This is a genomic window from Mesorhizobium sp. LHD-90 (assembly GCF_030929505.1).
Taxonomy (GTDB): domain Bacteria; phylum Pseudomonadota; class Alphaproteobacteria; order Rhizobiales; family Rhizobiaceae; genus Kumtagia.
The window spans coordinates 1-111,370 of sequence record NZ_JAVFVV010000011.1; the positions used below are offsets into that span (position 1 = coordinate 1).

At 64.4% G+C, this 111,370-nt stretch carries 109 protein-coding genes, 1 tRNA gene, 1 other RNA gene and 1 pseudogene; 63 read left to right on the top strand and 49 right to left on the bottom strand.

Annotated features, from left to right (window positions below):
* Positions 1-380 precede the first annotated feature (380 nt).
* Both RB623_RS16450 and RB623_RS16455 read right to left on the bottom strand, forming a co-directional pair.
* The gene (locus RB623_RS16450; protein WP_308057994.1) at positions 381-722 is read right to left on the bottom strand and encodes a hypothetical protein; all 342 of its coding nucleotides are present in this window, start codon (positions 720-722) and stop codon (positions 381-383) included.
* Positions 719-1,501: a thioredoxin family protein gene (locus tag RB623_RS16455; protein WP_308057995.1), complete on the bottom strand. Its 783-nt coding sequence runs from the start codon at positions 1,499-1,501 to the stop codon at positions 719-721. Before RB623_RS16455 ends, RB623_RS16450 begins: the two co-directional genes overlap by 4 nt.
* Positions 1,502-1,643: 142 nt before the next feature.
* Here RB623_RS16455 and RB623_RS16460 point away from each other — a divergent pair, with 142 nt between their 5' ends.
* The 3 genes from RB623_RS16460 (at position 1,644) to RB623_RS16470 (ending at position 4,799) form a co-directional block, all read left to right on the top strand.
* A complete protein-coding gene (locus RB623_RS16460) occupies positions 1,644-2,864 on the top strand; it encodes a helix-turn-helix domain-containing protein (RefSeq protein ID WP_308057996.1) in 1,221 nt (406 codons plus the stop codon).
* Positions 2,865-2,898: 34 nt separating this feature from the next.
* On the top strand, positions 2,899-3,537 hold the full coding sequence (locus RB623_RS16465) for a PQQ-binding-like beta-propeller repeat protein (RefSeq protein WP_308057997.1): 639 nt from the start codon (positions 2,899-2,901) through the stop codon (positions 3,535-3,537).
* Between the two features lie 203 nt (positions 3,538-3,740).
* Positions 3,741-4,799, top strand: coding sequence for a D-alanine:D-lactate ligase-like protein (locus RB623_RS16470; RefSeq protein WP_308057998.1), 1,059 nt, complete (start codon positions 3,741-3,743; stop codon positions 4,797-4,799).
* A gap of 128 nt (positions 4,800-4,927) precedes the next feature.
* Here the strand turns inward: RB623_RS16470 and RB623_RS16475 are convergent, their stop codons facing one another.
* From RB623_RS16475 to RB623_RS16495, 5 genes are all read right to left on the bottom strand, one after another.
* Positions 4,928-5,926 carry an Ldh family oxidoreductase gene (locus RB623_RS16475; RefSeq protein WP_308057999.1) on the bottom strand — a complete coding sequence of 333 codons (999 nt, stop codon included), beginning with the start codon at positions 5,924-5,926 and terminating at the stop codon, positions 4,928-4,930.
* Positions 5,923-6,735, bottom strand: a complete 813-nt coding sequence (locus tag RB623_RS16480) for an ABC transporter permease subunit (protein WP_308058000.1) — start codon at positions 6,733-6,735, stop codon at positions 5,923-5,925. The genes RB623_RS16475 and RB623_RS16480 overlap by 4 nt, the downstream gene beginning before the upstream one ends.
* Entirely contained in the window at positions 6,735-7,439 is a 705-nt protein-coding gene (locus RB623_RS16485; protein WP_308058223.1) for an ABC transporter permease subunit, read from the bottom strand. The genes RB623_RS16480 and RB623_RS16485 overlap by 1 nt, the downstream gene beginning before the upstream one ends.
* Before the next feature lie 133 nt (positions 7,440-7,572).
* Complete coding sequence (locus RB623_RS16490) at positions 7,573-8,355, bottom strand: transporter substrate-binding domain-containing protein (protein WP_308058224.1); 783 nt, start codon at positions 8,353-8,355, stop codon at positions 7,573-7,575.
* Positions 8,356-8,409: 54 nt separating this feature from the next.
* Positions 8,410-9,222 (bottom strand): ABC transporter ATP-binding protein, encoded by an 813-nt coding sequence (locus RB623_RS16495; protein WP_308058001.1) that lies wholly within the window; start codon positions 9,220-9,222, stop codon positions 8,410-8,412.
* A 555-nt stretch (positions 9,223-9,777) separates the two neighbouring features.
* Here RB623_RS16495 and RB623_RS16500 point away from each other — a divergent pair.
* Together RB623_RS16500 and RB623_RS16505 are read left to right on the top strand one after the other, a co-directional pair.
* Positions 9,778-10,302: a Panacea domain-containing protein gene (locus RB623_RS16500; RefSeq protein WP_308058002.1), complete on the top strand. Its 525-nt coding sequence runs from the start codon at positions 9,778-9,780 to the stop codon at positions 10,300-10,302.
* On the top strand, positions 10,299-10,595 hold the full coding sequence (locus RB623_RS16505; protein ID WP_308058003.1) for a hypothetical protein: 297 nt from the start codon (positions 10,299-10,301) through the stop codon (positions 10,593-10,595). The genes RB623_RS16500 and RB623_RS16505 overlap by 4 nt, the downstream gene beginning before the upstream one ends.
* On the opposite strand, the gene pheT is transcribed toward RB623_RS16505, so the two are convergent.
* The 9 genes from pheT to RB623_RS16550 all read right to left on the bottom strand — a co-directional run bounded on the left by pheT (position 10,596) and on the right by RB623_RS16550 (position 17,280).
* Complete coding sequence (gene pheT / locus RB623_RS16510; protein ID WP_308058004.1) at positions 10,596-13,004, bottom strand: phenylalanine--tRNA ligase subunit beta; 2,409 nt, start codon at positions 13,002-13,004, stop codon at positions 10,596-10,598.
* On the bottom strand, positions 13,001-13,429 hold the full coding sequence (locus RB623_RS16515; protein ID WP_308058005.1) for a GFA family protein: 429 nt from the start codon (positions 13,427-13,429) through the stop codon (positions 13,001-13,003). The genes pheT and RB623_RS16515 overlap by 4 nt, the downstream gene beginning before the upstream one ends.
* 18 nt (positions 13,430-13,447) lie before the next feature.
* Positions 13,448-13,726, bottom strand: a complete 279-nt coding sequence (locus tag RB623_RS16520; RefSeq protein ID WP_308058006.1) for a DUF2442 domain-containing protein — start codon at positions 13,724-13,726, stop codon at positions 13,448-13,450.
* Between the two features lie 45 nt (positions 13,727-13,771).
* Complete coding sequence (locus RB623_RS16525) at positions 13,772-14,050, bottom strand: DUF2442 domain-containing protein (RefSeq protein WP_308058007.1); 279 nt, start codon at positions 14,048-14,050, stop codon at positions 13,772-13,774.
* The gene (locus tag RB623_RS16530) at positions 14,019-14,267 is read right to left on the bottom strand and encodes a DUF4160 domain-containing protein (protein WP_308058008.1); all 249 of its coding nucleotides are present in this window, start codon (positions 14,265-14,267) and stop codon (positions 14,019-14,021) included. Before RB623_RS16530 ends, RB623_RS16525 begins: the two co-directional genes overlap by 32 nt.
* A gap of 3 nt (positions 14,268-14,270) precedes the next feature.
* On the bottom strand, positions 14,271-15,368 hold the full coding sequence (pheS, locus tag RB623_RS16535; protein ID WP_308058009.1) for a phenylalanine--tRNA ligase subunit alpha: 1,098 nt from the start codon (positions 15,366-15,368) through the stop codon (positions 14,271-14,273).
* A 128-nt stretch (positions 15,369-15,496) separates the two neighbouring features.
* Positions 15,497-15,898: a 50S ribosomal protein L20 gene (gene rplT, locus RB623_RS16540; protein WP_308058010.1), complete on the bottom strand. Its 402-nt coding sequence runs from the start codon at positions 15,896-15,898 to the stop codon at positions 15,497-15,499.
* Between the two features lie 27 nt (positions 15,899-15,925).
* A complete protein-coding gene (rpmI, locus tag RB623_RS16545; RefSeq protein WP_308058011.1) occupies positions 15,926-16,135 on the bottom strand; it encodes a 50S ribosomal protein L35 in 210 nt (69 codons plus the stop codon).
* A 173-nt stretch (positions 16,136-16,308) separates the two neighbouring features.
* Positions 16,309-17,280, bottom strand: a complete 972-nt coding sequence (locus tag RB623_RS16550; protein WP_308058012.1) for a lysylphosphatidylglycerol synthase domain-containing protein — start codon at positions 17,278-17,280, stop codon at positions 16,309-16,311.
* A gap of 82 nt (positions 17,281-17,362) precedes the next feature.
* Between RB623_RS16550 and RB623_RS16555 the strand changes: the two genes are divergently transcribed.
* Together RB623_RS16555 and RB623_RS16560 are read left to right on the top strand one after the other, a co-directional pair.
* Positions 17,363-18,364, top strand: a complete 1,002-nt coding sequence (locus RB623_RS16555) for a glycosyltransferase family 2 protein (protein ID WP_308058013.1) — start codon at positions 17,363-17,365, stop codon at positions 18,362-18,364.
* Position 18,365: 1 nt separating this feature from the next.
* Positions 18,366-19,868, top strand: coding sequence for a glycosyltransferase family 39 protein (locus RB623_RS16560; protein ID WP_308058014.1), 1,503 nt, complete (start codon positions 18,366-18,368; stop codon positions 19,866-19,868).
* A gap of 18 nt (positions 19,869-19,886) precedes the next feature.
* Here the strand turns inward: RB623_RS16560 and RB623_RS16565 are convergent, their stop codons facing one another.
* Positions 19,887-20,507 carry an isoprenylcysteine carboxylmethyltransferase family protein gene (locus RB623_RS16565; protein WP_308058015.1) on the bottom strand — a complete coding sequence of 207 codons (621 nt, stop codon included), beginning with the start codon at positions 20,505-20,507 and terminating at the stop codon, positions 19,887-19,889.
* 58 nt (positions 20,508-20,565) lie between these two features.
* Entirely contained in the window at positions 20,566-21,102 is a 537-nt protein-coding gene (gene infC, locus RB623_RS16570; protein ID WP_308058225.1) for a translation initiation factor IF-3, read from the bottom strand.
* Between the two features lie 191 nt (positions 21,103-21,293).
* On the opposite strand from infC, the gene RB623_RS16575 reads away from it, so the two are divergent.
* The 6 genes from RB623_RS16575 (at position 21,294) to RB623_RS16600 (ending at position 26,410) form a co-directional block, all read left to right on the top strand.
* The gene (locus RB623_RS16575) at positions 21,294-22,070 is read left to right on the top strand and encodes an alpha/beta hydrolase (protein ID WP_308058016.1); all 777 of its coding nucleotides are present in this window, start codon (positions 21,294-21,296) and stop codon (positions 22,068-22,070) included.
* Positions 22,071-22,074: 4 nt separating this feature from the next.
* Complete coding sequence (locus tag RB623_RS16580; RefSeq protein ID WP_308058017.1) at positions 22,075-23,217, top strand: benzoate/H(+) symporter BenE family transporter; 1,143 nt, start codon at positions 22,075-22,077, stop codon at positions 23,215-23,217.
* Between the two features lie 114 nt (positions 23,218-23,331).
* Positions 23,332-23,802, top strand: coding sequence for a DUF2852 domain-containing protein (locus RB623_RS16585; RefSeq protein WP_308058018.1), 471 nt, complete (start codon positions 23,332-23,334; stop codon positions 23,800-23,802).
* A 121-nt stretch (positions 23,803-23,923) separates the two neighbouring features.
* A complete protein-coding gene (locus tag RB623_RS16590) occupies positions 23,924-24,754 on the top strand; it encodes an aldo/keto reductase (protein ID WP_308058019.1) in 831 nt (276 codons plus the stop codon).
* Positions 24,755-24,824: 70 nt separating this feature from the next.
* Positions 24,825-25,583, top strand: coding sequence for a M48 family metallopeptidase (locus RB623_RS16595; protein WP_308058020.1), 759 nt, complete (start codon positions 24,825-24,827; stop codon positions 25,581-25,583).
* A gap of 68 nt (positions 25,584-25,651) precedes the next feature.
* Positions 25,652-26,410 carry a hypothetical protein gene (locus RB623_RS16600; protein ID WP_308058021.1) on the top strand — a complete coding sequence of 253 codons (759 nt, stop codon included), beginning with the start codon at positions 25,652-25,654 and terminating at the stop codon, positions 26,408-26,410.
* 2 nt (positions 26,411-26,412) lie between these two features.
* Here the strand turns inward: RB623_RS16600 and RB623_RS16605 are convergent, their stop codons facing one another.
* Complete coding sequence (locus tag RB623_RS16605; RefSeq protein WP_308058022.1) at positions 26,413-27,306, bottom strand: LysR family transcriptional regulator; 894 nt, start codon at positions 27,304-27,306, stop codon at positions 26,413-26,415.
* Positions 27,307-27,604: 298 nt separating this feature from the next.
* Between RB623_RS16605 and RB623_RS16610 the strand changes: the two genes are divergently transcribed.
* Complete coding sequence (locus tag RB623_RS16610; protein WP_308058023.1) at positions 27,605-28,264, top strand: phosphoribosylanthranilate isomerase; 660 nt, start codon at positions 27,605-27,607, stop codon at positions 28,262-28,264.
* A gap of 18 nt (positions 28,265-28,282) precedes the next feature.
* Here RB623_RS16610 and RB623_RS16615 read toward each other — a convergent pair whose 3' ends face one another.
* Complete coding sequence (locus RB623_RS16615; RefSeq protein ID WP_308058024.1) at positions 28,283-28,876, bottom strand: dihydrofolate reductase family protein; 594 nt, start codon at positions 28,874-28,876, stop codon at positions 28,283-28,285.
* 195 nt (positions 28,877-29,071) lie between these two features.
* Between RB623_RS16615 and trpB the strand changes: the two genes are divergently transcribed.
* From trpB to RB623_RS16645, 6 genes are all read left to right on the top strand, one after another.
* Positions 29,072-30,292 (top strand): tryptophan synthase subunit beta, encoded by a 1,221-nt coding sequence (gene trpB / locus RB623_RS16620; protein WP_308058226.1) that lies wholly within the window; start codon positions 29,072-29,074, stop codon positions 30,290-30,292.
* A 67-nt stretch (positions 30,293-30,359) separates the two neighbouring features.
* The gene (locus RB623_RS16625; protein WP_308058025.1) at positions 30,360-30,650 is read left to right on the top strand and encodes a hypothetical protein; all 291 of its coding nucleotides are present in this window, start codon (positions 30,360-30,362) and stop codon (positions 30,648-30,650) included.
* On the top strand, positions 30,647-30,958 hold the full coding sequence (locus RB623_RS16630) for a type II toxin-antitoxin system RelE/ParE family toxin (RefSeq protein ID WP_308058026.1): 312 nt from the start codon (positions 30,647-30,649) through the stop codon (positions 30,956-30,958). Before RB623_RS16625 ends, RB623_RS16630 begins: the two co-directional genes overlap by 4 nt.
* Positions 30,955-31,794: a tryptophan synthase subunit alpha gene (gene trpA, locus RB623_RS16635; protein ID WP_308058027.1), complete on the top strand. Its 840-nt coding sequence runs from the start codon at positions 30,955-30,957 to the stop codon at positions 31,792-31,794. The genes RB623_RS16630 and trpA overlap by 4 nt, the downstream gene beginning before the upstream one ends.
* Positions 31,795-31,822: 28 nt before the next feature.
* Positions 31,823-32,749, top strand: coding sequence for an acetyl-CoA carboxylase, carboxyltransferase subunit beta (gene accD, locus RB623_RS16640; protein WP_308058028.1), 927 nt, complete (start codon positions 31,823-31,825; stop codon positions 32,747-32,749).
* Positions 32,750-32,839: 90 nt separating this feature from the next.
* Entirely contained in the window at positions 32,840-34,183 is a 1,344-nt protein-coding gene (locus RB623_RS16645) for a folylpolyglutamate synthase/dihydrofolate synthase family protein (RefSeq protein WP_308058029.1), read from the top strand.
* A gap of 254 nt (positions 34,184-34,437) precedes the next feature.
* On the opposite strand, the gene RB623_RS16650 is transcribed toward RB623_RS16645, so the two are convergent.
* The 5 genes from RB623_RS16650 to RB623_RS16670 all read right to left on the bottom strand — a co-directional run bounded on the left by RB623_RS16650 (position 34,438) and on the right by RB623_RS16670 (position 43,734).
* The gene (locus tag RB623_RS16650) at positions 34,438-37,473 is read right to left on the bottom strand and encodes a calcium-binding protein (RefSeq protein ID WP_308058030.1); all 3,036 of its coding nucleotides are present in this window, start codon (positions 37,471-37,473) and stop codon (positions 34,438-34,440) included.
* A gap of 1,019 nt (positions 37,474-38,492) precedes the next feature.
* Positions 38,493-39,707: a 5-aminolevulinate synthase gene (gene hemA / locus RB623_RS16655; protein WP_308058031.1), complete on the bottom strand. Its 1,215-nt coding sequence runs from the start codon at positions 39,705-39,707 to the stop codon at positions 38,493-38,495.
* A gap of 505 nt (positions 39,708-40,212) precedes the next feature.
* A complete protein-coding gene (locus RB623_RS16660) occupies positions 40,213-40,770 on the bottom strand; it encodes a thioredoxin family protein (protein WP_308058032.1) in 558 nt (185 codons plus the stop codon).
* A gap of 239 nt (positions 40,771-41,009) precedes the next feature.
* A complete protein-coding gene (locus tag RB623_RS16665) occupies positions 41,010-42,326 on the bottom strand; it encodes a TCR/Tet family MFS transporter (protein WP_308058033.1) in 1,317 nt (438 codons plus the stop codon).
* A 166-nt stretch (positions 42,327-42,492) separates the two neighbouring features.
* Entirely contained in the window at positions 42,493-43,734 is a 1,242-nt protein-coding gene (locus RB623_RS16670) for an FAD-dependent oxidoreductase (RefSeq protein ID WP_308058034.1), read from the bottom strand.
* Between the two features lie 509 nt (positions 43,735-44,243).
* Here RB623_RS16670 and RB623_RS16675 point away from each other — a divergent pair.
* From RB623_RS16675 to nhaA, 10 genes are all read left to right on the top strand, one after another.
* The gene (locus RB623_RS16675; protein WP_308058035.1) at positions 44,244-45,548 is read left to right on the top strand and encodes an imelysin family protein; all 1,305 of its coding nucleotides are present in this window, start codon (positions 44,244-44,246) and stop codon (positions 45,546-45,548) included.
* A gap of 217 nt (positions 45,549-45,765) precedes the next feature.
* Positions 45,766-46,077, top strand: coding sequence for a (2Fe-2S)-binding protein (locus RB623_RS16680; protein WP_308058036.1), 312 nt, complete (start codon positions 45,766-45,768; stop codon positions 46,075-46,077).
* Entirely contained in the window at positions 46,043-46,528 is a 486-nt protein-coding gene (gene bfr / locus RB623_RS16685) for a bacterioferritin (RefSeq protein WP_308058037.1), read from the top strand. The genes RB623_RS16680 and bfr overlap by 35 nt, the downstream gene beginning before the upstream one ends.
* A gap of 252 nt (positions 46,529-46,780) precedes the next feature.
* Positions 46,781-48,295 carry a di-heme oxidoredictase family protein gene (locus RB623_RS16690; protein ID WP_374121693.1) on the top strand — a complete coding sequence of 505 codons (1,515 nt, stop codon included), beginning with the start codon at positions 46,781-46,783 and terminating at the stop codon, positions 48,293-48,295.
* On the top strand, positions 48,295-49,356 hold the full coding sequence (locus tag RB623_RS16695; RefSeq protein WP_308058038.1) for an imelysin family protein: 1,062 nt from the start codon (positions 48,295-48,297) through the stop codon (positions 49,354-49,356). The genes RB623_RS16690 and RB623_RS16695 overlap by 1 nt, the downstream gene beginning before the upstream one ends.
* Positions 49,357-49,360: 4 nt before the next feature.
* Positions 49,361-50,461, top strand: a complete 1,101-nt coding sequence (locus RB623_RS16700; protein ID WP_308058039.1) for a DUF1513 domain-containing protein — start codon at positions 49,361-49,363, stop codon at positions 50,459-50,461.
* 289 nt (positions 50,462-50,750) lie between these two features.
* On the top strand, positions 50,751-53,357 hold the full coding sequence (hrpB, locus tag RB623_RS16705) for an ATP-dependent helicase HrpB (protein ID WP_308058228.1): 2,607 nt from the start codon (positions 50,751-50,753) through the stop codon (positions 53,355-53,357).
* An 84-nt stretch (positions 53,358-53,441) separates the two neighbouring features.
* Positions 53,442-54,758, top strand: coding sequence for an ActS/PrrB/RegB family redox-sensitive histidine kinase (locus RB623_RS16710; protein ID WP_308058040.1), 1,317 nt, complete (start codon positions 53,442-53,444; stop codon positions 54,756-54,758).
* Positions 54,759-54,975: 217 nt separating this feature from the next.
* Positions 54,976-55,539 carry an ActR/PrrA/RegA family redox response regulator transcription factor gene (locus RB623_RS16715; protein ID WP_308058041.1) on the top strand — a complete coding sequence of 188 codons (564 nt, stop codon included), beginning with the start codon at positions 54,976-54,978 and terminating at the stop codon, positions 55,537-55,539.
* Between the two features lie 99 nt (positions 55,540-55,638).
* On the top strand, positions 55,639-56,829 hold the full coding sequence (nhaA, locus tag RB623_RS16720; RefSeq protein ID WP_308058042.1) for a Na+/H+ antiporter NhaA: 1,191 nt from the start codon (positions 55,639-55,641) through the stop codon (positions 56,827-56,829).
* A gap of 1 nt (position 56,830) precedes the next feature.
* Here the strand turns inward: nhaA and RB623_RS16725 are convergent, their stop codons facing one another.
* Positions 56,831-57,331 (bottom strand): MmcB family DNA repair protein, encoded by a 501-nt coding sequence (locus RB623_RS16725; protein WP_308058229.1) that lies wholly within the window; start codon positions 57,329-57,331, stop codon positions 56,831-56,833.
* Between the two features lie 279 nt (positions 57,332-57,610).
* Between RB623_RS16725 and RB623_RS16730 the strand changes: the two genes are divergently transcribed.
* Positions 57,611-58,231, top strand: a complete 621-nt coding sequence (locus tag RB623_RS16730) for a L,D-transpeptidase (protein ID WP_308058043.1) — start codon at positions 57,611-57,613, stop codon at positions 58,229-58,231.
* 102 nt (positions 58,232-58,333) lie between these two features.
* Here the strand turns inward: RB623_RS16730 and RB623_RS16735 are convergent, their stop codons facing one another.
* The 3 genes from RB623_RS16735 to trpS all read right to left on the bottom strand — a co-directional run bounded on the left by RB623_RS16735 (position 58,334) and on the right by trpS (position 60,809).
* Positions 58,334-58,912, bottom strand: coding sequence for a NifU family protein (locus RB623_RS16735; protein ID WP_308058044.1), 579 nt, complete (start codon positions 58,910-58,912; stop codon positions 58,334-58,336).
* A 162-nt stretch (positions 58,913-59,074) separates the two neighbouring features.
* Positions 59,075-59,566 (bottom strand): universal stress protein, encoded by a 492-nt coding sequence (locus RB623_RS16740; protein ID WP_308058045.1) that lies wholly within the window; start codon positions 59,564-59,566, stop codon positions 59,075-59,077.
* Between the two features lie 175 nt (positions 59,567-59,741).
* On the bottom strand, positions 59,742-60,809 hold the full coding sequence (trpS, locus tag RB623_RS16745) for a tryptophan--tRNA ligase (RefSeq protein ID WP_308058046.1): 1,068 nt from the start codon (positions 60,807-60,809) through the stop codon (positions 59,742-59,744).
* A 172-nt stretch (positions 60,810-60,981) separates the two neighbouring features.
* Between trpS and RB623_RS16750 the strand changes: the two genes are divergently transcribed.
* Both RB623_RS16750 and RB623_RS16755 read left to right on the top strand, forming a co-directional pair.
* Positions 60,982-61,224 (top strand): type II toxin-antitoxin system VapB family antitoxin, encoded by a 243-nt coding sequence (locus RB623_RS16750; protein WP_308058047.1) that lies wholly within the window; start codon positions 60,982-60,984, stop codon positions 61,222-61,224.
* Between the two features lie 2 nt (positions 61,225-61,226).
* On the top strand, positions 61,227-61,631 hold the full coding sequence (locus RB623_RS16755) for a type II toxin-antitoxin system VapC family toxin (RefSeq protein WP_308058048.1): 405 nt from the start codon (positions 61,227-61,229) through the stop codon (positions 61,629-61,631).
* 64 nt (positions 61,632-61,695) lie between these two features.
* On the opposite strand, the gene murJ is transcribed toward RB623_RS16755, so the two are convergent.
* Both murJ and RB623_RS16765 read right to left on the bottom strand, forming a co-directional pair.
* The gene (gene murJ, locus RB623_RS16760) at positions 61,696-63,285 is read right to left on the bottom strand and encodes a murein biosynthesis integral membrane protein MurJ (protein ID WP_308058049.1); all 1,590 of its coding nucleotides are present in this window, start codon (positions 63,283-63,285) and stop codon (positions 61,696-61,698) included.
* A 313-nt stretch (positions 63,286-63,598) separates the two neighbouring features.
* Entirely contained in the window at positions 63,599-66,403 is a 2,805-nt protein-coding gene (locus tag RB623_RS16765; protein WP_308058050.1) for a [protein-PII] uridylyltransferase, read from the bottom strand.
* Between the two features lie 156 nt (positions 66,404-66,559).
* On the opposite strand from RB623_RS16765, the gene ffs reads away from it, so the two are divergent.
* The 7 genes from ffs (at position 66,560) to RB623_RS16800 (ending at position 72,756) form a co-directional block, all read left to right on the top strand.
* An RNA gene (gene ffs / locus RB623_RS16770) (signal recognition particle sRNA small type) lies at positions 66,560-66,656 on the top strand.
* A gap of 114 nt (positions 66,657-66,770) precedes the next feature.
* Entirely contained in the window at positions 66,771-68,615 is a 1,845-nt protein-coding gene (locus tag RB623_RS16775; protein ID WP_374121691.1) for a DNA polymerase III subunit gamma/tau, read from the top strand.
* A 13-nt stretch (positions 68,616-68,628) separates the two neighbouring features.
* Positions 68,629-68,952 (top strand): YbaB/EbfC family nucleoid-associated protein, encoded by a 324-nt coding sequence (locus RB623_RS16780; RefSeq protein ID WP_308058051.1) that lies wholly within the window; start codon positions 68,629-68,631, stop codon positions 68,950-68,952.
* A 266-nt stretch (positions 68,953-69,218) separates the two neighbouring features.
* Positions 69,219-70,310, top strand: coding sequence for a cell wall hydrolase (locus tag RB623_RS16785; protein WP_308058052.1), 1,092 nt, complete (start codon positions 69,219-69,221; stop codon positions 70,308-70,310).
* A gap of 82 nt (positions 70,311-70,392) precedes the next feature.
* Complete coding sequence (gene recR, locus RB623_RS16790) at positions 70,393-70,998, top strand: recombination mediator RecR (RefSeq protein ID WP_308058053.1); 606 nt, start codon at positions 70,393-70,395, stop codon at positions 70,996-70,998.
* A gap of 25 nt (positions 70,999-71,023) precedes the next feature.
* A complete protein-coding gene (locus tag RB623_RS16795) occupies positions 71,024-72,280 on the top strand; it encodes a lytic murein transglycosylase (RefSeq protein WP_308058054.1) in 1,257 nt (418 codons plus the stop codon).
* Between the two features lie 20 nt (positions 72,281-72,300).
* Positions 72,301-72,756 carry a GNAT family N-acetyltransferase gene (locus RB623_RS16800; RefSeq protein ID WP_308058055.1) on the top strand — a complete coding sequence of 152 codons (456 nt, stop codon included), beginning with the start codon at positions 72,301-72,303 and terminating at the stop codon, positions 72,754-72,756.
* A gap of 18 nt (positions 72,757-72,774) precedes the next feature.
* On the opposite strand, the gene RB623_RS16805 is transcribed toward RB623_RS16800, so the two are convergent.
* The 3 genes from RB623_RS16805 to RB623_RS16815 all read right to left on the bottom strand — a co-directional run bounded on the left by RB623_RS16805 (position 72,775) and on the right by RB623_RS16815 (position 76,134).
* Positions 72,775-73,776: an LLM class flavin-dependent oxidoreductase gene (locus RB623_RS16805; protein ID WP_308058056.1), complete on the bottom strand. Its 1,002-nt coding sequence runs from the start codon at positions 73,774-73,776 to the stop codon at positions 72,775-72,777.
* 62 nt (positions 73,777-73,838) lie between these two features.
* On the bottom strand, positions 73,839-74,990 hold the full coding sequence (locus RB623_RS16810; RefSeq protein WP_308058057.1) for an AI-2E family transporter: 1,152 nt from the start codon (positions 74,988-74,990) through the stop codon (positions 73,839-73,841).
* A gap of 85 nt (positions 74,991-75,075) precedes the next feature.
* The gene (locus RB623_RS16815) at positions 75,076-76,134 is read right to left on the bottom strand and encodes an LLM class flavin-dependent oxidoreductase (RefSeq protein WP_308058058.1); all 1,059 of its coding nucleotides are present in this window, start codon (positions 76,132-76,134) and stop codon (positions 75,076-75,078) included.
* A 231-nt stretch (positions 76,135-76,365) separates the two neighbouring features.
* On the opposite strand from RB623_RS16815, the gene RB623_RS16820 reads away from it, so the two are divergent.
* Entirely contained in the window at positions 76,366-76,782 is a 417-nt protein-coding gene (locus RB623_RS16820; protein ID WP_308058059.1) for a DUF6481 family protein, read from the top strand.
* 140 nt (positions 76,783-76,922) lie between these two features.
* Here the strand turns inward: RB623_RS16820 and sugE are convergent, their stop codons facing one another.
* The gene (gene sugE / locus RB623_RS16825; RefSeq protein WP_308058060.1) at positions 76,923-77,237 is read right to left on the bottom strand and encodes a quaternary ammonium compound efflux SMR transporter SugE; all 315 of its coding nucleotides are present in this window, start codon (positions 77,235-77,237) and stop codon (positions 76,923-76,925) included.
* 273 nt (positions 77,238-77,510) lie between these two features.
* Between sugE and fmt the strand changes: the two genes are divergently transcribed.
* The 3 genes from fmt to truA are packed head-to-tail and all read left to right on the top strand — an operon-like array spanning position 77,511 to position 79,715.
* Complete coding sequence (gene fmt, locus RB623_RS16830; RefSeq protein WP_308058061.1) at positions 77,511-78,446, top strand: methionyl-tRNA formyltransferase; 936 nt, start codon at positions 77,511-77,513, stop codon at positions 78,444-78,446.
* Positions 78,443-78,943, top strand: a complete 501-nt coding sequence (locus tag RB623_RS16835) for an N-acetyltransferase (RefSeq protein ID WP_308058062.1) — start codon at positions 78,443-78,445, stop codon at positions 78,941-78,943. The genes fmt and RB623_RS16835 overlap by 4 nt, the downstream gene beginning before the upstream one ends.
* A gap of 4 nt (positions 78,944-78,947) precedes the next feature.
* Positions 78,948-79,715 carry a tRNA pseudouridine(38-40) synthase TruA gene (gene truA, locus RB623_RS16840; RefSeq protein WP_308058063.1) on the top strand — a complete coding sequence of 256 codons (768 nt, stop codon included), beginning with the start codon at positions 78,948-78,950 and terminating at the stop codon, positions 79,713-79,715.
* Here the strand turns inward: truA and RB623_RS16845 are convergent.
* The gene (locus RB623_RS16845) at positions 79,667-80,272 is read right to left on the bottom strand and encodes a transporter (RefSeq protein WP_308058064.1); all 606 of its coding nucleotides are present in this window, start codon (positions 80,270-80,272) and stop codon (positions 79,667-79,669) included. The two genes, truA and RB623_RS16845, sit on opposite strands and share 49 nt — an antisense overlap.
* Before the next feature lie 4 nt (positions 80,273-80,276).
* Entirely contained in the window at positions 80,277-81,464 is a 1,188-nt protein-coding gene (dapE, locus tag RB623_RS16850; protein WP_308058065.1) for a succinyl-diaminopimelate desuccinylase, read from the bottom strand.
* A gap of 288 nt (positions 81,465-81,752) precedes the next feature.
* Here dapE and RB623_RS16855 point away from each other — a divergent pair, with 288 nt between their 5' ends.
* From RB623_RS16855 to RB623_RS16865, 3 genes are all read left to right on the top strand, one after another.
* Complete coding sequence (locus RB623_RS16855) at positions 81,753-82,388, top strand: DUF6875 domain-containing protein (protein ID WP_308058066.1); 636 nt, start codon at positions 81,753-81,755, stop codon at positions 82,386-82,388.
* On the top strand, positions 82,385-83,575 hold the full coding sequence (locus RB623_RS16860; RefSeq protein WP_308058067.1) for a GNAT family N-acetyltransferase: 1,191 nt from the start codon (positions 82,385-82,387) through the stop codon (positions 83,573-83,575). The genes RB623_RS16855 and RB623_RS16860 overlap by 4 nt, the downstream gene beginning before the upstream one ends.
* A gap of 88 nt (positions 83,576-83,663) precedes the next feature.
* Positions 83,664-83,740, top strand: a tRNA-Arg gene (locus RB623_RS16865).
* Between the two features lie 86 nt (positions 83,741-83,826).
* Here RB623_RS16865 and RB623_RS30370 read toward each other — a convergent pair.
* The 5 genes and pseudogenes from RB623_RS30370 to RB623_RS16890 all read right to left on the bottom strand — a co-directional run.
* Positions 83,827-84,000 (bottom strand): annotated as a pseudogene (locus RB623_RS30370) (integrase core domain-containing protein); the annotation flags it as partial.
* A gap of 216 nt (positions 84,001-84,216) precedes the next feature.
* Positions 84,217-85,233, bottom strand: a complete 1,017-nt coding sequence (locus RB623_RS16875; protein WP_308058068.1) for an aldo/keto reductase — start codon at positions 85,231-85,233, stop codon at positions 84,217-84,219.
* A gap of 24 nt (positions 85,234-85,257) precedes the next feature.
* Entirely contained in the window at positions 85,258-86,361 is a 1,104-nt protein-coding gene (locus RB623_RS16880) for an ABC transporter permease (RefSeq protein WP_308058069.1), read from the bottom strand.
* The gene (locus tag RB623_RS16885) at positions 86,358-87,851 is read right to left on the bottom strand and encodes a sugar ABC transporter ATP-binding protein (protein ID WP_308058070.1); all 1,494 of its coding nucleotides are present in this window, start codon (positions 87,849-87,851) and stop codon (positions 86,358-86,360) included. Before RB623_RS16885 ends, RB623_RS16880 begins: the two co-directional genes overlap by 4 nt.
* A gap of 153 nt (positions 87,852-88,004) precedes the next feature.
* Positions 88,005-88,961: a substrate-binding domain-containing protein gene (locus RB623_RS16890; RefSeq protein ID WP_308058071.1), complete on the bottom strand. Its 957-nt coding sequence runs from the start codon at positions 88,959-88,961 to the stop codon at positions 88,005-88,007.
* Between the two features lie 399 nt (positions 88,962-89,360).
* Here RB623_RS16890 and RB623_RS16895 point away from each other — a divergent pair, with 399 nt between their 5' ends.
* From RB623_RS16895 to RB623_RS16915, 5 genes are all read left to right on the top strand, one after another.
* Positions 89,361-90,080, top strand: a complete 720-nt coding sequence (locus RB623_RS16895; RefSeq protein ID WP_308058072.1) for a FadR/GntR family transcriptional regulator — start codon at positions 89,361-89,363, stop codon at positions 90,078-90,080.
* A 1-nt stretch (position 90,081) separates the two neighbouring features.
* A complete protein-coding gene (locus RB623_RS16900) occupies positions 90,082-91,284 on the top strand; it encodes a mandelate racemase/muconate lactonizing enzyme family protein (RefSeq protein ID WP_308058073.1) in 1,203 nt (400 codons plus the stop codon).
* Between the two features lie 32 nt (positions 91,285-91,316).
* Positions 91,317-92,288 carry a sugar ABC transporter substrate-binding protein gene (locus RB623_RS16905; protein ID WP_308058230.1) on the top strand — a complete coding sequence of 324 codons (972 nt, stop codon included), beginning with the start codon at positions 91,317-91,319 and terminating at the stop codon, positions 92,286-92,288.
* A 205-nt stretch (positions 92,289-92,493) separates the two neighbouring features.
* On the top strand, positions 92,494-93,474 hold the full coding sequence (locus tag RB623_RS16910; RefSeq protein ID WP_308058074.1) for an ABC transporter permease: 981 nt from the start codon (positions 92,494-92,496) through the stop codon (positions 93,472-93,474).
* 2 nt (positions 93,475-93,476) lie between these two features.
* Positions 93,477-94,208, top strand: coding sequence for an ATP-binding cassette domain-containing protein (locus RB623_RS16915; protein ID WP_308058075.1), 732 nt, complete (start codon positions 93,477-93,479; stop codon positions 94,206-94,208).
* 147 nt (positions 94,209-94,355) lie between these two features.
* Here RB623_RS16915 and RB623_RS16920 read toward each other — a convergent pair whose 3' ends face one another.
* Positions 94,356-94,601, bottom strand: coding sequence for a hypothetical protein (locus tag RB623_RS16920; RefSeq protein ID WP_308058076.1), 246 nt, complete (start codon positions 94,599-94,601; stop codon positions 94,356-94,358).
* Positions 94,602-94,850: 249 nt separating this feature from the next.
* On the opposite strand from RB623_RS16920, the gene RB623_RS16925 reads away from it, so the two are divergent.
* The 3 genes from RB623_RS16925 to RB623_RS16935 are packed head-to-tail and all read left to right on the top strand — an operon-like array spanning position 94,851 to position 96,581.
* A complete protein-coding gene (locus tag RB623_RS16925; RefSeq protein WP_308058077.1) occupies positions 94,851-95,270 on the top strand; it encodes an HIT family protein in 420 nt (139 codons plus the stop codon).
* Positions 95,271-95,301: 31 nt separating this feature from the next.
* Positions 95,302-96,243 (top strand): NAD(+) diphosphatase, encoded by a 942-nt coding sequence (nudC, locus tag RB623_RS16930; protein WP_308058078.1) that lies wholly within the window; start codon positions 95,302-95,304, stop codon positions 96,241-96,243.
* A gap of 29 nt (positions 96,244-96,272) precedes the next feature.
* Positions 96,273-96,581, top strand: a complete 309-nt coding sequence (locus RB623_RS16935; RefSeq protein ID WP_308058079.1) for a Dabb family protein — start codon at positions 96,273-96,275, stop codon at positions 96,579-96,581.
* 31 nt (positions 96,582-96,612) lie between these two features.
* On the opposite strand, the gene RB623_RS16940 is transcribed toward RB623_RS16935, so the two are convergent.
* The 3 genes from RB623_RS16940 to RB623_RS16950 all read right to left on the bottom strand — a co-directional run bounded on the left by RB623_RS16940 (position 96,613) and on the right by RB623_RS16950 (position 98,870).
* Complete coding sequence (locus RB623_RS16940; protein ID WP_308058080.1) at positions 96,613-97,164, bottom strand: dihydrofolate reductase family protein; 552 nt, start codon at positions 97,162-97,164, stop codon at positions 96,613-96,615.
* A gap of 105 nt (positions 97,165-97,269) precedes the next feature.
* Positions 97,270-98,133: a prephenate dehydratase gene (locus tag RB623_RS16945; RefSeq protein ID WP_308058081.1), complete on the bottom strand. Its 864-nt coding sequence runs from the start codon at positions 98,131-98,133 to the stop codon at positions 97,270-97,272.
* Between the two features lie 2 nt (positions 98,134-98,135).
* Complete coding sequence (locus RB623_RS16950; RefSeq protein WP_308058082.1) at positions 98,136-98,870, bottom strand: 3-deoxy-manno-octulosonate cytidylyltransferase; 735 nt, start codon at positions 98,868-98,870, stop codon at positions 98,136-98,138.
* Between the two features lie 191 nt (positions 98,871-99,061).
* Between RB623_RS16950 and RB623_RS16955 the strand changes: the two genes are divergently transcribed.
* The 7 genes from RB623_RS16955 to RB623_RS16985 all read left to right on the top strand — a co-directional run bounded on the left by RB623_RS16955 (position 99,062) and on the right by RB623_RS16985 (position 108,731).
* The gene (locus RB623_RS16955) at positions 99,062-99,802 is read left to right on the top strand and encodes a cytochrome c family protein (RefSeq protein ID WP_308058083.1); all 741 of its coding nucleotides are present in this window, start codon (positions 99,062-99,064) and stop codon (positions 99,800-99,802) included.
* A gap of 141 nt (positions 99,803-99,943) precedes the next feature.
* The gene (locus RB623_RS16960) at positions 99,944-101,869 is read left to right on the top strand and encodes an extracellular solute-binding protein (RefSeq protein WP_308058084.1); all 1,926 of its coding nucleotides are present in this window, start codon (positions 99,944-99,946) and stop codon (positions 101,867-101,869) included.
* Entirely contained in the window at positions 101,869-103,746 is a 1,878-nt protein-coding gene (locus RB623_RS16965) for an extracellular solute-binding protein (RefSeq protein ID WP_308058085.1), read from the top strand. The genes RB623_RS16960 and RB623_RS16965 overlap by 1 nt, the downstream gene beginning before the upstream one ends.
* A gap of 85 nt (positions 103,747-103,831) precedes the next feature.
* Positions 103,832-104,935, top strand: coding sequence for a microcin C ABC transporter permease YejB (locus RB623_RS16970; protein ID WP_308058086.1), 1,104 nt, complete (start codon positions 103,832-103,834; stop codon positions 104,933-104,935).
* Positions 104,935-106,083 (top strand): ABC transporter permease, encoded by a 1,149-nt coding sequence (locus RB623_RS16975; protein WP_308058087.1) that lies wholly within the window; start codon positions 104,935-104,937, stop codon positions 106,081-106,083. The genes RB623_RS16970 and RB623_RS16975 overlap by 1 nt, the downstream gene beginning before the upstream one ends.
* The gene (locus tag RB623_RS16980) at positions 106,080-107,711 is read left to right on the top strand and encodes an ABC transporter ATP-binding protein (RefSeq protein WP_308058088.1); all 1,632 of its coding nucleotides are present in this window, start codon (positions 106,080-106,082) and stop codon (positions 107,709-107,711) included. The genes RB623_RS16975 and RB623_RS16980 overlap by 4 nt, the downstream gene beginning before the upstream one ends.
* A 78-nt stretch (positions 107,712-107,789) precedes the next feature.
* Positions 107,790-108,731, top strand: a complete 942-nt coding sequence (locus RB623_RS16985; protein WP_308058089.1) for a glyoxylate/hydroxypyruvate reductase A — start codon at positions 107,790-107,792, stop codon at positions 108,729-108,731.
* Between the two features lie 141 nt (positions 108,732-108,872).
* On the opposite strand, the gene RB623_RS16990 is transcribed toward RB623_RS16985, so the two are convergent.
* The 3 genes from RB623_RS16990 to RB623_RS17000 all read right to left on the bottom strand — a co-directional run bounded on the left by RB623_RS16990 (position 108,873) and on the right by RB623_RS17000 (position 110,707).
* Positions 108,873-109,439 carry a pilus assembly protein gene (locus RB623_RS16990; RefSeq protein WP_308058090.1) on the bottom strand — a complete coding sequence of 189 codons (567 nt, stop codon included), beginning with the start codon at positions 109,437-109,439 and terminating at the stop codon, positions 108,873-108,875.
* 98 nt (positions 109,440-109,537) lie between these two features.
* Positions 109,538-110,119 carry a pilus assembly protein gene (locus RB623_RS16995; RefSeq protein WP_308058091.1) on the bottom strand — a complete coding sequence of 194 codons (582 nt, stop codon included), beginning with the start codon at positions 110,117-110,119 and terminating at the stop codon, positions 109,538-109,540.
* A gap of 159 nt (positions 110,120-110,278) precedes the next feature.
* Positions 110,279-110,707 (bottom strand): pilus assembly protein N-terminal domain-containing protein, encoded by a 429-nt coding sequence (locus RB623_RS17000; protein WP_308058092.1) that lies wholly within the window; start codon positions 110,705-110,707, stop codon positions 110,279-110,281.
* 341 nt (positions 110,708-111,048) lie between these two features.
* Here RB623_RS17000 and RB623_RS17005 point away from each other — a divergent pair, with 341 nt between their 5' ends.
* Positions 111,049-111,228: a Flp family type IVb pilin gene (locus RB623_RS17005; protein WP_308058093.1), complete on the top strand. Its 180-nt coding sequence runs from the start codon at positions 111,049-111,051 to the stop codon at positions 111,226-111,228.
* The last annotated feature ends 142 nt before the right edge of the window (positions 111,229-111,370 follow it).

Here is a 111,370-nt window from a genome sequence, read left to right on the forward strand (position 1 = left end):
AAGCCGCTCGTCCATGACACAAGTCTCTCGCCATCCCATCGCCGGTCCTCCCGGCGGACAAGAAAACTGTCACCCATGCTTCAGGTCCATTCTGTTACCTATCTATCAGGGTCGGACACGGGCCACCTCTCCCCCATGAAGAATGGGGGAGAGGAGCGCTGGCCGCAAGGTTGGCGCCAATCGCTGAAGCTGCTCTCCTCTCCCCCGGTCAGAGGGAGAGGTGGCCCGAAGGGCCGGTGAGGGGGGTGGTGCCGAGACGAACCGGCGAAGCCGGTTCGGATGGGATAGACCCCAATGCGTCGGGCGCAAGTTCGTCGCGAGCCGGCCGTGATGGAATACGGTCAATGAACTTATTTAGCCGGCAAATCTCCGTCCGAAATTCAAGCAAGCGCCTGGTTTGAACGGAAGAGCCTCAGCCAGGGGCCGGCGTGGAAGACGCTCATCAGCAGGTACATCGCCGTCATCCCGCTCAGCGGCGAGGCGCCGATGCAAAGCATCTCGGCCGGACCGCCCAGCGTGCCGGTCAGCAACGCCATGAGCGCGAAGGTCGGCGCCGCGGCGAGCGCCAGTCCGTCGACCGCGCGCGGAGCCAGCCAGGCGGCTGGCTTCGGAAGAGCCACGCCGCCGCCCGCGACCGGGAGCGACGGCCCGGCCGGCCGCAGCGCGGCGCCGCCGCGGCTGGCCTCGCGGCTGTCGGGGCCGCCGCAACAGGGGTGGCTCATGGCTTTGCGTCCTGGTTGCGGAAAGCCTTCTCGCCGGCGTCCGATATCTCGACCCACTTCTGGTCGGGGGCCGCGTCCTCGACGTAGGAATCGTGCCAGTTCCACCACTTGTAGGTCTGGGTCTGAGGATAGCCGTCGGGTGAATCTTCCCACACCTCCTGGCGGCCGAGCGGCGTGATGTCGAGATAGTTCCACGTGCCGCCCATCTGCTCGTCGCCGCGGTTGTTGAGGTAATAGGTGCGGAAGACACGGTCACCGTCGCGGATGAACACGTTGGTGCCGTGCCATTCGTCGACGCCGAAATCCTTGTCGAAACTGTCGGTTACCGTGACCCACGGCATCTCCCAGCCCATGCGCTTCTTCAGCCCGGCGATGTCGGCCTGCGGCGCGCGCGAGGCGAAGACCAGCGTGGTGTCGCGGGCGTTGAGGTGGGCGACATGGGCGACCTGGTCGGCCACCATCGAGCAGCCCCGGCAGGCACGGTCCGGCCAGCCGTAGACGCCCGGCTCGTAGAAGGCGCGGTAGACGATGAGCTGGCGACGACCCTCGAACAGATCGAGAAGGGTCGCCTTGCCGTCCGGCCCCTCGAACACATAGTCGTTCCTGACCGCCATCCACGGCATCCGCCGGCGCTCGGCGGCAAGCGCGTCGCGGGCGCGGGTCTGAACCTTCTCTTTCACGAGCAGCTTTTCGTGCGCCGCCTCCCACTCCTTGGGCGAGACGACGGGTGGGGTGTGCATGGTTGCGGCCTTGCGGCCGTTCGTGGCTGATGTAGTCATGGCAATATCCTCCTGGCTTGAGCGAATTTCGCGCCTCGATGCCGACGCGCTTCCAATTCGCTGCAACCGTCTGGTGTTGACAGTGAGATAGATTTGGCCGCGGAGACGGAAAGGTGCGAGTAACAAATCTGACGGGATTGCGATGGACTCGCTGATCACGGCCGCGGCGCAAGCGCTCTCGGCCGGCGATCCGCTCGGCGCGCTGAAGCGGGTGGCGCTGCGCGACGATGCACCGGCATTGGCGCTGCGGGGCATCGCCATGGCGCAGCTCGGCGACTTCGCGCGCGCCAAGGCGCTGCTCAAAAGCGCGGCGCGCGCATTCGGCCCGAAGGAGGCGGTAGCGCGCGCCCGCTGCACCGTCGCCGAGGCCGAGATCGCACTCGTCTCGCGCGACCTCTCCTTCCCGGCCAAGGGGCTGGACGCGGCGCGCAGGACGCTCGAGGCGCATGGCGACCGGGTCAATGCCGCGCATGCCCGCAATCTCGAGGTGCGGCGCCTGCTGCTGATCGGCCGCCTCGACGAGGCCGAGCGGATGCTGGCCGCGCACGACTCGGTGCCGTTGCCACCGGCCTCGCGGGTTGCTCGCGAACTGGCGGCGGCCGGCATTGCGATCCGCCGCCTGCAGACGAAGGCGGCGCGCGCCGCGCTTGTCCGGGCCGGGCAGGCCGCGCGCCACGCGCATATCCCGGCGCTGACGGCGGAGGTCGAAAGCGCCGCGCAGGCGATGACCGCGCCGGCGGCAAGGCTGATCGCAGGCGGCACGCAACGGCCGCTTCTGCTCGACGAGGTCGAGGCGCTGCTGGCGTCGGGCGCGCTGGTCGTGGACGCCTGCCGCAACGTCGCGCGCCTCGACGGGGCCGTGGTGCCGCTGTCGACGCGCCCGGTGCTGTTTTCGCTGCTGCGCGCGCTGGGCGAGGCCTGGCCGGCCGACGTGCCGCGCAGCACGCTTATCGCCCGCGCCTTCCGGGGAAAGGACGCCGACGAATCGCACCGCGCGCGCCTGCGGGTCGAGATGGGGCGGTTGCGCGCCGAGCTGACGGGGCTGGCCGACGTGAGCGCCACCGGCGACGGTTTTGCGCTGGAGCCGCGCCATGACCGTGAGGTCGTGGTGCTGGCGCCGCCGGCCGACGAGCGGCATGCGCCGGTGCTCGCCCTGCTCGCCGACGGCGAGGCGTGGTCGAGTTCGGCGCTGGCGATCGCGCTGGGCGCCAGCGCGCGCACCGTGCAGCGAGCGCTGGAGCAGCTTGCGGCGGCGGGCAAGGCGCAGTCGTTCGGCCGCGGCCGGGCGCAGCGCTGGCTGACGCCGCCGGTGCCGGGTTTCCCGTCAGCCTTGTTACTCCCCGGGCCGCTGCCGAGCGACTAGTGTCAAAAGCACAGCCATCACCAAGGACAGGACCATGAAACAGTCAGTCGCCGAGATCCTAAGGGAATATGGGCCCTTTCCCGGGGTCGAGCACGTCGCCGGCGTCACCTTCGACGGCGAGCATGTCTGGTTCGCCTCGGGCGACAGGCTCAACGCCCTCGATCCGGCCAGCGGCAAGACGGTGCGCGCGATCGACGTCGCCGCGCATGCCGGAACGGCCTTCGACGGCCGGCATCTCTATCAGATCGCCGAGGATCGCATCCACAAGATCGATCCCCGCAGTGGCGCCGTGCTCGCCACCATCCCGGCGCCCGGCAGGGGCGGCGATTCGGGGCTGGCCTGGGCCGAAGGAGCTCTCTGGGTGGGCGAGTACCGGGCCCGCAAGATCCACCAGATCGACCCCGAGACCGGGGCGGTGCTGCGCACCATCGAGTCGAACCGCTTCGTCACCGGGGTGAGCTGGGTCGACGGCGAACTTTGGCACGCCACGTGGGAAGGCGACGAGAGCGACGTGCGGCGCATCGACCGCGAGACGGGCGAGATTCTGGAGCGGCTCGACATGCCGCCGGGAACAGCCGTGTCGGGGCTGGAATCCGATGGCGGCGACCGGTTCTTCTGCGGCGGCGGCAAGAGCGGGATGGTGCGGGCGATCCGCCGGCCCAAGAAGCGGTAGTCGGACGACCGCAGCCATGCGGCACAAAAGCCCCATCACATCAACGGTTGTTTGCTTCGACCGTCGGGCGGATGTCGCACGAGCGCCTGTCACGCGTCGAATTCACGCGAGCTTGTCCGGGCCATGGTGCCATTCTGCCTGCCAGCCCTCCTGGATCGGAAGGCGCGCAACCGCCGGGACGCCGGCCTCCGAGGGATGTGCCGATGTCGCGACTGGTGCTGGTCTACGAACCGGAAGACGCCTGCCGAACGCGCCTCGCCCGGCAGGGTTTTCCCCCGCACCACGCCCTCGAAATCTCTTCCTACCTGGCCCAAAGCACCGATCTCGCGCTCGAATTTCCGGCCATCGACAAGGCCTGCGCGGCACGTGGCGTCGACTTTGTGCCGGTGCCGCTCGACGAGGCCCGGTCGGTCCTGACCGGTGTGGACCCGGCTGCGACGCTAGTGTGGACGCTGACCGACGGCATCGCCTATTTCCGCGGCGGCGCGGCGCCAGCAATGGCCCGGCTTGGCGGCCTGCACACCATCGGCGCCGACGATTCGCTGTTCGCGCTCTGCCAGGACAAGTTCCGTTCAGGCGCGGTGCTCTCCGCGCTTGGCCTGCCCGTGCCGCCCGCCGGCCTGGCGCGCGACGGAAAATGGCTGGTGGAACCGCCGGTTTCGTCGTCTGGCTATTTCGTCAAGCCGAACCGGCTCGGCGCCAAGATCGGCATCTGGCCGGATTCTCGCTGCCGTCGCGCCGAGGACGCGCTGGAACTCAGCCGCCGCGTCCATTCCGCCTATCGCGACGATGTCGTGGTGCAGCCCTATGTTGCGGGCCGTAACGTGCGCGCCAGTTTCCTCGGCGTCGATCCCGATGCCGGTGTCGAAGCACTGGGTGTTTTCTTCGTCGACTCTGGCGGGGATTTCCAGACCATGGCCGATTCGATGGCGCTCTATGGCGACACCGGGGCCGCCGCCAAGGCGGCAGATGCCTATGACGAACCGGATCTCGTTCCGGTTGCTGCGAGTCAGCCAGGGGCCGATCGGCGTATCCGCGAGATTGCCCGGGCGCTTATGGAGGCGCTCGGCGTCAAGGACGTGTTCTCGATGGATTTCCGGGTCGAAGCCGACGATACGGTGCATCTCATCGAGTTCGAGGTGTGCCCCGGTCTGCCCTGTTTCGATTTCCGCGCCTATTGCCGGTCGCAATGGGGGCTTTCGCTTCCGGACGCGATGGCCGAGACGGCGGCGCGGCGGCTTATGGCAGCCGCCTCAACCTGAACGGTCACGCACGCCGGACAAGATGCGACCATTGAACCGGCTGTCAGAACTCGCGGCCAAGCTTCGCGTCGACCGAATGCCGGTTGGCGCCGCGCACCGCGAAGAAGATCAAGATCGCCGTCCAGGGTTCATCCCGCGATCCGCTCATAGAGTTCCCTGGATACCGTGATGCCGTGTCTCTCGGCCCGCTCGCGCGCCTTTGCCTTCGCCGGTCCGGGAACATGAACGCCATAGCTGCCGGACAACCGCGACAGTTGCGCGGCCATGCGCGTGGCAAAATCCGGATCGACCAGCGCCGGTGCGATGGCCAGCACGAACAGGCCGGTGCCGGGGTTTTCGCTGCCTTTCGAGATGGACGCGGCGTCGAGCGACCATTTCGCGCCGGAAACGCCAGCAGACAGCACCTCCACCATCAGCGCCAGGTTGGCGCCACGCGCTCCTCCGAAAGCAAGCAGTGCGCCGGCCATCGCCTTTTCCGGATCGGTTGTCGGGTTGCCGTCGGCGTCGAGCGCCCAGCCGGACGGAATCGGCCGATTTTCCCGCGCCGCCTGCCTGACGTTGACGAAAGCGGTGGCGCTCGACGACTGGTCGATCAAGAGCGGCGGGCCGCCGGCGACGGGCGCCGCGAAGGCCATCGGATTGGTGCAATAGACCGGCCGCGTGGCGCCGGAGCCGGCCAACAGGGCGGGCCCGTTGGTGGCAGCCAACCCGACCAGTCCCACTTCGGCCAGCCGCGCGGCAAAGGGCCCTAGCGCGCCGCAAGTATAGGCGTTTTTCTGGACGAACAGCGCCAGCCCGAAACTTTTCGCAGTGGCGACGAGATCGTCGAAGGCACGGTCGAAGCCGGGATGCGCCGCGCCGCCCCGGGCGTCGGACAGGATGATGGCCGGCGCCGGGCGGGTGATGAGCGGCGTCGCTCGACCGTCGATGCGGCCTTCGCGCAGCGACGCAAGGTAGTCGATGAAGTGCCCGAGGCCGACGGAGGCCTGACCTTCCGCCTCGGCCCGTACTGCCGCCACCGCGATCGACCGCGCCAGTTCCGGATTGGCGCCAGCCCGTATGGCGGCCTCTTCGCAGAGGTCGCGGGCCTTGCCGATCGTAAGGGTCACGGTGTTCGTGTCGGTCATCCGAGCCTCACGGGAATGCGTGACTCCAGCTTGCGCAGGAGCAGGACGAGAATGCCGGTGATCGTCAGATAGACGAGCGACAGCAGCAGCAGCGGTTCGTAGATGATGTAGGTTTCCTGTCGGACGCGGGAGGCCACGCCATAGATTTCCATCATGGTGATCGTGGCCACCAGCGGCGTCGCCTTGAGCTGCAGGATCGTCTCGCCGGCCAGCGTCGGCAGCGCCCTTTGCAGCGCCTGTTTCAGCCAGATGCGGCGGAAGATGGTGAAGCGCGACATGCCGAAAGCGCGCCCGGCCTCGAGCTGGCCGCGCGGCACGCCGGCGAATGCGCCGCGCATCACCTCGCCCTCATATCCGGCGTAGGAGAGCGTCAGCGCGAGCAGGCCGTAGGGCCATGCCTGGCGCAGGATCGGCCACAGGAACGACTCCCGTATCCAGGGATACTGCGCAGACAGCGCCCCAAGCCCGAAATAAAGCAGCCAGAGTTGCAGCAGCAGCGGCGTGCCGCGGATGATGGTGCAGAACACCAGTGCCGGCACGCTGAGGATTTTTGGGCCGGTCACCTGCACGAAACCCAGCGGTATGGCGAGAGCCAGTCCGAACGCGCATGACAGCACGAGCAGCCAGATCGTGCGCCAGATGCCCTGCGCGGCAAGGCCGAGATAGTTCGGCACCCAATCCCAGCGCAACGCGAAGATGCAATAGACAACGATCGCCAGCGCGATCAGGATCAGCACGATGCGATGCGGCTGCAGCCAGCCGAGCGCGCGCTGATATCGGGTTCCGTCGATCAGCGCCGTATCCGCCATCAATGCGCTCCGGCCAGAGCGGGCATGCCGCGCCGCGCCCAGCGTTCGATGCGGGCGATGATGACATTGGAGAGCAGCGTCAGCGCCAGATAAAGCGCGCCGGCCGCCGTGAAGAAGGTCAGATAGGCTTTCGTCGCACTGCCTGCGTTGCGCGCCATCTGCGTCAGTTCATCGACGCCGATGAGCGCCAGCAGCGCCGTCTCCTTGGTGGCGATCAGCCAGAGATTGGCGAGCCCGGGAATGGCAAAGGGCAGCATGGCGGGAATGGTGATGCGCCGCAGCATCAAACCGGGCGGCATGCCGTAGGCGCGCGCCGCCTCGACCTGGCCCTGCGGGATCGCAAGGATCGCGCCACGCAACACTTCCGTCGAATAGGCGCCCTGCACGACGCCGAGAACGCCGATGCCGGCAGGAATGCCGCCGATGTCGATCGGCCCCCAGCCGGCCGCCGCCAGTGCCTGGTTGATCAGGTCGGTGCCGGCATAAAAGATAATCAGGATGAGCACCAGGTCCGGGATGGCGCGGACCAGTGTCGTGTAGATCGCCAGCAGGTCGCGAACGACCGGACCGCCATAGAGCTTGCCATAGGCGCCGCAGATGCCGATCAACAGCCCCAGGCTGAACGCGCCGACGGCGACGATGACGGAATTCCGCAGCCCATAGAGCAGGCTGGCTCCACGCCCGAAACTGCCGAACGACAGCAGTTCGAGGGTGCTGGCGCCGAAGAGCGATGTGAGAACGTCGTGCAGAAGCTGCCCTCCGGTCCGATGCCCGATCGATCCTCCGAGCGGTCAAGGGACGCGGCCGGTCGGGCTGCGTTCCTTGACGATGGCGGGATCAGTTCGACTGCGCCGCCGCGCCGTAGACGTCGAAGTCGAAATATTTCTTGGTGATCTCGGCATATTTGCCGTTGTCGCGGATCGCCTTGATGCCGGCGTTGATCTTGTCCTTCAGTGCCGCGTCATCCTTGCGCAAGCCGGCGCCGACGCCGGGCCCAAGCACTTCGTCATCGGGGGCGACGTAGCCCTTGAGATCGCAGCAGGCCTTGCCGCCGTCCGACTTCAGGAAAGCGTCGAGCGCGATCGAATCCGCCTGAGTGGCGTCGATGCGGCCGGCGGAGAGATCCTGGTTGGCCTCGTCCTGGGTCTGGTATTCCTTGATCTCGGCCGCCTCGGTGAAGTGCTTCTTGGCATAGGCGGCATGCACGGTCGACACCTGCACGCCGACGATCTTGCCCTTCAGCCCTTCCGGCGAAGCATCGAACTTCTGGTCCTTCGAGCCGATCACGGCGGTCGGCGTGTTATAATATTTGTCGGAGAAGTCGATGGTCTTCTTGCGCTCGTCGGTGATCGACATGGAGTTCATGATCGCGTCGATCTTCTTCGAGGTCAGCGCCGGGATCAGGCCGTCCCACGGGATCGGCGTCAGCACGCAGTCCAGCTTCTGCTCGGCGCAGATGGCGTTGACGATCTCGACTTCCCACCCGCCCCAGTTGCCGGAAGCGTCCTGCGAATAGAAGGGCGGATAGGCCTCCGGCGAAAAGCCCACCTTGACCTGCTCTGCCTGCGCCGCGCCGGCGCCGAGGACCAGGCCCACAGCCGTGGCAAGGACTGCCAACATCTTGTTCATGTTCAAGAATCTCCCATTTTTGTCGTTGGTGTTCCTTCCCCCGCCCTAGTGGATGTTGCGGAGAAACTGTTTCAGGCGGTCCGATTTCGGCGCGCCAAAAAGCTGTTCGGGCGGGCCTTCCTCCTCGACCAGCCCATTGTAGAGATAGACGACGTGGCTCGCGACCTGCCGCGCGAACTTCATCTCATGGGTGACCAGCACCATGGTGCGGCCCTCTTTCGCCAGGTCGCCGATGACCCTCAGCACCTCGCCGACGAGTTCGGGATCGAGCGCCGAGGTCGGCTCGTCGAACAGCATGACGCGCGGCTGGATGGCGAGCGCCCGGGCGATCGCGCCGCGCTGCTGCTGGCCGCCGGACATGAAGGACGGATAGACATCGCGTTTTTCGGCGAGGCCGACGCGGGCGAGCAGCTTTTCGGCTGTTGCCACCGCCTCGTCGCGCGGGACGCCGAGCACATGGATCGGCACTTCGATGATGTTTTCGAGCAGCGTCATGTGGCTCCAGAGGTTGAAATTCTGGAACACCATGCCGAGGCGCGAGCGGATGCGCTCGATCTGCCGGCGATCGGCGGGAACCGAGCCGCCATGCCCGTCCGGCTTGAGTTTGATCTCCTCGCCATTGACGCGGATGATGCCGCTGGTGGGGTTTTCCAGGCAGTTGATGCAGCGCAGCAGCGTCGACTTGCCGGAGCCGCTGCCGCCGATGATGGCGACCACTTCGCCGTCGCGGGCCGACAGCGAGACACCCTTCAGCACATGCAGCGGGCCGAATCTCTTGTGCAGGTTCTCGATATGGATCGCTTCGGCGGCGGCGCTGCCGCCGGTCCCGGGAGACGCATCGACCTCGACCGCGGTCATGAGCGGCCGCCCCCATACACAACCTTGAATCGCCGGTGCACTTGTTACGCAACCTTGGCTCTGTTCCCCGACAGCAGAATGGACTTTCCCCGACGCCTCCGTCAACCCGGCATCGCCGGAGCGATCCAGCGCACCGGATTGTTGCAGCGCGGCGGAAATCCGCCTTGGCGGGGTAAACCGGGATGCTTCCCGCGAGGTCGAAGTTCCGCCTGTCGTCGTCAGGCGTGCCTATACATGACGTCCGTCCGCAGCACGTATTTGCGGCCCGAAATCACCTCGTCGCCGCGATGCTCGAGCGGATGATAGAAGACCAACGCCATCCCTTTCCTTGGCTTCACTTCGAGGCCGAAGCCCGAATAGCCTGGTATCTCGCCGCGAAACGAAGTGCCGCCGCCCTCGAAGCCATCCGAGAGGTAGATCTTGAAGGTAAGCGCCGACTGGTCAAGATGGCTGAAGCCTCTGGGACTGTATCAGGTTTGGAGTAGGTAGCCCATTGACACTAGGATTAAATTCCCTTATATTGACACGACGATACATTTCTGACTCACTCGAATCATGGCTCGCTATCCAAAATTGAACGCTGCGGCTCACTACATAATCTCCCGTTGCCAGCCGGCAGATTTGGGTGCGACTAAGCTTAACAAGATTTTGTGGTTTGCCGACGTCGAATATTTCGAACGCTATGGCAAGTCGATTACGGGGGACGAATATGTCAAGCGTCAGTTTGGGCCCGTTCCCAAGCACGCGCCTATGGCTACCCGCGAGCTGGAAGAAAGCGGCCTGATCGTGAGCCGTGAAGTTGATTACTTTGGCAAGCCAAAGAAGGAGTTCTGGTCCCTCCAAGAAGCCGACATTACAGGATTTGATCCCAATGCAATCGCAATCATAGACAAAATGATTGACTGGGTTTGCATCGATCACACTGCTACGTCCATAAGTGACAAAACCCACAATATTCTCTGGGAATCCGCCGAAATGGGCGAAGTAATACCGCTCGGCGCGGCCCTTGCTTATCGTTCGGCTGAAATTACCGAAGAAGATATCGCCTGGGCTTACCGGGAGCTTGAAGCCGCTGAATGAGAGTTGGACCGGGAAGCCGCGGCGCGTTTGAAGTTGTCGAGGCTCCAGCCGTCACCAAGTTGATTGGACAGGCGATAGCGGCCGATCCACGTATCGCGGATCTTTGGGACGGTCTGATCTGGCTGATCGCCAGAAGCGGCCATAAGATTGGCGAGCCTATAACCTTTCAAGGCAAGGCTCATCGCATTTACAAGACCTTACCTACGAGGTCAGGGCTTCCATCGTTGCGAATTGTCTATTTTCACGACATCGGCCGTTTTACCATCAAGATACTGTCGATCAGCTATTCCTGATCACCCCCGCAAAACCCCGCCGGTCTGCTTCCTGACATTCTCGACGATCCGCCCCGCCAGCGCCTCGAAATCCTCGTCGGTGAGCGTGCGCTCGGCCGGCTGGATGGCGACTTCGATCGCCACGGATTTTTTGCCCTCTCCGAGCGAAGAACCCTCGAAAATGTCGAAGACCGAGACGCCGGCAATCAGCTTCTTGTCGGCGGCGGTGGCGGCGCGGACGATCGTGCCGGCCTCGACGCCGCGGTCGACGACGAAGGCGAAGTCGCGCCTCACCGCCTGGAAAGCGGACAATTCCAGCTTCGGTTTGGTGCGGGTCGGCTTGGCTTTCGGCTCCGGGATGGCGTCGACGAAAACCTCGAAGCCGCAGAGCGGGCCGGAGACGTCGAGAGTCTCCAGCGTTTTCGGATGGAACTCGCCGAACGTGCCGAGCACGGTCTTTGGGCCGAGCTTGATCGTGCCCGAGCGGCCGGGATGATACCAGGCTGGGCCGCCGGCCTCGATCTGCAGTTTTTCCACCGGCGCGCCACAGGCCTCGAGCGCCGCGATAGCATCGGCCTTGGCGTCGAAGACGCCGACCGGCTGCGCGTTGCCGGACCAGTTGCGGCCCGCGCCGTCGAGTTTTGCCGTGCCGCGCCGCACGCCGGCGGCGACGCGACGCTGGTCCGACGGCGTGTCGCCCTCATAGGTGCCCGACACTTCGAACAAAGCGACATCACCGAAACCGCGATCGGCGTTGCGCTGCGCCGCGGCGATCAGGCCGGGCAGCAGCGAGGGCCGCATGTCCGACATGTCGGCGGCGATCGGGTTCACCAGTTTCAGTTCGGCCTTGCCGCCGCCGAACGCTTCGGCGTGTTTCTGCGGGATGAACGACCAGGTGACGGCCTCCATCATACCGCGCACGGCGAGCGCGCGTTTGGCCGCGCGGCTGCGGATCTGCAGCGTTGTCAGGATTTTTCCGTTCACGGCCTCGTGGTTCGCCATCGGCTGCGGCGCGATTTCGTCGACGCCGTGGATGCGCATGACCTCCTCCACCAGATCGGCCTTGCCGTCGACATCCGGCCGCCAGGACGGGACGGCGACATCCAGGTTGGTCCTTCCGCTAAGCACCTCGAAACCCAGCCGCCGCAGGATCGACACGCTCTCGTCCGCCGGAACGTCAAGACCCGTCAGGCGCTTCACCTCGTCCGTCGGGAAGAGGATGATCTTCGGATCGTAGCCGGCATAACCCACCATCTCGGTCTCCGTCGGTGTGCCGCCGCACAGGTCAAGCACCATCCTGGTCGCTAGTTCCAGTCCGCGCACCATCATCTCCGGATCGACGCCGCGCTCGAAGCGGTAGCGCGCGTCGGTGATGATGCCCAGCGTGCGGCCGGTGCGGGCGATGTTCAGCGGCGCCCAGAGAGCGGATTCGATCAGCACGTCGGTGGTGGCTTCATCGCAGCCGGAATGCTCGCCGCCCATGACGCCGGCGATCGATTCCACGCCCGTCTCGTCGGCAATAACGCACATCTCCGGCGTCAGCGTGTATTCGCGGCCGTCCAGCGCCAGCACCTTCTCCCCGTCATTGGCGCGGCGTACGACAAGATTGCCGGCGACCTTCTTGGCATCGAAGACGTGGAGGGGCCGGCCGCGGTCGAAAGTGATGTAGTTGGTGATGTCAACCAGCGCGTTGATGGGGCGCAGGCCGATGGCGAGCAGCCGCTGCTGCAGCCATTTCGGCGATGGGCCGTTCTTGACGCCGCGCACGAGGCGCAGCGCGAAGCCGGGACAGAGGTCCGGCGCTTCGATGGTCAGCTTCACCGGGCATTCGCCCTCGCCGGCGACAGCCTCGATGGCCGGCGTCTTCAGCCGGCCGAGGCCGCTGGCGGCGAGGTCGCGGGCGATGCCGTGGATGCCGGTGGCGTCCGGACGGTTGGGGGTCAGGTTGATCTCGATGACCGGGTCGTCGAGCTTCGCCCAGCTTGCGTAGGGCTGGCCGACCGGCGCGTCGGCGGGCAGCTCGATGATGCCGTCATGCTCATCCGAAAGCTCCAGTTCGCGCTCGGAACACATCATGCCGCGGCTTTCGACGCCTCTGATCTTGCCGATCGCCAGCGTGATGCCGCTGCCGGGGATGTAGGCGCCCGGCGCGGCGAAGGCGCCGACCAGGCCGGCCCTCGCATTGGGCGCGCCGCAGACCACCTGCACCGGAGCCTTGCCGTCGCCGGTGTCGACCATCAAGACGCGCAGCTTGTCGGCGTCGGGGTGCTTTTCCGCCGTGATCACCTTGGCAATCATGAACGGTTTCAGCCCGGCCTTGTCGTCGACCGACTCGACTTCGAGCCCGATCGAGGTCAGCCGCTCGACAATTTTTTCGAACGAAGCGTCGGTCTCGAGGTGATCCTTGAGCCAGGAGAGGGTGAGTTTCATGCGTCGGTTCCGTCGGGTCTGGGTACGCTGGTCCTGGCGTGGCGCGGCAGGCCGTCCGGCATGTGGACGAAGGGTAGCTGCGAGCGCACGTAGGCATGATGGGTTGGGCGGTAGAGGGCGGGCTGGTCCATCGCGCCGAGCATAAAATAGATGCGGTCGCCGATGCGGGCGTCCGTGTAGGCGATTGGGGAACCGCAGACGCCGCAGAAACTGCGGGTCACCGTGCCGTTGTCGAAACGGGCGAGCCCGTTGCCGCGGATCGCAACCTCGTCGGCCATGAAGCCGACATAGGCCGCAACCGGCGCGCCGGTGGCCCGACGGCAGTCGGTGCAATGGCAATAGCTGACGTGATGCGGCTCGGCGCTGGCCTCGAACCGCACCGCGCCGCAGCGGCATCCGCCGGTATGATTGCTTTCATCGGACATGGTTTTTCCGGAACCCGCCTATTCGGCCGCGACCGATGGCGGCATCGCCCCCGGCGCCTTCCTGCCGCGAAACATGCTCTTGACGGAGATTCCCTCATCCACTGCCGGCCACCAGATTCCCTCGTACATCAATTCGATGTCATTGAGCTCGGCCTCGTTCAATGCCGCCAAGAACGGGTACCACCAAAGCGGCGTGGCGATGGAGCGCCCGTCAGCCAGACTGACATGCACTTCGTCATGCGTACACCATGCCTTGATCGGTCGCATTTCGTCGGTCTCAAAGGCCAATGAAGTCATTCCAGGCGCACCAGTTCAATTGTCAGCTATCCGCGATCTTACTGGCTATTCGGCGGCCAGCGCTGGTTTAACCGCTTTTGGATACTTCCAACCGCTCAGCATACCTCGAGTCGAAAGATCCTCATCGAGGTCGGGCCAGTGCACGCCATCCAACATCAACTCGACATTGTTCCGCTCCGCCGGTGAGGCCGAGACAAGGCGAGGGTACCACCACAACGGCGTAACCACTTCGCGGCCATCGGCAAGCCGGACATGTAGCTGCGTCGGGTCGCACCAGGCATCGACCGGACGTTCACTCTCCGAATATGGCTCTGAAGAACTCATGCCACGCCTCCAAGAACTCGTCTCTGTGGTCATTTGTGACCTCGATGATACGCTTCAAGTCGGATGTCTTGAAGCCCTGATGCTCCGCCATCTCGATCGGCTCCAACCAGACCTTCGCCTTTCCGCCGTGCCCTTCCGCATGAATGTGCGGAGGCTCCCGCATATCGGAACCGTAGAAATGGAAACGGATGCCGTATTTGCGAAGGACGGTCGGCATCTTCTAGCCGCTCAACCCTCCGAACAACGTCGGCATGTCCAGCGGCCGGAACCCGTAATGCGCGAGCCAGCGCACGTCGGCGTCGAAGAAGGCGCGCAGGTCGGGCATGCCGTATTTCAGCATGGCGATGCGGTCGATGCCCATGCCCCAGGCAAAACCTTGGTATTCGTCCGGGTCGAGCCCGCCATGGCGCAGCACGTTGGGATGCACCATGCCGCAGCCCAGAATTTCCATCCAGTCGTTGCCCTCGCCGAAACGCACCTCGCCCGGTCGCGAGCGGTCGCACTGGATGTCGACCTCGAGGCTCGGCTCGGTGAACGGGAAGAAGCTCGGGCGGAACCGCATCTTGACCTGAGGCACCTCGAAGAAGGCCTTGCAGAACTCTTCCAGCACCCACTTCATGTTGGCGACGTTGGCGGTCTTGTCGATGACGAGACCCTCAACCTGGTGGAACATCGGCGAGTGGGTGGCGTCGGAATCCTGCCGGTAGGTTTTTCCCGGAATGACGATGCGGATCGGCGGTTTTTGGGCCTCCATGGTGCGGATCTGCACAGGTGACGTATGGGTGCGCAGTACCTTACGTTCGCCATCGGCGTCCGGCGGCAGGAAAAACGTATCGTGCATCTCGCGCGCAGGATGGCCTTCCGGGAAATTAAGCGCGGTGAAGTTGTAATAGTCCGTCTCGATGTCGGGGCCTTCGGCGACCGAAAATCCCATGTCGGCGAAGATCGCGGTGATCTCATCGATGACCTGGCTGATTGGGTGGATGCGGCCGCGCTCGGCCGGCGACTGGCGCACAGGCAGCGTCACGTCGACCTTTTCGGCGGCGAGGCGCGTGGCGATGGCGACGTCCTTCAGCTCGGCCTTGCGGGCGGCGAGCGCGTCGGTGACGCGGTTCTTCAGGCCGTTGAGCGCCGGCCCCATCGACTGGCGCTCCTCCGGGCTCATGGCGCCCAGCGTCTTCATGCGCTCCGAGATAGAGCCCTTCTTGCCGAGCGCGGCGACGCGCACGGACTCGATCGACTGTTCGTCGGCGGCGGCGGCAATGTCGGCCAGCAGAGTGCTTTCCAGCGTTTCAATGTTCGAAGCTGCGACGTTCACGGTCAAACTCACGGTTCAAAGTTGATTTTCACGTTAGAAGTGAAATCCGGGGCATAAGAAAAACCCGCGCCAGTTTCCCCAGCGCGGGTTTCCCAAATCAGAATTTCGAAAGCTTGGGAAGGCGCTGGTTAGGCTACAGCGCTCTCAAAAGCGTTCGGCGTGGTGTTCTTCAGATATTCGAGCGCGACCTTGGCCTTGCCGACCAGCGCCTCGAAAGCCTGCGGCTCGTGGATCGCCATGTCGGACAGCACCTTGCGGTCGATCTCGATGCCGGCCTTGTTGAGGCCGTCGATGAAACGGCCATAGGTCAGGCCGTGCTCGCGCACGGCGGCATTGATGCGCTGCACCCACAAGGCGCGGAAGTTACGCTTGCGCACCTTGCGGTCGCGGTAGGCGTACTGCATCGACTTTTCGACCGCCTGCTTGGCGATGCGAATGGTGTTCTTGCGACGGCCGTAGAAACCCTTGGCGGCTTTCAGAACCTTCTTGTGCTTGGCGTGGGCGGTGACGCCTCTCTTTACGCGTGCCATGTCATGATCTCCTTATTCGTTCCGGGTTCAGATGCCGCCGCCGTTCGGCAGGAAGTTCTTCACGACCTTCTCGCCGTCGGCCTTGAACAGAACCATCGTGCCGCGCGCGTCGCGGATGAACTTGTTGGAACGCTTGATCATGCCATGCCGCTTGCCGGCTGCTGCTGCCAGAACCTTGCCGGTGCCGGTGATCTTGAACCGCTTTTTTGCGGCCGATTTGGTCTTCATCTTGGGCATTTTGCTACTCCTTCGAGGCTTTGAAAGCCTGCTTGTTGTTGTTTCCGAGGCCGACCAAAGCCCGGAAAGCAAATGAAACCGCCACGGCATGCCCTGCCGGGCGGTTCTTCAGAACGCGGCCTTATAGCGATGAGTCAAAAAAAGCGCAACGGGTGGCGCGCAGGCTTTTTCGGCTATTTCGCGCCGTGCGCGCGGCCTGACAGATGCGGCAGGACAAGCGAAATCGCCGCCCCAGCCAGCGCCGAGACGATCACCAGCAGATGCGTGTTGATGCCCGCCTTGGCCAGCGCGGCAAGGGTGGCCGCATCTTTGCCGGCGCCGAAGACGGCGGCGCCCGCCGCGATGCCGGCCGGATAGGTGCCGACGCCGCCGGGCGCATGAACCGGCAGCACGGAGGACAGTTCGCCGCCCAGCGCCCCGCCGAAACAAGCCGCAAGCGGCTCGACGCCCATCAGTGCCAGCACCCAGGCCAGCACCAGAACCTTGACGCCCCAGTTCAGCACCGTCAGCGCCCAGGCGCGCGCAAAACGGCCAAGCCCACGTGGAATGCCGTCTTCGATCTGGTCGACAAGCCTGGCGAATTTTTGCGGCAGGCGTTTTCGCGCCAGGGCGATGGCTGGGTCGCGGACCGGAAAGACGACCAGCGGCAGGGCGAGAAAGACGAGCCACAGCGCCCAGGCCCACAAACGATATCCTGTTGCCGCGACAAGCCCGACGCCGGCCGCCGCCAGCAGCGCGTGCAGGTCGAGCAGCCGCAGCACCAGCAGCGCCGAGGTTCCATGCGCTAGCGGCACGCCGAATTCCGAGCGCATCAGCAGCGGAAAACTGGTCTCGCCGGTCCTCAGCGGCAGCATGATGTTGAGGATGTTGTGGACCTGGGTGACCCGGAACAGCCAGAGAAAGCGGCCTGCGGTCTCGCGCGGAAAATAATCGTGGATGCGGTGGGCGCGCACGAAATAGGTCGCCACCAACAGGATGAGCGCCAAAAGGATCGTGCCGATGCCGACCTCTTGCCATGCGGCGAGGATCGACGGCCAACCCCAGGCCCATTGCACGAAACCGGCATAAAGCAAGATCACCCCCACCGTCAGCAGGACGGTGCGGTTTCGTGCCAGCCAGCCGCGTTTCGCCGCGGTGTCAGCCATGCGGAAGCCCGCGATTGTCTAAAACCGGCCGCTGCTGTAACAGGGCGGCCCAAAGAAACCGGACTGTTTCCGGGGAGATACTGTGCTGCAAACCCAACCCTTTCCGCATTACGCCCAGGAGGCGGAAGGCGAGATCGAGCTTTCCATCCTCATCCCCCTCCATAACGAGGAGGAGAACGTCGCGCCGCTCGTCGAGCGTGTCTGCGACGCTCTTAAGGATTTCGGCAAGCCATGGGAACTGATCATCGTCGATGATGGCTCGACCGACGACACGCTTGTCAATGCCCGCAAGGAGTTCGAGCGCGAGGGTCTCGATCTCAGGATCATCGAGTTCCAGCGCAATTTTGGCCAGGCAGCGGGCCTGCAGGCCGGCATCGACGCGGCCCGCGGCCGGCTGCTGGCGACGCTCGACGGCGACCTGCAGAACGACCCCTACGACATCTCGAAGATGATCGCCATGCTGGAGGAGCGGCAGCTCGACCTCGTCTGCGGCTGGCGCAAGAGCCGGCAGGACGGGCTGGTGCTGCGGCTGATCCCGTCCTGGATCGCCAACCGGCTGATCCGAAAGGTCACCGGCGTGAAGGTCCACGACTATGGCTGCGGGCTGAAAGTCTATCGCGCCAGGGTCATGAAGCAGATCCAGATCATGGGCGGCATGCATCGCTTCATTCCGGCCTGGATCGGCAGCGTCGTGCCGTCCTCGCGCATCGACGAAATGGTCGTCAATCATCATGCCCGCCAGTTCGGCCAGTCGAAATACGGCATCTCGCGCACCTTCCGCGTGGTGCTGGACCTGCTCTCGGTGCTGTTCTTCATGAGCTTCCGGCACCGGCCGGGCCATTTCTTCGGTACGATCGGACTGGTCTTCGGCGGCCTCAGCGGGCTGGCCTTTCTCTATCTCTTCATCGTCAAGTTTTTCCTCGGCGAGGACATCGGCACCCGGCCGATGCTGATCGTCGCGGTGATGCTGTTCATCGGCGCGGTGCAGATGGTCACCACCGGCATACTCGCCGAAATGTTGGCCCGAAATCGCGACGCGACACGCAACTACGTCGTGCGCAACAGTTACGCGCGGGACGTCTGACGTGATCGAGCGTCTGGCGCGCGGCAACGGCGCCGTCTATCTGCTGCTCGCCGCCTATTTCACGGTCAACGTGATCCTGCGGCTGCTGATGCCGGCCTCGCTGGAGCTCGACGAGGGCCAGCAGATCTTCCTCGCCCAGTGGTTCGCCCTGGGCTATGACACGCAGCCGCCGTTCTACAACTGGGTGCAATACGGCGTCGTGCAGCTTCTCGGCAGCACGGTGCTGGCCGTCTCTGTTCTCAAGAACCTGATGCTGTTCTGCAGCTATCTGTTCTACGGCCTGACCGCCAGCCTGGTCATCCGCGACCGGGTGCTAGCCGTCATCGCCACGCTCGGCCTCATCACCATTCCGCAGATCGGCTTCGAGGCACAGCGCGACCTGACCCACACCGTGGCGGTGCTGCTGGCAGCCTGCATGTTCATGTATTTCTTCGTCGCGGCATTGCAGCGGCCGACCGCATTGAACTACGCCTTGGCCGGCCTTGCCATCGGCATCGGCGTGATCTCCAAATACAATTTCGTGCTGCTGCCTGGCGCGGCCGTCGCCGCCGCGATGGCCGACCGCGATCTTCGGGCGCGGCTGTTCGACCCGCGCGTCCTGCTGACGGCCCTTGTCGCGGCGGCGGTCGTGGCGCCGCACGCGCTGTGGTTCGCCGATCATGTTGGCGAAGCGACCACCCGCACCATGGGCAAACTTACCGAAGACGCGGATGGCGGGCGCCTGAAACTCATCGGCGAGGGCCTCGTGTCGCTGGCGGGCGCCGCGGCCGCCTTCGCGCTGCCGACGCTGCTGTTGTTCTGGATCGCCTTCGGCAAGGAGCTTTTCGCCGCGTGGAAAGCCGAAAGCCGGTGGACCCGCCTGATCGGGCGGATGTTCATCATCTTCGCCATGTTCCTGGTCCTGGTGGTGCTGGGCGGCGCCAGCAACATCAAGGACCGCTGGCTGGTGCCGATCCTTTTCCTGCTGCCACTCTATCTCTGCGCCAAGCTGGAGGCCTCCGGGGCAAGCTACGAGGGCGCGGCGCGGCGCTTCGGCATGATCGTGCTCGCCATCATGGCCGCCGTGCCGCTGGTGCTGCTGGCGCGCGCGCCGCTCGGCGGCATGCTCGGGCGCTACGAGAAGCAGAACGTGCCTTACGGCCCGGCGATCGCGCAGATCCTGTCTTCGAACAGGGACCGGCCGGCTGTCGTGCTCACCGGCGACCAGCAGATGGCCGGCAATCTCCGGCTGCACGCCGGCGACGTCCTCGTGATGGTGCCGGATTACGATAGTCTGGCCGAACCCTACATGATCGATGCCACGCACCCGGTGCTGGTCACCTGGCGCGAACGCGGCGAAGCGGTTCCCGATATGCCGGAGGAACTGACCGCCTGGCTCGACGCACGGCACCAGCTCGATGGCGCCGCGTCAACGGTCCAGGAGGCCGCGCTTCCCTACCACTACGGGCGCGAGGGCGACGTCTATCGCTTCAGTTACGCGTGGATCTATCCGGCGGCAAAGTGAGCCCGGCCGAGAGCAACTTCAGTAAAGATAAAACAGCACCGGTATGAGCCCTGCTTCCTGGCCCGACTCGATCAGTTCGAAACAAGGGATCGAGATCAGAAAGACCAGTCCGTCTCGCAGCGTGTGATTGAAGATACGCGGGCTGAAGGTGACTTCGGCCTGGTCCCTGAACAGCCGCGGATTGGGCAAGAAGCGGGGCACGCGCTGGAGATAGGCTTCGTAAGGCGCTCCGAACAGGGCTTTCAGATGGGCTTCCTCCCGAAGCGCCACGATATAGAAAGCCGTGGCGCACAACATGGCGGCGGCCACGGCTACCGTGATGCTTCCGGTCTGTGTGCCGACGCCGGCCGCCGCAATCGTAGAGAAGAAGTAAAGCGGATTGCGGACCATCGAATAGGGGCCGGCGGTCACGATCTCGGCGGACTTGCGCCCGCCGATGTATAGTACCGACCACAGCCGTCCGCCGATGCCGATCAGGATCAGCACCAGACCATGCGCTTCAATGCGCTCATGCGTGAGTTCGCTGTGCGGCGAGCCGCTGAACACAAGAAGCAAGCAGAGCAGGCCGATCGCAACCGCCAGAACGAGACGCCGCGACGCCTGGTAGCGCGCCATCGCAGCCTTGCGGTCCGTTCCCATGCGATCCTCGATGCCAGAGCGTTTCCGAAACGAGCGGCACGCTCTGTCGGCATCTTGGCTATTTCGGGGCGAGCACCATCATCATCTGGCGGCCTTCGAGCTTCGGCTCGGCCTCGACCTTGGCGATGGTGGCGACTTCCTCGCGGACCTTGTTGAGGAGTTGCATGCCAAGCTCCATATGCGCCATCTCGCGACCGCGGAAGCGCAATGTGAGCTTGACCTTGTCGCCTTCCTCGAAGAATCGGCGCACCGCCCTCATCTTCACCTCGTAGTCGTGGATGTCGATGTTGGGGCGCATCTTGATCTCTTTGATCTCGATGACCTTCTGGTGCTTGCGGGCTTCGGCCGCCTTCTTCTGGTTGGCGTATTTCAGCTTGCCGAGATCGAGAATCTTGACGACCGGCGGCGTGGCGTTGGGCGATATCTCGACGAGATCGAGGCCGGCTTCCTCGGCCATCAGGAGGGCGTCGTTGATCGAAACGTCGCCGTGGTTCTTGCCTTCTGCGTCGATGAGCTGGACCCGCGGAACGCGGATATCCCTGTTGGAGCGGGGCCCTTCCTTGACGGGCGCGCCGGCCTTGAATGGTCTGCGAATGGTCGTGGTCTCCTTGAACCGTTGAACCTTTGTGCGGTCGAGCCGCCTATGTCGGCGGCCCGCGGCGCGAGTCAATAGCATGGGCGCAGAAATAAATCACCAGCCCGCGAACCAACCTTGGCGGGAAACTGGCCCTTTGCGCAGGCGCGGCACTGTGCGACAAGCCGTTTCCCCGAAAGTCTTCGAGCGCCATGACTGAAATTGCTCCCGATCACCTCGACGTCGACGGCGTGCCGATCGCCTTCCGCCGCCGCGCGGGACGCCAGCCGGGCGTCGTGTGGCTCGGCGGCTACCGTTCCGACATGCTGGGCACGAAAGCCGCGGCGTTGGACGGCTGGGCCGAGAAATCCGGTCACGCCTGCCTGCGCCACGACTATTCCGGCCATGGCGAATCCGGCGGCGCCTTCACCGACGGCACGATTTCTTCGTGGCTGGCTCAAAGCCTGGCCGTATTCCGGCGCCGTTCCGAGGGGCCGCAGGTGCTGGTCGGCTCCTCCATGGGCGCGTGGATCGCGCTGCGCCTGGTGCAGGAACTGGCGAAGGCCGGCGAAAGCGCGCGGGTCGGTGGCATGGTGCTGATCGCGCCGGCGCCGGATTTCACCGCCGAACTCGTCGAGCCAGACCTGACAAAGGCTCAAAGGCGCGATCTGGACAAGAAGGGTTTTTTCGAAACTCCGTCCGAATATTCGGGCGAGCCCAGCATTTTCACCCGCGCGCTGATCGAGGACGGGCGCAACAATCGCGTGCTGACCGGGCCGCTCGACACGTTCTGCCCGGTGCATGTCATCCAGGGCATGCGCGACCCCGACGTGCCCTACCAGCATGCGCTGAAACTGGTCGGGCTGCTGCCCGCCGACGACGTGACTTTGTCGCTGGTGCCGGACGGAGACCACCGGCTGTCGCGACCGCAGGACATCGAGATGATCCTTGCCGCCGTCGAGGCGATGGTCCGACAGGCGGAGCACTAGCCCCATGCGCCTGTCGATTCCGGCCTCGGCCTTCGTCGCGGCGGTCGTCGGCTTCGGCGGCACGCTGGCGCTGATCATCGCGGCCGCCGACGCTGTCGGCGCCTCGCGCGAGCAGACCGCCAGCATGGTGACGGCGCTGTGCATCGCCATGGCGGTGGAATCGCTGTGGCTGTCGTGGCGCACGAAGATGCCGGTGATTTCCGCCTGGTCGACGCCGGGCGCGGCGCTGGTCGGCGCCAGCAGCGGCTTTTCCATCAACGAGGCGGTGGGCGCCTTCCTGGTGGCAGGCGTGCTGCTGGTCGCCACCGGCCTGTTCAAGCCGCTGACGCGGCTGATCTCGAGAATCCCCGCTTCGGTGGCGTCGGGCATGCTGGCCGGCATCGTCGTCACCTTCGTCATCAATGCGGCCAAGACGGTTCCGGGCGATCCGCTGCTGATCCTGCCGCTGATCGCCGCCTTCTTCATCGTCCGTCTGTTCAATCCGGCGCTGTCGGTGCTGGCGGTGCTGATCGGCGGCGGCGTACTGGCGGTGGCGCTCGGCCGCGTCGGCGCGATGCCGGCGCTGGAGATGTCGACGCTTGTGGTGACCGTGCCGAAATTCACGCTCACCTCGGTGATCGGCCTGGCGCTGCCGCTCTATCTTGTCACCATGGCCTCGCAGAACCTGTCCGGCCTCGCCGTGCTCAAGGCCGCCGGCTACCACCCGGAGCCGGGTCCGCTGATCGCCGTCACCGGGCTGGTTTCGGTGCTGACGGCGCCGTTCAACGCGCTGACCAGCAATCTTGCCGCCATCTCGGCGGCGATCTGCACGGGACCGGACGTGCATCCCGACCCTGCCGAGCGCTGGAAGACCGGCCCGTTCTATGCACTGGCCTATGTCGTCTTCGCGCTGTTCGGCGCCTCGCTGGTCGCCGTCTTCGCCGTGCTGCCCCCGTCGCTGATCATGCTGGTGGCCGGTCTCGGCCTGCTCGGCGCGCTCGCCAATGCGCTCGCCATCGCGCTCAAGGACGACAAGGAACGTATTGCCGCGACGGTGACTTTTGCCGTCACGGCATCCGGCCTGACGCTGTTCGGCGTCGGCGCCGCCTTCTGGGGGCTTGTCGCCGGCCTGATCGTGCTTTTCCTCGATCGGCTAAAATTCCGATAGGTTTTTCAAGCTCTTGTCCGGTTTTGGGCGAGGATGTCTTGAAGCCGGGTTTTCCCCTTACCATCTCGAATCCGAGCAGCCGGCCCGGCTGCCCAACCGAAGGAACGGGAGAAGATGAACACGACCGCCTTGATCCGTCCGGCCTGGACGCCCGCGACCATCGCGCTGATGGTTATCGGCTTCATGGTGTTCTGGCCGCTTGGACTTGCAATGCTCGCATACATCATCTGGGGCGACCGGCTCGAAGGTTTCAAGCGCGACGCCAATCGCGCCACGGACGGGATTTTCGCCGGCTGCCGCCGCGGAGCCGACAAGGCCCACCGCTGGGGCCACGGCTCCAGCCGCACCGGCAACGTCGCCTTCGACGACTGGCGCGAAAAGGAACTCGAGCGCCTCGCCGAGGAACGCCGCAAGCTCGACGAAACGCTGACGGAGTTCGACGAATACATGCGCGAACTGCGCCGCGCCAAGGACCAGGATGAGTTCGACCGCTTCATGGCGAACCGCTCGCGCTCCACGCCGGCGAAGACCGACGACGACAAGTCGAAGAAAGGCCCGTCGGGCCTGCTCGACGACGTCGGATAAAAGCCTGAACAGCCTTCCGGCTGATCCCTGCGGATCGGCGCCGCCCTTCGCGGCGCCGATTCCGTTTTCTGCTTTCCGATATTTTTCTGCCTCTTTATTTCCCCGCCCGAGGATGCATCCGATGACCAAAGTTCCCGCGATCACCTTCAACGACGGCAAGAGCATCCCCCAGATAGGGCTCGGCGTCTGGCAGACGCCTGACGAGGTGGCCGACTCGGCCGTCGCCGCCGCGCTCGGCGCGGGCTATCGCCACGTCGACACCGCGGCGATCTACGGCAACGAGCGCGGCGTGGCCCGCGGCATCTCCCAGTCGGGCGTCGCGCGCGCGGACGTGTTCGTCACCACAAAACTCTGGAACGCCGACCAGGGTTTCGACAGCGCGCTGCGCGCCTTCGACAAGAGCCTCGAACGCCTCGGCACGGATTACATCGACCTCTATCTGATCCACTGGCCGTCGCCGCAGCGCAACGCCTATGCCGATAGCTGGAAGGCGCTGGTGCGGCTCAAGGAAGAGGGCCGCGCCCGTTCCATCGGCGTCTCGAACTTCCAGCCCGAACACCTCCAGCGCATCGTCGACGAGACCGGCGTCTCCCCGGCGCTCAACCAGATCGAACTGCACCCCCGCTTCCAGCAGAGGGATTTGCGCGCCGCCCACGAAAAGCTCGGCGTCGCCACCGAATCCTGGAGCCCGCTCGGCAGCGGCCGGCTGCTCGGCGACGCGGCCATCGGCAAGATCGCCTCGAAACATGGCCGCTCGCTGGCCCAGGTCATCATCCGCTGGCACCTGCAGCAGGGTCTTATCGTCATCCCGAAATCGGTGACGGCCGCGCGCATCGTGGAAAATTTCGACGTCTTCGACTTCACGCTCGACGCAGAAGACATGGCGGCTTTTGCCGCGCTCGACAGCGAGAACGGCCGCACCGGACCGAACCCGCTGACCACCACCTTCTGAGACGCGCTTCCGGGCGGACGTAACCATCGATTTCAGGCGCAATGACGAAAGAATCACGTATCGTCCGCCGATGCCTTTCGGTTTTTTGAAACCCAAGCCGCCCCGTCCCGCCGCGCCCGCCGAGTTGCGGGTGCACGACGTCGCCGGCCGGCAACTGCCGCTGCGTATCGTCGAGAACGACCGGGCGCGCCGGCTGACGCTGCGCATCGACGCCGGCGGACAGGGCCTGCGCGTCACCGTGCCGCCGGGACTGGCGCGCGGCGAGGTCGAGCGGTTCCTGACCCGCCACCAGGGCTGGCTGGAACAGAAACTGGCAAAAGTGCCGGAAAAACCGCAGGTGCGGCCCGGCATCAAGATTCCCGTGCGCGGCGTACCCCACCTGATCGTTCACGAACCGGCGGCGCGCGGCACGGTCGTGGTCCGCCAAGGTCTTGACGATCCGGAAATCGCCGTCTTCGGCGACCGCCGCCATCTGGCGCGCCGGCTTGCGGATTTCCTGAAACGCGAGGCGAAGAAGGAAATCGAGGTGCTGGTCGAAAAACACACGTCCACTGTCGGGCGCAAGGCAAAAACGATCCGCTTCAAGGACACATCGAGCCGCTGGGGCTCCTGCACGGCGGACGGAAACCTTTCCTTCTCCTGGCGCATCATGATGGCGCCAAAACCGGTGATCGACTACCTCGTCGCGCACGAAGTGGCGCATCTCAAGGAGATGAACCACGGCCCGAAATTCTGGAAGCTGTGCGAAGAGCTTTGCCCGGACACCGAGCGCTGCAAGGCCTGGCTGAAGAAGAACGGCAGCGCCCTTCAGGCGATCGGATTCGAGTGAGCGGTTTGTTTTGAATCGTGGTCTTCTGCAAGCTCCTCGGACATGTCATAAGCCATCAATCGCTCAGAATGGCCATCTATAGAATGTACTCACGCATTTTTGCTTTCTGTTTTGCGTTTCTCGCTTTGTGCACGCAAAGTTACGCGGAGACGCCTTGGAACAGCCCAAGCGACCTTGATGCGTCCTTTGGCGATTTCAGAAATTTGGTTGAGCAACGTCATCGCGAGGGCTTGCTTCCTGATCTCGACAATCCTCATGATGCAGCCGTACTCTTGGAAATTCTTGATCCGTACAAAGTGGTCGGAAAACCACCGTTTTACGCTTCCGATTTGCCTGTTTTGTCGAAGGTATTGAGCCTGATCGCAACGGACCTGGATATTTATATCCAGGCTGCACAAAGAACCCCTGACAACCGCCGCTATCACGACGAAATCGTCAGGATCACGATCCTAGCCTTACATACTGGCGTAGCCTCAGCATCGGCGTTTCAAGCCCTAATACCAAAGCTTGCCAGCAGCATGGATCAAGGTAAGGTCTCCGCCTTGATAGTGAAAGGACGCGGCGGTTTAAGGAAGATCGCCTTAGGCGCACTCGTAGTTCTGGCTGACACGACCCTGAGCGCTGATAATCGTCGCATTCTAACACAAGCTTTTGCAAATCTTGGGCCTCAGCTAGCTGAAAGCATTCAGATTTCTGATCGCCAAGGTTTGGGCGGTCAGCTCACAACCGTTGTAGCACTTACGCCGTCCGATCTCCGGCCCGACCTCCAGCGATTCGCAAATCAACTCACTATCATCGGGTGCAACCGAATCTGTGCGGAAAACTGATATCAGACGTCTGACTTCAGCCACTCCTCCATAAAATCCAGAAACGCCTGAACGCGCTGCGAGCGAAAGCGGCCTTTCGGCACGAGCGCCCACAGCGAGATCGTGTCCGAGCGGTTCAGGTCGGCGAGAATCTCGACCAGCAGGCCGTCGGCCACCGCCTTGCCGACGACAAAATCCGCCAGCCGGACAATGCCGTGGCCGACCACCGCCATGTCGAACAGCATGCCGACATTGTCGCAGGCAAAGGTGCCTTTCGGCAGGAACTGGACCGCGCCGTCGTCGGTCGCCAGAGGCCAGGTGGTCGGCGGAGACTGGCCCGACAGCGCCAGGCAGTTGTGGCGTAGCAGGTCGGCCGCCGAATGCGGCGTTCCATATTTCGCCAGATAAGACGGAGCGGCGCAGACCAGTCGGCGGCCTTCTGCCAGCTTTCGCACGACAAGGTCCGACCCGGCGGAGGGACTGCCGCGAATGACGATGTCGACCTGTTCGGCAACGGGGTCGACAAGCCGGTCGGTCAGCGACAAATCGACGGAAACCTCTGGGAATTGCGACAGAAAGGCGGGGATCGCATGCAGCAGGGTCTGCCGGGCGAAACCGGTGCTGGAATTGATGCGCAGCAGGCCCTTTGGCTTGCCGCGAAACGAAGACATGTCGGCTTCGGCCCGCTCGATTAGGTCGAGCACCTCGCGCGCCCGTTCCAGATAGAGTGCACCTTCGGACGTCAGCGCCAGCCGGCGCGTCGTGCGCGTCAGCAACCGGACGCCGAGCCGGTCCTCAAGCCGCGACACCAGCTTCGACAGAGCCGACGGCGTCACCCGCAATTCTTCGGCCGCGCGTGCAAAACTACCCAGGTCGACGACGCGCACGAACGCGGACATCTCGTCGGAAGCAGCCATTCATGAATTCCAGTCACGATTATACGTCAATCTTAGCTGATTATGAGCTGCGTGGAAATGATAGCGTCACTCCTGAAATCCGCAGGAGCGATTGTGATGGAACGCCCGGAATTCGACAGAGCGCGGTTTGACGACTCGGTGCCGCCGGCCGAAATCGACTACGACTTTTATCGACATCGAGCGACGGCGGAGCGCCGCGCGGCGATTGCTGCTTTTCCGAGCCAGGTTTGGGTAGCGCTCGGCCATGCGCGAGCGGTCTTGTCTCGACTTCGCCAAAGATTCATGCGAATGCGCGGCAATGCCGCTCGACATAAAGATCTGTGGCCTGAAGACGCCGGACACGCTCGCCGCCGCGCTTGACGGCGGGGCGAGCCATGTCGGTTTCATCTTCTTCGCCAAGAGCCCGCGCTATGTCGAGCCGGAAATCGCTGGCCGCCTGCGCGCTGCCGCTCTGGGCCGGGCTAAGGCCGTGGCGGTGGTGGTCGATGCCGATGACGCCTTCCTCGATCGTATCGTATCCGAAACGAAGCCGGATATGCTCCAGCTTCACGGCAAGGAGACACCGGAACGGGTTGTCGAGGTCAAGGCGCGCTACCGCCTGCCGGCGATGAAGGCGTTTTCCGTCAGCGAGGCGGCCGATCTCGAAAAGATCGCGCCCTATCTCGACATTGCCGACCGCTTGCTGTTCGACGCAAAACCGCCGAAAGGTTCCGAACTGCCGGGCGGCAACGGCGTTTCCTTCGACTGGCGGCTGCTGCAACAACTCGACCCGAGGGCCGATTACCTGCTGTCCGGCGGGCTGAACGCCCAAAACATCGACGAGGCCTTGCGTCTCGCAAACCCGCCCGGCATCGACATCTCGTCGGGCGTCGAGCGTGCGCCGGGCGTCAAGGATGTTGCCCTGATCGAAGCCTTCTTCCGGGCGGTGCACGATGCGCGGGAGAAGACCGCTGCCTGACTCCGGTCAATTCTCGCCTCAGACGTAGCCCTCGGCGGCTTCCAGCGCGTAGGTCAGTCGGACGTTTACCGACGTCAGCTGCTTGACCGCCTGCAGCTTCAGGGAATGCCGATCTTTAACGTCCTTGAACAGCGCTTTGCCGTCGCCCAGGATGACCGGGTTCACCACCAGCCGCAATTCGTCGACGAGATTCTCGTTGATCATGCTCGACACCAGAGTGGCGCCACCGACCAGATGCATGTTTTTTCCAGGTTCCCGCTTCAAGGCCTGGATCCGACTCAAATCGGCGACGATGTCGGCCACGCTCCAGTGGGTCTTCTTCAGTGTCCGAGACACGACATAGTGAGGCGTCTTTTCCGCGAACTTCGCATATTCGCGTTCGCCTTTGGTCGCCGGCCTTCCGGTGAATTCCAGGATGCCGTCGGGGTTGGCCAGGATCGACATCCAATACTGCTCGTAACCGGGATACATTCCGCCGCCGAGAATGCAGGCATCGATTTCCGGACCCAAATCGAATTCATCCTCCCAACTGGTCACCCAGTCCAACTCACCCTTGGTTCCCTCGATAAAGCCGTCCACTGAAACCTGCAAAGCGGCGATGATCTTGCGCATATCGGCCTCCTGATCCAAGTTGATGCTGATAGGACGAATGGCCCCGGGCGATTTCGACAACCGCAGTGTATTTTGTCGAGCTGTGACGGAGTGTCAGGCTCCCCTATGACGCAGCGGTTTACATTCCGCGTCGGAAAGAGATAAGCGATGAGCCTTCTCTTGGCCGATGATGGGCCTTTGCCGCTGGAACAGCCGATGAACAAGCCGCTCGAACCGAATTCCTTCAAGACCGGACCCGACGACCAGGGCATGTTCGGCATGTTCGGGGGGCGGTTCGTCGCCGAGACCTTGATGCCGCTGATCCTCGACCTGCAGCGGCACTGGAACGAGGCCAAACATGATCCGGCCTTCAAGGCGGAACTTGACGCTCTCTCCACCTTCTACGCTGGGCGGCCCTCAAAACTCTATTTCGCCGAAGGCCTGACCAAACATCTCGGCGGCGCGAAAATCTACCTGAAGCGCGAGGATCTGAACCACACCGGCTCGCACAAGATCAACAACTGCCTCGGCCAGATTCTTCTCGCCAAGCGCATGGGCAAGACGCGGCTCATCGCCGAGACCGGCGCCGGCCAGCATGGCGTGGCTTCGGCCACCGTGGCGGCGCGCTTCGGCTATCCCTGTGTGGTCTATATGGGCTCCACCGACGTCGCCCGGCAGAGCCCCAACGTCTTCCGCATGAAGCTGCTCGGCGCCGAGGTGCGGCCGGTCAGCGCCGGCCACGGCACGCTGAAGGACGCCATGAACGAGGCGCTGCGCGACTGGGTGACCAATGTGCACGACACTTATTACCTGATCGGCACGGCCGCCGGCCCGCATCCCTATCCGGAGATGGTGCGCGATTTCCAGTCGGTGATCGGCATCGAGGCGCGCCAGCAGATTCTGGAGCAGGAGGGCCGGCTGCCCGACCTGGTCGTGGCGGCGGTGGGCGGCGGCTCCAACGCCATCGGCATCTTCCACCCCTTCCTCGACGACCGCGACGTAAAAATCGTCGGCATCGAGGCCGGCGGCCGCGGTCTGCAGGGCATCGAGCATTGCGCCTCGATGAACGCCGGCAGGCCGGGCGTGCTGCACGGCAACCGCACCTATCTCTTGCAGAACGAGGACGGCCAGATTCTCGACGGCCATTCGATCTCGGCCGGCCTCGACTACCCCGGCGTCGGCCCGGAACATAGCTGGCTGCGCGACAGCGGACGCGTCGAGTATGTGCCGATCCTCGACGACGAAGCGCTGGAGGCTTTTCAGCTCACGACCCGGGTGGAAGGCATCATCCCGGCGCTGGAATCCTCCCACGCCATCGCTCATGTGATGAAAGTCGCGCCTAAGATGGGCAAGGACCAGATCATCATCGCCAATCTCTCCGGCCGTGGCGACAAGGACGTGCACACGGTGGCGAAGATGATGGGCATGGAGATCTGACAAGCGGCGCGTTTGGAGTCGGAATGGGCGCGTGTTATTCTCGATCTGAATGAACGGGACGACGAATATGGGTGAAGTGCCACTGTCGCTGCACGTCGACACGGACACCAGAAAGAAGCTGGAGGCCGAAGCGAATCTCCAGCAGTCCTCCGCCGAAGACGTCGCGGAGTTTGCAATCAAGCGCTATCTCGAAATTCGCGAGCATGAGCGCGAGATCTTGCGGGAGCGCATTGCAGAAGCGGACAAGGGGGTCTTCATCTCGGGCGAGGCGATGCACCGCTGGATCGAAAGCTGGGGGACCGAAAACGAGCTTCCCCCACCGGAGCCTGATGTTTTCCTGCCACCCCGGCGCACATGAATCTCATCTATCTGGAGTCGACGAAACCGGACCTGGCCTGGTATCGGCTCTACTACGGGAGCATTTTTCCGGCAGGCGCCAAACACGCCTCGGCTCAATATCTCCGGGCGATTGCCAATCTGGTAGACAATCCTCATATCGGACAGTCCATGACAGACGATGGTTTGCGCCGATACGTCATCCCGCGTATTCCGTTCTCGATCATCTATCGCGTCACGGAAGAGCACATCGAAATTGTCCACATCTGGGATCAGCGTTCCGATCCCGCAAAGCTCGGACTGCAGGAAGAGGCAGTAGCATATATATGACCACCCGAATCGATCGCCGATTTGAAAAGCTCAAGGCCGAGGGCAGGCCGGCACTCGTCACCTATTTCATGGGCGGCGACCCGGATTATGACACCTCGCTGTCGATCATGAAGGCGCTGCCGAAGGCCGGCGCCGACGTGATCGAGCTCGGCATGCCATTCTCCGACCCTATGGCCGACGGCCCGGCGATCCAGGCGGCCGGCCTGCGCGCGCTGAAGGGCGGGCAGACGCTGGTCAAGACGCTGGCGATGGCCGCCGATTTTCGCAAGACCGACGACGAGACGCCGATCGTGCTGATGGGTTATTACAACCCGATCTACATCTACGGCGTCGAAAAATTCCTTTCGGATGCGAAACGATCGGGCATCGACGGGCTGATCGTCGTCGACCTGCCGCCGGAGATGGATTCTGAACTCTGCGTTCCGGCACTCAAGGCCGGCATCAACTTCATCCGCCTGGCGACGCCGACCACGGACGACAGGCGCCTGCCCAAGGTGCTCGAAAACACCTCGGGCTTCGTCTATTATGTGTCGATGACGGGCATCACCGGATCGGCGCTGGCCGACACCGCAAAAGTGGCGGAGGCGGTCAGGCGCATCAAGGGCCACACCGACCTGCCCGTCTGCGTCGGTTTCGGCGTCAAGACCGCCGAGCAGGCGAAGGTTATCGGCGGTTCGGCCGACGGCGTCGTGGTCGGCACGGCGATCGTCAATGCGGTGGCCAACGTGCTCGGGCCGAAGGGCGAGAAGACGGCCGATCCGGCCGAGGCCGTGGCCACGCTGGTTGGCGGGCTGGCGCAGGGCGTGCGCGCCGCGCGGCTCGCAGCGGTCGCCTGAGCCGTCCCCGTTCGAAGGAACCAAACCCATGAACTGGATCACCAACTATGTCCGCCCGCGCATCAACTCCATGCTGGGGCGGCGCGACATGCCGGAAAACCTCTGGATCAAGGATCCAGAGAGCGGCGAGATGGTCTTTCACAAGGACCTGGAAAGCAATCAATGGGTGATCCCGTCCTCGGGCCACCATATGAAGATCGCGGCGCGCGAGCGGCTGAAATTCTTCTTCGACGACGGAAAATTCGAGCTCATCGACAACCCGAAGGTCGTGGCCGATCCGCTGAAATTCCGCGACGAGAAACGGTATGTCGACCGGCTGAAGGAAGCCCGCACCAAGACCAGTCTGGAAGACGCTGTCTTGAACGCGCTGGGTAACATCGAGGGCTTGCCGATCGTGGCGACCGTGCAGGATTTCGCCTTCATGGGCGGGTCACTCGGCATGGCCGCCGGCGAGGCGATCATCAAGGCCTTCGACACGGCGCGCGAAAAGCGCCGGCCGCTGGTGCTGTTCGCGGCGTCTGGCGGCGCGCGCATGCAGGAGGGGATTCTATCCTTGATGCAACTGCCGCGCACCACGGTGGCGGTCGACCGCTTCAAGGAAGCCGGCCTGCCCTATGTCGTCGTGCTCACCAATCCGACCACCGGTGGGGTGACCGCCTCCTATGCCATGCTGGGCGATGTGCACATCGCCGAGCCCGGCGCGTTGATCGGCTTCGCCGGCCCGCGCGTCATCGAGCAGACCATCCGCGAGAAGCTGCCGGAAGGGTTCCAACGCGCCGAATATCTGATGGAGCACGGCATGGTCGACATGGTGGTGTCGCGCCTGCAGATGAAGGCGACGGTGGCCAGGTTATTGAAAATATGGATGAAAGCGCCCGCCGAAGCGAATGGCGCGGCCACCGCCGTCCTCCCTCCGCCGGCGCCCAACGGGCCGAAACATCGCGCCGGAGCCTGAACGGCCGCTGGCGCGGATGGACAAGCGCCCCGGCCGCCCGCAGCCGACCATTCGGCCCGGCCCGAAATTTTCCGGAAAGCACCGGTCTCGATGACCAAGCACAGCACAAACAGCCTCGCCGAGCGCGAGATCGAGCGCCTGATGACGCTGCATCCGAAGGGTTTCGACCTTTCGCTCGACCGCATCACCCGCCTGCTCGGCCGGCTCGGCGACCCGCATCTCAGGCTTCCTCCGGTGATCCACATCGCGGGAACCAACGGAAAAGGCTCGGCCGCGGCGTTTTCGCGCGCGCTGCTGGAGGCGGAAGGTTTTTCGGTGCATGTCCATACCTCGCCGCATCTGGTGAACTGGCACGAGCGCTACCGCCTGGCCGCGCGCGGCGGCGGAAAACTGGTCGAGGACCGGGTGCTGGCGAACGCCGTGGCGCGGGTGGCGGAGGCCAACCGCGGCGAGAAGATCACCGTCTTCGAGATCCTCACGGCCGTGACCTTCCTGCTTTTTTCGGAGCATCCGGCCGACGCGGCGATCATCGAGGTCGGCCTGGGCGGCCGCTTCGACGCGACGAATGTCGTTAAAGATCCAGCAGTTAGCGTCATCATGCCGGTGTCGCTCGATCACGAGGCCTATCTCGGCGACCGGGTCGAACTGATCGCGGCGGAGAAGGCCGGCATCATCAAGCCGGGCCGGCCAGTGGTGGTCGGCGCGCAGGAATCGGAGACGGCACTGGAGGTCATCACCCGTACGGCGCAGCGGCTGGACAGCCCGGTGACCGCCTACGGCCAGGATTTCATGGCCTATGAGGAAAACGGCCGCATGATTTATCAGGACGAGGACGGGCTGATGGATCTGCCGCTGCCGCGCCTGCCCGGCCGGCACCAGTACGCCAATGCCGCAGCGGCAATCGCGGCGGTCAAGAAGGCCGGCTTCGAGATCGGCCATCGCGCAGCGGAAAAGGCAATGACGTCAGTAGCTTGGCCGGGCCGCATGCAGCGGCTGGCGCAAGGAAAGCTGGTCGCCATGGCGCCGGAAGGCGCGGAAATATGGCTCGACGGGGGCCACAATCCGGGCGCCGGGCTGGTGGTCGCCGAGGCGCTGACCGAACAGGAGGAGCGGTTCTCGCGGCCGCTGTTCCTGATCTGCGGCATGATCAACACCAAGGACCAGAGCGGATATTTCCGTGCTTTCAAGGGAATAGCGAGGCATGTCTTCACCGTGCCGGTGAGTTCGAGCGACGCGGGCGTGCCGAATGCCGAACTGGCGGTGCGGGCGACCGAGGCCGGATTGTCTGCGGAGCCGGTTAGCTCGGTGGCCAACGCCTTGATGTTGTTGAAGGAAACCTGGGATTCACGGGAACCGCCGCCACGCATCCTGATCGGCGGATCGCTCTATCTGGCCGGCGCGGTGCTGGCGGAAAACGGCACGCCGCCCACCTGAAAACGCCCGGCCTGAAACCCTGTGAAGTCGGAAATACCGAGACATTTAATGCATTTGCGCCGACACTCCGACGGGGAGGCCACAACGGCGTTGACGCGAGCCTCCCAAAACCCCGTTTGGCGTGTCGTTTCAGCGCAATCTCGATGAAAGCAACCGCGATTTCGTTCACGCCGGCAGAAGCAAAAACGCCGGGAGCAAAAAACTCCCGGCGCTCAGTTTGTACCCCGGCTTTTTTTGGCCGAAGCGAGCAATCGTCAAGCGATTACGAAGAAGTCCGCATTGGTGATGCCGAGGCCGGCGTCGAGTGTCGCGAACAGCGTCGACCCACCCGCTGCGTTGCCATTGGTGTCGTAGAACAGATTGCCGGTGTCGGTCTCGTAGATGATGCGGTCATTGGCATCGGCAGCCGTACCGCTGGCATTGGCGACGAATTGCGCCGCGGTGAGAACGCCCAGGCCGACAATCGCGTTGAAGACCGTGGCGTCCAGTCGGATCGTGTCGTTGACGAAGTTGAAGTCGGTGACGTCATCGACGTTGCCCGCGCCAACGGCCGTGTCGAACAGGAAGTTGTCGTTGCCCGAGCCGCCGGTCAACGTATCGTTCCCACCCCGGCCGTTGAGCGTGTCGGCGCCATTGCCGCCGAGGATCACATTGACGGCGCTGTTGCCGGTGAGCGTGTCGCCAAAGGCCGAACCGGTCAGGTTCTCGATCGACGAATAGGTGTCGCCGGCCGCGTCCCCGGTGTTGCTGGCCGGCGTGGTCAGGCTCGCCACAACACCTGCCGCTGCCGTCTCGTAGGTCGCCGTATCGGTGCCGTTGCCGCCCGAAAGGGAGTCAGCTCCGCCACCGCCGTTCAGGATGTCGTCGCCATCCTGTCCGAACAGGTTGTCATCGCCGTTGAGGCCGATGAACGTGTCCTTGCCGCCGCCGCCGATGATGCTGTTGGCGCTGTTGGTGCCAGTCAGCTTATCGTTGAATGCCGAGCCAGTCAGATTCTCGATCGAGGCAAATGTGTCGCCAGCCGCGTCGCCGGTGTTCGTCGCCGGGCTGAGCAGAGCGGCAGTCACGCCAGACCCCGCCGTCTCGTAGGAGGCGCGGTCGCTGCCCGCGCCACCGGAAAGGTTGTCCGCTCCGGCGCCGCCGATCAGCACGTCGTTGCCGTCCTGGCCGAACAAATTGTCGGTGCCGCCGAGACCGGAGATCTTGTCGTCGCCGTTGCCACCGATGATGCTGTTGGTTCCGTTGGTGCCGGTGAGCGTGTCGGCGAAACCGGAACCTGTCAGGTTCTCGATCGAGTTGTAGGTGTCGCCGGCAGCGTCGCCACTGTTGCCGGCCGGGCTTGACAGGGACGCGATCACCGCCGCGGCAGCCGTTTCGTAGGTGGCACGGTCGCTGCCCGCCCCACCGGACATCTTGTCGGCGCCGGCGCCGCCATTCACTATGTCGTTGCCGTCGTTGCCGAACAGGTTGTCGCCGCCGTCGAGGCCCGAAATCTTGTCGTCCCCGTTGCCGCCCAAAATGCTGTTGGTTCCGTTGGTGCCGGTCAGCGTGTCGGCGAACGCCGAAGCCGTCAGATTCTCGACGGCGTTGTAGGTGTCGCCAGCCGCTTCACCGGTGTTCTGCGTCGCGTCCGACAGATTTACCGTCAAACCCGCCGCTGAGTTGACATAGAGTACCCTGTCGGAGCCCGCGCCGCCCGACAGGACATCGGCGCCCAGCCCGCCTTCGAGAATGTCATTGCCGTCGCCGCCGTTGAGCGTGTTGTCTCCGCCGGTGCCGCGAATGGTGTCGTCCTGGTTGGAACCGTTGGCGTTCTCGAAGTTGACGGCGACCTCGGAGTTCGCACCCAAGGTGATGGTCCCGGCGGCGAGATCGATGACCAGGCCGTTCTGGGTGTTGGCCAGCAGGTCGAGCGTGTCGATGTCGGCCCCGCCGTCCCAGAGGTCGGTGTCGATGAAGTTGCCGACGCGCAGGATGTCGTTGCCCTGGTCGCCGAAATACTGGTTGCCGCCGCTGCTGGCCGAGTCGGTGATGTCGTCGTTGCCGAGATGACCATGGGTGATGTCGGAATCGAAGTCGGTTACGATCACGTCATCAAAAATGGTGCCGACCTGCCAGTTGGGCTCAGGATCATAGACGGCTTGCGGGTTGACGAAGTCGCGGGTGTCGAGAATCTCCATGCGCACGCCGCCGGTGGCGTCGAGCGATTGCCAGGTGACTGCGAAGCGTCCGTCGCCGAGATCGGTGACTGACGGCGAGGTGCCCGGTCCGGAGAAGACGAAATTGCCCAGTGACGCACCGGTCGCGCTGAAGTGGGTCGCGACCATATTGTCTGCCTGATCGTCATCGACGATGACGATGAACGAGCCGTCCGAAAGGGCCGTGATGGTCGCTTCGTTGGTAAGGTTGGTCGCGCTGTTGGGCAGGATGACGTTGGCCGTCCCGGTCTGGGTCCCGGCCGCGTCGAAGATAGCGATAGTCACGTCGGTGTCGTTGGCGTCGACGTCGGTGTAGGCGATGGCAAACCCGCCGCCGGCCAAAGCGGTCACCGACGATTCCGTGTCGCTGAAGCCGTCGGCATTGGTCGCCGCGACGAAGCTGGCGCCAAGGACGTTACCGCCAGCCGAGTCAACGATCCGGTAGGCGATGCGGTTATCGCCCCCGGTGAAATCGGTGCAGGTGATGACATAATTGCCGTTGGACAGCACGGCCACGTCCGGATCGCTTTCGTTGAGCGAGAAGCCGATCAGGCTGATCTGGGAGCCCACCGTACCGGTCGATGGATCGTAGATGCGGCCGGCGATTCTGGTGCCGCCCGCATCCTGGAACTGGTAGACCACCAGAGCGGAAGTCGAACTCGATACCGCGACATGCGGGTCGCGGAAGTTGGGCTGCGTGGCAGCGTTGCTGTCGCTTTCGATAGTGGTGGTGAAAATGACTGCGCCGGTCGCATCGTAGACGTTTGCACGCAGCGGCGTACCGGTGGTTTCGACGTCCTCGTACACCGCCATGAAGCCGCCGCCGGGTAGGGCGGCGAGATCGGCGTCGATTTCGTCATCGGCGAAGAAGCCCTGGTTGATGCGGAACGGACCGCCGACGGCAACGCCCATCGGATCGAAGATTTGGCCGATGGTGTCCGAGCCGCCGGAGGCACCCGGACGTGCTGGATCCGAGCTCGTCCACGATACCAGGATGTTGCCGTTGGCGAGCTGGATGATGTCGGGATCGTTCGGGCCGCTGGTTGCGGTGACGTTGAACTCGTCGAGCCAGGTAACTGGAATGTTGGGCATTGTGATCTCCGATATGAGGTTGATGGCACGCTCATGCGCGCCGTTCGGTTTCGCCAGTTTTTCTGCTAGTTGCCGGCCGGATTGGCCTCGATGTCGGTCTGTTGATCAATGCGCCAAAGCATAGGTGTGGTGGTCATAAGTCACTCCCGTTCAATGACTGGTTTTGAGGTGCCAGCATGACGGTCCGTGCTGGCTCGCCGAAGCGAGCCTGTCGCGGGAGAGCGCAATGCCCCCGCGGCGATGATGCGGACGGTCAGATGGCGTGAAGTCGCGCGGCGCCAAGCGGATAGGTCCATCCCTACTGTCGCGGTTAAGCACCGCCGACGAGACTACGAACTCCAAGCCGTCGGCGCGCGTATCAGACGCGTCCAAGACTCGGACTTGCAGGTGGCCCCGATCCAATAGCAACAGCGTCGCATGATTATGCGATCACCTGTGCGCCCTGGAGCTAGAGAACTTTATGTATGAAATTTTTTGTGTTTTCTTTTACGCTACGTCATCTGTTAGGGATTCCGCAAGAGGAAACCCGCAGATTCTACCAGGAATTAATTTTCCAATGGTCCGGTTATGCATGGAAGGTCCGGCAGATTACCTTGCGATCGTCGTAGATATTTCTGCGCGACAACTTTCAGACGCCGGTGTGAAATCTCGTAACCTTCTGCAAACATTCGACTTCTGCCCGATGCGCCGGCGCCGTTCAGGCGTGCGCGACCACCCCATCCGAACGGCGACCGGCCAATGGAAGAAAATGCCCATTTTTGCCCGATTTTGTGGTGTCGACTCTTTCCCGCTGCTCTCGCGAGCAGCCAGAGAAGACCGCGGGACGCGCGACGCTGTCACATCGTAGCCAAAATGCGGCCGAATCGAACCGGCAGGACAGTGAGGGGCGGTGCCGACGGTCAAGGAAAATGACCCCTGGCATCAGTCCAAAATTCGCGTGGGCCGAACGGGTGCTGGCGCCGAACGTCGCGAACCGATTTCGGTTTCGGGGTGGACCGGCTAAACCTGTCCCCGAATTTTTACGCCACCTGGCGCGCTAGCGCGCATTGCGACCACAGATCCGACAGCGAGTGGATCAGGTGGTCGATGTCGGCGTCGGTGTGCAGCGGTGACGGCGTGATGCGCAGGCGCTCGGTCTTGCGCGGCACGGTCGGGTAGTTGATCGGCTGCACATAGATGCCGTAGCGGTCGAGCAGGATGTCGCTGATCCATTTGCATTTCGCGGCGTCGCGCACCATCACCGGCACGATGTGGCTGGTGTTGGCCATATACGGAATGCCGATGCGGTCGAGCCCGGCGCGCACCTTCCGGACCCGGTCCTGCTGGCGGGCGCGCTCGATCTGGCTGACCTTGAGGTGGCGGATCGAGGCCAGCGCGCCGGCCGCCACATGCGGCGGCAGCGCCGTGGTGAAGATGAATCCGCTGGCGAAGGAACGGACGAAGTCGATCAGCTTGGCCGAACCGGTGATATAGCCGCCGACCACGCCGAAAGCCTTGCCCAGCGTGCCCTCGATGACGGTGATGCGGTCCATCAGCCCGTCGCGCTCGGCGACGCCGCCGCCGCGCGGGCCGTACATGCCGACCGCGTGCACTTCGTCGAGATAGGTCATGGCGCCGTGCTTTTCGGAGATGGCGACGATCTCGGCGATCGGGGCGATGTCGCCGTCCATCGAATAGACGCTCTCGAAGGCGACGATTTTTGGCACATCGGCGCCGTATTCCGAAAGCACGCGGTCGAGATCGGCCGGGTCGTTATGCTTGAAGATGCGCTTCTCGGCCTTCGAATGGCGGATGCCCTCGATCATCGAGGCGTGGTTGCCCTCGTCCGAGAAGATCACGCAGCCGGGGATGTTGGCGCCAAGCGTCGACAGCGTCGTCCAGTTGGAGACGTAGCCGGAGGTGAACAGAAGTGCTGCTTCCTTGCCGTGCAGGTCGGCGAGCTCGCGCTCGAGCAGGACGTGGTAGTGGTTGGTGCCGGAGATGTTGCGCGTGCCGCCGGCGCCGGCGCCGCATTTGTCCAGCGCCTCATGCATTGCGGCGAGCACGGACGGGTTCTGGCCCATGCCGAGATAGTCGTTGGAGCACCAGACGGTAACCTCGCGCGCCTCCTCGCCGGAATAGCGCAAGGCGCGCGGAAAGAGGCCGGCGCGGCGCTCGAGGTCGGCGAACACCCGGTAGCGGCCTTCCTGGTGCAGGCCGTCCAGCTTGCCGGCGAAGAAGTTTTCGAAATCCATCGGCTCTAAAGCTCCCTGGGGAACGTTCCCTCGGTACCCTTGGATAAAACCGTATCGCGCCCTTGCCCGCCCATTTCAACTATACGTTCCGGCAAGGCGTCGAAATGCCGCAAAACGGGATGGCGCCTCGCGTCACGATCATCCTCTCACATGGCAAGAACGTATCAGATCGGCCTTTCCATTCGCACGCGCAAAATTTTGAAGCCATATCAAGGAAAGGGCGAGGTTCACGTGTGCGTCCTTCGAGGCTCGCCCGCCAAGGTGACCGTAACATCGAAGAGGGCTCGCACCTCAGGATGAGGACCGGTGGGCGCTGCACCGCCAATCGCCGAGATCGGCAGATAAATCAAAGGCTCGATATCCGTTTCGTTCGACCTTCGAGATTGGCGGATAGCGCCTACAGCCCTCATCCTGAGGTGCGAGCCCTCACCATCGGCTGAAAACCTGGTTTGTAACTTTTCCGGGCGAGCCTCGAAGGATGCACGCCTATGAGGCAGCGCATCCATCACGCCGCGTCCTTCCATTTGATCGAGCAGCCGACCGAGGCGACCTGGTCGCGCGGGCCCAGGGCGGTGCGCGCCACCTCGAGCATCGCCTCGAAGAGGTCGCGGCGCAGATCCGCCGGGCCGACCTCTTTTCGCGAAGCATCGAGCCGGCCGCGATACTGCAGTTGCATGTCGCGGTTGAAGCCAAAAAAATCCGGCGTGCAGGCGGCGCCATAGGCACGGGCCAGCGCCTGGTCCTCGTCATGCAGATAGGCGAAACCGAAACGGTGCGCGGCGGCGAACAGCTTCATGTTGTCGAAGGAATCGGCCGGATAGGCGTCCACGTCGTTGGAACTGACGGCGACGAAACCGACGCCGTGCGGCTTCAGATCGGCGGCGTCGCGCACGATGCGGTCGATGACGGCGCGCACATAGGGGCAGTGGTTGCAGATGAAGGCGACAACCAGGCCGTTCGGGCCGGCCTCGCCCAGCACTGCGCGGCGCGTGCCGTCGGTGGCGGGCAGCACGGCATCGACAGCCGGCCAGCCGAAATCACAGACGGGCGGGAAAGACGCCATCGCAGGTCCTCCGTTCAGCAGCCTTTTCTGATTTTAGCGCCTATCGGAGGGTATTTGAACCGCCGAGGGCAAAACCTGTGCGAAAGTGCAAGGGTGAGACGCTTCCCTCCCCCTTGAGGGGAGGGTGCCGAGCGAAGCGAGGCGGGTGGGGTCGTTGCGGCAGCGCCCCGACGCAAAAAGACATTGGAGTTTGGCCGCGGCGACCCCACCCGGCCCTTCGGGCCGTCCTTCGGACTCCCTCAAGGGGGAGGGAAGGCCGGCTCCGCCCGCGCTTCCGCTTCCGCCGCGCGGCGGGCGACCATCCAGCCGAGCAGGCCGCCCAAAAACAGGGTCGCCGCGGCGATGAGGAAGGCCAGGCCGGGGAAAGGCGCAAAATCGACCGGCTGGACCGTGGCGGCATAGACCGCGCCGAAGAACAGCGGCGAGGCGACGCCGGCGATCGAGGCGACGCTCATATTGGCGCCCTGCAACTGGCCCTGCTCGGATTCGGAGACCAGCCGGGTCATCAGCGATTGCAGCGTTGGCATCGACAGGCCCCACAGCGCGTTGGGCACCATGGCGGCGGCGAACCACCAGCCGTTAGGCGCCAGCCCCATGCAGGCGACGCCCAGCGCGCCGCCGAACAGCCCAAACACCATCACGGCGCGGTCGCCGAAGCCTTTTACCGCCGGGCCGACGAGAAGACCCTGGACCGCCATGTCGAGCGCGCCGACCAGCGCAAGCACCAACCCGACTTCCCACGGACCCCAGCCGTAGCGCTGGCCGGCATAAAGCACGAACACCGCCGAAAACACGTGATGGGCGAAGTGCAGCAGGAAATTGACCGAAGCCAGCCCGAACAGTTCGTGGTGCGAGCGCAGCAATTGCAGCGCGCCGAAGGGGTTCGCGCGCTTCCAGGAAAAGGCCATGCGCTTTTCCGGCGGCAGCGATTCCGGCAGCACCAGCAGGCCGTAGAGGAAGGCGACGCCGGCCAGACCGGCGGCGAACCAGAACGGCGCGCGCGGCGAGATCTCGCCGAGAAAGCCGCCGAGCACCGGGCCGAGCACGAAACCGCCGGAGAAGGCGGCGCCGATCAGCCCGTAGGCGCGCGCCCGTCCCTCGGGCGGGGTGATGTCGGCCATGTAGGCGAAGACGGTGGTGAAGCTCGACGAGGTGACGCCGGCGACGATGCGGCCGAGCGCCAGCCACCACAGGTTCGGCGCCAGCGCCATCAGCACATAGTCGGCGGCGAGACCGGCGCAGGACAAGAGGATGACCGGGCGGCGGCCGTAGCGGTCGGACATCGAGCCGACGATGGGCGAGCAGACGAACTGCGCGGCCGCCCACAGCGCGACGAACACGCCGTTGATCCAGCCGGCGCCGGCGTTGGAACCGGTGAATTCCTCGATCAGCGGCGGCAGCACCGGGATGATGATGCCCATGGTGAGGATGTCGAGCACCGCGGTGACGAAGATGAATGCGAGCGCCGCCTTGCGGCGGCTGCCGGTGATCGGGTTCATGTCGGCCTCGCGGCATTTCGGGAGCGGGTTATAGGCCGCGGCCATGGCCAATGCCATTGGGCCAGAGGGCGGCTCCTGACAGGCGAGAGCTTTCCCTCCCCCTTGAGGGGAGGGTGCCGAGCGAAGCGAGGCGGGAGGGGTCGTTGCGGCCCAACGCCGACGTGCTTTGCGTTGGAGTTTGGCCGCGGCGACCCCGCCCCCGGCCTTCGGCCGGACCCTCCCCTCAAGGGGGAGGGGAAGCAGCGCTCTGCCACCGCGCGAAGGTGTCCTTCAAATCGCCGGCGGCTACCTGTTCGGGTGTCGGCGAGAAACCGGCGGCGAGCATTTTGCGGCCCATCATATGGTCGGCGGGACGGTTGACCGATTCGATCGCCGTCAGCCGGTCGCCGGCATAGTGGAACGCCGAGAAACGATTTTCGGCCGGGTCGCCGGCGATGACCGTGCGGTCGCTGGCGGCGGAGAGACCGACCATCTGCAGCTTCATGTCGCCGATGTCGGACCAGAACCACGGCACCGCCGCATAGGCGTCCTCGTGGCCGGTGACGGTGCGTGCAGCGAGTTTTGCCTGGTCGGTGGCGTTCTGCACCGATTCCAGCCGAACGTCGGCGCCGGTCTGCCAGTGGCGGTAATTGACCGCATCGCCGATCGCGAGGATTTCGGGAACGGAGCTGCGCATCTGCGCATCGACGCGGATGCCGTTGCCGACCGCCAGGCCTGCGGCCTCGGCAAGCCCGGTGCTGGCGACGGCGCCGATGCCGACCAGCACCATGTCGGCGGCAATCCGCTCGCCGGCCGAGGTGGTGACGGCGACGACCCGGCCGTTGTTGCTTTCGAGGCGCTCGACGGTGGTGCGCATCAAAAGCCTGATGCCAGAGGCGGCGAGGCGGGCGGCGACATGGGCTGAGATGGAAGGTGCGACGGCGCGGCCGAGCAGCCTCTCCTGCGCCTCGATCACCGTGACCTTTCGGCCGCCTGCGGCGAGCGTGGCGGCGATCTCCAGCCCGATGAACCCGCCGCCCAGCACCACCACCTCGCTCGCTTGCGCCGCGTGGTCGCGGATGGCGCGGGCATCAGTGACGGTGCGCAGCGAGAACACGCCGGCAAGATTCGCGCCGTCGAGCGGCAGCCTGCGCGGATGTGAGCCGGTGGCGAGGATAAGCCGGTCGAAGCCCAGCTTCGCGCCGTCCTCGAATTGGAGGTGCCGAGCTGAGGTGTCGATTGCCGCGACGCGATGGCCGAAGCGCAGGCCGATGTCGGCGCCGGTGTAGAAGGCCTCGGCGCGCAGCATCTGCGGCTTTGCGTCGGCATCCTTGAGGAAGGCTTTCGACAAAGGCGGCTTGTGGTAGGGCAATTCATTCTCGTCGCCGACAAGGGTGACGGGGCCGGAAAAACCTTCCTCGCGCAGGCTGGCCGCCGCCTGCACGCCCGCATGTCCCGCGCCGACGATAACGATGCCGTTGGTCATGGTCTTTTCGCTCCAGAGCGCATGCGCGCCATGCGCTCGCCTCAAGTACGGCGTGGATCTTGCCTTTCGCGCCGCGAACTGGAATGTCCCCCGCCGACGCCAGCATGCGGCGGGGCGTCGCACTTTGGCCAGCGTGCTGTCAAGCCGGCGAGCCGTAGCCGCGACCATCGAAACAGCCAAGCCTCTGGTTCGGCAACGAAAAGGTGACTACTTTAGAACAGTTCTAACTTATTGATTTGAAGGCGCTTTTTCAAGATTTACATTGACTTTTCGGGACCTCGCGCCGTAAAGGGCAAGCATGCTCGGTTGAGCATGTGCCTTTGATGTCTGGGCCTTGACCCCATGCGATTGGAGGTTTTCGTGAGTTCTTTCCATGCCTTGCGGTGCTGCGAGGCACCAAAATCCGCCGTTTTCACGGCCCATCCGCGCGCCGCGATGGCCGGCGCAGCGACGATGCGTCCGCCGGGGCGCCGCAGGCATCAGGCAATTGTTGACGTGAGGAGACCGACATGACGCGCGCATTCCATCCGACCCGACATGCGGTCCGCATCGCCGCGCTGGCGGCGACCGCCGCGCTGACCGCGGCCGTCTTCGTGCTGCCGGCCAAGGCCGAGACCGACCCGAAGGCGGTGATCGCCACCTATGCTGACATCGCGCTGGCCAACTATAGCGACGCGCTGATCACCGCGCAGGCGCTGGACGCGGCGGTGGACGCGCTGATCGCAAAACCTTCGGCCGAGACGCTTGCCGCCGCCAAGGAGGCCTGGAAGGCGGCGCGCATCCCCTACCAGCAGACGGAAGCCTACCGCTTCGGCAACGCCATCGTCGACGACTGGGAAGGCCGGGTGAACGCCTGGCCACTGGACGAGGGCCTGATCGACTACGTCGACAAGAGCTACGGGACCGAATCCGACGAGAACACGCTCTATAGGGCCAATGTCATCGCCAACAAGGAAATCGAGATCAACGGCGAGAAGATCGACGCCACGACCATCACGCCGGAGTTCCTGTCCGGCACGCTGCAGGAGGCCGGCGACATCGAGGCCAACGTCGCCACCGGTTACCATGCAATCGAGTTCCTGCTGTGGGGCCAGGACCTGAACGGCACCGGACCGGGCGCAGGCAACCGCCCCTACACCGACTTCGACCAGGCGAACTGCACCGGCGGCAATTGCGACCGGCGCGCCGCCTATCTCGCCGCCGCCAGCGACCTGCTGGTGACCGATCTCGAGGAGATGGTCGCCAACTGGAAGACCGACGGCCCGGCGCGCAAGGCGTTGACCGACGGCGACGCGAAGGCCGGCATCGCCACCATCCTGACCGGCATGGGCTCGCTCTCCTACGGCGAGTTGGCCGGCGAGCGCATGAAGCTCGGCCTGCTGCTGCACGATCCGGAGGAGGAGCATGACTGCTTCTCCGACAATACCTATATCTCGCATCTCTACGACGCCGTCGGCATCCGCAACGTCTACACCGGCAGCTACACGCGCGTGGACGGCAGCAAGGTGGAAGGTCCGTCGATCTCGGCGCTGGTGAAGCAAGCCGATCCGGCGGTGGACGCCGAGCTCACGGCCAAGCTGAACGCCACCGTCGAGAAGATGGAAGCGATGAAGACGCGCGCCGAGGGCGGCGAGGCCTATGACCAGCAGATCGGCGAGGGCAATGCGGACGGCAATGCCACCGTGCAGGCGGCGATCGACGCGCTGGTCGACCAGACCAAATCGATCGAGCGCGCGGTGGCGGCCCTCAAGCTCGACGCCATCGCCTTCGAGGGGTCGGACAGCCTCGATGCGCCCGACAAGGTGTTCCAGTGATGTCAGGCCGCAAACTCTACTCCGGCGGCCAACTGCAGGCGTTTTCTGCGCTTCCGGTGCTCACGTACTTAAACGTACGCTCCGCTCCGGTTCTCGAAAACACCCGCATTTGTCTCGCCGGAGCGAGTTATCAGCCAGACATCCCGGTCTAAGGACCGCGAACAAAGCCAAACGGCGCGGGACAAAAGACCGCGCCGCCAGCCAGCCAGAGTAGAAAATGCTGATCTGTCACTGCAACCTGATAACCGAAAGGGAGATCGAAGAAGCAATCCTTGACCTGTTGGAGCAGGACCCTTGGTCGCTTATCGTGCCTGCGAAGGTCTATCACAGCCTCCGCAAGCGAGGGCGCTGTTGCGGCTGCTTCCCAAATGTGGTGGAAACGATCATTCGGGTAACCGAAGCCTACCATCTCCAGTCGGAGGCGACCGGGATGGATGTCGTTTCACACCTGGACCGCGTCCGAGGACTGCGGGCCGAATACGGGAGCAGGATCCATGAAGGGCGAAAAGCAGGTCATCGAGCGGCTTAACGAGGCTCTGTTTCTGGAGCTCGGCGCCGTCAACCAGTATTGGCTTCACTACCGCCTTCTCGACGACTGGGGATACCAGAAGCTCGCCAAGAAGGAGCGCGCGGAATCGATCGAGGAAATGCATCACGCAGACAAGATCGTCGTCCGCATCATCTTCCTCGAAGGGCACCCCAACCTGCAGTCCGTGGCGCCGCTACGCATCGGCCAGAATGTCAAGGAAGTGCTGGAATCCGACCTCGCCGGCGAATACGACGCCCGCACCTCCTACAAGAAATCGCGCGAGATCTGCCACGACCTCGGCGACTACGTGACGATGGAACTGTTCGAGGAACTCCTGAAAGACGAGGAAGGCCATATCGACTTCCTCGAGACCCAGCTCGACCTGCTCGCCTCGATCGGCGAGGAGAAGTACGGGCAGCTCAACGCCGAACCGGCGAACGACGTCGACTGAGATGGCTTCATGCGGCGCATAGGGGGTCTTGCGCGCCACAAGGGGTTTGCGCGATCTGAGGCCGCCTTGCCTCCTCACCCGGCCTCCGCTTCGCTCGGCCACCCTCTCCCCGTTGGGGAGAGGAGGTTCTCCAACGATGGAGCCTATCCTTCAACCTTGAAAGGCGAGGCCGCAACGCCGACGATCTCCTCTCCCCGACGGGGAGAGGGTGGCCGAGCGAAGCGGAGGCCGGGTGAGGGGGCAGGGCATCTCATTGCGCTCGGATCGCTCTTGCTGGCTCTGTCCGCGTCAGTACTTCAAGCCGGCGACGTCCCTCCCGGTCTCACCACCACCCGCACCGACCTCTCCGCCGCAGACCTGGCGCGGGTGAAGGCCGTCACAGCGCCGGCGACCGATTTCTCCAAACCGGAATCCTTCGAACTTCTGCCCGGCGGGGCGACGACCTCAAAAAAACGTCCAAACCAGGACGCCTTCTCGCATTCCTCGGCCAACATCACCTTCGAGCAGGAAGGAACGTTCAAGCTCGGCAACGGGCTGTTCCGCAAATTGTGGGTGTCGTCGCCGTCCTCCACGCAGGCGTCCGACGGGCTGGGGCCGCTGTTCAACGCGCGAGCCTGCCAGAGCTGCCATCTGAAGGACGGGCGCGGGCATCCTCCGGAGGGGGCGGCCGACGCCACCTCGATGTTCTTCCGGCTGGCGCGCGCCGCCGAGACCGAGGAAGAGCAGCGGGCCGTGGCCGACCGGGCCGTGCTCAACCTGCCCGACCCCGTCTATGGCGGGCAGTTGCAGGACCTTGCCGTGCCCGGGCTGGCCGGCGAGGGCAAGATGGCGATTTCCTACACGGAAATTCCGGTGACGCTCGGCGACGGCACGGTCGTGTCGCTGCGCAGGCCGGCCTATTCGGTGACCGATCTTTCGGACGGGCCGCTGCATCCCGGCACGACGCTGTCGCCACGTGTCACTCCAGCGATGATCGGGCTCGGCCTTGTCGAGCAGATCCACCCCGCCGACATTTTTGCCAACGCCGATCCTGACGACCGCGATGGCGACGGGATTTCGGGAAAACCCAACATCGTGCGCGACGAACTCAGCCGCGAGCTGACGCTCGGCCGCTTCGGCTGGAAGGCGCAGGCGCCGTCGATCCGCCAGCAATCCGCCGACGCCTTCGCCGGCGACATCGGCATCTCAACGCCGGAGGTGCCGAAGAGCTTTGGTGATTGCACGGAAGCGCAGGCGAGTTGCCGGGCGATGCCGACGGGCGTGCAAGCGCGGCTGGGCGACGTAGAGGCGCCGCCGCCGGTGATGGACCTCGTCACCTTCTATTCCCAAAACCTCGCCGTGCCGGCCCGCCGCGACGTCGGCAAGCCCGCGGTGCTGGCTGGCAAGAAGATCTTCTATGAGCTCGGCTGTGCGTCGTGCCACACGCCGAAATTCGTGACGCGCCGCGACGCGCCGGACAAGGCGTTTTCGTTTCAACTGATCTGGCCCTATTCCGACTTCCTGCTGCACGATCTCGGCGATGGGCTGGCGGACGGGCAGCAGGTGGGCGACGCCACCGGCAATGAGTGGCGCACGCCGCCGCTGTGGGGCATCGGCCTGACCAAGCGGGTATCCGGCCACACGTTCTTCCTGCATGACGGGCGCGCCCGCAACCTGACCGAGGCGATCCTCTGGCATGGCGGCGAGGCGCAGAAGGCGCGGGATCGGTTTGCAGCGGTTCCCGCAGCCGACCGCCAGGCGCTGATCACGTTTCTGGAGTCGCTGTGATGCGCTTCTTCCTGTCTGCCATTGCGGCCTTGGCGAGTTTTTGTGCCTCTCCCGCCCTCGCCGCCAACGCCACAATCGAAAAGGCGATCGACGGTTTTGTGCGTCCCGCCTATGCCGATCTCCACACGGCGGCGGCAAAAGAGACCGGCGACATGCAGGCGCTGTGCGCCGAGCCCTCGCCCGAAAACCTGGCGGCGGTGCAGAAAAACTTCGTCGCGCTGGTGTCGGCCTGGTCGCAAGTGGAGATCATCCGCTTCGGCCCGGTGACCGAGGAGAACCGGCAGGACCGCATCCTGTTCTGGCCGGACCGCAAGAGCATCGGCCTGAAGCAGGTGCAGGCGGCTCTGGCCGACAAGGATCCGACCGCCAGCGACCCCGCGCGGCTTGCGGGGAAAAGCGTCGCCATGCAGGGGCTGGGCGCGCTGGAGTTCGTGCTGTTCGGCACCGGTTCCGAAACGCTGAAAGCGCCCGGCGACCCCTATCGCTGCTCCTACGGCCTGGCGATCGCGCAAAACCTCGAGGAGATGGCGAAGACCATCTCCGAGGCCTGGCAGGACCCTTCGGGCATCGCAAGAACCTGGGCCAATCCGGGGCCGGACAATGCGCTCTACCGCACCGACGACGAAGCGCTGACCGAACTGTTCGACGTGTTCGTGCATGGGCTGGAAATGGTGCGCGACGTGCGGCTGAACGGTTTTCTGGGCCAGACGCCGGACGACGACAGACCGAAACAGGCGATCTTCTGGCGCTCGGGCGCAACGGTCATTTCGCTCGGCGAGAACCTGGCCGGTATGAAAGCCCTGTTCGAGGCGTCCGGACTGGCTGACCTGCTGCCGTCGGACTCCGGGTGGATCGCCGATTCGATAGGTTTCGAGTTCAATACGGCACAGACGATGATCGGCCATGAACCCGTGCCGATCACCGAAATCCTGGCCAGCGACCATCGCGGCGGGCTGCCGGCGTTCCGGCTGATCACCTCGCATCTGTCGGAACTGTTCGGCGTAAACCTTTCCGCCGCGCTCGGGCTCTCTGCCGGCTTTTCGTCGTTGGACGGGGATTGAGGCGGTGCGCACGCCGCTGTTTGACCGCCGCGATTTCCTGAAGGCCGCCGGCGCGTCCTTCGTCGCTGCGCTGGCGCCGGCGGCGCAGGCGCGGACGGCAGAGGCCGACGCACTGTTCGCGAGCGCCTACCAGAACCGCGGTGGCGGTTTCGGCGTCGCGATCCTCACCGAGCAGGGCAAGATCGTCCATTCGGTCGACCTGCCGGATCGCGGCCATGACATAACCTTCGATCCGGTTTCGCGGCGCTCGGTGGTTTTCGCTCGCCAGCCCGGCACGTTCGCCGTCGTCTTCGACCACACCAACAAGGCCGAGCCGGTAACGATCCCGAGCGTGGCTGGCCGGCATTTTTTCGGGCACGGCGTGTTCTCGCCGGACGGAAAGCTCCTTTACGCGACGGAGAACGATTTCGACAATTCCGAGGGCATGATCGGCATTTACGACGCGACCGACGCCTTCCGCCGCATCGGCGAGTTCCCGACCCACGGCGTCGGGCCACACGAGTTGCTGCTCTGTCCCGACGGCAAGACGCTGGCCATCGCCAATGGCGGCATCGAGACGCATCCGGATTTCGGCGCGGCGAAACTCAATATCCCGACGATGAAACCGTCGCTCGTCTTCGTCGACCGCGAGACCGGCGACCTGGTCGAAAGCCACGAACTGCCGCCCGCGCTGCACAAACTCTCCATCCGCCACATGGATTTCGATCGCGACGGCACGCTGTGGTTCGGCTGCCAGCATGAAGGGCCGGCGACCGAGCGGCCGGCGCTGGTCGGCCGCGCCCGCATGGGCGAGCGTTTCGAACTGGTCGACTTGCCGGAAACGGCGCTGATTGGCCTGCGCAACTATGTGGGATCGGTGGCGGCAAACCCGGCGGCAGGGACGGTCGCGATCTCCTCGCCGCAAGGCAATTCACTGGTGGTGCTCGATGCGGTCACCGGCGCGGTGGCCTCAGTGCGCGACCTGACCGAGGTCTGCGGCATCGCCCCGGACAGCGCCGGGTTCCTCGCCAGCACCGGCACGGGCGAGATCGTGCCGCCGGAAGGCTCGGCGCATTCCGATCCGCACTATGTGTGGGACAATCATATGCTGCGGATCGAGGGGTAGGCGGCGGAAAACTCATGACGGCCTCTCCAACGATGCGTTAGAGGCAAAACATGAGACATCGTACATTGGCAATATTGGCACCGGGAATCAGACGGCGTTCCTTCGCACCCCCCTCTGTCCTGCCGGACATCTCCCCCGCAAGGGGGGAGATTGCGCCGGCCGCTTTGGTTTCGCCAATCGCCGGCGTTGGAGCAGGAGCGATGCCGCCGAAACTGCCAATCTCCCCTCTTGCGGGGGAGATGTCCGGCAGGACAGAGGGGGGTGCGAAGAACACCGCATCTCCAATCCAATCGTGACCATCAACCTCCCCACCCTCCCCGTCACCGAGGCGCTGCCGTCGCTGCTTGCCGCACTAGACGCCGGCAGCAGCGCCGTGCTGGTGGCGCCACCGGGCGCGGGCAAGACGACGCTTGTGCCGCTGGCGCTGCTCGATGCCAAATGGCGCGGCGACGGCACCATCCTGCTGCTGGAGCCGCGCCGGCTGGCGGCGCGGGCGGCGGCGCGGCGCATGGCGCAACTGCTCGGCGAGGAACCGGGAGGCACGGTCGGCTACGCCATGCGCATGGAGCGAAAGGTCTCGGCGAGGACGCGCATAGTCGTCGTCACCGAAGGCATTTTGGCGCGCATGATCCTCGACGATCCGGAGCTTCCGGGCATTGCCGCGATCCTGTTCGACGAGTTTCATGAGCGCTCGCTGGACGGCGATTTCGGATTGGCGCTGGCGCTCGACGTGCAAGGGGCGCTGCGGCCGGATTTGCGCCTGCTGGTGATGTCGGCCACCGTCGACGGCGCGCGGGTGGCGAGGCTGCTGGGCGATGCGACGCCGGTGATCGAAAGCGCCGGGCGCAGCTTTCCAGTCGACATCCACTATTCCGAGCGGGCGCCCGGCGCGCCGATCGAGGATGCGGTGGCGGCGGCGGTGCACGAGGCGCTGGCCACCGAGGAAGGAAGCGTGCTGGCCTTCCTGCCCGGCCAGCGCGAGATTCTTCGCACGGCCGAGCAGCTGGAGGCGCGCGTCGCAGGGACGGTCGACGTGATGCCACTTTACGGCCAACTCGACGCCCGCACGCAGGACGCGGCGATAAGACCGGCGCCGATCGGGCGGCGGAAAGTCGTGCTGGCGACCTCTATCGCCGAGACCTCGATCACCATAGACGGCGTGCGGGTGGTCATCGATTCCGGCCTGTCGCGGGTGCCGCGCTTCGAGCCGGCGTCCGGGCTGACGCGGCTGGAGACGGTGCGGGTGAGCCGCGCCTCCGCCGACCAGCGCACCGGCCGCGCCGGGCGCACCCAGCCGGGCGTCGCGATCCGCCTGTGGCGGGCCGAGCAGACGGCGTCGCTCGCGGCCTACAACACGCCCGAAATCCTCGAAGCCGACCTGTCGTCGCTCACGCTCGACTGCGCCGCCTTCGGCATAGCCGACCCACGCGCGCTGGCCTTCCTCGATCCGCCGCCGGGACCTGCGCTTGCCGAGGCGCGGGCCTTGCTGACCGCGCTCGATGCGCTCGACCCCGACGGTCGGCTGACCGAAGCGGGCGCAGCGATGCGCAAACTCGCGCTGCCGGTGCGGCTGGCGCATATGGTGGCGGAAGCGGCGCGCAACGGCGCCGGGCACGAAGCGGCGCAACTCGCCGTGCTGCTGACCGAACGCGGGCTGGGCGGCGACAGTGTAGACCTGGAGCGGCGACTGGAGCGATTCCGCGGTGAGAAATCGCCGCGGGCGGTGGCGGCAAGGCAATTGGCGGAGAGGCTGGCGCGGACCTCACCCTCCCCTTTGAGGGGAGGGTCGCGGAGCAACCCGCTCAGAACGAGCGGGTCTGGGACCCGGGGTGGGGTCGGTTATGAAGCGCTTCATCCTGAAGCGACCCCACCCCGTCTCGCGATCTCCGCTTCGCTCCGACCGCTCGCCGACCCTCCCCTCAAGGGGGAGGGTGAGGTCGGCGCGCTTCTTCTCCTTGCCTGGCCGGACCGGGTGGCGAAGGCGCGGGGCGAGCGTGGGCGCTTCGTGCTGGCCAATGGCAGCGGTGCAATGCTGGACGCCGCCGACCCCCTGGCGGGCAAGCAATATCTTGTCGTGGCCGACCTGCAGGGCAAGGCGCAGAACGCGCGCATCACCTCCGCCGCCGCGGTAAGCGAGGCCGACATCCGCGCCGTGCTCGGCGAGCGGCTGGAACGCCGGCGGACAACCGAATTCGACGTCGAGCGCCGCGCCGTGCGGACGCGCGAAAGCGTGCGGCTGGGCGCCGTGATGCTGTCGGAACAGCTTCTGCCGCCGCCAAAAGGCGACGCCGCCGACCGGGCGATCCTCGACGCGCTGCGCGAGCATGGACTTTCGCTGCTGCCGTGGAGCAAGGAGGCCGAGACGCTACGCGCTCGACTGGCGTGGCTGCGCGCTGCAGTGGGCGAACCCTGGCCTGACGTGTCCGACGCGGCACTGACCGAGGCACTGGAGGACTGGCTTCTGCCCTTCCTCACCGGCGAGGCGGCCTTTTCCCGCATCGACCCCGGCGCGGTGACGCAGGGTCTGCGCTCGCTTCTGCCGCACGATCTCGGCCGCCGGCTGGACAAGGCCGCACCCACACATTTTGCCGCGCCGTCGGGCAGCAGCGTGCCGATCCGCTATGACGGCGAGACGCCGGTGCTGGCGATCAGGGTGCAGGAACTGTTCGGGCTGACAAAACATCCGGCGATCGGCGATGGAAAGGTGCCGCTGACGCTGGAACTGCTGTCGCCGGCGCACCGGCCGATCCAGACGACACGCGATCTGCCCGCCTTCTGGCGCGGCTCCTGGGCCGACGTGCGCGCCGACATGCGCGGGCGCTACCCCAAACATGTCTGGCCGGAAGATCCGGCCAGCGCGACGGCCACGGCCCGGGCCAAGCCGAGAGGGACGTAGCCCGCTCAATCAAACCGCATTGCGCCGTCGTGCCGGAGGGAATACGGCTCGCGTGTCGGCAATAGGAAACCGGCGCGGAGCACAATGATCAAACCGTTCGTCTCGTCCGACTACGAGCAGCAGCACAGGCTCAGGCTGAACACCCTGATCCGCCTGCGCTGGCTGGCGATCGTCGGCCAGAGCGTGACGGTGGTGGTGGTCGCCTACTGGCTGAACTTCCCGCTGCCGGTCAGCCTGTGTTTTGCGTTGATCGCCTGCTCGGCCTGGCTCAACCTCTATCTCACCTTCCGCTATCCGTCGGCGCACCGGCTGGCGCCGAACGCGGCGCTGGCGACGCTGCTGTTCGATTCGCTGCAGCTCGCCGGCCTGCTCTTCCTCACCGGCGGGCTGACCAACCCGTTTTCGCTGCTCTTGACCGTGCCGGTGGTGATCTCGGCCACGACGCTGCCGCTGCGGATGACGGCGGTGCTGGGCGGGCTGGTGATGGCCATGGCGAGCCTCCTGGTGTTCTACCATTTTCCGCTGCCATGGATCGAGGGTGCGGCGCTCACAATCCCCTTCGTCTACGTCGCCGGCATGTGGATGGCGGTGTTTTCATCCATCACCTTCACCGCCGTCTATGCCTGGCGGGTAGCGGAGGAGGCGCGGCTGCTGGCCAACGCGCTTGCCGCCACCGAACTGGTGCTGCAGCGCGAGCAACATCTTTCGGCGCTGGACGGGCTGGCGGCGGCGGCGGCGCACGAACTCGGCACGCCACTCGCCACCATCACCGTGGTCGCCAAGGAGATGGAACGGGCGCTGGGCGAAGATCCGAAATACCGCGAGGACGTGACTTTGCTGCGCTCGCAGAGCGAACGCTGCCGCGAGATCCTCAAGCGGCTGACCAGCCTGTCGACCGAAGGCGAGCAGCATCTGGCGCGGCTGCCGCTGACCTCGCTGATCGAGGAGGTGATCGCCCCGCATCGCGACTTCGGCATCGCCATCCGCCTGGAGCCGCGCGAATGCGTCGGCGAGGAGCCGGTCGGGCAGCGCAACCCCGGCGTCATCTACGGGCTCGGCAACCTCGTCGAGAACGCCGTCGACTTCGCCTCCGGCGCGGTCACCGTGCGCTGGCGCTGGGACGCCGAACAGGTGATCATCGACGTGATCGACGACGGCCCCGGCTTCCCGCCGGAAATCCTCGACCGCATCGGCGAGCCCTATATGTCGACGCGCCAGGGCGCCGAGCCGGGCGGCGGGCTCGGGCTCGGCCTGTTCATCGCCAAGACGCTGCTGGAGCGCTCGGGCGCGAAACTCTCCTTCTTCAACGCCAACCAGCGCGGACTGGGCGCGGTGGCGCAAGTGGTATGGAGCCGCGAGCAGTTCGTCAGTCGGCGAACGGCCCCGGCCGATGCGTTTTAGGGTCTGTTGATATTCGGGCCAAGGCGGCCTGCAAATGGCGCTTTTCTGCGCTTCCGATGCTCTTGTACCTTCACGTACACTGCGCTTCGGTTCTCGAAAACCGCCATTTTCGGCGCGCCCTGACCTGAATCTCAACAGACCCCAGGCCGGCTGAGGTGGTATTTAGGCCTTCGGCAAGCTATATCCTACCCAAAAGACCAAGAACGGATGGACGACGATGATCGCCGAGGAAACGCTGCACGACAAGGCCATAGGACCCGACGCCTCGCTGCTGCTGGTCGATGACGACAAGCCGTTCCTGACCCGGCTGGCGCGCGCCATGGAAGCACGCGGCTTCGCGGTCGACACGGCCGAAAGCGTCGAGGAGGCGGTCGCCAAGGCGAAGGCGGGCGCGCCGGCTTATGCGGTGGTTGACATGCGGCTGGGCGACGGCAACGGGCTCGACGTGGTGGCGGCGATCCGCGAGAGCCGCGCCGACACGCGCACCGTCATCCTCACCGGCTACGGCAACATCGCCACCGCCGTGACCGCCGTGAAACTCGGCGCCATTGACTATCTGTCGAAACCGGCCGACGCCGACGACATCTATGCCGCGCTGACCCGCACCGGCGGCGAGCGTGCCGCCCCGCCGGAAAACCCGATGTCGGCCGACCGCGTGCGCTGGGAGCATATCCAGCGAGTCTACGAGATGTGCGACCGCAACGTCTCCGAGACGGCGCGCCGGCTCAACATGCATCGCCGCACACTGCAGCGGATTCTGGCCAAGCGCGCTCCGCGCTGACGGGCCGATCGCCGCGGCGTTCCCCTGCGGGGTTGCCACGAGCTTTCTTGCACGGCATTCAATCGGCATGACCTTGATGCGCCTGCGAGGGAGAGCCGCGTGACAGACAAACCGAGCCGCCCGGTCTCCGTCTTCCGCGAATTCCTCGTCAGCGAGGCATCGGGCGGCATCGTGCTGATGGGCGCGGCGCTGCTTGCCCTCATCGTCGCCAATTCGCCGCTCTCCGGCGCCTATTTCGCGGCGCTGAAAACCTATGTCGGCCCGCTCAATGTCGAGCACTGGATCAATGACGGGCTGATGGCGGTGTTCTTCCTGCTGGTCGGGCTGGAGATCAAGCGCGAGATGCTCGACGGGCAATTGTCCACCTGGCCGCGCCGTGCGCTGCCCGGCATCGCGGCGGCGGGCGGCATGGCCGTGCCGGCGCTGATCTATGTGGCGCTCAACCTGCAAAATCCGGATGCACTGCGCGGCTGGGCGATTCCCACCGCCACCGACATCGCCTTTGCGCTCGGCGTGCTGTCGCTGCTCGGCAGCCGCGTGCCGGCCTCGCTGAAAGTGTTTCTCACCGCGCTTGCCATCATCGACGATCTCGGCGCGGTGATCATCATCGCCATCTTCTATACGAGCGGCCTGTCCATGCCCTATCTCGCCGGCGCGGCTTTCGTGCTCGCGGCGCTGATCGCGATGAACCGCATGGGCGTGCTCAACCTTTTGCCCTATGCCCTGCTCGGCCTGGTTCTGTGGGTGCTGGTGCTAAAATCCGGCGTGCATGCCACGCTGGCCGGTGTGGCGCTGGCGCTGACCGTGCCGCTGCGCGTGTCGCCCGGCATTGCCCGCGACCTCGAACATTCGCCGCTGCACCGCGTGGAGCATTCGCTGCACAAGGTGGTCCCCTTCGTCGTCATCCCGATCTTCGGCTTCGCCAATGCCGGCGTCTCCTTCGCCGGGATGAGCCTGTCGTCGCTTGTCGAGCCACTGACGCTCGGCGTCGTCGCCGGACTGGTTGTCGGCAAGCTGGTGGGCGTGCTCGGCACATCGGCGCTTGCCATAAGACTCGGCCTCGCCGACCTGCCCAGAAATGCCGGCTGGATGCATATGACCGGCGTGGCGTTCTTGTGCGGCATAGGCTTCACCATGAGCCTGTTCATCGGCTTGCTCGCCTTTGCCGACGACCCGGACCTGCAGAAAGCGGTGAAACTCGGCATTTTGGCCGGCTCGCTGGTCGCCGCGCTGCTGGGGTCGGCCGTGCTTATGATGGCGCCGAAGATGGGGAAGGAGATAGACGAGTAGGCTACTCGCTTTCGCCCTCCAGCGCCGGCACCGCGACGCCGGCAAGCTCGGCGGCGAGCAGGCGCGCGGCGCCGGCCCGGGCAATACGTAACATGAGGGCCTTGCGCGTCGCCGCCGCCAGCCTGTGCTCCGGCGCCTCGCGCAGGATTTCCGCGCCATAGCCGTCGGAGAGGATGAAGCCGCAATCTTCGGGAAAGATCGCGGCGGGAACGTCCGGATGGGTGGCGAAGAAGAAGCGGTCCGAATGCAGCCGGTATTCCGGCCATTTGCGGTCGACGCGAAAATCCTCGATCGAGGACTTTATCTCGATGATCCAGATGTCGCCCTGACGGGTGAGCGCGACGAGATCGGCGCGGCGGCCAGTGGCGAGCGAAATCTCGGGGAGCACATGCGCGCCCATCTCGGTGAGCAGCCGCTGCACGCCGCGCCGCACACGCATGGCGCGCTCGGACTGGCGGCCGTCGATCAGCGGATTGGTGGGCAGCGGCGAGATGATCGGCATGGCCAATAGTACAAAACCGGAACGGCGCTGCAAGAGGCTTGACCGAAAGCATTGAGGTCAAGGCCCGCAATCGACCGAAACGGGCAACAACGGCCCAAAAACTCACGAAACCGTGAAGGATTGTTGCGAAAATACCATAATCGGTCGCAGACCCGTGTGCCGCCACGGCAGCGGAGCCCACACGGCGCTTGGCAGCCCTATGCAAAGCTCTAGTAGATAGACTCGAAAAAGCGGCCGAATCAGGCCCGGGATCGTCAAAAAGGGGAGTTTCACCTCTTCATGCGGCTCAAGACCTTTACCGTGCTGGCCGGCCTCGTGCTGTCGACCGCGCTCACGGGCTGTAGTTCCGTCGGCTCGTTCCAGATCTTCTCAGCCGCCGATTACAGCGCCCGCACCGATTCCGGCTACAGCGTACCGGCGATCCCGATCTACAAGGTTCCCGCCCAGTACCGCCGCCAGATCGTGAGCTACAGGACGGACGAGGCGCCGGGCACGATCATCGTCGATACGGGCGCGAAATACCTGTACTTCGTGCTGCCCGAGGGGCGTGCCGTGCGCTACGGCATCGGCGTCGGGCGCGAAGGGTTCGACTGGAAAGGCACGGCGCGGGTCGGCGCCAAGCGCGAATGGCCAGTGTGGACGCCGCCGCCGGAAATGATCCGGCGCCAGCCGCAACTGGCGAAATGGCGTGGCGGCCAGCCGCCCGGCCCGACCAATGCACTCGGTGCGCGCGCTCTCTATCTCTACAACAAGGGCGACACCGGCTACCGGCTGCACGGCACGCCCGAATGGTGGTCGATCGGCAAGGCGATGTCGTCGGGCTGCGTGCGGCTGCTCAACCAGGACGTGATCGACCTCTACAGCCGCGCCGATGTCGGCGCCAAGGTCGTTGTCCAATAGGGTTTCTTACGCGGACCGTCTCGGCAACAAGGACGTCAGCAATGAAAAACCGGGCCCTTTCGAGCCCGGTTTTTTATTGTCTGCGCGTCTGCGGGGATGCGGTCAGGAGACTTGCTCGACCTGCTGCACTTCCGGCACGAAGTGGCGCAGCAGGTTCTGGATGCCATGCTTCAGCGTCGCCGTCGACGACGGGCAGCCGGCGCAGGCACCCTTCATGTTGAGGAACACTGTGCCGTTCTCGAAACCGCGGAAGGTGATATCGCCGCCGTCCTGAGCCACCGCCGGGCGCACGCGCGTCTCCAGCAATTCCTTGATGGTGATGACGATGTCCTCGTCGGCCTTGTCATAGAACTCGTCGCCGCTTTCCGCCGCGTCGCCGCGCGCCTGGGCGGCGCGGGTCATCACCGGCTGGCCGGACATGAACTGTTCCATGATGGCGCCGAGGATGGCGGGCTTCAGGTGCTGCCAGTCAGGGCCGTCGGCCTTGGTGACGGTGACGAAATCATAGCCGAAGAACACGCCGGTGATGCCCGCAATGTCGAACAGACGTCCAGCCAGCGGCGAAGCTTCGCGGGCAGCGGCGGCGTCGCGGAAATCGGCGGTACCTTCCGGCAGAACTTCGCGACCGGGCAGGAACTTCAGCGTGGCGGGATTGGGGGTCGCCTCGGTCTGGATGAACATCGCCGCATCTCCGCGCGTCATTTTTGGAATAGTTCTAAATAGGCTCATTCAACGGCCGGTACAAGCGGCATTGGTGAATAGCGAATGGTAAATGGTGAATGGGAAGGACAAGCGCAACAGCTTGATGCAGTTTCACCCTACCGGTCGCCTACCATTCACCGCCTACGCCAGGCTGGCGATCTCATCGTCCGACAGGTTTTGCGGAACGACCGTGACGGGAATGGGAAACGCCGCATTCTTGCCGGCGATCGAGGCGACCAGCGGTCCCGGCCCCTCCTTGGAGGCGCCGGCTGCCAGCACCAGGATGGCGATGTCCTGGTCGTCCTCGATGAGTTGGTGGATCTGGTCCGTTGGCTTGCCCTCGCGCACCACCAGTTCGGGCTCGATGCCGAGCGTGGCGCGCACCTTGGCGGCATGCTTGTCGAGCGCGGCCTGTGCGGTCGCCTCGGCTTCCTCGCGCATGATCTTCTCCACTCCCAGCCAGTGCTGGAAGTCGCCCGGCTCGATGACGTAGAGCAGCACGACGCTGCCGCCGGTCGACTTGGCGCGCATCGCAGCGTAGGCGACGGCACGCTCGCATTCGGGCGTCTCGTCGACGACGGCGAGGAATTTTCGCCGGTGGCCGGCTTCCCGGCTCAGGCGTTTGGAGACCATGGACTACTCCCTGAACGAGGCTCCGCTCGGACGGCCGCAATCTGCCACCCGCACGCGCGGGCGGCAAGCGGCGGCGATGAAGCGGAAATCGGGGGACAGTTTACTGAATTCCAATGCCGGCGCGGGCCCGCCCGCATCCGACGACACGGAATTCAGTAAACTGTCCCCGGATTTCTCAGCCCTGCAAGAGCCCGACGATGTCGCGCACCGTCTTCATCGTCGCCTCGGCCTTGACGCTTGCCCGCTCGCCGCCGTCGCGCAGCACGCCGTCGACATAGGCGTGATCGGCGGAGATGCGGCGCATCTCGGCGGCCACCGGCGCCAGTTTCTCGACCGCCAGGTCGGCCAGCGCCGGCTTGAAGACGGAAAACTGCCGGCCGCCGAACTCGCGCAGCACCGCGTCCTTGCCGATGTCGGCGAGGCCGGCATAGATGCCAACGAGGTTTTCCGCCTCGGGCCGGCTGGCCAGGCCGTCGACCTCACTCGGCAACGCCTCCGGATCGGTCTTGGCCTTCTTGATCTTCTTGGAGATGGTGTCGGCGTCGTCGGTAAGGTTGATGCGCGACAGGTCGGACGGGTCCGATTTCGACATCTTCTTCGATCCGTCGCGCAGGCTCATGATGCGCGCCGCCGGCCCGCCGATGACCGGCTCGGTGATCGGGAAGAAGCCGTTCACCGTCTCCTCGCCGACCTGCATCTCGACGCCGACGCCGAGATCGGCGATGCGGGAGGAGAAGTCGTTGTTGAACTTCTGGGCGATGTCGCGGGTCAGTTCCAGATGCTGCTTCTGGTCCTCGCCGACGGGAACGTGGGTGGCGCGGTAGAGCAGGATGTCGGCCGCCATCAGGCTGGGATAGGCGAGCAGGCCGAGCGAGGCGTTCTCGCGGTCCTTGCCGGCCTTGTCCTTGAACTGCGTCATGCGGTTCATCCAGCCTATGCGCGCGACGCAGTTGAATATCCAGGCGAGCTCGGCGTGCTGCATGACGCGGCTCTGGTTGAAGACGATGTGTTTTTTCGCGTCGATTCCGGAGGCCAGGAAGGCGGCGGTGATCTGGCGCGTCTGGTCCTTGAGGTCGGCGTGGACGAGCTGGGCGGTCAGCGAATGCAGGTCGACGACGCAATAGATGCAGTCGGACGTGTCCTGCAGCGCGACGAATTTCTTGATGGCGCCGAGATAGTTGCCGAGATGCAGGTTGCCGGTGGGCTGGACGCCCGAGAAGACGAGCGGCTTGAAGGCGGACATGAGAGGAATCCTCGTGGCTTGTGGAGGGCCGTTTCACGAGCGGCGAAGTTGCGGACGCGCGGGCTTATGGACGATGGCGCGGAGCGAGGCAAGTGGGCATGAGATGGACAAAATCGTATTGATCGGGATATATAGATGATCGAGTGTAGATCATTCAATGCTGGAGGCATTAGTGACCATCAACGTCACCAACAAGCAAGCCGATGCGCTGACGCGAAGATTGGCGCAGATGGAAGGTGTCGGCCTCACCGAAGCGATCGTCATCGCCATGCGCGAGGCGCTCGAGCGCCGGCGCGCCAGGGAAACGCCGATCGAGACGGCGGCGCGGCTAAGGGCTGAGTTCGGTATTGAATTGAGCGAGCGGGCGCGAAAGCCCTTGCCACGCTCGGTCTATGATGAACTGTCGGGCGAATAGCGATGTTCGTCGATGCAGCGGCCATCGTCGCCATTCTCAGCCAGGAGCCAGAAGCGACCCGATGCGCGGATGCCATCGTCCGGACGGAAAGCCCTTTCACCTCTGCCATAGCCGTCTGGGAAGCTGCGATGGCGCTCAGCCGGCCTGAAAAGCTCGGCATTCAGGTCGAGATGGGCCTGAAGATTGTCAATCGTTTCCTGGAGGAACGGGACATCGCGCTTCGTGACCTTCCGCCCGCGCAGGATGCGGCCAGCCTGTCCGTCGAAGCTGCGTCGCGCTTCCGCAACAACACGATTCGATTGAACCTGGCCGACTGCTTCCACTACGCCTGCGCGCGACACTTCGGCGTCCCGATGCTGTCGACCGCCGACGAATTCCGGCTGACGGATCTGGAGACGATTCCGTGACCGAGCACTGCCTCACTTGCTCAGATTGCGGACCCGACGATTGCTGATTTCACCAGATCGTTCTTCACTCCTCGTCGGCGGAAACTCTTGCTGAGCCTCTTTTTACGCTGCGCCTGATCATGCCGATGTCGGCGCCGCCGATGGCGAAGACGATGGCGAAATAGAGCGCCATTGCGCCGGCAATCATCGTTCCCAGCACGACCGCCTGCTCGTAGAAGGGCGCACCGGGGCCAAGACTTGCGGAAAACCAGCGGGCGGCGAAATACAACGCTGCGGCCATGATCGCCGAGGCGACCAGCAGGCGCGGAATTCGCTTCAGCAAGCCGGCGTCGCGGCCCCAATGGCCACGGCGGATCAGCACGCCGAGCAGCAGCGCGGCGTTGACCCAGCCGGCGATGGCCGAGGCGGTGGCGATGCCGGCGCCGCCCATCGACGGGAATAGCGTCAGCGCGACCGATATGTTCACCGCCACGGAAATGGCGGCAAAAATCATCGGCGTGCGCGTGTCCTCACGGGCGAAATAGCCAGGCGTGAACGCCTTGATCAGCACGAAGGCCGGCAGGCCGAGCCCGAAGATCGCGAGTATGGCCGAGACCACCGGCGTGCCGTTGGAGGCGGCGAAGGCGCCGCGCTCGTAGAGCAGGCGCACGATCGGCTCGGAGATCACCAGCAGCGCGGCGGCGGCGGGCAGCGTCAGGAACAGCGTGAACTCGACCGACCGGTTCTGGAGATTGGCGGCCTCCTGCGTATTGCCGGCCTTCAGCGCCCGCGCCAGTTCCGGCAAAAGCACGATGGCGACAGCGATGCCGACGACGCCGAGCGGCAACTGGTAGACGCGGTCGGCATAGGCAAGCGACGAGACTGCGCTTTCCTTGCCGGAGGCGATCGCCGTGCCGATCAACTGGTTGATCTGGGTGATGCCGCCGGTGACAGCCGCCGGGAAGGCCAGCACCAGCAGGCGCCTGACGTTCGGCGTGAAATGCGGCCAGCGGAACCTGATCGAAACACCGGCATGGCGCACCGCGATCCAGACGATGGCCAACTGCACCAGCCCGGCGGCCAGTACGCCCCAGGCCAGCGCGTAGCCGATGTCCAGCCCGCCCAGTCCTTCGTGCCAGGCATAGCCGAGCACGCCGATCAGGATGATGTTCAGAAACACCGGCGCTATCGCCGCGGCGAAATAGCGGCGCAGCGAATTCAGCATGCCGGCCATCATCGCCGCCAGCGACATGCACATCAGATACGGGAACATCACCGTCGCCAGCGCGACGGTGAGGTCATGCTTCTGCGGATTGTCGGAAAAACCGGGCGCCACAACGGTCGACACCAGCAAAGGCATCGACAGTTCCATCAGGATGGTCAGCGCCACCAGTGTGGTGAACAGCACGCCGAACACTTCCTCGGAAAAGCGTTTCGCGCCTTCGATGCCGCCGGCTTCGATCTCCTTGGCGAACAGCGGCACGAAGGCGGCGTTGAAGGCGCCCTCGGCGAACAGCCGGCGAAACGTGTTGGGAAACTGGAAGGCGGCGTTGAAGGCGTCGGCGATCGGGCCGGTGCCGAGTGCGGCCGCCATCAGCATCTCGCGCGCAAAACCCAGAACCCGGCTCATCAGCGTGCCGGAGGCGACGGTGGCGAATTTCTTGACGAGGCTCATGTCCCCCTCCCCCTTGAGGGGGTGAGGCATGGTCCGCGAAGCGGACGAAAAGCCAACGATTTGGCTTTTCGAATGACGAACGCCCGGAGCGAAAGCGAAGGGCCGAGGCGGCCGAGGGCCGGGGGTGGGGTCGTCGCGGCAGTGCTCGACCTATAGGCGGTGCCTTCTGAGGTTACCCGCTCTGGCCGCTTCGCGGCCATCTCCCCCTCAAGGGGGGAGAGGACGTCGGCGCCAGGTCCTCGGCTATGGCCTCGGGCATTCGTCGCTCGAAAAGCCAAATCGTTGGCTTTTCGTCTGCTTCGCAGACCGCTCCTCATTCCGCCGCGGCCTGCGTCCGCGCCTTGGCGTTCCGGGCCGCCTCGCCTTCCAGTGTCGCGGTCAGCGCCACGCGGATCGCTTGCAGCCGCATCGGGTTCTCGATTTTCCCGCCGGTCAGGTCGCTGACGTAGAAAGTGTCGATCACCTTCTCGCCGAAGGTGGTGATGTGGGCCGATGCGATGTCGAGCGACAGGTCCGACAGCGTGCCGGTGATCTCCGACAGCAGGCCGGTGCGGTCGAGTCCGGAAACGTCGATGACGGTGAAGCGGTTGGACAGCGTGTTGCGGATGTCGACGCGCGGCTCGATGCGAAACGTCTTGGAGCCGCGCCTCGGCTTGGCGCGCCTGGCGATGATCTCCGGCAGCCAGCTCTTGCCCGACAGCACGTCCTCGATCAGACCGCCGACGCGCTCGGCCCGGCGCTGCTCGTCCTCGTCGCGGTCGAACTCGCGCGAAATCAGGATGGTGTCCAGCGCCCGCCCGTCGGATGTCGTGAAGATCTGCGCGTCGACGATGTTGGCGCCGGCCGCCGCACAGGCGCCGGCGATCACCGACAGCAGGCGCGGATGGTCCTGGGCGAGCACCGTGATTTCGGTCACCGCCTCGAAACCATGCGTCTTGACCATGGTCGAGAGCTTCTTGCCGGCCTGGTCGGCGGCGCGGATAAATTCGGCATGCCGCACCTGATCGTCGACGTCGACGGCGAGCAGGTAGTTTTCGTAGTGCAACTTGACCAGCTTTGTCCGGGCCTTCTCGGTCCAGCCCGAAAGCGCCTCGGCCAGCCGGTCGCGCGCCATCTGCGCGCGCAGCGAGCGAGACACTTCCGAAAAACCGCCGGTAAGCAGCAGCTCGGTCTCGTAATAGAGGGTGCGCAGCAACTGGCCCTTCCAGCCGTTCCACACGCCGGGGCCGACGCCGCGGATGTCGCAGATGGTGAGGATGAGCAGCAGCTTCAGCCGCTCGACCGACTGAACCACGTCGGCGAAGTCGCTGATCGTCTTGCGGTCGTTGAGGTCGCGCGTCTGCGCCGTCATCGACATCAGCAGATGGTTCTCGACCAGCCAGGCGACCGTCTCGGTATCTTCCGGCGTCAGGCCCATATGCGGGCAGATGCGGCGCGCAATCTTCGCACCGGCTTCCGAATGATCCTCCGGCCGCCCCTTGGCGATGTCGTGCAGCAGCACGGCGACGTAAAGCACCTCGCGCTGCGCGATCAGGCCGGGCATCAGCTTGTGCGACAGCGGATGCAGTTTTTCGCCGTCGCCGCGCTCGATCTCGGAAAGGATGCCGATGCAGCGCAGCAAGTGCTCGTCGACCGTATAGTGATGGTACATGGAGAATTGCATCATCGCGACGATACGGCCGAATTCGGGGATCAGCTTGCCGAGCAGGCCGGCCTCGTTCATGCGCCTGAGGTTGAGTTCCGGATTGCGGTCCGAGGTCAATATGTCGAGGAAGATGCGGTTGGCCTCGGGATCGCGTCGAAGGCTCTTGCCGACCAGGTCGAGCGAGCGCCGCAGCAGCTTCAGCGCGTCAGGATGGTATTCCAGCCCGTGCCGGTCGGCAAACCAGAACAGGCGCAGGAGGTTCACCGGATCGCGCGTAAAAACGTCCTCGTCGGCGACGTTGATGCGGTGATTGTCGACGATGAAGTCGCTGGTTCCCGCCAGCTTGCGCTTGCGGCGTGAAAAGCTCTGGAAGATGCGGTTGAAGCCCGGCACATGCTTGGCCTGCTCCTCTTCCAGCGCGGCGCAGAAGATGCGGGTCAGGTCGCCGACGTCCTTGGCGATCAGGAAGTAGTGCTTCATGAAGCGCTCGACCGCCGACATGCCGGGATGGCTGGTGTAGCCAAGCCGCTCGGCGATATCGCGCTGGATGTCGAAATGCAGCCGCTCCTCCGCCTTGCCGGTGAGGAAGTGCATGTGGCAGCGCACCGCCCAGAGGAAATCCTCGCATTTCAGGAACTGGTTGTATTCGGCGCGCGTGAAGACGCCCTCCTTCACCAGTTCCTCGCCCGAGCGCACGCGATAAAAATATTTGGCGATCCAGAACAGCGTCTGCAGGTCGCGCAACCCGCCCTTGCCGTCCTTGATGTTGGGCTCGACGAGATAACGGCTTTCGCCGGCCTTGGCGTGGCGCTCGTCGCGCTCGCCGAGTTTTGCCTGCACATATTCCGGGCCGGTGCCCTTCACCACCTCGCGGTCGAAGCGGGCCAGCATCTCGTCGAACAGCGTCTGCTCGCCCCAGACGAAACGCGCCTCGAGGATCGCGGTGCGGATGGTGGTGTCGGAGCGCGACAGGCGGACGCAGTCGTCGATGTTGCGGGTGGCGTGGCCGACTTTCAGGCCGAGGTCCCACAGCATGTAGAGCATGTATTCGACGATCTGCTCGCCCCACGGCGTCTGCTTGTAGGGAAGCAGGAACAGGAGGTCGATGTCGGAGCCGGGGGCCAGCGTGCCGCGGCCATAGCCGCCGACCGCGACGATCGCCATGCGCTCGGCCGAGGACGGGTTTTTGGCGCGGTAGACGTGGGTGGCGGCGAAGTCGTAGAGGACGCGGATCACCTCGTCCATCAGATGCGACAGGCGCCGCGCGCAGGCGGTGCCGCTGCCGTCTTCCTTCAGCATGCGCTCGGCCAGCCGTTTTCCGGCGGCGATGCGGTCCTTCAGCGCCGACAGCACCAGCGTTCGCACGGCCGTGCCCGAGCCGTCGCCGGAAGTCGGCGCGGTCAACGCGGTCAAGTCGTGGCGAAGCTGGGTGGCGTCGACCAGCTCTTCCAGCTTCAGGGCTACTTTCGTCATCGGGCGGCGGTGTTACGTGTTGCGCGGTCGCGGGTCTATAAACTGTTTTGCGACAGGTGGGTATCGCCCGAAAGCATTGCGAGGGGCTGTATGGCCAGGTCGCTGGCGACACTTCCTCTCTTGCAATCCGCGCCGCAATCCCCGATATGAACGTCGGGAGGTTGGTGGTGGACGATCCACTCGCCAACCGGGTCAGGTCCGGAAGGAAGCAGCCCTAACGAGCCCGGAACGGGTCATTGTTCCAGCCTCCCGCCCTCCTTAAAACTTCGGCTCCTGCCGTCACGGCGTTGACGGAGCGATGCCGCGCGGGTGAAACTCGCCCTGAGCGAAACGGCCGCCGACGCGGCGAGCGGAGACCGAGCAACGCATGAGCGACGCCGGAACGGAGCAGACGGGGAAGGCCGGTGCCTATCGGGTGCTGGCGCGAAAATACCGCCCCGCCGACTTTTCCGCCATGATCGGCCAGGAGCCGATGGTGCGCACGCTGACCAACGCCTTTTCCAGCGGCCGCATCGCCCAGGCCTGGATGCTGACCGGCGTGCGCGGCGTCGGCAAGACCACCACCGCCCGCATCCTCGCCCGCGCGCTGAACTACAAGACAGACACGATCAACCAGCCTTCGGTCGACCTCACCGTGCCCGGCCAGCACTGCCAGGCAATCATGGAAGGCCGCCATGTCGACGTGGTCGAGATGGACGCTGCCTCGCACACCGGCATCGACGACATACGCGAGATCATCGAGCAAGTGCGCTATGCGCCGGTCTCTGCCCGCTACAAGGTCTACATCATCGACGAGGTGCACATGCTCTCCACGCAGGCCTTCAACGGCCTGCTGAAGACGCTGGAGGAGCCGCCCCCGCACGTCAAATTCATCTTCGCCACCACCGAGATCCGGAAAGTGCCGATCACGGTGCTGTCGCGCTGCCAGCGCTTTGACCTGCGCCGCGTCGGCGCCGAGACCCTGGTCGCGCATCTGGGAAAAATCGCCGGGCTGGAAGCGATCGAGGTTGAGGACGCGGCGCTCGCCATGATCGCGCGCGCGGCGGAAGGCTCGGTGCGCGATTCGCTGTCGATCTTCGACCAGGCGATCGCCCACAGCGCCGGCGCGGTGACCGCCGAGACGGTGCGCGGCATGTTGGGGCTGGCCGACCGTGCCCGCGTCATCGACCTGTTCGAGCAGGTGATGAAGGGCGACATGGCGGCCGCACTCGGCGAGTTCCGCGCCCAGTACGACACCGGCGCCGATCCGGCGACGGTGCTGACCGATCTGGCCGAATTCACGCATTTCGTCACGCGGCTGCGCTACGTGCCGTCGGCGGCGCAAGACGCCTCGCTGACGGAGGACGAGCGCACACGCGGCTCGGCCTTTGCAGAGACGTTGTCGATAAAGGTGTTGTCGCGCGCCTGGCAGATGCTGCTCAAGGGCATTTCGGAAGTTCAGTCCTCCAACCGCCCGGTTGCCGCCGCCGAGATGGTCCTGATCCGGCTGGCGCATGCCGCCGACCTGCCGACGCTGGACGAGGCGATGAAACTTTTGGACGGGGCCTCGCCCTCCGCCGGCAATGGCGGCGGCCCGCGTCCGTCGGTCTCCTCCGGCGGGCCGGCGATGGCGCGCCCGGCCGCTCCGGTCGCCACGGCGGCAATGCCGCAGCCGCGCATGGCGCAGGGCGGCAGCTCCGTCGCCCGGCTGGTGGCGCGCGAGGATGCACCGCAGCCGCCCATGTCTTCGGTCCAAATGGAGGCCGCGCCCGAGGCCCGGTCCGAGCCGGCTGCGGAGACCGTTCCCGTGCGTTCGCTGGCCGATATCGCAGCACTTGCCGACGCCAACCGCGACATGACCTTCAAGGTGCTGTTGCGCCGCTGCGTGCGACTGGTGCGCATCGAGCCCGGCCGGCTCGATGTGGCACTGACGGCGGACGCGCCGAAGACGCTGCTCAACGATCTCAGCATCAAGTTGAAGAGCTGGACGAACCGCCATTGGTTGGTGTCGCTGTCGCGGGAAGAAGGCGGCAGGACGCTGGCCGAGGAAGAGGCGGCGCGGCGCGAGACGGCGTTTCTGGATGCAAGCCAGGACCCGACGGTAGCCGCCATCCTGTCGCGCTTTCCCGGAGCGAAGGTGATCGACGTGCGTATCCCCGACGCGCAGGAACTGCCCGAGAGCGGCGACGCCGACATTCCGCCCGACCCGACGGTCGACGACGACGAGAACTGAAAAGGACAAGACGATGAAAGATCTGCTCGGCCTGATGGGCAAGGCGAAGGAGATGCAGGCCAAATTCCAGGCCATGCAGGAAGAGATCGCCCAGATGGAAGCCACCGGCCAGTCCGGCGGCGGCCTGCTCTCTGTGACGCTGACCGGCAAGTTCGAGATGAAGTCGCTGAAGATCGATCCGTCGCTGTTCAAGGAGGACGATGTCGAGATTCTGGAGGATCTCATCCTGGCCGCACATAACGACGCCAAGGCAAAGGTCGAGACGGCGATGAAGGACAAGACCGCGGCGCTGACTGCCGGGCTGCCGCTGCCTCCGGGCTTCAAATTGCCGTTCTGATGCGGGAATCGGTCGCCGATTCGGGCCGATTGTGCAGGAAGCCAGCAGCTCGGCTCCATCGTGACGTGATGAGTTGGCTTTTTGCCTGTGGTGGTTAATTTTATTTAAATTGTTGGAATAGCAGGAGAAAATGCCTCGCTGAGTCGGTTTTCCGACGTTGCGTCAGGCCGCCGATCACGATCTGGAAACGCAAAAGTCATCATTTCGCCGAAAAATTGCACAGTGTTGCCATCAGTACACACAGCCGCCGGAGCGATGATGAGGGCATGTCAGTGAGCGCGCGCAAGCGCGTGTCGGCCGTTTTGGTGGCCGTGATCCTCCCCCTGCTGGTTTCCGCCTGCAGCCAGACCTCGGCAAGCGGCGTCCGCTCCATGGTCGTGCCCGGCGGCTCACACGGCTACTCCGCCCGCGAGAAGGAATGCCTGATGCGGGCCATGTTCTTCGAGAGCAATCGTTCCAGCCGCGACGGGCTGGTCGCGGTGGGCACGGTGGTGATGAACCGGGTGCGTTCCGGCAAATGGGGCGACACGATCTGCGGGGTTGTGGCCGCCAAGCGGCAGTTTGCGCCGGGCGTCATGACCCGCAAGATGAACTCCAAAGCTCTGCCGGACGTCGAGGCCGCAGCCGACGCGGTGCTGAGGGGCGAGCGGCACCCGAAAGTGAAGAACTCGATGTTCTTCCATACGGCGGGCCTGAAGTTCCCATACAAGAACATGCACTACACGGTGGTGGCCGGCGGCAACGCCTTCTACGAGAAGCGCAATCGCAACGGCGATCCGGTGGTGCTGCCCGCCGAAAAGGCGCAGCCGGTGGTCATGGTCGCCAGGGCCGACATCAAGCCGGTGATGGCGCGGGCCGCCAGCGGGCGCTCCACCGCCATGATGAGTTCGCGCGGCGGCGACACGCAGGTGGCGATGGCGCGCGTGGCGCCGAAACCCGCAGCCGTGGCCGCCGAACAGCCGGCGGCCGTCGCCATGCAGGCCGCAGCCAACGCCGCCCCGGCCGCCGCTCCGCAGGCTGAACCCGCGGTCGTCGCCATGGCGATCGACGGCCGGTCCCCATCGACGCGGGCGAGCGCCGCTGCACCTTTCCCCGATGCACCGGATGCTGCGCCGACCGATCCGGTGCTGCCGGCGGTGACGGAGGCCGTCCCGACGCCAGAGCGCAAAGTGGCAGACGCCGCGCGTGCCGATGGCTGGACGACGGGGGCGCCGGCACTGACGGCTTCGAACTCCGCGCAGCCCATGCCCGAGTCGGCCCGCGGCACGGCGGTGTCCTTCGACGTCGACCAGGACGACGCCGACGCCATCGGCGCCATGATCTCCGGCCAGGACCGGCCGGCACTGGGATTCAACTGAGGCAGTCCGGCCGCCGGGATCGCCATCGGGCGCAGGGCTCACGCGGGTTTCCGGCCGCGCGGCTTTGTTCTAATCCTTCGCTATGTCCAAACGAATCGCCGGCCCCGAGATCGAACGCCTGATCCAGCTCCTCGCCAAGGTGCCGGGGCTGGGGCCACGCTCGGCCCGCCGCGCCGCGCTGCACATGATCAAAAAGAAGGACCAATTGCTGGCGCCGCTGGCGGGCGCGATGAGCGAGGCGGTGGAGAAGGTGCGCGTCTGCTCGACCTGCGGCAATGTCGACACGGTCGACCCCTGCATGATCTGTAGCGACCCGCGCCGCGACGGCGCAACCATCGTCGTGGTCGAGGATGTTTCCGACCTGTGGGCGCTCGAGCGGGCCTCGGCACTCAACGCGCGCTATCATGTGCTCGGCGGCACTTTGTCGCCGCTCGACGGCATCGGCCCCGACCAGCTCAACGTCAAGGGACTGGTTGGCCGCGTGGCGGAGGGCGGCGTCTCCGAAATCATCCTTGCCGTCAACGCGACAGTGGAGGGCCAGACCACGGCGCACTATCTCACCGACCAGCTTTCAGGCTTCGGCGTAAAGATCACGCGGCTGGCGCACGGCGTGCCGGTCGGCGGCGAACTCGACTATCTGGATGAAGGCACGCTGGCCGCGGCGCTGAAGTCGCGGACCGCGTTTTGACATGAATGCGCTGTAGGCGATGCGGATGATCCGTGCCTTCCATTGGCTGGCTAGAACGTTTTTCCTCGCGCTCGCCGTCTCCGCGGTTTGCTCGAGCGTTGCCCCCGCCTCCGCCGCAAAAATCGACGACCAGTTCCGCACCTGGCTGGAAACCGACCTGTGGCCCGACGCCAAGGCACAAGGCGTCTCGAAACAGACCTTTGATGCCGCCTTCGCGGACGTGAAGCCGAACCTGAAGCTGCCGGACCTCGTCATGCCGGGCGAGAAGGCGAAGACGCCGAAAAAGCAGCACCAGGCCGAGTTCGGCTCGCCCGGAAACTATTTTGCCGAAACGACCATCGGCGCCGTCACGTCGGGAGGGCGCGCGCGGGCCGACAGGCATGCGAAGACGCTGGCAGCAGTGGAGAGAAAATTCGGCGTGCCGGGCGAGATCATACTGGCGATCTGGGGCCGCGAGTCGGGTTTCGGCGCCGCAAAAATGCCTTACGACGCCTTCGAGGTGCTCGGCACCAAAGCCTTCATGGCGACGCGCAAGGACATGTTCCGCAAGGAGGTGCTGGCCGCGCTGGTCATCGTCCAGCGTGGGCTGGCCAGCCGCGACGCCATGAAATCCTCCTGGGCCGGCGCGCTCGGCCAGCCGCAGTTCCTGCCGACCTCCTTCCTCGACCATGCCGTCGACTTCGACGGCGACGGCCGCGCCGACATCTGGAACTCGGTAGCGGATACGCTGGCGTCGATCGCCAACTATCTCGTCCACTACGGCTGGGTGAAGGGCCGCGATTGGGGATTCGAGGTGACCGTGCCGGAAAGTGTTTCCTGTGCGCTCGAAGGTCCGGACCGGGGCAAAAAGATCGCCGACTGGGGGAAGATGGGCATTTCCCGCGTCAGCGGAAAACCATTCCCGGCGTCCGAACTCCGCGGCGGGGGCTTTCTTATGATGCCCGCCGGCCGCAGCGGCCCGGCCTTCATCGTCACGCCGAATTTTTATGTGCTCAAGGAATACAACGAGAGCGACCTCTACGCGTTGTTCATCGGCCATGGCGCCGACCGCATCGCCGGGGGCGACAAGACCTTTGCCGGCCGCTGGGGCAAGGTCGGCGGCCTCTACCGTTCGGACATCGCCGGCCTGCAGAAGGCGCTGGAGGCAAAAGGCTACGACGTCGGCGGCGCCGACGGGTTACCGGGCTTCAAGACACGCCGCTCGATAGGCGATTGGCAGGCAAAAAACGGCCGCGCCGCCACCTGCTTCCCCGACACGGAACTGGTCGAGGCGCTGCGTTGATCGACCGGCGCGCCTGGCGCATGCGCAAGCTTCTGGACGGGGATCAACCAGCGGCGCATTGGCCCGCAGGCATAGGTGTCCGCACGCTGAATACGCCTGCCGACGCCAAGGCCGTTCATGCGCTGTTGCTTCGCGCTTACGACGGTGACGAGGACATCTTTCCGTCCGCCGAGGACTGGTGGGCGCGGTTTTCCGGCGATCCGGAGTTCGACCGCGACCTGTGCTTGCTAGCCTTCGACACAGAAGGCCAACTGGCCGGCGTTGCACTGTGCTGGACGAGCGCTTTCGTGAAAGACCTCGCCGTGCGCGCCGACATGCGCAGGCAGGGGCTGGGCGAGGCGCTGCTGCTGCACGTCTTCTCGGTCTTCCGGGCGCGCGGGGCTGCGCATGTCGACCTCAAGGTCGAGCTCGACAATGAGCCGGGGCTCAGACTCTACCGGCGCTGCGGTATGGTGCATGTCCCGTGGGAAGGGTGAGGGCGGCAGCGTGAGGTTTCACGCCGCCTTGGCCATTTCCTCGTGCACCTCGGCCAGAATCTCGAACGAGCGCTTCCGCGCCGCGTGATCGAAAATCTGCGCGGTCACCATCAGCTCGTCCGCGCCGGTGCGGCGGATGAAGGCGTCGAGGCCCGTCCGCACGGCCTGCGGCCCGCCGACGATGGAGCAGGACAGCGCCTGGTTGAGCATGGTGCGCGCCATCGCATCGAGCGTCTCGCCATAGTTCTCGACGGGCGGCGGCAGTTTTCCCGGCCGGCCGGTGCGCAGGTTCACAAAAGCCTGCTGCAGCGAGGAAAACAGCAATTTCGCCTCGGCGTCGGTGTCGGCGGCGAAAACGTTCAGGCCCAGCATCAGATATGGCTTTTCTAGATACCCGGAGGGTTGGAGCTGGGTGCGGTAGATGTTGATCGCGCTCTCCATTTCCGCCGGGGCGAAATGCGAGGCGAAGGCGTAGGGCAGACCGAGAATGGCGGCGAGCTGCGCGCCATAGATGCTGGAACCAAGGATCCACACCTTCACGTCCTCGCCCTCGCCGGGCACGGCGCGCACATGCTGGGTCGGCTGCGCCGGCCGGAAATAGGCCATCAGCTCGATCACGTCGTTAGGAAAGCCGTCGACGCCGGCCTCGAGATTGCGGCGCAGGGCGCGGGCGGTCGCCATGTCGGTGCCCGGCGCGCGGCCAAGCCCGAGGTCGATGCGGCCGGGAAACAGCGCCGAGAGCGTGCCGAACTGCTCGGCGATCACCAGCGGCGCATGGTTGGGCAGCATGATGCCGCCGGCGCCGACGCGGATTTTGCTGGTGCCCGCCGCGACATGGCCGATGACGACCGAGGTCGCCGCGCTGGCGATGCCCGGCATGTTGTGATGCTCGGCCAGCCAGTAGCGCTTGTAGCCCAACGCCTCGGCGTGGCGCGCGAGGTCGAGCGTGTTGGCGAGCGATTGAGAGACGCCGCTGCCTTCGGGCACGGGCGAAAGGTCGAGGACGGAAAGCGGCACCATGGGCGGAAATCCGGTGGAAGGAGTTCCGGATATAGGAACGCCCGTGGCCGGCGCAAACCCCGTCAGGAGGGTCGCTTCGCCTCCGCAGCGTCCTCCACCGCCTCCTCGAACGTCTGCTGGGCGGCGAGAAAATTGCCGACATGGCGCAGGCTGTCGAAATGATCGCAGAACACCTTGATCACGACCAGGATCGGCACCGCGATGAGCGCGCCGACGAAACCCCAGAGCCAGGACCAGAAGGCGACCGCGATGAAGATCGCCACCGCGTTGATCTCCAGCCGGCGGCCGACCACCAGCGGCGTGACCAGTTGGCCCTCGATAACGTTGCAGAGCACCACGAAACCGGGCGCCAGCAGCGCGTAGGACAGGCTGTCGAAGGTGATGATCGAGATCGCCGCGACCAGCAGGATAGTCGTGGCGGCGCCGATATAGGGCAGGAAATTCAGCAGCATCGCCGCCACGCCCCAAACCAGCGGCGTCGGCATGCCGATCGCCCACATGCCGAGCCCGACCGCCAGCCCCAGGCCGGCATTGATCAGCGTGACGGTCAGCAGATAGCGCGAGATCTCGCGCTCGACGTCGTAGACGACACGCAGCGCCCGCTTCTTCTCGCTCATGCGCGCGAAGGACTGCACGATCTTCTCATAGAACAGCGTGCCGGACGCCAGCAGGAACAGCGAAAGCACGAAGGTCACGGCGACCGTGGTCGCGCCGGAGAGCAGGTTCCCGGCCGCCTGCGAGACGATGCCGGGCTGCGCGACGACCACCTTCTGCAGGCCGGGCTCCTGCGCGGTCTCGGCCACCCGGTCGACCTGGTTGAGGATTTCGAGCAGCCTTTCGAAAGGATGCCGCAATTCGGTCAGCCGCTCGCTGAGCTTGCGCATGATTGACGGCCAATCGTTCGCCAACGCAATTACCGGACCGCTCATGAAATAGCCGATGGCGCCCACCACCGCCACCGACAGGAACACCAGCATCGTGGCCGAGACGACTTCCGGCACGCCATGCCGCCGCAGCAGCCGCACAATCGGCGTCAGCATCAGCGCCAGCATGAAGGCAAGGATGACCGGCATGAAGAAGTCGCGGGCGAAATACAGCGCGTAGACCAGCGCAAACAGGAAAATGCCGATCAGCAGCGAGCGCATCAGGCGCGTGTCGGATGCGGCACGCGCCATGTCCGGCGCTTCGTCGCCGGATGATATTTGATCTGACATCGGATCCCCCAAACACCGGCGCCGCAGGGGGCGGCACGCCGCTGTGCCGGCATAAACGCCGGGAGAGTGCCCTAGGTTCCGCTGCTTAGCCGGCGGCGCCGGCCAGTGCCGGCGGCGTGGTCGTCTCCCGGCGCACCAGCGGCGCAACCTTCGTGCCGTAAAGCTCGATCGCCTTCATCAGCCTGTCGTGCGGCATCAGGCCGATCGCCATCTGCAGGAGGAAACGGGTGTTGCCGAAAATCCTGTGCATGGCGACGATCTTTTCCGCCACCGCTTCCGGATTGCCGACGAACAGCGCGCCTTCCGGCCCGCGCGATTGGTCGAAATGGGTGCGGCTGGTCGGTCCCCAGCCGCGCTCGCGGCCGATGCGGTTCATCACCTCGGCCTGCGGGCCGTAAAAGTCCTCGGCGGCCTGCTCCGTCGTCTCGCCGACGAAGCCGTGGACGTTGAGGCTGGTCGCCAACGTCTTCGGATCGTGCCCGGCCCGCGTGGCGGCGCGCCGGTAGAGGTCGAACAGCGGTGCGAAGCGGGCCGGTTCGCCGCCGATGATGGCAAGCGCCAGCGGCAGGCCGAGCACGGCGGCGCGCGCCACCGAGTTCGGCGTGCCGCCCACCGCGATCCAGATCGGCAGTATTTCCTGATAGGGGCGAGGATAGACGCCGCGGTCGTTGATCGGCGCGCGCAGCCGGCCGGACCAAGTGACTTTTTCGCTGTCGCGTAGCTTCAGCAGCAGGTCGAGCTTTTCGGCAAACAGTTCGTCGTAGTCGCCGAGATCGTAGCCGAACAGCGGAAACGATTCGATGAAGGAGCCGCGGCCCGCCATGATTTCGGCGCGCCCGCCGGAAATCAGGTCGAGCGTCGAAAACTGCTGAAACACCCGCACCGGATCGTCCGACGACAGCACGCTGACGGCGCTGGTCAGCCGGATTCTCTTGGTGCGCTCGGCGGCGGCCGCCAGCGCCACGGCGGGCGCGGAGGCGATGTAGTCCGGCCGGTGATGCTCGCCCAGCCCGAACACATCGAGCCCGACTTGGTCGGCCAGTTCGATCTCCTCGATCAGGTTGCGCATGCGCTGGTGGGGCGAAAGCTTGCGCGTCTCGGGACTGGGATCGAGGTCGGCAAAGGTGTAGAGGCCGAGTTCCATGAAAGCATCTTCCGGCTGAGAAAGGGTTCGTGCTGACTTAGTCATCGGCCGGTCACGCCGCCAGTCTCGGCTTGCTGAACAGTCCTTCTCGCTGCCGCGACGGCAGGGCGAGACGTTTCGCCGCTGCAACAGTGCAGATTTTCATGGGTGGCATACGCGATTGGCGCTTGATCTGGCCACAATCGTGCGTATTTAAGCGGCGCGTATCGACTGACACATCGAAGGCGAAACTTGGCACTCTACAGGGAAAAAGACATCTTCGAACGCCGCGGCGCGGCGAACGAGGCGAAGAGAGCATTGCTCGAACGGTTCAAGGCGCGGCCGTCGGAAGACGATCCGCAGGTGCTCGCCCGCAAGGCGGAGCGGCAGGCCATACTCGAGGCGCGCGAGAAGCGCGCTATCGAAAAGGAAAAGCTGCGCAAGGAGCGCGAAGCGCTCGAGGCCGCCGAACGGGCCAAACGCGAGGCGGAAGAAGCGGAACGGCGCAAGCTCGAGGAAGAGCGTCTCGCCGCCGAGGCGAAAATCCGCGAGCAGCAGGAAGTCGAGCGGGTCGCGCTTGAACTCGCCGAAGAGGCGGAGCGCAAGGCCAAGCGCGACGCCCGCTACGCCGCCCGCAAGCAGCGCAAGCGCGGCGGCCGCACCGGCTAAGCCTTCCGAGGCTTTCCAAAATATGAAAAGCCGGAGCGCGCCCGCGCCCCGGCTTTTCGGCTTGTCCGAATGATACTTGTTGGCGGCGGCCGGCCGCCGGTCGATTTGCGGCCGTGACCGGCGGCCGCCGAGCGCAACCTTCAAGCCACCAGCTTCAGCCCAACAATGCCGGCCACGATCAGACCGATGCAGGCGAGCCGCAGCGCCGTCGCCGGCTCGCCGAGCAGCCAGATGCCGAGAAGGGCCGTGCCGACCGTGCCGATGCCGGTCCAAACCGCATAGGCGGTGCCGACAGGCAGCGTCTTCAGCGCCAGGCCGAGCAGGCCGAGGCTGACGATCATGCTCGCAACTGTAAGCAGCGACGGTGTGAGGCGCGAAAAGCCGTCGGTGTATTTGAGGCCGATCGCCCAGCCGATTTCGAACAGGCCGGCGAAGAACAGCAGGATCCATGCCATGGGGAAAACTCCTTATGGCGGGCCGTCCCGACCGGTTCTTTGGGATAGCGCGAGGTCGTCCCCGCGCGACAGGCATATAAGACATCTGGCGGTTTCGGGCAATGTCGCCAGCGCATGGCTGTCCGGCGCCGACGGCAAATCCGCGACTTCGACGGGCTTGACCTCAGGCTGGTAAACCCGTTTGAAGCGGGGGCCTGACGGATCGCTGCCGCGACCGGGGCAAAACAATCGTCCGGCGATCGATCTCCAGACCGCCGGCAAAGCGGGGAACTGATGCCGTTTCGCATCGTCTTCATGGGCACGCCGGAGTTCTCCGTGCCAACGCTGCGGGCCCTGGCCGAGGCCGGGCACGAGATTGCCTGCGTCTATACCCAGCCGCCGCGCCCGGCGGGCCGGCGTGGGCTCGACCTGACCCCGTCGCCGGTGCAGTGCGAGGCGGAACGGCTAGGTCTCGACGTACGCTGCCCGATTTCACTGAAGCAGCCGGCTGAACAGGAGGCGTTTGCCGCACTCGGCCCGGATGTCGCCGTGGTGGTCGCCTACGGCCTGCTGCTGCCCCGCGCGATCCTCGACGCGCCTCGCCTCGGCTGCTTCAACGGCCATGCCTCGCTGCTGCCGCGCTGGCGCGGCGCGGCTCCTATCCATCGCGCCATCATGGCCGGCGACGAAGAGACCGGCATGATGGTGATGAAGATGGAGGAAGGGCTCGACACCGGGCCGGTCGCCGCGACGGCGCGCGTGCCGATCGGACCCGACATCACCACCGGCGAGTTGCACGACCGGCTGAGCGAGAAGGGTGCGGCGCTGATGGTCCAGGCGATGGCCGAGCTGGAAAGGGATTGGCTGGTGCTGACCCCTCAGACCGAGACGGGCGTCACCTATGCGAAAAAAATCGAAAAGGCCGAGACACGCATCGATTGGAACCTGCCGGCGGCCGACGTTCACAACCGTATTCGCGGCCTGTCGCCCTTTCCGGGCGCATGGTGCGAATTCCATCTCGCCGGCAAGCCGGAACGACTGAAGCTGCTGCGCTCGACGTCAGCCGAAGGCTCCGGCGCGGCGGGCACGATCCTCGACGACAGTTTAAGCATCGCCTGCGGAACCGGCGCAGTGCGCCTCGTCGAAGTGCAGCGCGCAGGCGGCCGCGCCGTGACGGCAGCGGAATTCCTGCGCGGCGCAAAACTCACGGCCGAGGAGAAGCTCTCGTGAGCGGGTTCATCGTAAGGCCGGCGACCGAGGGAGATCGCGATGCCATCCATGCGCTGGTCGAGCGCGCTTTCGGCCAGAAGCTGGAGGCCGATCTCGTCGATCGCCTGGTGGCCGACGGTGCCGCCATCCTCGAACTGGTGGCAGAACGCGACGGCCGGATCGTCGGCCATGTGCTGTTTTCGCGGCTGATTGTCGAAAGGGACTCCTCGTCCTTCGCGGCGGTAGCGCTGGCGCCGCTCGGCGTCGATCCCGCCGCGCAGCGGCAGGGCATCGGCGCCGCACTTGTCGAGGAAGCGCATCGCCGCCTGGAAGCTGCCGGCGAAAAACTCTCCGTCGTGCTCGGCGATCCGGCCTATTACGGCCGCTTCGACTACCGGCGCTCCCTGGCGGCAGGATTTTCCAGCGACTACCAGCATGAGGCCTTGCAGGCGCTTGCCTGGGGCGATGCGCCGACGACCGGCCGCCTGGTCTATCCCCTCGCCTTCGCGGAGTTGTAGGACCGTGCCGCGCTATCGCCTCGACATCGAATACGACGGCAGCCCTTACGCCGGCTGGCAGCGGCAGGACGGACCGCACTCCGTGCAGGCGGCGATCGAGCAGGCGATCCAAAAGTTCTGCGGCGACACCGTCAGCCTGCGCGGCGCCGGGCGCACCGACGCCGGCGTGCACGCGACCGCCCAGGTGGCGCATGCCGACCTGACCAAGATCTGGCCGGCCGACACGGTGCGCGACGCAATCAACGCCCATCTGCACAGCGCCGGCGAGACGGTCGTCGTTGTTGCAGCCTCAGTCGCGAACGCCGACTTCGACGCGCGCTTCTCGGCGACCGGCCGCCGTTATCTATACAGGATCCTCAACCGCCGCGCCCCGGCCGCACTGGAAAAGCATCGCGCCTGGTGGGTTCCGAAACCGCTCGACGCCGACGCCATGCATGCCGCCGCGCAGCGCCTGGTCGGCCTCCACGACTTCACCACCTTCCGATCGGCGCAATGCCAGGCCGACAGCCCGGTTCGCACGCTCGATGGGCTCGACGTCAGCCGCAGCGGCGATCTCATCGAGGTGCGCGCCGCCGCCCGCTCCTTCCTGCACAACCAGGTCCGGTCCATGGTGGGGTCGTTGAAGCGTGTCGGCGAGGGCGGCTGGAACGCCGACGACCTGACGGCCGCGCTCGCCGCGCGCGATCGCGTCGCCTGCGGCCAGGTCGCGCCGCCCGACGGTCTTTATCTTGTCGGCGTGGAGTACGGCACGGAGAGTCCCAGAACACCCTGAAGCGCCAGGAGCGCAACCAGCGAGGCGATGAACATGCCGGTGAATACGGCCGTCGCCACCGCCGGCCCGCGGCCGATCGCGGCGTTGGTAAGGCGCCAACTGAGCACGAAGACTAGGCCATAATAGAGGAAAACCAGAAGCGTGACAAAATCGTCCGACACCGGAAGCAAGCTGACGAGAATGATCGGGACGCTCATCCAGGCCAGGACGACCGAACTCCAGTTCGAGGCGACCACATAGGCGACGAAGCGGTCGCCGAGGCCCGCCCTCCGGGCGACCAGCGCGAAGCCGAGCAGTGGCAGCAGCCAGATGCCGAAATCGCGCACCGCCAGACGCAGGACGACACCGGCGCGCGAGATGCCGCCCACATCGCCCGCCCATTGGTCGGCGGACGTGGCCCAGCCGAGAATCATCGCCGGCAGCGCCACCGCGATGGAGAAGAAGGAATTCCAGAAACCATCCGCCGACAGGTCGAGCGCGCGCAATCCGTCGGCCTTGCCCGTCATCAGCCGCCAGGCGCCGGTCAGGCCGTTCTGGATCTCCTCGGCCGACAGCATCGTCTCATCCGAACCAGTCGCGCAGGAAATGCTGGTAGATCTGGGTCAGCGTCTCCAGGTCGGCCAGTGCCACCCGTTCGTCGACCATGTGCATGGTCTTGCCGACCAGGCCGAACTCGACCACCGGGCAGAAGTCCTTGATGAAGCGCGCATCCGAGGTGCCGCCCGAGGTGGAGAGCGCCGGCGTCCGCCCCGTGACCGCGCCGATCGACCCCGACAGCGTGCCGATCAGCCGGTCGTCGCGGGTCAGGAACACATGGCTCGGGCGGTCGCGCCATACCAGATCGAAATCGACCCGCCCTTTCCGGCCCGCCCGATACTTTGAACGCCCGGCGGCCTTGTCGAGGCGGTTGTGGATCTCGGCCTGCAGCGTCTCGGCCGTCCAGGTGTCGTTGAAGCGGACGTTGAACACCGCCGACGCCTTTGCCGGAATGACGTTGGAGGCCGGATTGCCGACATCGACGGTGGTGATCTCCAGATTGGTCGGCTGAAAATCCTCGGTGCCCTTGTCGAAGACCGGGACCAGCAGCGCGTCAAGCAGAGACATCAGCCCGCGCACCGGATTGTCGGCAAGGTGCGGGTAGGCGACGTGGCCCTGCCGGCCGTTGACGGTGACGACGCCGGACAGCGAGCCGCGCCGGCCGATCTTGATCGTGTCGCCGAGCGCGTCCGGATTGGTCGGTTCGCCGACGATCGCCGCGTCCCAGGTCTCGCCGCGCGCCGCCGCCCAGTCGAGCAATTTTGTCGTGCCGTTGATCGACGGCCCCTCCTCGTCGCCGGTGATCAACAGCGACACCGAGCCCAGCGGCGCTCTTCCCTCGGCGACCTCGCGCGCCAACGCGGCAACGAAACAGGCGATGCCGCCCTTCATGTCGACGGCGCCGCGCCCATACATCTCGCCATTGCGCACCTCCGCGCCGAAGGGCGGCGCCGTCCAGGCGGCCGCGTCGCCCACCGGCACCACGTCGGTATGGCCGGCGAACATCAGATGCGGGCCGTTGCCCGAACGGCGCGCGTAAAGATTCTCGACATCCGGCGTGCCGTCTTCCGAAAAGGTCGGGCGGTCGACCGAAAAGCCCATCGGCGCAAGCATCGCGGCAAGCGCCGACAGCGCGCCGCCTTCCGCAGGCGTCACCGACGGGCAGCGGATCAGTTGCGCGAGGTTTTGGGCGGGATCGGTGGGCAGGGTCATGTGGATCGAAGACTTCAGGAAAAACTGTTTGCAGTCAGTGCGGCTTCGCCCCACGCAAGTCAACGAAAAGCAAGGGCGTTTTGTGGCGAGGTCCGATCGATGGCGGGCTCTGGCCCTGCTCCCGGTCGATGCCAAAGTCCGCTTGGTGCGGTACAGAGCCTGTGCAACCTGGCCGTTAACCGGGCGAAAACCATATTTATGCGAGGCGCCTGCGCATTCGTGTCGTTCAATCATTCGGCAAGCGACGGGCACTAGCGTTCGGTGCGACCTGGAACGAGAATCGATGCCATGCTGGACAAGGTCATGGAACCGGCTGTCGGCACGCCATTGCTGACCATGACGGAAGCGCGCGCCCTTGAACCGGGCAACGGCGCGCTGGCGATGCTGCGCGGCTGGGTCGAGACCTATCTAATGAGCAGCCATCCGGATCTCGGCCGCGCCGGCGCCGTCTGCCCCTTCACCAAGCAGGCGGCGAAACTCGACCTGGTGCGTCTCGCCATCTGCGAGGCCGGGCCGAAGGACGAGGAAGCCGCATTCGCCGTCATCCGAAAAGGTTTTGCCGACCTGGAAAAAATCCCCTGCAAGCCGTCGTTGAAAATTTTCCGCACGGTAATCGTCGGCTTCCCCAATTGCGGCACGCCGGAGGGCATCGACATGCTGCAGCGGGTGCAGCGGCGGCACAAACTCTATTCGCTCGCGCGTTTCCGCATGATCGGCTTCATGCATGCTGAAAACGACGCGCCGGGCCTGTGGAACCCGGAATTCCGGCCGCTGCGCGCGCCGCTGCCGGTGCTCGCCATCCGCCATCTGGTCGAGCAGGACGCGCCGTTCGCCGCACGCCATCCGCTGCTGATGGCGCCCTATCTGCTGCGCTTCCCGCTCGCCGGGCCGAAGCGCCTGCTTGCCTATATGCGCGGCGGATGAACGGCGTCGGCGCAGCGGCGGCCGGGCCGGCGGCGGGACGCGGCGCACGCGAGACGGAGCGTGCCGCGAGCCGCTCATACGCCATCGAGATCGTTGACACAGCGGCCGGCTTCGAGGCGCTGAAGCCGGAATGGGACGCGCTGTTTTCGCGCGCCGGGCTGCCGCAGCAGGTTTCGCAGGACCACGATTTCCTTCGGCATTGGGTGCGCCACTATCTCGACCGGTCCTCAGCATTGCACATCGTCGTCGGAAGGCAGGACGGCGTGCTCGCCATGGTCTGGCCGTTGGTCCGCCGTCGCCGGCTCGGCCTCGTTATGCTGCAATTCATGGGATTGCCGGTGGCGCAGTTCGGCGACATCCTGCTCGATCCCGAGAGCGACGTGCCCAGCCTGGCCGTAGCGAGCTGGGCAGCGGTCGAGTGCTCCGGCGCCGATCTGTTCTTCGCCCAGAAGGTTCGCGCGGACGCCGCCTTCTCCCGACTGACCGGCGGGCCGCCGCCACTCACGGTCGATACCCAGCAGTCGCCCTTTGCCTGCCTCAAGCTGCGGGCCGGGACCGACGGGCCTGGCAGCGCCTATTCGCCGCGCGAGCGTTCGTCGTGGCGGCGTCGCCTCAAGCGGCTCGCCGAACGCGGAGAACTCGCCTTGCGTAGCGTTTCGCCGGGGGCGGAGGCGGAAGCGCTAGCCCGTCGGGCCGTCGCCTTCAAGCTCGATCGGTTGAACCGGAGCGCCGTGCTGTCGCCGACCATGGCCGACGCGCGTTTTTCAGCCTTCTTCGCCGACGTGGCAGCCGATCCGGACTCGTCGTTGCGCATCGCCACCATCGAGCGCGCCGGCCGGCCGATCGGCATCGATCTGTCCTTCGACTGCAAGGGCACCAGCTTCGGACACGTGCTGGCGAGTGACCCCGATTGCGAGCACGAGGGCGTGGGCAGTGTGCTCATCCATCACGTCCTGGCGGCGGCGGCGGCGCGCGGCTCGGCGGTGTTCGACATGCTTGCCCCCGCCGATCCCTACAAGCTTCACCACACCGACGGCCAGACCGTCGTTCACGACCTGGCCTTCGCCTTCACATTGCGCGGCCGGTTATACGGCGAGGCGGTGCTGAAACGCGCCCGCCCGTTGGCCAAGGAACTGGCGAAAAAACTGCCGGCGGGGTTGGTGCGTGGCCTCACATCGGGGCGGTGACCGGCCACGCCGCGATCAACCGCGGCCGTCCCGGCGTTGCATCGCCTCTGGCCGTGCATGCCGTTCTCGGGCTAGATGTCGCGGCGGCGCGCTCGTAGCTCAACTGGATAGAGCACCGGACTTCGAATCCGTAGGTTGCAGGTTCAAATCCTGCCGAGCGTACCAGCTAACCTATTGGGTCCTGGAGTTGTTTTCGCTTGACCGTTCGGCGCGCACCCAAAGTTTGACGCTCTCAAAGATCTGGTTTGACAATTTTTTGTTCGCCGTCGGTTCTCTTTGGCGTCCCGGAAACGCCCGTTGAAGCTCTCCACGAACGCATTCTGTGTAGGCTTCCGAGGCGCGATGTAGTGCCATTCGACGGCGGTCTGCTGGCACCATCGCAGGACCGCCATCGAGGTCAGTTCGGTGCCGTTGTCGGAGACGATTTCGGATCGGACGTCGAGTTCTGCATGTCACGAATGGAAGCGGTGTTCTCCCGATAGGTGGGACGACGAACTGAGTGGTGGGGAAAGGGCGCACCAGGGCTTTCGTTCATCGACGACTAGCGGCAATGGTCCCGCCAAGAGACCATGGACTTCTTGAGCGCCTCATTTGCGGAGCACGGGCAGCATTCCAGCGAATGGATGAAGGCCACTTAGAATTCAGGGCGCATCTTCGGCCAGCAGCCCGTTTGTCTTGAGATCGGACCACAATGCCTGTGGAATGGTATGCCGGAAATTGGCGACGTTCTGGCGGACCTGGTCCGGGTGGATGGCGCCGGGAATGACCGCGGCCACCAACTTGTGCCTAAGCGGGAATTGCAGGGCGGCGGCGGCGAGCGGAACATTGTGCGCCTTGCAAACGGCTTCAATCTTGGAAACGCGATCCATGATCTCTGGCGTCGCATCGGCATAGTTGTATTTCGCGCCTTCTACCGCGCCGGTCGCCAGGATGCCGGAATTGTACACGCCGCCGATGATGATGCCGACATTGCGCCGCTCGCAATAGGGAAGCTCGGCCTTCAGCGTCTCCTGTTCCAGCAGCGTGTAGCGCAGCGCCACCAGGAAGAAGTCGAGATCGAGCATGTCGAGGAAACGCGGCATCATGCCGACCTCGTTGATCCCGGCGCCGATGCCGCCAATCAGTTTGTGCGAGCGTAGCTGGTCCAGCGCCCGCCAGCCCGAGGAGAAGAGCTGCGCCAGATAGGCCGAGACGTTCGCCTCCGTCTTGTGGAACCAGAAATCGAGATCGTGGATGATCAAGAGGTCGATGCGGTTCATGCCGAGCCGCATCTGCGACTGCTCGTAGGCGCGCATGATGCCGTCATACGAGTAGTCGTGGACATGCGCGAAGCGCAGCCCGCCGACCCAGCCCGGCGCGTGGAAATTGTCGGGGTCCGCCGGTGGATAGAACCAGCGGCCGACCTTGGTGGAGAGTACGAAATCGCCGCGCGGCTTGTTGTCGAGCAGGCGTCCAGTGCGCATTTCGCTAAGCCCGCTGCCGTAAAACGGCGCGGTGTCGAAATAGCGGATGCCGGCGTCCCAGGCCGCCGCAAGGGTGGCCGCGGCGGTCGCGTCGTCGACCCGCACGAAAAGTTCGCCCAGGCCCGCGCCTCCGAACCCAAGCTGGGTCACCGACACGCCGGATTTGCCGAGGACACGTTTTTGCGTGGGTTCCATGCCAGGTCTCCGTTAATGCGCTTTTCAGTGGCGGCGCGAAATGCGGCGCTGCAAGGCTTCGAGCAGCACGGCGGCGAGGATGATCGCCCCGGTCGCAAAACCCTGCCAGAAAATCTCGATGCGCGCCAAATTAAGGAAATTGCGGGTCAGCGCGATGATGACGACGCCGATGATGGTGCGCAACACGCGTCCCTGGCCGCCGGACAGGCTGGTGCCGCCGATGACGACGGCGGCGATGACCTCGAATTCCAACCCCTCGCCGGTGTTCGGCGAGACGGCGCCGAGCCGCGAGATGCTGACCAGCCCACCGAGCGACGCCGTGAAGCCGACGATCATCAGGCAGATGATCTTGACCCGGTCGGCGCGTATGCCGGACAGCATGGCCACCGTGCGGTTCGAGCCGACCGCGTAGACGCGCTTGCCGAAGGATGTGCGCTCCATCAGGAACCACGCTGCCGCATAGACGACGACGGCGACCCAGATGATGTTCTGCAAGGGCAGCCAGACGATCAGGTCGGCGAGCGAGCCCGTCTCCAGGAGTCCTCCAACATTGAAGGGTAGTGGCAACTGCACCCAGCGGCCCTGGCCGAAAGCCCGTATGACATTGGGAATGTCGGGAATCGGCTGACCCTGCGTGACCACCAGCGTCAGGCTGCGCGCCATCATCAGGGTGCCCAGCGTCACGATGAAGGAGGGAATGAGCGCCTTGGTGACGACCAGGCCGGCGAAGAAGCCGATCAGCGGGCCGATGAACAGCGGGACAGTAAGTCCGAGCGCGATGATCCACCAGACCTGATCGTCGGCCGTGGGGACGGGGAACCAACGCACCATGATCCAGCCGGCGACCGCCGCCGACAGGCCGACCACCGAGCCGACGCCGACATCGAACTCGCCGGCGATCATCACGATCGTCATGCCGGCCGCAACGATCAGCATCACCGTCATCTGGCCGAGAAGATTGCCGATGTTGACGGGCGAGAGGAAACGGTCGTTGGCGATCTGCATCAGGATGATGAGCGCCAGCAGGACGGCCAGGGCCTGGATCAGGCTGTAGGACCGCTTCAGCCGGCTCGTCAGCCGGCTCGGTTCGAGTGCCGGTGCTTGTGGAGGGGAGGTGACGCTCGTCATGCCGGGACCGCCAGTTCTTCTCCGCAGGCCGCGGCGTGCAGGATGGATTCGCGCCGGATCGCCGTGCCGGTCAGTTCCGTGACGAGCTGGCCGCGGAACATCACCAGCACGCGGTCGCACAGCGTCACCAACTCTTCCAGTTCGGTGGTGATCAGCACGATGCCAACGCCGGCGGCGGCAATCTCGTCGATGATCGCGCGGATCTCAGCCTTGGCGCCGACATCGATGCCGATGGTCGGGTCCTCCATGACGAAAACTTTTGGCCTGGTCTCCAGCCATTTGGCGAACAGCACCTTCTGCTGGTTGCCGCCGGAAAGCTGCGACGCCAGCGCCTCGGGTCCTGGCGCGCGGATATGCAGTCGCGTTATGTTGCGCGCCGTCGCCTCGGTCATCGCCGAGCCGTCGAGGCTTCCCGCCGCGCCGGTGAAACGCGACAGGATCGGCAGGCAGATGTTCTCCTTCAGGGTGAAATCGAGAAGCAGGCCCTCGCGCCGGCGGTCTCCGGTGATCAAGGCAAGCCCCGCCTTCAGGGACGCCGCCGGATCGCGCGGCGGAACGAGGATATCCTCGATGAAAACACGTCCACCAAGCCTCCCGCTGGCCTCTGCGCCAAAAATCGCCTTGGCGAGTTCGCCCAGCCCCGATCCGGCAAGCCCGGTGATGCCCAGCACCTCGCCGTGTCCAAGCTCGAAGTTGATAGCATCGAGGCGCCCGGGAATGCACAACTGCTCGACGCGCATCAGCGGCGCGGATGCTCCCTTCTGCCGAGGGGCCGCTGCCCGCCGCTGCGTCTCGACATGGCGACCGACCATGGCGGTCACGACCTTGGTCAGGCTCGTCTCCGCTACCGGCCCATCGGCCACCACTTCGCCGTCGCGCATCACCGTCAGGTCGTCGCAGACGGCGAAGATTTCATTCAGGTAGTGCGAGATCAGCACGACCCCGACGCCGCTCTCGGCAAGACGGCGGATCAGCCGAAGCGCGACCTGCACCTCGGACTCGGTCAGCGAGGATGTCGGCTCGTCGAGGATCAGGATTTTCGGATCGAGCGACACGCCCTTGACGATCTGCACCATCTTCTTGAGGTCGTTGGGCAGTTCCGAGACCACCGCGTCCGGGTCGACGTCGATCTCATAGAGACGCAGCAATTGCGAGACCTTGTCTGCCATCGCGCGGCGCCTGATGACGCCAAAACCGTAGGTCGGCTCGTTGTTCAGCAGCAGGTTTTCCGCCACGGTCATCGTCTGGATGAGATTGATGTCCTGGTGGACCGTCACGATGCGCCGGGCAAGCGCGTCGTCGGCGCCGGAAAAATGCATCGGCCTGCCTTCGAGGTCGAACGTCCCGGCATCCGGCGCATAGACGCCGGCGATGATTTTTACGAGCGTCGACTTGCCGGCGCCATTCTCTCCGACCAGGCCGCGGACACGGCTCGCGTCGATCGCGAAATCCACGCCGCGCAAAGCCTTCACCGCGGCAAAGCTCTTCACCAGGCCGCGGCAACGCAGCAGCCCGGCCGCCGGTGAATGCGCTCCCTCGGCTCGAATTCCAGCTCGGTCGTTCGATGCTTGCACGGCTTGGTCCGGAGTTTTAGGCACGAGCGGCCGGAACCCCCGCGGAATTCCGGCCGGCATGGCGTGGTACTATTTTCCGGTGACCTGCGGGTCCTCGGCAAACTCGGCCGCATTCGCCTTCGTCAGCAGTTTCGTACCGAGGCCGATGTCGCGTGGCACCTCACCGCCGCCGAGCTTGGTCAGCACGATGTTCATACCTTCGTAGCCCATCTTGTAGGGGTCCTGCACGACCAGCGCGTCGATCTTGCCGTCCTGCACCATCTTGTAGGAGACCGGATCGAGGTCGAAGCCGATCAGCTTGACTTCGCCGGCCTTCTTGGCCTGCTCCAATGCCTGGTAGGCGCCCTGGATTACCAACTGATTGAAGGCGAACGCACCCTTCACGTCGGGTTCGGAAACAAGCAGGTCTTCCATCGACTGCCGGCCCGCGTCGAGCGTCAGGAACGCCACCGGCTGCTCCGGCAGGACTTCCAGACCCAGTTCCTTGGCGCGGTCCTCAAAACCCTTCTGGCGGGTCTGGCCATTGTCGTTGGTCGGGGCATGGTCGAGCGTCACCACCTTGGAACCCTTGGGGAACAGCGTCGCCATATAGTCGGCCGCCTGCTGGCCACCCTTGTAGTTGTCGGTGATGATCAGGCTTTCATATTTGCCAGAACGGATGCCGATGTCGGTGATGACCACCGGGATGTCCTGGGCATTGAACGTGTTCTTGATCGGCTCGGCCACCATCACGCTGTCGCCGGGGAAAATCAGTACGCCGTCGACGCCCTGCGCGTTCAGATCCTCAAGATCGGACACCTGCTTGGCCTTGTCGGTATCGCCGCCATTGGTGACGATCAGGTCGACATTGACACCCTTCGCCTTCCATTCCTCCGCCGACTTCTTGGCGCCGTTCACCATGGTGACGAGGAACGGGTTGGTACCCCAGAATACGGAGTAGCCGATCTTGTAATCCTCGGCCGAAGCGACCGACGTGGCGAACGCCGTCGCCAAGGCGACAGACGCGGCCCATTTGAGCATGCGCATGAAAATCCCTCCCTGTTTGCCTGCAAGACCGAAAATCGGTAGATCCGAGGCGATCGGCTGAGCCAAATTCGTTTCGGCTTTGATGGATGGCTCGTGCCGCCGCCTACAAGCTGTAGGATGTTATCGTTTCAATCGGCGCTGTCAACAAACAACATGCGAAGCAGAAATGGTTTGGACGACAAAGATAACTATATGAATTTATTAGCACAACGCGACGTCGATTTCACAAGATGGTCATTTGGATCGTTTCCATCAAACCCCCTTCTCATCGACATCTATGCCGTGCAGCCCTTCCATCGAAGGCATACACTCGGCGGTGGCTGACCTTGACAGCTCGCGCTGATTGTAGCCAATTGTGTAGAACCTATCATACAGGTTTGTCGTTTCTGGAGGACACGAATGCAGGGGCGTTCCCTGTCGCAGGAGGATGCCAGTCCCGGATTGGTGAGCGCCGCCATCCAGGCCATCACCCAGCATATCCGGACGGAAGGCCTCGGGCCGGGCGATCTTCTGCCCAGCGAGGCCGACATGACCCGGCGGCTCAATGTCTCGAGGACCGTCGTGCGCGAAGCGTTGCGGTCGCTCTCGGCGATGCGCCTGATCGACATGAGCGCAGGCCGGCGCGCCAGTGTCGCCAAGCTCGACATAAGCGCCATGTCGATGGTGATCGAACATGGCGTCACCACCGAGCAGATCAGCGTCCAGCAGGTCTATGACGTACGCCGCACGATCGAGATGCGGACCGTGGCGCTGGCCGCGTTGCGGCGGACCGACGCCGAGGCCGCCGAAATCGCCGATCGCGCCCGGCTGATGCGGGAGAACTGCAAAAAGCCCGAGATCGTCATGGAGCATGACATCGCCTTCCACGAGGCGATCGCCAAGGCGTCCCACAATCCCGTTTTCGCCCTGATCGTCAATGCCTTCAGCGGGGTGACGCGGCGCACCTGGGTGATCGGCTGGCGCACGCGCGCCTCCGAAGCGGAGCAGTTGAAGATGATCGAGGGCCACCAGGAGATCGCGCGGGCAATCGGCGCCGGCGATCCGCGCCGCGCCGCCGAACACATGGCCGAGCATTTCGACAAGAGCGTCAAGGCGCTGATCGATGCGGGGATCGCCTGAGATGAAGATCACGGCGATCGAAACTATCCGCATCGAGGAACGGCCCAATCTGCTTTGGGTCGAAGTGCATACGGACGAGGGCATCACGGGCCTCGGCGAGACCTTTTTCCTGGCGCGCACGGTCGCAGAATATTTGCACGAATATGTCGCACCGCGGGTCATCGGCCGCGACCCCCGGCAGATCGACCTGCTGTCGGCCGATCTCGTCGGCTATCTCGGTTTCCGATCGACGGGCGCGGAGGTGCGCGGCAATTCCGCCTTCGACATCGCGCTTTGGGACATTTTCGGCAAGGCGACCGGCCAGCCGGTAGCCCAACTCCTCGGCGGCTTCTCCAGGCAATCGATCCGCACCTACAACACCTGCGCGGGCACCGAATACATCAAGGATGACAGGGGCCAGACGACCGCCAATTACGGCCTCGCCGCGAAAGGCGGCTATGACGACCTGAACGGTTTCCTGCACCGTGCCGACGAGCTCGCCGAGGAGCTTCTGGAGGACGGAATCACGGCCATGAAGATATGGCCGTTCGACCACGCGGCCGAGAGGACGCGCGGCCTCGACATCTCCGCCGCCGATATGAAGGCGGCGCTCCAGCCCTTCGAGAAGATCAGGAAGGCCGTCGGCGACAAGATGGATATCATGGTCGAGTTCCATTCCATGTGGCAGCTCCTGCCGGCGATCCGGATCGCGCAGGCGCTCGCCCCCTACGGCACCTACTGGCACGAGGACCCGATCCGCATGGACAGCCTCGCCGACCTGAAGCGCTACGCGGCGGCAAGTGCTGCGCCGATCTCGGCGTCGGAGACGCTGGGCAGCCGCTCCGCCTTCCGCGACCTTCTGGAGACGGGTGCTGCCGGCATCGTCATGCTCGACATTTCCTGGTGCGGCGGGCTTTCGGAGGCGCGCAAGATCGCCGCCATGGCCGAGGCCTGGAAGCTCCCGGTGGCACCGCACGACTGCACCGGGCCGGTGGTGCTCACTGCCTCCACGCACCTGTCGCTCAATGCGCCCAACGCCCTCGTGCAGGAGAGCGTGCGGGCGTTCTACCGGACCTGGTATCGCGATCTCGTCACCGCGCTGCCGGAAGTGAAGGACGGCATGATCACCGTGCCGCCCGGGCCGGGTCTCGGGCTTGAACTCAGCCCCGACCTCGGCCGCGCCTACACCGTTCACCGCCGCGTCTCCGACGCGGCTTCCATCTGAAAATCCAACCGGGAGGACTACCTATGAAAAGAATGACGGCGAAACTTCTGCTCGGCGCGGCCCTGCTCGCCATGCCCTTCGCGGCAAACGCGCAGGAACCGATGAACATCGTCTTCACACACCATTCCTCGGCCTCCAACCCGTTCTGGCAGGCGGTCAAGAAGGGTTTCGACGACGCCTGCGCGAAAATCCAGGCGAACTGCCAGATGGTCTTCACCCAGACCGAAGGCTCGATCGAACAGCAGTCCGCCAACATGCAGGCCGCGCTCGCGGCGAGCCCCGACGCGTTGATCACCTCGATCGTCGACAACAACGCCTTTGACCAGATCATCGCCGACGCGCGCGCCGCCGGCGTCACCGTCATTGCCTCCAATGTCGACGACACCGAGGGTGCTGCCGGCAACGCCCGGCAGGCCTTCATCGGCCAGGGTTTTATCCCCGCCGGCTACGAGCTCGGCAAGAAGATGTCGGAGTTCTTCCCCAAGGACGGCAAGATCCGGGCGCTTGTCGGCGTCTCGGCTCCCGGCCAGAACTGGTCCGAGCAGCGCGCCGCCGGCGTGATGAAGTTCCTGGAGGAGTTCAAGGCGGCCAATCCCGGCCGCGAGGTGGTCATCGAGCGGCTCGACACCGGCACCGACGGCGCCGTGGTGGCGGATCGCGTCGGCGCGTATCTGTCGGCCAACCCCGACACCACCGTCTATTTTGATACCGGCCTGTGGCACGCCTATGTCGCGCAGGTGCTGGTCGATCGCGGCGTTCCGCCTGGCAAGGTGCTGATGGGCGGCTTCGACATCGTCTCGGAGGTCCTCCAGCAGATGGAAGCCGGCTATATCCAGGTGCAGGTCGACCAGCAGCCCTACATGCAGGGTTTCATGCCGGTCATGGAAGCCTACCTCTCGAAGAATATCGGGCTCCTGCCGGCCGATATCGATACCGGCAAGGGCATCATCGTCAAGGAGGACGTGCCGAAACTCAAGGAACTTGCCGCGCAGGGCGTGCGGTAGGACGAAAACGTCTCCGATCCCTTCTCCCCGTTTCACGGGTAGGTCCGCAGGACGCCCCGAAAGGGCGGATGAGGGGCAGCGCCAAACCTCGATGAGTTCGCGCTGCCTCTCACCCCTACCCTCCCCCCGTGAAGAACGGGGAGAGGGGTTGTCAACGTCGGCTGGTCAAACTTCAGTCGAAGCATCTCTCGCACCGGGAGCGTTCATGAAGCGCCTGATGAAAATCTACCTGGAGAAGCCGGAACTCGCTGCGGTGGTGTTCCTGCTTCTCCTGCTCGTCGTCTTCCAGATCCGATCGAATGGCGTTTTCCTCAATCCTCAGAACCTGCGCGGCATGCTCGGCCTCCTGCCCGAAATGGGGCTGGTGGCGATAGGCGTGACGCTGCTGATGATCTGCGGCGAGTTCGACCTATCGGTGGGCTCGGTCTTCGCGCTGACGCCGATGACGATGGCGGTGCTACTGGCGGCCGGCGTGCCCTTTGCGCCAGCCTTCGCGGCCGGCCTGGCGCTCGCCGCGCTGATCGGCTTCATCAACGGCTTCATCACGATAAGATTTGCCATACCGAGTTTCATCACCACGCTCGGCATGATGTTCATTGCCCGCTCGCTGACCGTGGTGATCTCCGGTGGCTTCCCGCCGGTCCTGCCCGCCAATTCGCTGCCGAAATGGCTGTTCACCGTCTATGTCGGCCCCGGCGATCTGTTCCGCATGTCGTTCTTCTGGTTCCTCGCGGTGGCCGTCCTGGTCACTGTGCTGCTGTCGCGCACCAATTTCGGCAACTGGGTGCGGGCCACCGGCGGCTTCCTGCCGGCCGCGCAATCGATGGGCATTCCAACGGCGCGCGTCAAAATCGCCTGCTTCATGATCTGCTCGGTGCTAGCTGGTTTTGCCGGTACCATCCAGGTGATGCGGCTCGGCGCGCCGCTGCCCTCGATCGGCGAGGGGCTGGAACTCCAGGCGGTTTCGGCGGCAGTGATCGGCGGCACGTCGCTGCTCGGCGGCATCGGCACGATCTTCGGCGGGATCGTCGGCGCGGCGCTGATCCGCGTCATCGACAACGGGCTGGTGCTCTCCCAGGTCGACGCCAACTGGTTCAAGATGGCGATCGGCTTCCTGACCATCTTCGCCGTGGTGGTGAATGCCTGGATGCGCAAGCGCGCCCGCGCGATCAAGGTGGAGACCTGACCATGGCGGCGCCGATCATCGAAATCCGCAATCTGCAGAAATGGTATTCGGGCGTTCACGCGCTGAAAAACGTGTCGCTGGACATCTATCCCAACGAAGCGCTCGGGCTGGTCGGCGACAACGGCGCCGGCAAGTCGACGCTGATCAACATTCTTTCCGGCACCCAGAAGCCGGATGGCGGCGAGATCAGGCTGGAAGGCCAGCCGGTGCGCTTCTCCAATCCGCGCGACGCGATGGATCGCGGCATCGAGACGATCTATCAGTACAACTCGATGGTTCCGACCATGACGATCGCCCGCAACGTCTTCATCGGCCGCGAGCCGTTGAAGATGTCGGTGTTCGGCATCGGCATCCTCGACCAGGACAGGATGCGCAGCGAAAGCGTCAAGGCGATCGCCGATGTCGATCTGCATCTACGCTCGCCCGACGCGCTTGTCGGCGAGCTATCCGGCGGGCAGCGGCAGGGCGTGGCGATCGCGCGTGCCATGCATTTCAAGTCGAAGGTGATGATCCTCGACGAGCCGACCAACCACCTGTCGGTCAAGGAGACCAACAAGGTGATCGGTTTCGTGCGCGGCCTGAAGGCGCAGAGCGTGACCGGCGTCTTTATCAGCCACAACATGCACCACGTCTTTGAGTGCTGCGACCGCATCGTGGCGATGGCGCGCGGCGAAATCGTGCTGGACAAGAGGATCGGGGATACCTCGATAGACGAAATCCACAGCGTGCTGTGACCCAGGACGGGCGGAAATCGTAAATTCGTCCGGCGGGGCAATGTCGGGGCAAATGTGCTGCATGACGTTGGCGACGCCGGGCCGACACGATGCGTGCTTAGCCGCTGCAGCAGGGTATTACATGCTTCGGGCGGATTTCGGACAGACCTACCGTTCGTCCGGAGGATGACGCGGCGACCGCTCGTTCGAGAACGAAATTCCGGCGGACGACCGCACGGAGCGCGCCGTTTCCAGAAGGTTGAGCAGCGGTTCGTCGTTGACGATCAGCCCCTCGTCGCGGACAAGGGCGGCGAAAGCATCGACGAACTCGTCGCCGCGTCTTTCGAAGAGCAGGCGGTTTAGCAGCAGCCCCGCCTTGGCGCCGGGCGCCGAAGGCTCGGTCGCTTTCGACACGTCAGATTCTCCAGATCCCCGCACAGCGCATCATACGAATAATTGCATGTGCCCTCTAGCATGATGCTGGCAAATGGTTAAGCGCTCTGACGAAATTTAATATCGGGTTTCGGATAGTTCATTTCAGGAGGCTGCAGAGATGAAGCAGTCCCATGGGCGGCGAAATTTAGCCGGGCGCTTGCACCATCATTCGCTTGCAGCCGGGAGGCGCTGCCTCTAGCTTTCTCGGAAAACACAAGGGAAACGCCGATGTTGCCTGGCCTCAAGGCCGGATTCGAGTTGGATGCGCGGCTGGAAGCCGACAGCGTCTCGGTGATGTGGCTTGGGCTGTGCGAGCTTCGGCTGATGAACGACCGGCGCTGGCCCTGGCTATTGCTCGTACCACAGCGTCCCGGCATCGAGGAACTTCACGACCTAACACCGCTCGACCAGGCCATGCTGACCTTCGAGACAAACATGGTCGCTCAGGGGCTGAAGCGCGCGACGAGGTGCACAAAGATCAATTCCGGAGCACTGGGCAACATCGTGCGGCAGTTGCACGTCCACGTCATCGCGCGCAGCGAAGGCGATCCGGGCTGGCCCGGTCCCGTCTGGGGTTTCGGCACGCGAGAGCCCTACAGCGCCCGGGACAAACACAGCTTCATCGACAAGATCAGGGCCGCGCTATAGGGTCGAGGCTCCGACTCATGCCGTTTCAATCATGACCTTTAGCCTCTTCGACGCGCCCGAGCGCGAACCCAGCCAGTTCGTCGGCTTCGCAGGCAACCGCATCGACCGTCAGGCCGAGAAGCGCAGCGATGCGGCCGTTCAACTCGCGCTTGTCGACCCAACTGCACGAATCCTGCTGGCACGTGGTGGAAGGGCTTACCTGAAGCTGAACGGCACGGGCTTCGACGGCTATTTTTCGCAAGCCGAGGCTGAGGGGTTTGGCGCTGGGCTCGCTGAAGCGATCCTGCTTGGTATCGACGAGCGCGGGCCGATTCTCGCGGCCATGGCCGGCGTCGAACCGGAGCAACTGCCGGAAGCCATCAAGGCGATCGACTATCGGTCGGTCTACAGCCAAGGCCTTCTCGGCCCTTCCGAGATCGGAGCGCTGGCGCAGGCTGCTTCCTTGCTCGCCTGGCACGCCAACCACCAGTTCTGCGGCCGTTGCGGCCGGAAGACCGAGATCCGGGCGGGCGGCTACAAGCGGCACTGCCCCAACTGCGGAACCGAGCACTTTCCGCGCACCGACCCTGTTGCCATCATGCTGACGGTCACGCGCGAACAATGCCTGCTCGGACGCGGAGCGCATTTCGCGCCGGGCATGTATTCGGCGCTAGCGGGTTTCATCGAGCCCGGCGAGACCATCGAGGCGGCGGTTCGCCGCGAGACGCTTGAGGAAGCCGGCATCCGGCTGGGGCGTGTCGTCTATCACGCCAGCCAGCCCTGGCCATTCCCGTACTCGCTGATGATCGGCTGTTTCGGCGAGGCGCTGAACCAGGACATAAAGCGCGACGAGGCGGAACTTGAGGACTGCCGCTGGTTCTCGCGCGACGAGGTGCTTGCCGCGCTGGCGAAAGAGCATCCGGGCGGCGTATTCGTGCCACCCTCGGGCGCGATCGCCCACCATCTCATCCGCTTCTGGGCTGAAAACCCATAACGCTAGATTTCATGCTCAAGGAAGAACGCATGATTCGGCATACCGTCGTTTTCACGTTGAGGCATAAGCCGGGCTCGCCGGAAGAGCGCGACTTCCTTGACGAAGCGCAGAAGCTTGCCGGCATACCCGGTGTCGAAAAGTTCGAGCAGTTGCGGCAGGTCAGCCCCAAGAACGATTTTCGCTTCGGCTTCTCGATGGAGTTTTCCGACCAGGCCGCCTATGCGAGCTACAACGACCACCCGTTCCACGTCGCCTTTGTTCGCGACCGCTGGGTTCCGGAGGTCGAAAAATTCCTGGAGATCGACTACAAGCCGCTCGAGCGGTCTGGCACACCTTAGTAGCCTGCCAGACAAGGCTGTCCGGTCAGGATCATGCGTGACTGACCGCGTACCGCAGTATGACCCCGCCGTTCGGCAACGGCCGTGCCTCCAGACGGCTGAGCTCGACTGGCGCGCCCGGCTTGAAGAGCGGTGTGCCCTTGCCCATCAGAAGCGGCACTACGCACAGAATGATCTCGTCGACCAAACCTTCCTGGAGGAGTGAATGCGTCAGGTCGGCGCTGCCAAAGACATAAAGGTTCTTCTGCGATCCGGCCTTCAATTCACGGATCGCGGCGCCGATGTCGCCGGTGACACGTGTGTTGTTCCAGTCCGCCGTCTTCAGCGTATGCGAGGCGACCAGCTTTGGCAGGGCGTTCATGAATGTCGTGATCGGGCCGGGCTCCGCCGTCTTCCAGTACGAAGCCATTCCTTCATACGTGCGTCGCCCGAAGATCAGCGACGCTGCATCATTGCCGAACTGCATGCTGAGCTCTTGCAGCTCAGGTCCCCAGACCTTGTTGTGAAATTCCAGGTCCCATGGTTTCTCTCCCTCGAAATATCCGTCGAGCGAGACGAGATTCCAGGCAATCAGCTTGGCCATAACAAGTGCTCTCGGTACCGACTGCGATATGCAATCAGTATCATACCGATTGCATTTTGCAAGCGGTTTTTGCCCGACGCTACCAGGTGCTCCGGAGGTCGGCCGTCAATCCGCGACGTTCCACTCCTCACGCGAATCGCTGCGCGGGTAGACGCCGAGGATGCGCATCTCCTTGGAGAAGAAGCGCAACTCGTCCAGCGCGTTCTTGACGCTGACGTCGTCCGGATGGCCTTCGATGTCGGCATAAAACAGCGTCGCAGTGAAGGCGCCGAGCTGGTAGCTTTCCAGCTTGGTCATGTTGACGCCATTGGTGGCGAAGCCGCCCATCGCCTTGTAGAGCGCCGCCGGCACGTTGCGCACGCGGAAGATGAAGGTGGTCATCATGCGCGCGTCGGGCGACGGGCGCTCCACCCACTGCTTGTTTTTGGTCAGTACGACGAAGCGGGTGACGTTGCTGTCGGTGTCTTCGACATTTTCTTCCAGAATGTCGAGGCCGTAGAGGCTGGCCGCCAGCCTCGGCGCCAACGCGGCCATGCTGCGATCGCCGACTTCGGCGACGAGTTTAGCTGCGCCGGCGGTATCGCCGGCGACCACCGGCTTCCAGCCGTTCTTGCGGATGTATTTTCGGCATTGGCCGAGCGCGTGGATATGGCTGTGGACCGTCTTGATTTCCTTGCGTGGTACGCCGGGCAGCGCCATCAACTGGAAATGGATCGGCAGAAAATATTCGCCGACGATGTGCAGCTTCGATTCGGGCAGGAGGTGATGGATATCGGCGACCCGGCCGGCGATCGTGTTCTCGATCGGGATCATGGCAAGGTCGGCCTTGCCGGTCTCCACCGCGTTGAAGGCGTCCTCGAAGGTCGGGCAGGGCAGCGGCTCCATGGCCGGAAACATGTTGCGGCAGGCCGTATCGGAATTGGCGCCGGGCTCGCCCTGGAAGGAGATACGATTGGTCTTGTCGGCCATGCTCAGGCTTTCTCGGTAAGGATTTCACGCGCTCGTTCGAGATCGTGCGGCGTGTCGACGCCGAGCGGCACGGCCCCGACGATTGCCGCGTCGATACGCATGCCGGCTTCCAGCGCCCGCAATTGCTCTAGCTTTTCACGCCTTTCCAGTGGCGAGGGTGGCAGCGAAACGAAACGGGTCAGTGCGGCGCGGCGATAAGCGTAGAGGCCGATGTGATGGTAGAGCGGGCCGTCGCCCCAGGGCGCGGTGGCGCGGGTGAAGTAGAGCGCCCTGAGCCGCGACGGCGACAGCGCCGAGCCGACAATCTTGACGACGTTGGGATTGGTCCGCTCCTCCTCGCGGAAAATCTCAACACCGAGCGTGCCGATGTCGACTGCCGGATCGTCGAGCGGCGACAGTGCGGCGGCAATGGTCGCCGGCTCGATCGTTGGCAAATCGCCCTGCACGTTGATAACCGTCTCGACCTCGGCATTGGGGTCGAGCGCCGACAGGGCCTCGAAGATGCGGTCGGAGCCGGATTCATGATCGACGCGCGTCATCACCGCTTCGTAGCCGTGAGTGCGAACCTCGTCGGCGACCGCCTCGGTGTCCGTCGCCACGACAACGCGGCCGAGCCCGCTCTCGGCGGCGCGGGCCGCCACATGCACGATCATCGGTTTGCCGGCGATGTCGGCCAGCGGCTTTCCCGGTAGGCGCGTCGAGGCCATGCGGGCGGGGATCAGGATCAGGTTTTTCATGGGCGGCTGGCTGGGGCGAAGGCTGTGTCAAAAGTGGCAAAAGGTCTCACGGCGAGCGCCCTTATAGGAGTTGCAACGCCCAAGCAAAAGACCTAGTTTCCGGCGCAACTTGACCGGGCGGCTTCCCGGTCGCGGCATCATGCCCGCGTGCTGGGAACCCGGCGGAGGGGCGGATCAGGAGCCTGGAGCGGATGGACTCTTTCGAATTCAACAAGCTGATCGGCGGACTGCTGGGCGCCGTATTCGTCGTCTTCTCCATCTCACTGGTTTCGGATGCGATCTTCGCGGCCCCCGCTCCGGAAAAGCCTGGTTATGCCGTAGAGGCCGCCGAGGAAGAGCATGGCGGCGGGGCAGCCGGCGGTGAGGCTGCCGCCCCGGAATCCGTCCTTCCGCTGCTGGCCTCCGCCAACCCCGAGGCGGGCGCCGCGGTGTTCAAGAAATGCGCGGCCTGCCACACCGACGACAGCGGCGGCGCCAACAAGGTCGGGCCGAACCTCTGGGGCGTGGTGAACCGCCCGATCGCTTCGCATGCCGGCTTCGCCTATTCGGCGCCAATGAAGGACTTTGCGCAGGGCGGCAAGGTCGTCTGGGACTACGAGCATCTCGACCACTTCCTGGCTTCGCCGAAGGGCCTTGTGAAAGGCACTGCGATGGGTTTCGCCGGCTTGAAGAAGGTCCAGGAACGCGCAGACGTCATCGCCTACCTGCGCACCACTGCCGACAGCCCGGCGCCGTTGCCGGAGGCGTCCGCCGCGCCGGCTGCACCTGCAGCCGAGCCCGCTTCGGCGCCTGCGGACGCCACCAAGCCGGCTGATGCTGCCGCGCCGGCCGAGGGTGCAGCGCCCGCTCCGGCGGAGGCCGCTCCGAAACCCGCCGAAACCGCACCGGCCGAGGCGGCGCCGAAACCGGCCGAGCCCGCTCCGGCTCAATGACAAAATTGTAATTTTAGAAATCACGAAAAAGCCGGGTTCTGCCCGGCTTTTTTGCTATCAGGACTTTCGATGCGGAGTGCGATGGTTTCCATTCAGGCCGCATGGACTAGGTTTGGACGAATGACGAGCTGGAGATCGCCGATGAAGGTTTTGCCGCGCGTGGGGAAAGCTGTTCTGGCGGCCGCCATGGTCATGTTTGCGGCGAATGCGGGCCAAGCCCAGGAATGGCAGACTTCTTCCTCGCTGATGGGCGAAACCAAATACGGCAAGGATTTTCAACACTATGACTACGTCAACCCCGACGCGCCGAAGGGCGGAACGCTGAATGCTGTCGCTTCCGGAACCTTCGACAGCTTCAATCCCTATATCGTTCGTGGCGCGCCGGCTGCCGGTTTGGCGCAATTCGGCGGCGGCCTGCTCTACGATACGCTGATGGAGCAGGCGATCGACGAGCCGAGCGTCAGCCATCCGCTCATTGCCGACGCTTTCAAATATCCGGACGATTACTCGTCCGCGACCTATAGGCTCGATCCTCGGGCAAAATGGCATGATGGACAGCCGATCAACGTCGAGGACGTCATCTGGTCGTTCAACGTGCTGAAGGCCAACAGCCCGATGTACAACCGCTACTACGAGAATGTCACCGAGGCAGTGGCGCTCAACGACCGCGAAGTCGAGTTCCGCTTCGACCAGAAGGGCAATCGCGAACTGCCGAAGATCATCGGCGACCTCGTCGTCCTGCCGAAGCACTGGTGGGAAGGTACGGACGCGAGCGGCAAGAGGCGCAACATCACGCAGCCGACGCTGGAGCCGCCGCTGGGATCCGCCGCCTACAAGATTGCCAGTTTCAAACCTGGCTCGGAAATTGTCTGGGAACGGGTCAAGGACTACTGGGGGTCAAAGCTTCCGGTGAAGATCGGCCGGGAGAACTTCGACAGGCGCAAATACGTCTACATCCAGGACGACAATGCAGCCTGGCAAGCCTTCACAAAGGGCGGGCTGGAAGACATCCAGGCGGAGGCGAGTTCTCGCCGCTGGGCAACCTACTACAATTTCCCTGCGTTCAAGGCTGGCGATGTCCTCAAGAAGGAGTTTCCGGCGACGTCCCGCGCTTCCATGCAGGGTTTTGCCATGAATATGCGCCGGCCGCTGTTTCAGGACGTCAAGGTTCGCGAGGCGCTGTCCTACGCCTTCGATTTCGAGACTATGAACAGGACGACATTCTTCGGCTTCAACAGGCGCGTCAGCAGCTATTTCGTCGGAAGCGAACTGGCCTCGTCGGGCCTGCCGCAGGGCAAGGAACTGGCCATCCTCGAACCGTTCCGGGACCAGTTGCCGCCGGAGGTATTCACCGAGGAATACAAGCTTCCGGTTTATGAGCAGCCGAAACCCAAGGAAGGCGATCCGCCGCAGCCGGAGCCGGCAAGCGCCCCCCAACCGGAGCGCACGCATTTACGCGAGATCATCAGGCTGTTCGGCGAGGCGGGATGGAAAATCCAGAACGGCAAGATGACCAACCAGAAAACGGGTCAGCCATTCAGATTCGAGATTCTCGGCAACAACGACACCGACGAGGTTATCTCCACTCCCTACATCAACATGCTGCGCAAGATCGGCATAGAAGCGACGCTCCGCATCGTCGATCCGAACCAATACGTCAATCGCCTAAACAACTTCGATTTCGACATGGTGACCACTGTTCTCGCCCAGTCGAATTCTCCGGGCAACGAGCAGCGCGACTATTGGTCGTCGAAAGCCGCGGAGACGCCAGGATCGCGCAACCTGTCCGGCATCAAGAATCCCGTTGTCGATGCGCTGGTCGACAAAGTGATCTTCGCAACCGATCGCGAGGAACTTGTCGCGGCCACCAACGCGCTCGATCGGGTGCTGCTCTGGAACTTCTACGTCGTTCCGCAGTACACGCGGCCTGTCGTCTGGCTGGCCTACTGGAACAAGTTCGGCATTCCGGAAAAGCAGCCTGACTATGTCGGACCCGACATCGAATCCTGGTGGATCGATCCGGAGAAGGAGAAGGCGCTGGCGGCGAAATATAAGGGCGTCAACTGATGCGCGCCTCCCGCCGGGATTTTCTGGCCGGCGCCGGCGCCACACTGGCGATCCCGCTGCTGCCGCGGCCGATCTTCGCGGCGAGCCCTACCGGCACGCCGCTGCATGGTCTCTCGGCATTCGGCGATCTGAAATATCCGGCTGACTTCAAGCATTTCGACTACGTCAATCCGGATGCACCGAAAGGTGGCCTGTTCAGCTTCTCCGTGCCGAACTGGCTTTACAACCAGAACCCGCAAACTTTCAACACGCTGAACAGCTTTGTGGCGCGCGGCGACGCACCGCCGCGCATGGAAATGTGTTTCGATTCCTTGATGACGAACAAGTCGACCACAGCCCTCGACGAGCCGGACGCCGTCTATGGCCTGCTCGCCGAAAGCGTCATCATCTCCGCAGACCGCAACAGCTTCGAATTCCTGCTGCGCTCGGAGGCGCGCTTTCACGATGGCTCGCCGCTCACCGCCGAGGACGCGGCCTTTACCTACAAGCTGTTCAAGGAGGATGGGCATCCCAGCCTTCTGCTGGTGCTTACCGAGATGACCGACGCCGTGGCGCTCGACCGCCATCGCCTGAGGCTCAGCTTTTCCGGCAAGCACTCGGAGCGTACGATCCTCGACGCGGTGATTTTTCCTATCCTGTCGAAGGCCTATTACACCGAGAACAGCTTCAAGAGCGGCGACCTCAAGCCGCCACTGGGTTCGGGGCCTTACAAGGTCGGTCGCATCTCGCCGGGACAGATCATCGAGTACGAGCGAGTCGCCGACTATTGGGGCAAAGATCTGCCGGTGAATCGCGGGGCCTACAATTTCGACCGCATCCGCATCGACTTCTACCTTAACAGACAGGCGGGATTCGAAGCCTTCAAGAAGGGCGACGTTCTCTACCGGCAGGAGTTTACGGCGCGGGTATGGGCAACCGACTACAACTTTCCAGCCCTCACGCAGGGTCGGGTGGTCAGGCGCGAATTTCCGGGCGAGAAGCGGCCGTCGATGCAGGCGGTGGCGATCAATCTGCGCCGTGAGCGCTTCCAGGACGTGCGGGTGCGCCAGGCGATCAACATGTGCTTCGATTTCCATTGGACGAAGCGCAACCTTTTCTACGATTCCTATGAGCGCTCGCAATCCAGTTTCGAGCGCTCCGACTACAAGGCCGAGGGCATCCCTTCAACGCAGGAGCTTGCGCTGCTGGAACCCTTGCGCCAGCAGCTTCCGCCCGAAGTGTTCGGCGAGGCGGTCATGCAGCCGATCTCCAATGCGTCCGGACGCGACCGCAAGCTGCTCGGCGCGGCGGCGAAGCTGCTTGCGGAGGCCGGCTGGAAACGCGACGGCGACGTGCTGGTCAATGCCGGGGGCGAACGGTTTGCACTCGAGTTTCTCGACGACGACGACAGCCTTCTGCGCACAATCGCGCCTTGGATCGAGAATCTGAAGGCGATCGGCGTCGACGCCTCGATGCGGATTATCGACGCCGCGCAGATGCAGGCTCGTCAGGCCGACTTCGATTTCGATCTTGTCATGATGGCGCTGTCCTGGGACGCCACGCCGACGGAAGACGGACTGGCGACGGCGTTTCATTCCCGCGCGGCGAAGCTGACCGGCTCGCGCAACCTGCCCGGCACCGCTGACCCGGCCGTCGACGCGCTCATCGCGGCGGTTGGCCGCGCGGCGGACAGGCAAAGTCACGTCATTGCGATGCGCGCGCTTGACAGGGTCTTGCGCGCGCGCCGGGACTGGATTCCATGCTGGTATTCGGCGAATCACCGCGCCGCCTTTTGGGACGTGTTCGGTTTCAAGGAGCCGAAGCCTGATTACGGGTTCCCGGTCGAGGCGATGTGGTGGTTCGACAAGGACAAGGCGGCGGCGATTGGGAAAGCCTGACATTTCTGTCGTAACGCGACGCTTCTGGGGCGCATCGCTCCGGTGCGGCACGATGCCATGCCTTTGGGTAGGGCGGACCTGACGAATGGGCGCCTATATCCTCCGCCGTATCTTGCTGATGATCCCGACGCTGTTCGGCATCATGGCGATATCCTTCGCCGTCATTCAGTTCGCCCCCGGCGGGCCCGTTGAGCAGGTGATATCGAGATTGACCGGCCAGGGCGGCGACTCGATGGACCGCGTCTCGGGCGGTGGCGGCGATATCGCCGGCGGCGGCAACCTGGACGCGGGCGGCCAGGTCACGTCCAGGTACCGCGGTGCGCAGGGCCTCGATCCCGAGTTCATCGCCAAGCTGGAACAACAGTTCGGTTTCGACAAGCCCCCGCTGGAGCGCTTCGGCCTGATGCTGTGGAATTATCTGCGCTTCGACTTCGGCGAAAGCTATTTCCGCGACATATCGGTCATCGATCTGATCCTCGAGAAGATGCCGGTGTCGGTTTCGCTCGGCCTGTGGATCACACTGATCTCCTACCTGATCTCCATTCCGCTGGGCATTCGCAAGGCGGTGCATGACGGCTCGGCCTTCGACGTCTGGACCAGCGGCGTGGTCATCATCGGCTATGCCATTCCCGGCTTCCTGTTCGCAATCCTGCTGATGGTGCTGTTCGCCGGCGGCTCCTTTTTCGACTGGTTCCCGCTGCGCGGGCTGACGTCGGACAACTGGGACCAGTTGTCATGGCCGGCGAGGATCGTCGACTATTTCTGGCACCTTGCGTTGCCCCTGACGGCGATGGTGCTGTCGGCCTTCGCCACCACGACCCTGCTCACAAAAAACTCGTTCCTCGACGAGGTCCGCAAGCAATATGTGGTGACAGCGCGAGCCAAGGGCCTTTCGGAACGGCGGGTGCTTTATGGCCATGTCTTCCGCAACGCCATGCTGATCGTCATCGCCGGCTTTCCCGCCGCCTTCATCTCGGTCTTCTTCACCGGCTCGCTGCTGATCGAAAACATCTTCTCTCTAGACGGACTCGGCCAACTCGGCTTCCGCTCGGTTCTCGACCGCGACTATCCGGTGGTGTTCGCCAACCTCTACATCTTCTCGCTGATCGGACTGATCGTCTCCCTGATCTCGGACCTCATCTATACCTGGATCGATCCGCGCATCGATTTCGAGACGAGGGACGTCTGATGGCCGAGGCTCTCGCCCCTGCCGAAGTCGAGCCGCCGGTGCGCCAGCGCAGACCCTGGGTCTCGCCGCTGAATCAGCGGCGCTGGCAGAGTTTCAAGGCCAACCGGCGCGGCTACTGGTCGCTCTGGATATTCCTCGTGCTTTTCGTGCTGTCGCTGTTTGCGGAACTGATCGCGAACGACCGCCCGCTGGTGATCTCCTACAAGGGCGAGATACTGTTTCCCGTCGCCGTGGCCTATCCGGAGGAAAGGTTCGGCGGCTTCCTGGCGGTCACCGACTATCGAGATCCGGTCATCCAGGACGAAATCAAGGCCAATGGCTGGATGATCTGGCCTGCGATCCGCTATTCCTACCGGACCGTCAACAACGAGATTCCCGAAGCCGCCCCGGCGAAACCGTCCTGGATGTACTCCAAGGAGCAGCGCTGCGCGCAATATCCGCAGGACGCGGAAGACGAGAACTGCACGCTGGGTAACTGGAACTGGCTGGGCACCGACGACCAGGCACGCGACGTGCTTGCCCGTGTCATCTATGGGTTCAGGATATCGGTGCTATTCGGCCTGCTGCTGACGGCCGGCGCTGCAGTCGTCGGTGTTTCCGGCGGCGCGATACAGGGTTATTACGGCGGCTGGCTCGATCTGATTTTCCAGCGCATCATCGAGATCTGGTCGGCTATCCCCGTACTCTATCTCTTGCTGATCATTTCGGCGATCCTGCCGCCCGGGTTCTTCATCCTGCTCGGGCTGATGCTGCTGTTTTCCTGGACGGCGTTCGTTGGCGTCGTGCGAGCCGAGTTCCTGCGTGCCCGCAACTTCGAATATGTGAATGCGGCGCGCGCGCTGGGCGTGCCCAATCGCACCATCATTTTCCGCCACCTCCTGCCGAACGCCATGGTCGCGACGCTGACCTTTCTGCCCTTCATCCTCAACGGTTCGATCACCACGCTGACCTCGCTTGACTTCCTCGGCTTCGGCCTACCTCCGGGCTCGGCCTCGCTCGGCGAGTTGCTGCGGCAGGGCCAGCGCAATCTCAACGCGCCGTGGCTCGGCCTCTCCGGCTTCTTCGTCATCTCGGTCATGCTGTCGCTGCTGATCTTTGTCGGCGAGGCGGTGCGCGACGCCTTCGATCCCAGGAAGACCTTCAAATGAGCGGCGGACCCCTGCTCTCCGTCCGCGACCTGTCGGTCGCCTTCACCCAGGGCGGCAAGACCTCGACCGCCGTCGACCATATTTCTTTCGACATCGGCAAGGGCGAGACGGTCGCGCTGGTCGGCGAATCGGGCTCTGGAAAATCCGTCTCGGCGCTGTCGGTGCTGAAGCTGCTGCCCTATCCGCCGGCCAGCCATCCGTCGGGAAAAATCCTGTTCGACGGTGACGATCTTCTGGCGAAGGACGAGGACGGCTTGCGCAAGGTGCGCGGCAACAAGATCACCATGATCTTCCAGGAGCCGATGACCTCGCTCAACCCGCTGCACACGATCGAGCAGCAGATCGTCGAGGTGCTGTCGCTGCATCAGGGCATGCGCGACCAGCCGGCGCGCAAGCGCACGCTCGAACTTTTGAACGAGGTCGGCATCCGCGAGCCTGAAAAACGCCTCGGCGCCTATCCGCACCAGCTCTCCGGCGGCCAGCGCCAGCGCGTGATGATCGCCATGGCGTTGGCCAACGAGCCGCGGCTGCTGATCGCCGACGAGCCGACGACAGCGCTCGACGTCACCGTGCAGGCGCAGATCCTCGAGTTGCTCGACGGCCTCAAGCGCAAGAACGGCATGTCGATGCTGTTCATTACCCATGACCTTGGCATCGTCCGGCGTATTGCCGACCGGGTCTGCGTGATGACGAAAGGCAAGATCGTCGAGACCGGTCCGACCGGGGAGATTTTCGCAAATCCGAAGCACGAATACACGCGCCACCTGCTGGCGGCCGAGCCGAAGGGACGCCCGCCGGCGACCAATACCGAAGCGAAGGCCGTCATGGTTGGCGACGAGGTGAAGGTGTGGTTCCCGATCAAGCAGGGTTTCTTCCGCCGTACTGTCGACCACGTGAAGGCGGTCGACGGCATCGACATCCAGGTGCGCGCTGGCCAGACGGTGGGCGTGGTCGGCGAGTCGGGATCGGGCAAGACGACGCTCGGGCTGGCGCTCTGCCGGATGATCTCGTCGCAGGGCCGTATCCGCTTCGAGGGAAAGGACATAGACCGGCTCTCCTTCAAGGACATGCGGCCGATGCGCAGCGAACTGCAGATTGTCTTTCAAGATCCGTATGGCTCGCTCAGCCCGCGTATGTCGGTCTCCGAGATCATCGAGGAAGGACTGCGTATCCACGAACCGTCCCTGTCGGCTGATTTCAGGGATAAGCGGGTCGTGGACTCCCTGAGGGAAGTCGGGCTCGATCCCGAGACCCGCTTCCGCTATCCGCACGAGTTTTCCGGCGGCCAGCGCCAGCGCATCGCCATCGCCCGGGCCATGGTGTTGAAGCCGCGCTTCGTCATGCTCGACGAGCCGACTTCGGCGCTCGACATGAGCGTGCAGGCGCAAGTGGTCGACCTGCTGCGCGCCCTGCAGGAGAAGCACGACCTCGCATATCTGTTCATCAGCCACGATCTGAAGGTCATCCGCGCGCTCGCCAACGAGGTCATCGTCATGCGTAACGGCCGTGTCGTCGAGCGTGGCCCCTCCGTCGAGATTTTCGAGCGCCCGCAGACGGACTACACGCGCGCCTTGATCTCCGCGGCGTTCCGCATCGAGACCGCGCCGACCGGTGTGGTAAGCGAGTGATGGCTTGCATCCCCACCCAATTGGGCTCTTGCACGAAACCGATGTTGGATACTAATCGGGTCCTACAGGAGGAGCCGAATGGACAAAGGTAAGGTCCTGCTCTCGGTGAGCGGATTCAGCCCGCAGCGCTGGCATGAGCTGTTGTCGGCGCGCCGCGACGTCGTGCTCGCGCCACAGGGACCGAACGATCCTTCGATCACCTATGCGGTTGTGTGGAAGCAGCCGCCCAACGTCCTGTCGGGCCTGCCGAACCTGAAGGCGATCTTCTCGATTGGCGCCGGCGTCGATCACATTTTGGCCGATCGTACCGTCCCAGACGTACCGATCGTGCGCGTCGTGGACGAGAATCTGGCGCAGCATATGACCGAATACGTCGTCTGGCGCGTCCTCGATCATCACCGCTTCGGCGGACTTTACCGGGCGCAGCAGAAGAAGAAGATCTGGCGTGAGCCGCCGCAGCGCACCGCCAGCGACATTGCTGTCGGCATCATGGGGCTCGGCAACCTCGGCCGCGCGGCGGCGCGCGCGCTGCTGGCCCTCGGTTTCCGCGTCAATGGCTGGAGCCGATCGGAACGTTCCGTGGACGGCGTGACGACCTTTGCCGGCAATGCCGGTTTGCGGCCGTTCCTCAACGCGACGGATATTCTGGTCGTGCTTTTGCCCTTCACCGCGGCGACGAAGGGTATCGTCGACTACGGTCTGCTGAAGGAACTGCGCAGGCGCAACGCGCTTGGCGGGGCGGTCCTGATCAATGCCGGGCGCGGCAAGCTGCAAAAGGACGACGACATCCTCCGCGCGTTGGAGGACGGCACGTTGAAGGAGGCGAGCCTCGATGTCTTCGAGGTCGAGCCGCTGCCGAAGACCAGCCCGTTGTGGGGCCACGCCAAGGTCTTCGTGACGCCTCATGCGGCGGCGACCTCCGACCCCAATTTCCTCGTGCCGCCGATGCTCGCTCAGATGGACGCGCATGATCGCGGCGAACCGTTGCGTGAACTGGTGGACCGGCAAGCCGGTTATTGAACCACGGTGGGAGCGGGGGACCGGCCGCTTCCTATCCTGCTCGCCGCCGGCTTGTCCGGCCGGTGGAACCCACCGGATCGTAGCGCCAGACACGGCGAGGCGAATGAACCCGACTGGACGCAACACGCGCCAGACCGGAAGTCAGCAGTCGGAACAGGGGATGCTCTGGCTCATGCGCGGGCGCAGATGATACGTCTCCGACATCTCGATGCCGTCGAAGGCGGCCGCGAGACCGAGCACCTCCTTCTGGTCCGCTGCCCAGGTGATCATCGGCTTGTAGGACAGTTCCGTCTCGACACGGATCAGGAACGATCCGGGTATGTTCAGAGCGGCCGGCACCGTCACCGCCGAGCCCGCAGCAAAAGGCTTGCTGTAGGTGCTGTCGTCCAGCTTGCCGGACCATGCGACCCGCACCTGGGAGTTCGGCTGCGGCGTGATCTCGATCGCGGTGGCGGTGATCACGGGTTTGCTGCGGTTGTAGGGCTGCATGATTGCTTCGCCGATTTCCATGATCGCCTTCAGATCGGCCTTGGTCATCGTGTCCTGCTGCGTGATCAGGTCGGCGACCATGCTGGCGGTACGGCTGACCTTTCGATTGCCGTCGATGCCCGACGACACTTCCAGCGTGACGAAATAGGCAGCCAGCATGAGCGGTGCGAGAAGCGCGAATTCGACCGCCGCTATGCCGCGCCTGTCCGACAGCAGCATCGCGAAACGAAGCCTTGTTGAAGCAACCATCCGGCCGACGGATACGCACCGTTTCGAAGCCTTCCAGTTCCGATTCATTGTCGGTTACTCCCGTCGGCTCAATTGAACGGCTCGTTCTTCCAGACGACTTCCGCGAAATGCAGCGTCTTGCCGTCCTTCAGGTTCGACATCGCAAGGCTCATGAAATCGGTCATGACCGGCCATTTGTAGAACACGCGAAGCATGTTGATCGTCTGGGCGGGACCCAATTCAACCTTGAAGCCGGCGGTGTCCAGGTCGTTGTCGGCGGTGAATTTCAACCTTACGTCTGCGGCCTCGGCAAACGTGTCGAATTTGCGCAGATCGACGACCAGCCCGGGACAATTGTTCTCCACGATGATCTTGATGCGATCACAGACCATCGTCTTGAGATCGGTCTCGTTGATCGTCCTGATCTGGCCGGTCCGAAACTGCCGCGCAATGTCGTCCGTGGCGTTGGTCAGTATCTGCGATCCGCCAAAAGAGATGCAGCTTTCGAGAATGGCGAAAACCATCAACGAGAATGGGATCGCCAGCATGGCGAATTCGATCGCCGTCGCACCGCGACTGTCATGCAGGAAGCGGCCGAGCAAGCTGCCCGGCCGGCTATTCGTGCGGATACTGTCATTGTGCGGAGCCGAGCCCATCGCATCCCTGCCCATGCGTTGTCATTGGAGGACACTAGCGCAAACCCGTTGAAGTCCGGTTTTGCCGATCGCTAAAATCGATGCGGATACGTTCATCACCGCGTAACCGGCGATGCGGCCGCAAACGGCTGCGTTGGCCGAAGCGGTCGCTCACGCAGTGCGGCCTCCGGGACTTTACTGGGCGGCGTTTGCTTCCTCTTCCGACAAGCGCTCGGCGGGAGACTTGTAGGAACTCTCGCAGAAAGGCGTGCAGGACATCGTCTGGATCTCCGCGCGCCTGTATACGCGCACGGAGGAGGCGGTCTGGCGGGCGACCGTGACCTGTTCGTCGACGATCGCGTTGCCCTCCTCGTCCAGCACGACCAGGTTGGTGACGCCGAAACCCTTGCCGGTCAGCACGACGGTCGTCGAATCCTGTACCGCCGCGTCGGCTATCCCCGGATTGCCAATCACGATGGTGTCGGCGGGGCGCGCCAGCTTGACGATCTTGGCCTGGTTCATCACCACCTCGATGCCGCCATCGGCCTGCGCGGGCAGCGCGGCGAAAGCGACAAGCGCTCCCAGCGCGCCGAGGATTGGCAGGGATTTCCCAGAAAAGGCCATCGGGCTCTCCAGACGATGCGGATTGTCAACCGAAAATGAACGATATTGGTGAACCAAGCGTTAAGCGCTGGACGAGATCGCAAGGCAGCGGAGTCCTGCCCTTTGAGGTGCACTCCGAATCGATGGCGGAAAAGCTTGGCTTGGCCTGAGTATTATAAAGTTTTACTAGAATTGAATATTTATCGCGCGATTAACCACGACATGCAAGGCGCAGGTGCAACAATTCGGTAAGGCTGTTTGTTAAGTGCATCGAAAGAGCTTCCTCGTAGATTGCGACCATCCGATCAACCACAAGAAAAGTTGACGGAAGTGCTGTAACACGTGGAGTAAGGATCTCACCCATGTCGAACCTGCTTTCCCGCTTCGTGAAGGACGAATCCGGCGCGACCGCCATCGAATACGGTCTGATCGCCGCTCTCATCGCTCTGGCCATCATTGTTGGCGCCGGCGCCCTCGGCAATAGCCTCAATGACAAGTTCGACGCGATCGCGACGAAGCTGAACGAGACCAACAACCCCTGAGCTTAGTCAGGCTTTCGCTCCTATCGGCGAAATGTTGGCGAGAGAGGCCGTTCCGCGAGAACGGCCTTTCTTGCTTGAGGCGACCGAAATTGCGTCTCTTCAATGAAGATGAAACCGTTCCTTGGCATATTGGCCCGGACCG

Excerpts from the sequence above, each read along its gene's own strand:
- RB623_RS16715 (WP_308058041.1), top strand. The coding sequence starts at position 54,976 with ATGATCGCCGAGGAAACGCTGCACGACAAGGCCATAGGACCCGACGCC.
- RB623_RS16460 (WP_308057996.1), top strand. The coding sequence starts at position 1,644 with ATGGACTCGCTGATCACGGCCGCGGCGCAAGCGCTCTCGGCCGGCGAT.
- RB623_RS16855 (WP_308058066.1), top strand. The coding sequence starts at position 81,753 with ATGCTGGACAAGGTCATGGAACCGGCTGTCGGCACGCCATTGCTGACC.
- RB623_RS16710 (WP_308058040.1), top strand. The coding sequence starts at position 53,442 with ATGATCAAACCGTTCGTCTCGTCCGACTACGAGCAGCAGCACAGGCTC.
- RB623_RS16590 (WP_308058019.1), top strand. The coding sequence starts at position 23,924 with ATGACCAAAGTTCCCGCGATCACCTTCAACGACGGCAAGAGCATCCCC.
- RB623_RS16990 (WP_308058090.1), bottom strand. The coding sequence starts at position 109,439 with ATGCTGCTGTCGGACAGGCGCGGCATAGCGGCGGTCGAATTCGCGCTT.
- RB623_RS16630 (WP_308058026.1), top strand. The coding sequence starts at position 30,647 with ATGAATCTCATCTATCTGGAGTCGACGAAACCGGACCTGGCCTGGTAT.
- RB623_RS16965 (WP_308058085.1), top strand. The coding sequence starts at position 101,869 with ATGCGCGCCTCCCGCCGGGATTTTCTGGCCGGCGCCGGCGCCACACTG.
- RB623_RS16575 (WP_308058016.1), top strand. The coding sequence starts at position 21,294 with ATGACTGAAATTGCTCCCGATCACCTCGACGTCGACGGCGTGCCGATC.
- RB623_RS16995 (WP_308058091.1), bottom strand. The coding sequence starts at position 110,119 with ATGGGCAGGGATGCGATGGGCTCGGCTCCGCACAATGACAGTATCCGC.
- RB623_RS16595 (WP_308058020.1), top strand. The coding sequence starts at position 24,825 with ATGCCTTTCGGTTTTTTGAAACCCAAGCCGCCCCGTCCCGCCGCGCCC.
- RB623_RS16480 (WP_308058000.1), bottom strand. The coding sequence starts at position 6,735 with ATGGCGGATACGGCGCTGATCGACGGAACCCGATATCAGCGCGCGCTC.
- rplT (WP_308058010.1), bottom strand. The coding sequence starts at position 15,898 with ATGGCACGCGTAAAGAGAGGCGTCACCGCCCACGCCAAGCACAAGAAG.
- RB623_RS16955 (WP_308058083.1), top strand. The coding sequence starts at position 99,062 with ATGGACTCTTTCGAATTCAACAAGCTGATCGGCGGACTGCTGGGCGCC.
- fmt (WP_308058061.1), top strand. The coding sequence starts at position 77,511 with ATGCCGTTTCGCATCGTCTTCATGGGCACGCCGGAGTTCTCCGTGCCA.
- recR (WP_308058053.1), top strand. The coding sequence starts at position 70,393 with ATGTCCAAACGAATCGCCGGCCCCGAGATCGAACGCCTGATCCAGCTC.
- RB623_RS16970 (WP_308058086.1), top strand. The coding sequence starts at position 103,832 with ATGGGCGCCTATATCCTCCGCCGTATCTTGCTGATGATCCCGACGCTG.
- RB623_RS16530 (WP_308058008.1), bottom strand. The coding sequence starts at position 14,267 with ATGCCGACCGTCCTTCGCAAATACGGCATCCGTTTCCATTTCTACGGT.
- RB623_RS16495 (WP_308058001.1), bottom strand. The coding sequence starts at position 9,222 with ATGACCGCGGTCGAGGTCGATGCGTCTCCCGGGACCGGCGGCAGCGCC.
- RB623_RS16525 (WP_308058007.1), bottom strand. The coding sequence starts at position 14,050 with ATGAGTTCTTCAGAGCCATATTCGGAGAGTGAACGTCCGGTCGATGCC.
- RB623_RS16860 (WP_308058067.1), top strand. The coding sequence starts at position 82,385 with ATGAACGGCGTCGGCGCAGCGGCGGCCGGGCCGGCGGCGGGACGCGGC.
- RB623_RS16785 (WP_308058052.1), top strand. The coding sequence starts at position 69,219 with ATGTCAGTGAGCGCGCGCAAGCGCGTGTCGGCCGTTTTGGTGGCCGTG.
- RB623_RS16775 (WP_374121691.1), top strand. The coding sequence starts at position 66,771 with ATGAGCGACGCCGGAACGGAGCAGACGGGGAAGGCCGGTGCCTATCGG.
- RB623_RS16675 (WP_308058035.1), top strand. The coding sequence starts at position 44,244 with ATGACGCGCGCATTCCATCCGACCCGACATGCGGTCCGCATCGCCGCG.
- RB623_RS16680 (WP_308058036.1), top strand. The coding sequence starts at position 45,766 with ATGCTGATCTGTCACTGCAACCTGATAACCGAAAGGGAGATCGAAGAA.
- RB623_RS16725 (WP_308058229.1), bottom strand. The coding sequence starts at position 57,331 with ATGCCGATCATCTCGCCGCTGCCCACCAATCCGCTGATCGACGGCCGC.
- RB623_RS16580 (WP_308058017.1), top strand. The coding sequence starts at position 22,075 with ATGCGCCTGTCGATTCCGGCCTCGGCCTTCGTCGCGGCGGTCGTCGGC.
- RB623_RS17005 (WP_308058093.1), top strand. The coding sequence starts at position 111,049 with ATGTCGAACCTGCTTTCCCGCTTCGTGAAGGACGAATCCGGCGCGACC.
- RB623_RS16960 (WP_308058084.1), top strand. The coding sequence starts at position 99,944 with ATGAAGGTTTTGCCGCGCGTGGGGAAAGCTGTTCTGGCGGCCGCCATG.
- RB623_RS16550 (WP_308058012.1), bottom strand. The coding sequence starts at position 17,280 with ATGGCTGACACCGCGGCGAAACGCGGCTGGCTGGCACGAAACCGCACC.
- RB623_RS16505 (WP_308058003.1), top strand. The coding sequence starts at position 10,299 with ATGAGAGTTGGACCGGGAAGCCGCGGCGCGTTTGAAGTTGTCGAGGCT.
- trpB (WP_308058226.1), top strand. The coding sequence starts at position 29,072 with ATGAACAAGCCGCTCGAACCGAATTCCTTCAAGACCGGACCCGACGAC.
- RB623_RS16975 (WP_308058087.1), top strand. The coding sequence starts at position 104,935 with ATGGCCGAGGCTCTCGCCCCTGCCGAAGTCGAGCCGCCGGTGCGCCAG.
- RB623_RS16625 (WP_308058025.1), top strand. The coding sequence starts at position 30,360 with ATGGGTGAAGTGCCACTGTCGCTGCACGTCGACACGGACACCAGAAAG.
- hemA (WP_308058031.1), bottom strand. The coding sequence starts at position 39,707 with ATGGATTTCGAAAACTTCTTCGCCGGCAAGCTGGACGGCCTGCACCAG.
- RB623_RS16925 (WP_308058077.1), top strand. The coding sequence starts at position 94,851 with ATGTTGCCTGGCCTCAAGGCCGGATTCGAGTTGGATGCGCGGCTGGAA.
- RB623_RS16980 (WP_308058088.1), top strand. The coding sequence starts at position 106,080 with ATGAGCGGCGGACCCCTGCTCTCCGTCCGCGACCTGTCGGTCGCCTTC.
- bfr (WP_308058037.1), top strand. The coding sequence starts at position 46,043 with ATGAAGGGCGAAAAGCAGGTCATCGAGCGGCTTAACGAGGCTCTGTTT.
- RB623_RS16780 (WP_308058051.1), top strand. The coding sequence starts at position 68,629 with ATGAAAGATCTGCTCGGCCTGATGGGCAAGGCGAAGGAGATGCAGGCC.
- RB623_RS16765 (WP_308058050.1), bottom strand. The coding sequence starts at position 66,403 with ATGACGAAAGTAGCCCTGAAGCTGGAAGAGCTGGTCGACGCCACCCAG.
- RB623_RS16475 (WP_308057999.1), bottom strand. The coding sequence starts at position 5,926 with ATGACCGACACGAACACCGTGACCCTTACGATCGGCAAGGCCCGCGAC.
- RB623_RS16455 (WP_308057995.1), bottom strand. The coding sequence starts at position 1,501 with ATGACTACATCAGCCACGAACGGCCGCAAGGCCGCAACCATGCACACC.
- RB623_RS16605 (WP_308058022.1), bottom strand. The coding sequence starts at position 27,306 with ATGGCTGCTTCCGACGAGATGTCCGCGTTCGTGCGCGTCGTCGACCTG.
- RB623_RS16935 (WP_308058079.1), top strand. The coding sequence starts at position 96,273 with ATGATTCGGCATACCGTCGTTTTCACGTTGAGGCATAAGCCGGGCTCG.
- nudC (WP_308058078.1), top strand. The coding sequence starts at position 95,302 with ATGACCTTTAGCCTCTTCGACGCGCCCGAGCGCGAACCCAGCCAGTTC.
- RB623_RS16645 (WP_308058029.1), top strand. The coding sequence starts at position 32,840 with ATGACCAAGCACAGCACAAACAGCCTCGCCGAGCGCGAGATCGAGCGC.
- RB623_RS16615 (WP_308058024.1), bottom strand. The coding sequence starts at position 28,876 with ATGCGCAAGATCATCGCCGCTTTGCAGGTTTCAGTGGACGGCTTTATC.
- RB623_RS16650 (WP_308058030.1), bottom strand. The coding sequence starts at position 37,473 with ATGCCCAACATTCCAGTTACCTGGCTCGACGAGTTCAACGTCACCGCA.
- RB623_RS16875 (WP_308058068.1), bottom strand. The coding sequence starts at position 85,233 with ATGGAACCCACGCAAAAACGTGTCCTCGGCAAATCCGGCGTGTCGGTG.
- rpmI (WP_308058011.1), bottom strand. The coding sequence starts at position 16,135 with ATGCCCAAGATGAAGACCAAATCGGCCGCAAAAAAGCGGTTCAAGATC.
- RB623_RS16585 (WP_308058018.1), top strand. The coding sequence starts at position 23,332 with ATGAACACGACCGCCTTGATCCGTCCGGCCTGGACGCCCGCGACCATC.
- RB623_RS16500 (WP_308058002.1), top strand. The coding sequence starts at position 9,778 with ATGGCTCGCTATCCAAAATTGAACGCTGCGGCTCACTACATAATCTCC.
- RB623_RS16610 (WP_308058023.1), top strand. The coding sequence starts at position 27,605 with ATGCCGCTCGACATAAAGATCTGTGGCCTGAAGACGCCGGACACGCTC.
- RB623_RS16940 (WP_308058080.1), bottom strand. The coding sequence starts at position 97,164 with ATGGCCAAGCTGATTGCCTGGAATCTCGTCTCGCTCGACGGATATTTC.
- RB623_RS16905 (WP_308058230.1), top strand. The coding sequence starts at position 91,317 with ATGACGGCGAAACTTCTGCTCGGCGCGGCCCTGCTCGCCATGCCCTTC.
- dapE (WP_308058065.1), bottom strand. The coding sequence starts at position 81,464 with ATGACCCTGCCCACCGATCCCGCCCAAAACCTCGCGCAACTGATCCGC.
- RB623_RS16730 (WP_308058043.1), top strand. The coding sequence starts at position 57,611 with ATGCGGCTCAAGACCTTTACCGTGCTGGCCGGCCTCGTGCTGTCGACC.
- pheT (WP_308058004.1), bottom strand. The coding sequence starts at position 13,004 with ATGAAACTCACCCTCTCCTGGCTCAAGGATCACCTCGAGACCGACGCT.
- trpA (WP_308058027.1), top strand. The coding sequence starts at position 30,955 with ATGACCACCCGAATCGATCGCCGATTTGAAAAGCTCAAGGCCGAGGGC.
- RB623_RS16665 (WP_308058033.1), bottom strand. The coding sequence starts at position 42,326 with ATGGCATTGGCCATGGCCGCGGCCTATAACCCGCTCCCGAAATGCCGC.
- trpS (WP_308058046.1), bottom strand. The coding sequence starts at position 60,809 with ATGTCCGCCTTCAAGCCGCTCGTCTTCTCGGGCGTCCAGCCCACCGGC.
- RB623_RS16945 (WP_308058081.1), bottom strand. The coding sequence starts at position 98,133 with ATGGCCGACAAGACCAATCGTATCTCCTTCCAGGGCGAGCCCGGCGCC.
- RB623_RS16890 (WP_308058071.1), bottom strand. The coding sequence starts at position 88,961 with ATGCGCATGCTCAAATGGGCCGCGTCTGTCGCCTTGGCGACGGCGTTC.
- sugE (WP_308058060.1), bottom strand. The coding sequence starts at position 77,237 with ATGGCATGGATCCTGCTGTTCTTCGCCGGCCTGTTCGAAATCGGCTGG.
- RB623_RS16815 (WP_308058058.1), bottom strand. The coding sequence starts at position 76,134 with ATGGAACTCGGCCTCTACACCTTTGCCGACCTCGATCCCAGTCCCGAG.
- RB623_RS16895 (WP_308058072.1), top strand. The coding sequence starts at position 89,361 with ATGCAGGGGCGTTCCCTGTCGCAGGAGGATGCCAGTCCCGGATTGGTG.
- RB623_RS16805 (WP_308058056.1), bottom strand. The coding sequence starts at position 73,776 with ATGGTGCCGCTTTCCGTCCTCGACCTTTCGCCCGTGCCCGAAGGCAGC.
- RB623_RS16800 (WP_308058055.1), top strand. The coding sequence starts at position 72,301 with ATGCGCAAGCTTCTGGACGGGGATCAACCAGCGGCGCATTGGCCCGCA.
- RB623_RS16470 (WP_308057998.1), top strand. The coding sequence starts at position 3,741 with ATGTCGCGACTGGTGCTGGTCTACGAACCGGAAGACGCCTGCCGAACG.
- RB623_RS16915 (WP_308058075.1), top strand. The coding sequence starts at position 93,477 with ATGGCGGCGCCGATCATCGAAATCCGCAATCTGCAGAAATGGTATTCG.
- RB623_RS16795 (WP_308058054.1), top strand. The coding sequence starts at position 71,024 with ATGATCCGTGCCTTCCATTGGCTGGCTAGAACGTTTTTCCTCGCGCTC.
- RB623_RS16660 (WP_308058032.1), bottom strand. The coding sequence starts at position 40,770 with ATGGCGTCTTTCCCGCCCGTCTGTGATTTCGGCTGGCCGGCTGTCGAT.
- RB623_RS16600 (WP_308058021.1), top strand. The coding sequence starts at position 25,652 with ATGGCCATCTATAGAATGTACTCACGCATTTTTGCTTTCTGTTTTGCG.
- RB623_RS16490 (WP_308058224.1), bottom strand. The coding sequence starts at position 8,355 with ATGTTGGCAGTCCTTGCCACGGCTGTGGGCCTGGTCCTCGGCGCCGGC.
- RB623_RS16565 (WP_308058015.1), bottom strand. The coding sequence starts at position 20,507 with ATGGGAACGGACCGCAAGGCTGCGATGGCGCGCTACCAGGCGTCGCGG.
- RB623_RS16985 (WP_308058089.1), top strand. The coding sequence starts at position 107,790 with ATGGACAAAGGTAAGGTCCTGCTCTCGGTGAGCGGATTCAGCCCGCAG.
- RB623_RS16950 (WP_308058082.1), bottom strand. The coding sequence starts at position 98,870 with ATGAAAAACCTGATCCTGATCCCCGCCCGCATGGCCTCGACGCGCCTA.
- RB623_RS16900 (WP_308058073.1), top strand. The coding sequence starts at position 90,082 with ATGAAGATCACGGCGATCGAAACTATCCGCATCGAGGAACGGCCCAAT.
- RB623_RS16910 (WP_308058074.1), top strand. The coding sequence starts at position 92,494 with ATGAAGCGCCTGATGAAAATCTACCTGGAGAAGCCGGAACTCGCTGCG.
- RB623_RS16845 (WP_308058064.1), bottom strand. The coding sequence starts at position 80,272 with ATGCTGTCGGCCGAGGAGATCCAGAACGGCCTGACCGGCGCCTGGCGG.
- accD (WP_308058028.1), top strand. The coding sequence starts at position 31,823 with ATGAACTGGATCACCAACTATGTCCGCCCGCGCATCAACTCCATGCTG.
- RB623_RS16735 (WP_308058044.1), bottom strand. The coding sequence starts at position 58,912 with ATGTTCATCCAGACCGAGGCGACCCCCAATCCCGCCACGCTGAAGTTC.
- murJ (WP_308058049.1), bottom strand. The coding sequence starts at position 63,285 with ATGAGCCTCGTCAAGAAATTCGCCACCGTCGCCTCCGGCACGCTGATG.
- RB623_RS16465 (WP_308057997.1), top strand. The coding sequence starts at position 2,899 with ATGAAACAGTCAGTCGCCGAGATCCTAAGGGAATATGGGCCCTTTCCC.
- RB623_RS16755 (WP_308058048.1), top strand. The coding sequence starts at position 61,227 with ATGTTCGTCGATGCAGCGGCCATCGTCGCCATTCTCAGCCAGGAGCCA.
- RB623_RS16515 (WP_308058005.1), bottom strand. The coding sequence starts at position 13,429 with ATGTCCGATGAAAGCAATCATACCGGCGGATGCCGCTGCGGCGCGGTG.
- RB623_RS16880 (WP_308058069.1), bottom strand. The coding sequence starts at position 86,361 with ATGACGAGCGTCACCTCCCCTCCACAAGCACCGGCACTCGAACCGAGC.
- RB623_RS16695 (WP_308058038.1), top strand. The coding sequence starts at position 48,295 with ATGCGCTTCTTCCTGTCTGCCATTGCGGCCTTGGCGAGTTTTTGTGCC.
- RB623_RS16740 (WP_308058045.1), bottom strand. The coding sequence starts at position 59,566 with ATGGTCTCCAAACGCCTGAGCCGGGAAGCCGGCCACCGGCGAAAATTC.
- RB623_RS16670 (WP_308058034.1), bottom strand. The coding sequence starts at position 43,734 with ATGACCAACGGCATCGTTATCGTCGGCGCGGGACATGCGGGCGTGCAG.
- RB623_RS16520 (WP_308058006.1), bottom strand. The coding sequence starts at position 13,726 with ATGACTTCATTGGCCTTTGAGACCGACGAAATGCGACCGATCAAGGCA.
- RB623_RS16810 (WP_308058057.1), bottom strand. The coding sequence starts at position 74,990 with ATGTCAGATCAAATATCATCCGGCGACGAAGCGCCGGACATGGCGCGT.
- RB623_RS16450 (WP_308057994.1), bottom strand. The coding sequence starts at position 722 with ATGAGCCACCCCTGTTGCGGCGGCCCCGACAGCCGCGAGGCCAGCCGC.
- RB623_RS17000 (WP_308058092.1), bottom strand. The coding sequence starts at position 110,707 with ATGGCCTTTTCTGGGAAATCCCTGCCAATCCTCGGCGCGCTGGGAGCG.